Annotated in this window: 107 protein-coding genes (1 of these 107 only partly in view); 87 read left to right on the top strand and 20 right to left on the bottom strand. The window is 48.2% G+C overall.

Annotated features, from left to right (window positions below):
- The first annotated feature begins 186 nt into the window (after positions 1-186).
- The 7 genes from rlmN (at position 187) to spoVM (ending at position 6364) form a co-directional block, all read left to right on the top strand.
- Positions 187-1227: a dual-specificity RNA methyltransferase RlmN gene (gene rlmN, locus HP552_RS11880; protein ID WP_175395675.1), complete on the top strand. Its 1041-nt coding sequence runs from the start codon at positions 187-189 to the stop codon at positions 1225-1227.
- A 7-nt stretch (positions 1228-1234) separates the two neighbouring features.
- Positions 1235-2011 carry a Stp1/IreP family PP2C-type Ser/Thr phosphatase gene (locus HP552_RS11875; protein WP_175395674.1) on the top strand — a complete coding sequence of 259 codons (777 nt, stop codon included), beginning with the start codon at positions 1235-1237 and terminating at the stop codon, positions 2009-2011.
- Positions 2008-4191 (top strand): Stk1 family PASTA domain-containing Ser/Thr kinase, encoded by a 2184-nt coding sequence (gene pknB / locus HP552_RS11870; protein ID WP_175395673.1) that lies wholly within the window; start codon positions 2008-2010, stop codon positions 4189-4191. The genes HP552_RS11875 and pknB overlap by 4 nt, the downstream gene beginning before the upstream one ends.
- A gap of 91 nt (positions 4192-4282) precedes the next feature.
- On the top strand, positions 4283-5200 hold the full coding sequence (gene rsgA, locus HP552_RS11865) for a ribosome small subunit-dependent GTPase A (protein WP_175395672.1): 918 nt from the start codon (positions 4283-4285) through the stop codon (positions 5198-5200).
- Between the two features lies 1 nt (position 5201).
- Complete coding sequence (gene rpe, locus HP552_RS11860; RefSeq protein ID WP_095290279.1) at positions 5202-5861, top strand: ribulose-phosphate 3-epimerase; 660 nt, start codon at positions 5202-5204, stop codon at positions 5859-5861.
- Between the two features lie 3 nt (positions 5862-5864).
- The gene (locus HP552_RS11855; protein ID WP_175395671.1) at positions 5865-6116 is read left to right on the top strand and encodes a hypothetical protein; all 252 of its coding nucleotides are present in this window, start codon (positions 5865-5867) and stop codon (positions 6114-6116) included.
- Between the two features lie 167 nt (positions 6117-6283).
- Complete coding sequence (gene spoVM / locus HP552_RS11850; protein ID WP_019424875.1) at positions 6284-6364, top strand: stage V sporulation protein SpoVM; 81 nt, start codon at positions 6284-6286, stop codon at positions 6362-6364.
- A 195-nt stretch (positions 6365-6559) separates the two neighbouring features.
- On the opposite strand, the gene rpmB is transcribed toward spoVM, so the two are convergent.
- The gene (gene rpmB, locus HP552_RS11845) at positions 6560-6748 is read right to left on the bottom strand and encodes a 50S ribosomal protein L28 (protein ID WP_024631107.1); all 189 of its coding nucleotides are present in this window, start codon (positions 6746-6748) and stop codon (positions 6560-6562) included.
- 294 nt (positions 6749-7042) lie between these two features.
- On the opposite strand from rpmB, the gene HP552_RS11840 reads away from it, so the two are divergent.
- From HP552_RS11840 to glsA, 10 genes are all read left to right on the top strand, one after another.
- Positions 7043-7261 (top strand): hypothetical protein, encoded by a 219-nt coding sequence (locus HP552_RS11840; RefSeq protein WP_175395670.1) that lies wholly within the window; start codon positions 7043-7045, stop codon positions 7259-7261.
- 125 nt (positions 7262-7386) lie between these two features.
- Positions 7387-9195, top strand: coding sequence for a fatty acid kinase ATP-binding subunit FakA (locus HP552_RS11835; protein ID WP_175395669.1), 1809 nt, complete (start codon positions 7387-7389; stop codon positions 9193-9195).
- A gap of 32 nt (positions 9196-9227) precedes the next feature.
- Positions 9228-10091, top strand: coding sequence for a fatty acid kinase binding subunit FakB (locus tag HP552_RS11830; RefSeq protein WP_175395668.1), 864 nt, complete (start codon positions 9228-9230; stop codon positions 10089-10091).
- A gap of 10 nt (positions 10092-10101) precedes the next feature.
- Positions 10102-12147 carry an ATP-dependent DNA helicase RecG gene (gene recG / locus HP552_RS11825; protein WP_175395667.1) on the top strand — a complete coding sequence of 682 codons (2046 nt, stop codon included), beginning with the start codon at positions 10102-10104 and terminating at the stop codon, positions 12145-12147.
- 112 nt (positions 12148-12259) lie between these two features.
- Positions 12260-12547, top strand: a complete 288-nt coding sequence (locus HP552_RS11820; protein WP_095290289.1) for a stage VI sporulation protein F — start codon at positions 12260-12262, stop codon at positions 12545-12547.
- Between the two features lie 782 nt (positions 12548-13329).
- Positions 13330-14997: a sensor histidine kinase gene (locus HP552_RS11815; protein ID WP_175395666.1), complete on the top strand. Its 1668-nt coding sequence runs from the start codon at positions 13330-13332 to the stop codon at positions 14995-14997.
- Positions 14998-15007: 10 nt separating this feature from the next.
- Positions 15008-15799 carry a LytR/AlgR family response regulator transcription factor gene (locus tag HP552_RS11810; protein WP_175395665.1) on the top strand — a complete coding sequence of 264 codons (792 nt, stop codon included), beginning with the start codon at positions 15008-15010 and terminating at the stop codon, positions 15797-15799.
- A gap of 236 nt (positions 15800-16035) precedes the next feature.
- The gene (locus tag HP552_RS11805) at positions 16036-17325 is read left to right on the top strand and encodes an L-lactate MFS transporter (protein ID WP_175395664.1); all 1290 of its coding nucleotides are present in this window, start codon (positions 16036-16038) and stop codon (positions 17323-17325) included.
- Positions 17326-17555: 230 nt separating this feature from the next.
- A complete protein-coding gene (locus HP552_RS11800; RefSeq protein ID WP_175395663.1) occupies positions 17556-18038 on the top strand; it encodes a GNAT family N-acetyltransferase in 483 nt (160 codons plus the stop codon).
- Between the two features lie 114 nt (positions 18039-18152).
- On the top strand, positions 18153-19094 hold the full coding sequence (gene glsA / locus HP552_RS11795) for a glutaminase A (protein ID WP_175395662.1): 942 nt from the start codon (positions 18153-18155) through the stop codon (positions 19092-19094).
- A gap of 243 nt (positions 19095-19337) precedes the next feature.
- Here glsA and HP552_RS11790 read toward each other — a convergent pair whose 3' ends face one another.
- Entirely contained in the window at positions 19338-19679 is a 342-nt protein-coding gene (locus HP552_RS11790; RefSeq protein ID WP_175395661.1) for a YolD-like family protein, read from the bottom strand.
- Positions 19676-20920, bottom strand: a complete 1245-nt coding sequence (locus HP552_RS11785; protein WP_175395660.1) for a DNA polymerase IV — start codon at positions 20918-20920, stop codon at positions 19676-19678. The genes HP552_RS11790 and HP552_RS11785 overlap by 4 nt, the downstream gene beginning before the upstream one ends.
- Positions 20921-21781: 861 nt before the next feature.
- On the opposite strand from HP552_RS11785, the gene HP552_RS11780 reads away from it, so the two are divergent.
- The 6 genes from HP552_RS11780 (at position 21782) to HP552_RS11755 (ending at position 29940) form a co-directional block, all read left to right on the top strand.
- Positions 21782-24007 carry a hypothetical protein gene (locus HP552_RS11780; RefSeq protein ID WP_175395659.1) on the top strand — a complete coding sequence of 742 codons (2226 nt, stop codon included), beginning with the start codon at positions 21782-21784 and terminating at the stop codon, positions 24005-24007.
- 26 nt (positions 24008-24033) lie between these two features.
- Positions 24034-25242 carry a HEAT repeat domain-containing protein gene (locus HP552_RS11775; protein ID WP_175395658.1) on the top strand — a complete coding sequence of 403 codons (1209 nt, stop codon included), beginning with the start codon at positions 24034-24036 and terminating at the stop codon, positions 25240-25242.
- A 22-nt stretch (positions 25243-25264) separates the two neighbouring features.
- Complete coding sequence (locus tag HP552_RS11770; protein ID WP_175395657.1) at positions 25265-26662, top strand: glycosyltransferase family 2 protein; 1398 nt, start codon at positions 25265-25267, stop codon at positions 26660-26662.
- Between the two features lie 108 nt (positions 26663-26770).
- Positions 26771-27577, top strand: a complete 807-nt coding sequence (locus HP552_RS11765) for a response regulator (protein ID WP_175395656.1) — start codon at positions 26771-26773, stop codon at positions 27575-27577.
- 63 nt (positions 27578-27640) lie between these two features.
- Positions 27641-29008, top strand: a complete 1368-nt coding sequence (locus HP552_RS11760) for a nucleotide sugar dehydrogenase (RefSeq protein WP_175395655.1) — start codon at positions 27641-27643, stop codon at positions 29006-29008.
- A gap of 32 nt (positions 29009-29040) precedes the next feature.
- On the top strand, positions 29041-29940 hold the full coding sequence (locus tag HP552_RS11755; protein WP_312884283.1) for a hypothetical protein: 900 nt from the start codon (positions 29041-29043) through the stop codon (positions 29938-29940).
- Positions 29941-30049: 109 nt separating this feature from the next.
- Here the strand turns inward: HP552_RS11755 and HP552_RS11750 are convergent, their stop codons facing one another.
- Complete coding sequence (locus tag HP552_RS11750; RefSeq protein ID WP_175395653.1) at positions 30050-30922, bottom strand: helix-turn-helix transcriptional regulator; 873 nt, start codon at positions 30920-30922, stop codon at positions 30050-30052.
- A gap of 428 nt (positions 30923-31350) precedes the next feature.
- Between HP552_RS11750 and HP552_RS11745 the strand changes: the two genes are divergently transcribed.
- The 6 genes from HP552_RS11745 to HP552_RS11720 all read left to right on the top strand — a co-directional run bounded on the left by HP552_RS11745 (position 31351) and on the right by HP552_RS11720 (position 38044).
- A complete protein-coding gene (locus tag HP552_RS11745; protein ID WP_175395652.1) occupies positions 31351-32562 on the top strand; it encodes an LLM class flavin-dependent oxidoreductase in 1212 nt (403 codons plus the stop codon).
- A 30-nt stretch (positions 32563-32592) separates the two neighbouring features.
- On the top strand, positions 32593-33867 hold the full coding sequence (locus HP552_RS11740; protein ID WP_175395651.1) for an ABC transporter substrate-binding protein: 1275 nt from the start codon (positions 32593-32595) through the stop codon (positions 33865-33867).
- A gap of 3 nt (positions 33868-33870) precedes the next feature.
- Positions 33871-34743, top strand: a complete 873-nt coding sequence (locus HP552_RS11735; protein WP_175395650.1) for a carbohydrate ABC transporter permease — start codon at positions 33871-33873, stop codon at positions 34741-34743.
- A gap of 43 nt (positions 34744-34786) precedes the next feature.
- Complete coding sequence (locus tag HP552_RS11730) at positions 34787-35602, top strand: carbohydrate ABC transporter permease (RefSeq protein ID WP_175395649.1); 816 nt, start codon at positions 34787-34789, stop codon at positions 35600-35602.
- Positions 35603-35714: 112 nt separating this feature from the next.
- Positions 35715-36932: a niacin permease NiaP gene (locus HP552_RS11725; protein WP_175395648.1), complete on the top strand. Its 1218-nt coding sequence runs from the start codon at positions 35715-35717 to the stop codon at positions 36930-36932.
- A gap of 524 nt (positions 36933-37456) precedes the next feature.
- The gene (locus HP552_RS11720; RefSeq protein ID WP_175395756.1) at positions 37457-38044 is read left to right on the top strand and encodes a cell wall hydrolase; all 588 of its coding nucleotides are present in this window, start codon (positions 37457-37459) and stop codon (positions 38042-38044) included.
- A 150-nt stretch (positions 38045-38194) separates the two neighbouring features.
- Here the strand turns inward: HP552_RS11720 and HP552_RS11715 are convergent, their stop codons facing one another.
- Positions 38195-38971, bottom strand: coding sequence for a hypothetical protein (locus tag HP552_RS11715; protein WP_175395647.1), 777 nt, complete (start codon positions 38969-38971; stop codon positions 38195-38197).
- Between the two features lie 339 nt (positions 38972-39310).
- On the opposite strand from HP552_RS11715, the gene yaaA reads away from it, so the two are divergent.
- Positions 39311-40063, top strand: coding sequence for a peroxide stress protein YaaA (yaaA, locus tag HP552_RS11710; RefSeq protein ID WP_175395646.1), 753 nt, complete (start codon positions 39311-39313; stop codon positions 40061-40063).
- A gap of 183 nt (positions 40064-40246) precedes the next feature.
- Here the strand turns inward: yaaA and HP552_RS11705 are convergent, their stop codons facing one another.
- Together HP552_RS11705 and HP552_RS35790 are read right to left on the bottom strand one after the other, a co-directional pair.
- The gene (locus tag HP552_RS11705; RefSeq protein ID WP_246310854.1) at positions 40247-41467 is read right to left on the bottom strand and encodes a right-handed parallel beta-helix repeat-containing protein; all 1221 of its coding nucleotides are present in this window, start codon (positions 41465-41467) and stop codon (positions 40247-40249) included.
- A gap of 266 nt (positions 41468-41733) precedes the next feature.
- Entirely contained in the window at positions 41734-42081 is a 348-nt protein-coding gene (locus HP552_RS35790) for a catalase (protein ID WP_376768954.1), read from the bottom strand.
- A 136-nt stretch (positions 42082-42217) separates the two neighbouring features.
- Between HP552_RS35790 and HP552_RS11695 the strand changes: the two genes are divergently transcribed.
- Complete coding sequence (locus HP552_RS11695; protein WP_246310844.1) at positions 42218-44182, top strand: ATP-dependent DNA helicase; 1965 nt, start codon at positions 42218-42220, stop codon at positions 44180-44182.
- Between the two features lie 134 nt (positions 44183-44316).
- Here HP552_RS11695 and cysK read toward each other — a convergent pair whose 3' ends face one another.
- The 4 genes from cysK to HP552_RS11675 all read right to left on the bottom strand — a co-directional run bounded on the left by cysK (position 44317) and on the right by HP552_RS11675 (position 47432).
- Positions 44317-45267 (bottom strand): cysteine synthase A, encoded by a 951-nt coding sequence (cysK, locus tag HP552_RS11690; protein WP_175395644.1) that lies wholly within the window; start codon positions 45265-45267, stop codon positions 44317-44319.
- A 118-nt stretch (positions 45268-45385) separates the two neighbouring features.
- Positions 45386-45772 (bottom strand): YhjD family protein, encoded by a 387-nt coding sequence (locus HP552_RS11685; protein WP_175395643.1) that lies wholly within the window; start codon positions 45770-45772, stop codon positions 45386-45388.
- A 392-nt stretch (positions 45773-46164) separates the two neighbouring features.
- Positions 46165-46398, bottom strand: coding sequence for a hypothetical protein (locus HP552_RS11680; protein ID WP_095290332.1), 234 nt, complete (start codon positions 46396-46398; stop codon positions 46165-46167).
- Positions 46395-47432, bottom strand: a complete 1038-nt coding sequence (locus tag HP552_RS11675; protein ID WP_175395642.1) for a nucleotide-binding protein — start codon at positions 47430-47432, stop codon at positions 46395-46397. The genes HP552_RS11680 and HP552_RS11675 overlap by 4 nt, the downstream gene beginning before the upstream one ends.
- An 841-nt stretch (positions 47433-48273) precedes the next feature.
- Here HP552_RS11675 and HP552_RS11670 point away from each other — a divergent pair.
- Complete coding sequence (locus HP552_RS11670; RefSeq protein WP_175395641.1) at positions 48274-48996, top strand: YitT family protein; 723 nt, start codon at positions 48274-48276, stop codon at positions 48994-48996.
- 123 nt (positions 48997-49119) lie between these two features.
- On the opposite strand, the gene HP552_RS11665 is transcribed toward HP552_RS11670, so the two are convergent.
- Entirely contained in the window at positions 49120-49569 is a 450-nt protein-coding gene (locus HP552_RS11665) for a DUF2188 domain-containing protein (protein ID WP_175395640.1), read from the bottom strand.
- A 204-nt stretch (positions 49570-49773) separates the two neighbouring features.
- Between HP552_RS11665 and HP552_RS11660 the strand changes: the two genes are divergently transcribed.
- Positions 49774-50574, top strand: a complete 801-nt coding sequence (locus HP552_RS11660; RefSeq protein ID WP_175395639.1) for a lipid II flippase family protein — start codon at positions 49774-49776, stop codon at positions 50572-50574.
- 279 nt (positions 50575-50853) lie between these two features.
- Here the strand turns inward: HP552_RS11660 and msrA are convergent, their stop codons facing one another.
- Both msrA and HP552_RS11650 read right to left on the bottom strand, forming a co-directional pair.
- Positions 50854-51816, bottom strand: a complete 963-nt coding sequence (msrA, locus tag HP552_RS11655; protein WP_175395638.1) for a peptide-methionine (S)-S-oxide reductase MsrA — start codon at positions 51814-51816, stop codon at positions 50854-50856.
- Between the two features lie 237 nt (positions 51817-52053).
- Complete coding sequence (locus HP552_RS11650) at positions 52054-52665, bottom strand: TVP38/TMEM64 family protein (protein ID WP_175395637.1); 612 nt, start codon at positions 52663-52665, stop codon at positions 52054-52056.
- A gap of 198 nt (positions 52666-52863) precedes the next feature.
- On the opposite strand from HP552_RS11650, the gene HP552_RS11645 reads away from it, so the two are divergent.
- Positions 52864-53802, top strand: a complete 939-nt coding sequence (locus HP552_RS11645) for a Gfo/Idh/MocA family protein (protein WP_175395636.1) — start codon at positions 52864-52866, stop codon at positions 53800-53802.
- A 46-nt stretch (positions 53803-53848) separates the two neighbouring features.
- Positions 53849-54163 carry a protein YxiS gene (gene yxiS, locus HP552_RS11640; RefSeq protein ID WP_175395635.1) on the top strand — a complete coding sequence of 105 codons (315 nt, stop codon included), beginning with the start codon at positions 53849-53851 and terminating at the stop codon, positions 54161-54163.
- 21 nt (positions 54164-54184) lie between these two features.
- On the opposite strand, the gene HP552_RS11635 is transcribed toward yxiS, so the two are convergent.
- Positions 54185-55003, bottom strand: a complete 819-nt coding sequence (locus HP552_RS11635) for an AraC family transcriptional regulator (protein ID WP_175395634.1) — start codon at positions 55001-55003, stop codon at positions 54185-54187.
- 159 nt (positions 55004-55162) lie between these two features.
- On the opposite strand from HP552_RS11635, the gene HP552_RS11630 reads away from it, so the two are divergent.
- The 6 genes from HP552_RS11630 (at position 55163) to HP552_RS11605 (ending at position 60686) form a co-directional block, all read left to right on the top strand.
- Positions 55163-56275, top strand: coding sequence for a Gfo/Idh/MocA family protein (locus tag HP552_RS11630; protein ID WP_175395633.1), 1113 nt, complete (start codon positions 55163-55165; stop codon positions 56273-56275).
- A 211-nt stretch (positions 56276-56486) separates the two neighbouring features.
- Positions 56487-57455 carry a sugar phosphate isomerase/epimerase family protein gene (locus tag HP552_RS11625; RefSeq protein ID WP_175395632.1) on the top strand — a complete coding sequence of 323 codons (969 nt, stop codon included), beginning with the start codon at positions 56487-56489 and terminating at the stop codon, positions 57453-57455.
- A gap of 24 nt (positions 57456-57479) precedes the next feature.
- The gene (locus HP552_RS11620) at positions 57480-58208 is read left to right on the top strand and encodes a ThuA domain-containing protein (protein WP_175395631.1); all 729 of its coding nucleotides are present in this window, start codon (positions 57480-57482) and stop codon (positions 58206-58208) included.
- A gap of 322 nt (positions 58209-58530) precedes the next feature.
- Positions 58531-58827 carry a winged helix-turn-helix transcriptional regulator gene (locus HP552_RS11615; protein WP_148565210.1) on the top strand — a complete coding sequence of 99 codons (297 nt, stop codon included), beginning with the start codon at positions 58531-58533 and terminating at the stop codon, positions 58825-58827.
- 232 nt (positions 58828-59059) lie between these two features.
- Positions 59060-59788 (top strand): hypothetical protein, encoded by a 729-nt coding sequence (locus HP552_RS11610; protein ID WP_175395630.1) that lies wholly within the window; start codon positions 59060-59062, stop codon positions 59786-59788.
- A gap of 187 nt (positions 59789-59975) precedes the next feature.
- Entirely contained in the window at positions 59976-60686 is a 711-nt protein-coding gene (locus tag HP552_RS11605; RefSeq protein ID WP_175395629.1) for a hypothetical protein, read from the top strand.
- 90 nt (positions 60687-60776) lie between these two features.
- Here HP552_RS11605 and HP552_RS11600 read toward each other — a convergent pair whose 3' ends face one another.
- On the bottom strand, positions 60777-61493 hold the full coding sequence (locus HP552_RS11600) for a Crp/Fnr family transcriptional regulator (RefSeq protein WP_175395628.1): 717 nt from the start codon (positions 61491-61493) through the stop codon (positions 60777-60779).
- A 433-nt stretch (positions 61494-61926) separates the two neighbouring features.
- On the opposite strand from HP552_RS11600, the gene adhE reads away from it, so the two are divergent.
- The 17 genes from adhE (at position 61927) to HP552_RS11515 (ending at position 86483) form a co-directional block, all read left to right on the top strand.
- Positions 61927-64539 (top strand): bifunctional acetaldehyde-CoA/alcohol dehydrogenase, encoded by a 2613-nt coding sequence (gene adhE, locus HP552_RS11595; protein ID WP_175395627.1) that lies wholly within the window; start codon positions 61927-61929, stop codon positions 64537-64539.
- Between the two features lie 541 nt (positions 64540-65080).
- On the top strand, positions 65081-67339 hold the full coding sequence (gene pflB / locus HP552_RS11590; RefSeq protein WP_175395626.1) for a formate C-acetyltransferase: 2259 nt from the start codon (positions 65081-65083) through the stop codon (positions 67337-67339).
- A 121-nt stretch (positions 67340-67460) separates the two neighbouring features.
- On the top strand, positions 67461-68210 hold the full coding sequence (gene pflA / locus HP552_RS11585) for a pyruvate formate-lyase-activating protein (protein ID WP_175395625.1): 750 nt from the start codon (positions 67461-67463) through the stop codon (positions 68208-68210).
- 262 nt (positions 68211-68472) lie between these two features.
- Complete coding sequence (locus tag HP552_RS11580) at positions 68473-69837, top strand: ABC transporter substrate-binding protein (protein WP_175395624.1); 1365 nt, start codon at positions 68473-68475, stop codon at positions 69835-69837.
- A 55-nt stretch (positions 69838-69892) separates the two neighbouring features.
- On the top strand, positions 69893-70777 hold the full coding sequence (locus HP552_RS11575; protein WP_175395623.1) for a carbohydrate ABC transporter permease: 885 nt from the start codon (positions 69893-69895) through the stop codon (positions 70775-70777).
- Positions 70777-71607, top strand: a complete 831-nt coding sequence (locus tag HP552_RS11570) for a carbohydrate ABC transporter permease (RefSeq protein WP_175395622.1) — start codon at positions 70777-70779, stop codon at positions 71605-71607. Before HP552_RS11575 ends, HP552_RS11570 begins: the two co-directional genes overlap by 1 nt.
- 30 nt (positions 71608-71637) lie before the next feature.
- Positions 71638-73473, top strand: coding sequence for a cache domain-containing sensor histidine kinase (locus HP552_RS11565; protein WP_175395621.1), 1836 nt, complete (start codon positions 71638-71640; stop codon positions 73471-73473).
- The gene (locus HP552_RS11560; protein ID WP_175395620.1) at positions 73474-75099 is read left to right on the top strand and encodes a response regulator transcription factor; all 1626 of its coding nucleotides are present in this window, start codon (positions 73474-73476) and stop codon (positions 75097-75099) included.
- Between the two features lie 20 nt (positions 75100-75119).
- Positions 75120-76709 (top strand): beta-N-acetylhexosaminidase, encoded by a 1590-nt coding sequence (gene nagZ / locus HP552_RS11555; RefSeq protein WP_175395619.1) that lies wholly within the window; start codon positions 75120-75122, stop codon positions 76707-76709.
- Positions 76710-76962: 253 nt separating this feature from the next.
- Complete coding sequence (locus HP552_RS11550) at positions 76963-79224, top strand: stalk domain-containing protein (RefSeq protein ID WP_175395618.1); 2262 nt, start codon at positions 76963-76965, stop codon at positions 79222-79224.
- 370 nt (positions 79225-79594) lie between these two features.
- Positions 79595-80059, top strand: coding sequence for a Fur family transcriptional regulator (locus HP552_RS11545; protein WP_175395617.1), 465 nt, complete (start codon positions 79595-79597; stop codon positions 80057-80059).
- 2 nt (positions 80060-80061) lie between these two features.
- Positions 80062-80313, top strand: coding sequence for a membrane protein insertion efficiency factor YidD (gene yidD / locus HP552_RS11540; RefSeq protein ID WP_175395616.1), 252 nt, complete (start codon positions 80062-80064; stop codon positions 80311-80313).
- A 414-nt stretch (positions 80314-80727) separates the two neighbouring features.
- The gene (metG, locus tag HP552_RS11535; protein WP_281366035.1) at positions 80728-82779 is read left to right on the top strand and encodes a methionine--tRNA ligase; all 2052 of its coding nucleotides are present in this window, start codon (positions 80728-80730) and stop codon (positions 82777-82779) included.
- Positions 82780-83098: 319 nt separating this feature from the next.
- Positions 83099-84058, top strand: a complete 960-nt coding sequence (locus HP552_RS11530) for a metal ABC transporter solute-binding protein, Zn/Mn family (RefSeq protein WP_246310853.1) — start codon at positions 83099-83101, stop codon at positions 84056-84058.
- Between the two features lie 56 nt (positions 84059-84114).
- Positions 84115-84873, top strand: coding sequence for a metal ABC transporter ATP-binding protein (locus tag HP552_RS11525; protein WP_175395613.1), 759 nt, complete (start codon positions 84115-84117; stop codon positions 84871-84873).
- Positions 84874-84919: 46 nt separating this feature from the next.
- Positions 84920-85723, top strand: coding sequence for a metal ABC transporter permease (locus tag HP552_RS11520; RefSeq protein WP_175395612.1), 804 nt, complete (start codon positions 84920-84922; stop codon positions 85721-85723).
- A 46-nt stretch (positions 85724-85769) separates the two neighbouring features.
- On the top strand, positions 85770-86483 hold the full coding sequence (locus HP552_RS11515; protein WP_175395611.1) for a cytochrome c biogenesis CcdA family protein: 714 nt from the start codon (positions 85770-85772) through the stop codon (positions 86481-86483).
- Positions 86484-86586: 103 nt separating this feature from the next.
- Here HP552_RS11515 and splB read toward each other — a convergent pair whose 3' ends face one another.
- Positions 86587-87657 (bottom strand): spore photoproduct lyase, encoded by a 1071-nt coding sequence (splB, locus tag HP552_RS11510; protein WP_175395610.1) that lies wholly within the window; start codon positions 87655-87657, stop codon positions 86587-86589.
- A gap of 220 nt (positions 87658-87877) precedes the next feature.
- On the opposite strand from splB, the gene mntR reads away from it, so the two are divergent.
- The 3 genes from mntR (at position 87878) to HP552_RS11495 (ending at position 91203) form a co-directional block, all read left to right on the top strand.
- Positions 87878-88306, top strand: a complete 429-nt coding sequence (mntR, locus tag HP552_RS11505; RefSeq protein ID WP_175395609.1) for a transcriptional regulator MntR — start codon at positions 87878-87880, stop codon at positions 88304-88306.
- 213 nt (positions 88307-88519) lie between these two features.
- Entirely contained in the window at positions 88520-90118 is a 1599-nt protein-coding gene (locus tag HP552_RS11500; protein WP_175395608.1) for a family 10 glycosylhydrolase, read from the top strand.
- A gap of 83 nt (positions 90119-90201) precedes the next feature.
- The gene (locus tag HP552_RS11495; RefSeq protein WP_175395607.1) at positions 90202-91203 is read left to right on the top strand and encodes a patatin-like phospholipase family protein; all 1002 of its coding nucleotides are present in this window, start codon (positions 90202-90204) and stop codon (positions 91201-91203) included.
- Between the two features lie 63 nt (positions 91204-91266).
- Here the strand turns inward: HP552_RS11495 and HP552_RS11490 are convergent, their stop codons facing one another.
- Together HP552_RS11490 and HP552_RS11485 are read right to left on the bottom strand one after the other, a co-directional pair.
- Positions 91267-91611 (bottom strand): hypothetical protein, encoded by a 345-nt coding sequence (locus tag HP552_RS11490; RefSeq protein ID WP_175395606.1) that lies wholly within the window; start codon positions 91609-91611, stop codon positions 91267-91269.
- A gap of 5 nt (positions 91612-91616) precedes the next feature.
- Entirely contained in the window at positions 91617-92609 is a 993-nt protein-coding gene (locus HP552_RS11485; RefSeq protein WP_175395605.1) for a DUF1385 domain-containing protein, read from the bottom strand.
- Positions 92610-92822: 213 nt separating this feature from the next.
- Between HP552_RS11485 and HP552_RS11480 the strand changes: the two genes are divergently transcribed.
- The 5 genes from HP552_RS11480 (at position 92823) to HP552_RS11460 (ending at position 97323) form a co-directional block, all read left to right on the top strand.
- Complete coding sequence (locus HP552_RS11480; RefSeq protein ID WP_175395604.1) at positions 92823-93398, top strand: YqhR family membrane protein; 576 nt, start codon at positions 92823-92825, stop codon at positions 93396-93398.
- Positions 93399-93475: 77 nt separating this feature from the next.
- Positions 93476-93919, top strand: coding sequence for a type II 3-dehydroquinate dehydratase (gene aroQ, locus HP552_RS11475; RefSeq protein WP_076291868.1), 444 nt, complete (start codon positions 93476-93478; stop codon positions 93917-93919).
- Positions 93920-93958: 39 nt separating this feature from the next.
- Positions 93959-95032, top strand: coding sequence for a M24 family metallopeptidase (locus HP552_RS11470; protein WP_175395603.1), 1074 nt, complete (start codon positions 93959-93961; stop codon positions 95030-95032).
- A 289-nt stretch (positions 95033-95321) separates the two neighbouring features.
- A complete protein-coding gene (gene efp / locus HP552_RS11465; RefSeq protein ID WP_095290413.1) occupies positions 95322-95879 on the top strand; it encodes an elongation factor P in 558 nt (185 codons plus the stop codon).
- Positions 95880-96069: 190 nt separating this feature from the next.
- Positions 96070-97323: an aspartate kinase gene (locus tag HP552_RS11460; protein WP_175395602.1), complete on the top strand. Its 1254-nt coding sequence runs from the start codon at positions 96070-96072 to the stop codon at positions 97321-97323.
- Between the two features lie 74 nt (positions 97324-97397).
- On the opposite strand, the gene HP552_RS11455 is transcribed toward HP552_RS11460, so the two are convergent.
- Entirely contained in the window at positions 97398-98147 is a 750-nt protein-coding gene (locus HP552_RS11455) for a 2-phosphosulfolactate phosphatase (RefSeq protein ID WP_175395601.1), read from the bottom strand.
- Positions 98148-98412: 265 nt separating this feature from the next.
- Between HP552_RS11455 and spoIIIAA the strand changes: the two genes are divergently transcribed.
- From spoIIIAA to HP552_RS11350, 21 genes are all read left to right on the top strand, one after another.
- A complete protein-coding gene (gene spoIIIAA / locus HP552_RS11450; RefSeq protein ID WP_175395600.1) occupies positions 98413-99417 on the top strand; it encodes a stage III sporulation protein AA in 1005 nt (334 codons plus the stop codon).
- Positions 99410-99928 carry a stage III sporulation protein SpoIIIAB gene (spoIIIAB, locus tag HP552_RS11445; protein ID WP_175395599.1) on the top strand — a complete coding sequence of 173 codons (519 nt, stop codon included), beginning with the start codon at positions 99410-99412 and terminating at the stop codon, positions 99926-99928. Before spoIIIAA ends, spoIIIAB begins: the two co-directional genes overlap by 8 nt.
- A gap of 29 nt (positions 99929-99957) precedes the next feature.
- Positions 99958-100161 carry a stage III sporulation protein AC gene (gene spoIIIAC, locus HP552_RS11440; protein WP_017687585.1) on the top strand — a complete coding sequence of 68 codons (204 nt, stop codon included), beginning with the start codon at positions 99958-99960 and terminating at the stop codon, positions 100159-100161.
- Positions 100162-100193: 32 nt separating this feature from the next.
- On the top strand, positions 100194-100583 hold the full coding sequence (gene spoIIIAD, locus HP552_RS11435) for a stage III sporulation protein AD (protein ID WP_095359283.1): 390 nt from the start codon (positions 100194-100196) through the stop codon (positions 100581-100583).
- A 21-nt stretch (positions 100584-100604) separates the two neighbouring features.
- A complete protein-coding gene (gene spoIIIAE / locus HP552_RS11430) occupies positions 100605-101795 on the top strand; it encodes a stage III sporulation protein AE (RefSeq protein WP_175395598.1) in 1191 nt (396 codons plus the stop codon).
- A 29-nt stretch (positions 101796-101824) separates the two neighbouring features.
- A complete protein-coding gene (gene spoIIIAF / locus HP552_RS11425; protein ID WP_175395597.1) occupies positions 101825-102691 on the top strand; it encodes a stage III sporulation protein AF in 867 nt (288 codons plus the stop codon).
- 16 nt (positions 102692-102707) lie between these two features.
- A complete protein-coding gene (gene spoIIIAG / locus HP552_RS11420; RefSeq protein WP_175395596.1) occupies positions 102708-103346 on the top strand; it encodes a stage III sporulation protein AG in 639 nt (212 codons plus the stop codon).
- 67 nt (positions 103347-103413) lie between these two features.
- A complete protein-coding gene (locus HP552_RS11415) occupies positions 103414-104247 on the top strand; it encodes a SpoIIIAH-like family protein (protein WP_175395595.1) in 834 nt (277 codons plus the stop codon).
- Between the two features lie 138 nt (positions 104248-104385).
- Positions 104386-104853 (top strand): acetyl-CoA carboxylase biotin carboxyl carrier protein, encoded by a 468-nt coding sequence (gene accB / locus HP552_RS11410; protein WP_175395754.1) that lies wholly within the window; start codon positions 104386-104388, stop codon positions 104851-104853.
- A gap of 56 nt (positions 104854-104909) precedes the next feature.
- Entirely contained in the window at positions 104910-106253 is a 1344-nt protein-coding gene (gene accC, locus HP552_RS11405; protein WP_175395594.1) for an acetyl-CoA carboxylase biotin carboxylase subunit, read from the top strand.
- A 223-nt stretch (positions 106254-106476) separates the two neighbouring features.
- A complete protein-coding gene (locus HP552_RS11400) occupies positions 106477-106887 on the top strand; it encodes an Asp23/Gls24 family envelope stress response protein (protein WP_024630996.1) in 411 nt (136 codons plus the stop codon).
- Between the two features lie 145 nt (positions 106888-107032).
- The gene (gene amaP, locus HP552_RS11395; protein WP_175395593.1) at positions 107033-107572 is read left to right on the top strand and encodes an alkaline shock response membrane anchor protein AmaP; all 540 of its coding nucleotides are present in this window, start codon (positions 107033-107035) and stop codon (positions 107570-107572) included.
- Positions 107573-107586: 14 nt separating this feature from the next.
- The gene (locus tag HP552_RS11390; RefSeq protein WP_175395592.1) at positions 107587-107820 is read left to right on the top strand and encodes a DUF2273 domain-containing protein; all 234 of its coding nucleotides are present in this window, start codon (positions 107587-107589) and stop codon (positions 107818-107820) included.
- A gap of 219 nt (positions 107821-108039) precedes the next feature.
- Positions 108040-108492, top strand: coding sequence for a transcription antitermination factor NusB (gene nusB, locus HP552_RS11385; protein WP_175395591.1), 453 nt, complete (start codon positions 108040-108042; stop codon positions 108490-108492).
- Positions 108493-108539: 47 nt separating this feature from the next.
- Positions 108540-109397, top strand: a complete 858-nt coding sequence (gene folD / locus HP552_RS11380; RefSeq protein ID WP_175395590.1) for a bifunctional methylenetetrahydrofolate dehydrogenase/methenyltetrahydrofolate cyclohydrolase FolD — start codon at positions 108540-108542, stop codon at positions 109395-109397.
- A gap of 8 nt (positions 109398-109405) precedes the next feature.
- Positions 109406-110770 (top strand): exodeoxyribonuclease VII large subunit, encoded by a 1365-nt coding sequence (xseA, locus tag HP552_RS11375; RefSeq protein WP_175395589.1) that lies wholly within the window; start codon positions 109406-109408, stop codon positions 110768-110770.
- On the top strand, positions 110760-111017 hold the full coding sequence (gene xseB / locus HP552_RS11370) for an exodeoxyribonuclease VII small subunit (RefSeq protein WP_175395588.1): 258 nt from the start codon (positions 110760-110762) through the stop codon (positions 111015-111017). The genes xseA and xseB overlap by 11 nt, the downstream gene beginning before the upstream one ends.
- Entirely contained in the window at positions 111010-111915 is a 906-nt protein-coding gene (locus tag HP552_RS11365) for a polyprenyl synthetase family protein (protein WP_175395587.1), read from the top strand. Before xseB ends, HP552_RS11365 begins: the two co-directional genes overlap by 8 nt.
- 284 nt (positions 111916-112199) lie before the next feature.
- Complete coding sequence (gene dxs / locus HP552_RS11360) at positions 112200-114107, top strand: 1-deoxy-D-xylulose-5-phosphate synthase (protein ID WP_175395586.1); 1908 nt, start codon at positions 112200-112202, stop codon at positions 114105-114107.
- A 64-nt stretch (positions 114108-114171) separates the two neighbouring features.
- Entirely contained in the window at positions 114172-115017 is an 846-nt protein-coding gene (locus tag HP552_RS11355) for a TlyA family RNA methyltransferase (RefSeq protein ID WP_175395585.1), read from the top strand.
- Positions 115018-115099: 82 nt separating this feature from the next.
- A protein-coding gene (locus HP552_RS11350; RefSeq protein WP_246310843.1) for a hypothetical protein crosses the window boundary here: on the top strand, positions 115100-115343 show its 5' end (the start). The gene runs 245 nt beyond the window's last position; only the first 244 of its 489 coding nucleotides appear in the window; its start codon is at positions 115100-115102; its stop codon lies off the right edge, out of view.

Here is a 115343-nt window from a genome sequence, read left to right as displayed (position 1 = left end):
CATAGCATGCAAGGATGGCCGCCGAGGGGAACTTCGGCGGATTTCTTTGTAATGGGGTGCGGCATACGCGCCGAGGTGTTATAATGCATGAAGTGCAAGACTGTAGGGCATACATGGATGTAAAGTGGTCTTTGTGATAGAATAGGAAGAATGAAAAGAAAAGAAGGAATAGGTGTTGACAACAAAATGAAACCTTTTATATATGATTATTCCCTGGAAGAGCTGCAGCAATGGGCTGTTGAAAATGGGGAACCCGCTTTTCGCGGTGGTCAGATTTTCGACTGGATTTATGTAAAGCGAGTGAATGATTTTAGTGAAATGACGAATCTGTCCAAAGCACTGCGCGAAAAGCTGGCAGAGCAATTTGAATTCGTAACCCTTACCGAAATTACGAAGTTTGAATCCAAGGATGGAACGGTGAAGTTCCTGTTTGGTCTTCATGATGATCATGCGATCGAAACGGTTATTATGAAACATAACTATGGTAACAGCATCTGCGTAACGACACAGGTGGGATGCCGAATCGGTTGCACGTTCTGCGCGTCCACGCTGGGTGGATTGAAGCGTAACCTTACTGCAGGCGAAATTGTTGCCCAGGTCGTACAGGCTCAGAAAATTCTGGATGAGCGCGGCGAACGAGTCAGCAGCATTGTTATTATGGGTTCGGGTGAACCGTTTGAGAACTATGAAGCTACAATGACTTTCCTGCGCATCATGATTCACGAAAAGGGTTTGAATATCGGTCAGCGTCACATCACGGTATCCACAAGCGGGATCGTACCGAACATCTACAAGTTTGCTGATGAAGATACACAGATCAATCTGGCAATCTCCATTCATGCACCGAATGATGCGCTTCGTTCCAAATTGATGCCGGTAAACCGTCGTTTTCCTTTTGACGATGTGATGGAGTCGCTTCGCTACTACCTGGCCAAAACGGGCCGGAGAATTACGTTTGAATATGCCCTGATCGGTGGCGTGAACGATCAGCCGGAACATGCGGCAGAACTGGCAAGTGTGCTGAAAAACATGCTCTGCCACGTGAACCTGATTCCAGTCAATCACGTGCCTGAACGCAAGTATGTAAGAACATCGAGAAGCGACATTTTCAATTTTCAGAAGATTCTCTCGGAGCAGGGTGTTAATGTAACCATTCGTCGTGAACAGGGACATGATATTGCTGCCGCTTGCGGTCAGCTTCGTGCAAAGCATATGGAGTTGAGGTGAGAACATTTTGATCAAAACAGTTCATGTGAGCCATATCGGACGCGTGCGTTCGGTTAATGAAGATTCAGCCTGGATTCGCAATTTGGAGACAGGATATATTCTGGGCATTGTCGCTGATGGCATGGGCGGGCATCTCGCAGGAGATACCGCGAGCCGTCTGGCAGTGGAGACTTTGGTACATGACCTCGGGACACTGGAACCGGGGTTGTCACATGCGTCCTTGTCCGCTGCCCTCAGCGATGCTATTTTGCATGCCAACGAAGTGATATATCGTACTGCATCCGGAGATGACAAGTACCATAACATGGGAACGACCGTGGTTGCTGCCTTGTTGAACGATGCAGAAGGCGTTATCGGTCATATCGGAGACAGCCGAGCTTACAAAATTGCAAACAAACAAGTGATCCAGTTAACGGAAGACCATACATTGGTGAACGAATTGTTTAAAAATGGTCAGATCAGCAAGGAAGACGTATCTCATCATCCGCGTCGTAATGTGCTGACTCGTGCCCTTGGAACAGATGCCGAAGTAAAAGTCGATCTGGATGCGGTCAAGCTGGAAGCAGGTGAAGTTCTGCTGTTATGCAGCGATGGACTCAGCAATCTGGTCAGCAATGAACAAATGGTTCAGGTGGCGGGCAATCAGGATTTGCCGCTTGAAGAGCGGGCAGATCGGCTGCTTCAGTTGGCACTGCTGGCTGGCGGAGACGATAATATCACGGTTGCGCTGTTTGAAGTGCAACAGGAAGGTTCCGTGGTGACGGAAACGGGGTGTGAGTCATGATTGGGCACCAGCTAGGCGGACGCTATGAAGTCATTGAGCGTGTTGGCGGTGGCGGCATGGCACTTGTGTACAAGGCCCAGGACCTTCTGCTGAACCGTAATGTGGCGATTAAAGTATTGAGGCAGCAATTTGTACATGATGAAGAGTTCATCCGTCGTTTCCGTAGAGAAGCGCAGTCTGCTGCATCCTTATCTCATCCCAATGTCGTCAGCATCTATGATGTTGGCCAGGAAGATGACGTTCATTATATCGTCATGGAGTACGTGGAAGGCAAAAACCTGAATGAGATCATCAAAGAGCGGGCCCCTCTGCAGGTAGACGAAGCTGTTCGGATTGCTTCCCAAATTGCAGACGCCCTGGATCATGCACATCATAACCAGATTATTCATCGGGATATTAAACCGCATAATATATTAATTGGCCGTAACGGCCGTGTGAAGGTTACCGATTTCGGAATTGCCCGAGCGGTGACATCCACAACGATTACACAGACTGGCTCGGTAGTCGGTTCCGTACATTACTTTTCACCGGAGCATGCCAAGGGGATCGTTACTGGCGAAAAGTCGGATTTATACTCTCTCGGTATCGTACTCTATCAAATGCTGACTGGGCAGCTTCCATTTCTTGGTGAGAGCCCTATTAGCGTTGCATTGAAGCATTTGCAGGAAGAATTTGATGAACCTCGCAAATTCAACCCACTGATTCCGCAAAGTGTGGAGAATGTCATTTTGAAATCCATGCGGAAGAACCCGCAGGAGCGTTATCAGTCAGCAAAAGAAATGCAGAATGATCTGGAAACGTGTTTGTTACCGGAAAGACGCAATGAGTCCAAAATCGACTTTCCGGATGAGGATGATGTGGATCAGACGCGGGTCATGCCTGCGATCAAACCGGAACCACGAGGAATTACTTCTACGGGCGCTACTCCAATCATGGAACCTGATGAGGACAACAATAAGGGCAAACCCAAAACGAAGAACTGGAAAAAACCAACGCTATTGATCTCATTGACTGTTCTAATTCTCATAGCCATGGTTGGTGTTGTATGGTATGTCAAAGGTATGCTTGTTGTGCCTGAAGTCACTGTTCCAAATGTCGTTAACCAGACTGAAGAAAAGGCTCGTCAGATGCTGCAGGATCAGGGTCTTGTTGTTAGCGATGATGTCATCCGGATGTACAAGGAAGGTATCGACCCAGGCATCGTATTTGAACAAAGCCGAAATGAAGGCGACGTGGTGAAGGAAGGTTCCGAGATCCAACTTAGTGTTGGAGCTGAAAAGGAACTAACCAAAATGATCAGCGTTGAAGGGGATTCCTATGAGGATGCGGTCAAGGATCTGAAGAATCTGGGCATTAGCGAGGATCGAATTAAGCGTAAGGACGACTTCTCCAATGATGTTGCTTCAGGCATTGTCATTTCCCAGACACCTGGTGCTAATGAAGAATTTGATCCGGAACAGACCGAGATTGTTTTAACCGTTAGCAAAGGCGCGGAGACGGTGAAGATGCCTGATCTGAAAAATCGCACCCGCAACGAAGCTGAGCAGATGATTAAGTCTGCCGGACTGGTTCTGGCTCAGGTTCAGGAAGAATCAAGCTATACGGTTGATAAGGGGAAAGTGACCCAGCAATGGCCTGTGGAAGCCGGAGCCGATGTGAAACCTGGTGACAAAATCACCATTTTCGTCAGCACGGGTTATCCGCCTGAGGCATTGGAGTACTCCTTCAATATCAATGTTTCGCCAAAAGAAGAGGGCAAGAACAGCAAGATTCGGATTACATTCGAGGATGCCCGCGGCAAGAACCAGGAATGGGGAACCCGGACCATTAACAAGTCCTATCAGGCACTGACCATCCCACTTGTTCTTGCTCCGAATGAGAACGGTGCTGTATCTGTATATCGTGATGGTCAATTCCTGGATACGTATGTAGTTACCTATGCTGAAGCCAAAAATGGTACCGTAGTGGTGCCTACCATTGAGCCGGAGATTGGCAATCAGCCAACACCTCCAGCAAACGAACCTGAAGAAGGTGGCGGTGGTGACGAAGGCAGCGTGGATACGAATCAGGAAGGTGAGTCTGAATCGATTCCTGGTGATGGTGAAGAGGATAATGAGGGCGAAGATACGTCTGCCATGAATAACGGCAAGGGTAAAGCTCATGGAAAAGACAAGAAGTAGGATGTCGTTAACGCATCGAGCCGTCCGTAAGGACGGCTTATTGCTGACGTTAGGATGAGTGTACCGAAAATCAAAGGAGGGCGACGGAGCTATGCCAGAAGGTATCATCGTAAAAGCGCTAAGCGGTTACTACTATGTCATGCCACTGTTAGAAAACGGGGTGCCTTCGGTGGAAGGCTCCGCCGTTACATGCCGAGCAAGAGGGATATTCAAAAAGAGAGGCGTTTCTCCACTTGTCGGTGACCGTGTGAGCTATATGCTGACAGAGAATGGTGAAGGAACAGTAGATGAGATTCGGGAACGGGAGAATGAACTGATTCGGCCCCCTGTTGCCAATGTCAGTCTGGCTGTTCTTCTGTTCTCCGTTAAAGAACCGGACATGAACCTGAACCTGCTGGACAAATTTCTTGTACATATTGAGCAGGCGGGGCTGGATGCTCTAATTGTATTAACAAAGCAGGATCTGGCTGATCCACAAAACGATGCGAGTGATACTGTGGCCGAGGTTAAGGCATTGTATGAGCAGGTCGGGTATGAAGTTATTTCGACCAGTTCGCGAACTGGCGAAGGAAATGAGCTGCTCAAAGAACGTCTTGCAGGCAAGATAAGTGTATTCTCGGGTCAATCGGGAGTAGGCAAATCTTCTATGCTTAATGCCCTAATGCCAGGGCTGACGCTGGAAACGAGTGAAATCAGCATGCGACTTGGTCGAGGCAAACATACGACCAGACATGTAGAATTGATTCCGCTGGATAATGGCGGATTTGTCGCAGATACACCCGGATTCAGCCAACTGGACTTTCTGGAGATCGGTGTAGAAGAACTCTCCACCTGTTTCCGGGAATTTGCCCAGTATGCTGACCAATGTAAATTCCGCGGCTGTACCCACACGCATGAGCCCCAATGCCGAGTACTTGCGGCTAAGGAGGAAGGTTTAATTTCCGAAAGCCGTTATCGGCATTATGAGCAGTTCCTTACAGAAATGAAAGACAAGAAGCGGAGGTACTAACATGATTAAAATTGCTCCATCCATATTATCTGCTGATTTTGCCCGTCTCGGTGCTGAAGTGGCCGAAGCACAGGCAGCTGGCGGTGACTGGATTCACGTTGATGTCATGGACGGTCATTTCGTCCCGAATATTACGCTTGGTCCTGCCATTGTAAAAGCAATTGCTCCTCATACCAACCTGCCACTGGATGTGCATCTGATGATCGAAAATCCTGAGCGATATGTTGAGGAATTTGCTAAAGCCGGAGCGGCGGTAATTACTGTACATGCCGAGGCTTGTGTACATTTGCACCGTGTGATTCATCTAATTAAGGAACAGGGAGTCAAGGCGGGGGTTGCTCTAAATCCGGGGACGCCGGCCAGTGCCATTCAGGAAGTGCTGGATGATGTGGACATGGTTCTTGTCATGACCGTGAATCCTGGGTTTGGCGGACAAGCCTTCATCTCGGGAACGATGAACAAAATCAGACAAATTCGCAGCTGGCTGAATGAAAAAGGACGCCATGATGTTCATATCGAAGTGGATGGGGGAATTGCAGCCGATACAGCCCCACTCGTTGTGGAGGCAGGCGCAGATGTCCTCGTAGCGGGAAGCGCGGTATTCGGGCGCGAGGACCGTGCAGCGGCCATTGCAGAGATTCGTAGCAGCTACGGAGGCTGATCTATGAACCTTAAGGAGACGCTGTTGACGATGGCTGCGAGCCTCGTGACGGGATTGGTGCTTGCGTTATTTGCAGTCATTCAATCCCCTTACAATGCGCTTACCTCACTGATTGGGGTGGGCGTTGTCATTATGTATTTTCGCAAATTTGATCGTACTAGATCACGTGTTACTTTCGTCATATTCAGCATACTGTATTACTTGCTGAGCGTATTCATGATCGCTGTTTATCAGTATGTTCCTGCCCAAACGTAAATGGGCTGTTCTTCGGGCTCGTCATGTTGGAATAGGGACAGGGCGTTCCGCATAAATATGGTTACATGAGCAGGTTTCTCATGTAGCCTTTTTTGTCGTGTTTAAGGTAAAGAAGGCCTGAAGCATAGGATACGGCGGACGCATGAGCATGATGGGGAGGGTGAAGTATGAAATTTTACACATTCAAACTGCCGAAGTTTTTGGGAGGTTTTGTAAAGGCGATTCTTAATACGTTTCAAAAGAACTGATACGATTGAGAACAGGCTCAAAGGCGAATACCGCCGCTATGGCTTCAGAAGTTCGGGGACTCCGGCCTGAGAAGCACCATGCGGCGGGCATTCACATGCTTGCGCAGGTACTTGTGTACTTTTTTGAATACCAAAAAAGCACCTGCAAGGAACAAGGTGCTTTTTGCTTATCCGATTTATAGTAGCTTTGCGTGATTATACGCGAGTCACTTTACCGGCTTTCAGTGCACGGGTGCTTACGTATACACGTTTTGGTTTACCGTTCACGAGAATGCGGACCTTCTGAACGTTTACGCCCCAAGAACGACGGTTACGGTTGTTAGCGTGGGATACGTGGTTACCGGTGCCCGGTTTCTTACCTGTCACATAACATTTGCGAGACATAGATTACACCTCCTATCCTAAAATAACCAGTTGCCTTCGGAGAGACGAAAGTCATTCTCTAAAGGCTAAATTGTTCTTCCTGACCATAATAGTCAGGCTCCAGTAGCTAATGGCGTTGTTCAAGCCGGCATGGCCGGATCATTTCCATTACTTAACCTGCATAAAACAATACTTGAATATAATATCATACCCAAAAAAGCTTCGTCAACTGATCCAAAAACTTTATTTATTTCTCCTGTCTAATATAGTACAATGTTGAATAGTCCATAATACAGCGGTGAACAGGCTGTTGCCGTGGGAAAGCCGGAGATTAGACCGGCCCAAGAGGTCGGTGGTCTGCAATTTGGCAACGCTGTGCGCTGTGACATTTCCATCATTGGCACCAGTCTCCATGCGGCATTCATGCCGGCTCTCGATACCGGTGCATATCCGTATGCCCCGAATTGGGGCTTCAGAGGTTGCAGGATATCGGTGGCCCGGCCGCCCAGACCGTCGATCCGGATGACATGTTGATTTGTATGCCTTTGCCGGACAAGGTATGGACGAAGAATGACGCAGTAAGCGTCAGCGCATGAACAGACCAGATAACATCTTGGTGCAAGATGTTCGTGTATCAAGCTAGGAAGGGGAATTCTCACTTGAGTATACGTTCTTTAAATGGAACAGATTTCACCGCAATGGTACTTGCCGGTGCGGAACAACTTGGACAGCATGCAGAGCACGTCAATTCCCTGAATGTTTTCCCTGTGCCGGATGGTGACACGGGAACGAACATGAATTTGACAATGAGTGCAGGAGTTGCAGAGATTAAACGCAAGAGTTCTGCCTCCATCGGAGAAGCTGCCGGTATTTTATCTAAAGGCCTGCTCATGGGCGCACGGGGGAATTCAGGCGTTATTTTATCGCAGTTGTTCCGTGGATTCAGTCGTTCAGCTGCTCCTTACGAGGAACTGAATACGCTCCAATTTGCAGCGGCCCTCCAAAACGGTGTGGATGCAGCGTACAAAGCTGTTGTAAAGCCCGTTGAAGGAACCATTCTTACCGTGGCAAAGGAAGCAGCGAAACACGCCAGCTACTATGCAAGACGGACGAATGATATTACTGAATTAATGAATGAAGTATTGTTAAAAGCAAAAGAGGCACTGGCATCGACTCCGGAATTGCTGCCTGTTTTAAAACAGGTCGGTGTTGTGGATTCGGGTGGACAGGGGCTTGTATATATTTACGAAGGTTTTATGGAAGTTTTGCTGCAAAGTGACGGCGTCAGCCGTGCATCCCTGCAGAAAGACGTACAGCCAGCTGTAGCATCATCTGCCTTAAAACCGGCTGTACCGTCAGAAGAGCTGCCTGCCAATCCCGTACAGCAGGTTATTGCACCGGAGATGCCGTTGTCTGCACAAGCCAGACTGGAAACGGAAGATATTGAATTTCTGTATGACATGGAGTTCTTCATTAATCGCCAGCTGGGGGATAACGCAGGAGTTGCATTCGATGACGAGGCATTCCGGAAAGCGTTGTCAGCAAATGGGGATTCCATCATCATTATTGCTGACGATGAAGTGATCAAGGTACATGTGCATTCCAAGACACCTGGGGATGTATTGAATCTGGCACTTCGCTACGGTGAAATTACACAGATTCACATTCTGAATATGCGAGAACAGCACCGGGATCTGCTGACGGCGGGTATGGACATTGCGCCTTCTCCTGAATTGTTTGCAGAGATTCCGCCTGAGACTACGCGCAGTCACGAAGAAGCTGTGCCTCCTGCAGATGAAATGGCGCCCTATGGTTTTATCGCCGTATCTTCCGGTGAGGGCATTGCTGAAATCTTCCAAAGTCTCGGAGTGGATGTTGTACTGTCCGGTGGACAGACGATGAATCCGAGTACAGAGGACTTTGTGAATGCAGTTCGTTCGATTGCTGCGGAACAGGTGTTTATTTTGCCGAACAATTCCAATATTGTTCTTGCTGCCGAACAGGCACGCGAATTGCTTGAAGATGAACGCCGGATCACGGTTATACCGAGTAAGACAATTCCTCAAGGGATGGCAGCCGCTTTTGCTTTCCAGGAAGATGAGTCTGCCGACGCGAACCGTGATCAGATGCTGGAAGCAATTAGCCGGGTGCAATCGGGTCAAGTTACGCATGCCGTAAGAGACACTCAGTATGATGAGCTGGATATCAAGGCTGGCAATTACATTGGTATCCACAATTCCAAAATCGTTGCGACAGACGAAAGCCTGCTGCGGGCATGTGAAGGATTGCTGCAACAGATGATGGAGAGTGGAGATGAAGTGGTTACGATCCTTGAAGGGGAAGAGGCTGACTCCGAGGTCACCACTGCGCTTGCAGCATGGGTAGAGTCACAATACCCTGAAGCTGAGGTGGAGGTACATGCCGGAGGACAGCCAGTGTACTATTATTTGTTCTCTGTGGAGTCCTGATATGCACTCACGCAAGGAGGAGGTGATCTCGTTTGAGCCATAAGGTTGCAATTGTAACAGACAGCACCGCAGATATACCGGAAGAACTTGTCCGTAAATACGGGATTCATGTGGTTCCACTGAATGTTCTGTTTGGGGAAGAGAGTTATGCGGACGGCGTTGATCTGTCTTCGGAACAGTTTTATGCAAAATTGGAGAAGGCCTCGGCGCTGCCTACCACGTCACAGCCTTCCCCTACGGAATTCATGAACATATATCAGACGCTGCTGGATGAGGACCCGGAACGTCCGATTGTCTCCATTCACCTGTCATCTGGCATGAGTGGAACGTATCAATCGGCGCTGCTCGGCAAATCTCTGTTGGAGCGTGAAGGTGACATTACGGTGCTGGACTCCAAGTCGGCATCTTATGGATATGGCTTGATGGTTGTCCAGGCAGCCGAACTTGCCAGTCAAGGCAAGTCGGCAGCCGAGATTGCTGCAGCTGTAGAAGCGATGCAGAAGAGCCGCAAACTGTTTTTCCTTGTGGATACGCTGGAGTATTTGCAAAAAGGCGGCCGAATCGGGAAGGCTGCGGCTATCCTGGGAACATTACTGAATATCAAGCCCATCTTGTCCATTGATGAGGAAGGTGTCATATACGCTGTTGAAAAAGTCAGAGGACACAAGAAAGCAATGGCACGCATTATTGAACTGTTCCAGCAGGATCTGGCGGGCAAGCGTGTGAATGTGGCCGTAGGCCATACCGCAGATCCCGGATCAGCGATTGCTTGTGCAGAGCAGTTACGTGGGCATTTTACACTGAATGAAGTGGTGTACACCAATATTGGAGCCGTCATCGGCAGCCATGTTGGGCCAGGCGTTATTGCCATCTTTATGTGGCCTGTTCCGGAATGAGGGATTAGATATGAGATTGGAAGAAATATCGGTTAAGCAAATTAACGGCGTGAGTGCTCTCAAAGAGGGGGAGCTTCACGCCTTTGGCATCTCTACTGTAAAAGACCTGCTTGAATATTATCCGTTCCGTTATGAGGATTATCGTCTGCGTTCCCTTAGTGAAGTGAAGGATGGGGACAAGATTACGGTTCAGGGCAAAATCATGGGCATCCCCGTATTGCAGCGCTATGGCAAAAAGTCCCGTCTCACCTGTAAGGTGATGACCGAAGAGTGGATGATCACGGCGACCTGGTTCAATCGGCATTTTTTGAAAGACCAGCTTACGCCGAACCGTGAGATTGTGCTTACGGGCAAATGGGAACAAAAGCGCATGCAAATGACGGTTTCGGACTCGGAGTTTCCGGATAAGGGAGATGGTCGCTCGGGTACACTGCAGCCGGTATATTCGGTAACGGGCAAGCTGACCCAATCCTGGATGCGTAAGACGATTAATCAGGGGTTAATCCAATTCGGAGACATGATTCCCGAGATTTTGCCCCCATCGCTTATGAAGAAATACGGACTGATGCCTCGGAAACAGGCGATTGCCGGCATTCATCGTCCGCAGGATAATCAGGAAGGCCAGCAGGCCAGACAGCGCATGGTATATGAAGAACTGTTTTTGTTCCAACTGAAAATGCAGGCTTATCGTGCATTGAACCGGAATCGGATGGATGGCGTCGTGCATACAACGGATAATGCAACCATTCGCGAGTTCGTGCGCAGCCTGCCGTTTGAACTGACCGATGCTCAGAAAAAGGTAGAGCTTGAAATTCTTCATGACATGCGTTCACCTTACTCCATGAATCGTTTGCTCCAAGGGGATGTTGGCTCTGGTAAAACGGTTATCGCCGCTATCGCCCTGTACACCTCGGTCCGGTCCGGTTTCCAGGGGGCTCTGATGGTCCCTACAGAGATTCTGGCTGAGCAGCATATGCGATCACTGCAAAAGCTGTTTGAACCTTTTGGTGTAACCGTGGGCCTCCTAACGGGCAGTGTGAATGGACGGAAACGAAAAGATCTGATTGCTTCGCTGCAAATGGGCATGATTGACATCGTGGTGGGCACCCATGCGCTGATTCAGGAAGATGTATTTTTCCGCGATCTGGGTCTCGTCGTTACGGACGAGCAGCATCGCTTTGGTGTAAACCAGCGCAGCATTTTGAGGCGGAAGGGATATAATCCCGATGTGTTAACGATGACAGCAACGCCGATTCCGCGTACGCTGGCCATTACGGCATTTGGCGATATTGAAGTATCGACAATCTCGGAACGGCCAAAAGGGCGGATTCCCATCTCCACATACTGGGTGAAACATGACATGATGGAGCGGGTGCTCGGTTTTATCTCCCGCGAAGTGGATCAGGGACGTCAGGCGTATCTCATCTGTCCTTTAATTGAGGAATCCGAGAAGCTGGATGTACAAAATGCGATTGATCTGCATATCCAGATGCAGCAGAATTTTCCGGATTACCGTGTGGGCCTGCTGCATGGACGAATGACCGCTGGGGAGAAAGAAGAGATGATGCGTGCGTTTTACAGCAACGATATTCAGCTGCTTGTCTCAACCACCGTTGTAGAAGTAGGTGTCGATGTACCGAATGCTACGTTAATGGTCATTATGGATGCGGACCGTTTCGGTCTGTCTCAGCTTCATCAGCTGCGCGGCCGGGTTGGCCGGGGAGCTCATGCATCCTACTGCGTGCTTATTGCCGATCCCAAAACTGAAGTAGGGCAGGAACGCATGAAGGTGATGACGGAGACGGAGGATGGGTTTGAAGTATCCCGTCGCGATCTGGATCTGCGGGGACCGGGGGATTTCTTCGGTACCAAACAAAGTGGATTGCCGGAATTCCGTCTTGCCGATATGGTTGCTGATTTTGCCGTATTGGAGCAGGCGAGAGATGACGTATCCGCTCTAATCGCCGATCCTAACTTCTGGACGTCTGTGGACTACACTGCTTTACGCGATTATTTACAGCAGCAGCAGGTGTTCCAGGGTGATCTGATCGACTGATTGGGCCTCGAATGCATAGTTTCCTACGTTTACTGCGAAAAAGGTCAAGTGAACAAGCCCTCCTGTCATATGAATAGAAAGTGAGTTCATTATCCGGGAGGTGCTGTACGTTTTGAGTTATCAACAATATGGAATCAGTCCGCAGCTGGTGGAGCGGATCAAACTAAAGATGAAAAATCCGGCTGTCAAAGATCGCATCAAAAAGCTGATTGACGGAATTACCAAGTCCGATCTCCAGGATCGGGCCAAGGTTCGGAGATTGGTCAAGTCATCTGCTGTCATTTTGAATGAAAACTTCTCGTCCGCTCAGGAGGAGCAGTTTGTTGCTTTTGTCATCGCCCAGAAGATTGATCCAAACAATACGTTTCATCTGATTAAGTTGTGGGGGATGTTTCGGTGAGGTCGCTGTAGGTTTGAGGGTATAAAATGAACTACGCATTCACATTAGAACACTACGATGCCAGAACAACCTTCCGATCGCTGTTATTCCCGGATTTCTTTAAACTCCCTTTTTCAAAGGGGAAATCCGGGAATAAAGGCGAGCGCTCCGCTTCTTCAGGTTTATTCTGTCCTCTCCGTTTTGTGTGAATGTTACACTCACTTTATATAAAACTCAAGACTACACCGAAGGTGTAGTTTGGTTAAAGGGCGGGACAGTCCATAAGTCATTTTCCTGACTTATGGACTGTCTCTTTTTGCCGTTAGCATCAGACAAGTATGCGTGATGCATGATATAAACGTGTTTCGCGAAAAGCTAATCTAGTTGTTAGCGAACTGAGTGCACGCTATCTAGGTAAATTCCTCAGGTTTGGTGTGGTAACGAATCGTAGAGCTGTTATCTCGTTCTTTCATGAGGTTTGTCGCAGATTTTTACTGAAGTAGCGTGGGATATTAGGTTTGTTAAAATCTCATTACACGCTAATTCTCGTAAGTAAGGTGTAACCGATTCCTTAAATTTTGTCTGAAAGGAGATAAAGATATCCGCTGCATCTTTTGCATCTCATTTCCGACTGATGACTTTGCTTTCTCCCTGGCGGAGGGGTAAACTGGTGCATACGAGCATAAAGGATGAACGGGAGAATGAGGACCAGGATAGGAATCCATATGACCATGCAAAATGAACGAACACAGATGATGCAAAGATAGCGTTGATTTTCAATTGATATGGAGGAAGTAGGATTCATGGAAATGTTTACGATGCTGCTGGGTTTGTTTGAACGGGCGGCGCTGCTGATTATCTTTTTATTCTTTTTGTCGAGGGTACCTCGCTTTAGACAGATTCTGCAAAAGGGGAAGTTAAGACCTCAGGAATACGCGGCGGTGACGCTGTTGTTCTGTGCTTTTGCGATCTTTGGTACCTATACCGGGATTAATGTGGAAGGTTCACTGGTGAATGTGCGGATTATCGCCGTGCTGTCTGGTGGCATTTTATTTGGAGCACCGGTGGGGATTATTACGGGGATTGTATCCGGGGTGCATCGTTATTTAATTGATATGGATGGGGTAACGGCCATTCCGTGTCTGATTACGAGTGTCATTGCGGGTCTGGTGTCGGGTTACATTCACAAGTATACGCCCAAGTCGAAGCGATGGATGGTTGGTATTGCGGCCGGGATGATCTGTGAAGCGCTCACGATGCTGCTGATCCTGCTGTACTCCTATCCCGACCCGCTCGGTGCGGATATCGTATCCAAGATTGCATTGCCCATGATTCTGGGGGAGGTCAACATTGGACTGATCGTGCTGCTGGTACAGAGTGTGGAAGGCGAAAAGGAAATGATTGCCGCACGCCAGGCCAAACTGGCGCTGGAGATTGCGAACAAAACCCTGCCCTACTTCCGCTCCATTGATGAGGATTCCCTGCGGACCATCTGCCGGATCATTCAGGAGGACATTCAGGCCGATGCGGTTGCGATTACGGATACCCGGAACGTGCTGGCCTATGTTGGGTTCGGGGAGGAGCGATATCACATCGGCAACGAGATCATTAGTGAGATGACGAAACAGACAATCTCCAGCGGGGAGATTACCATCAGCAATGATGTGACCGATGAGAAAACGCCGGATATTCATTCCTTGTTGATTATTCCGCTGAAAGAGCGGAGTGAAGTTACGGGAGCACTTAAAATTTATTACCGCAAAGCCTATAAAATTACGTACCCGCTGCAAACGATGGCTGTGGGACTTTCGCAGATTATTTCCACCCAGATGGAAGTATCCCGAGTGGAAGAGATTAAGGCAGCCGCCAACAAAGCGGAACTGCGGGCATTACAAACGACGATTCATCCACATTTTCTCTTCAATGCGCTGAACGCGATCGCTTCGTCCATTCGAACGAAGCCGGATCGGGCGCGTGAGCTGATTGTGAATCTGTCGGGATATATGCGTTATAATCTGGAGCTGTCGGACGAGCTGATTGATATTCATAAGGAACTGGAGCAGGTCCGCAATTATGTGGAGATTGAGAAGGCCCGTTATGGGAGCAGGCTTCATGTGATCTATGAGATTGATGAGGTGGCTGTGCATATCCCCAGTCTGGTCATTCAGCCGCTTGTTGAGAATGCCATTATCCATGGCGTCCTCAAGGTCAAAGGACCTGGAACCGTTCGGATCCGGGTACAGGATTACCCTGATTTTGTCCGAATAGGAGTCAGGGATACAGGTGCCGGTATTGACCCGGATATCATTGAGAAGGTGTATCATGACCGGATGCCGGGGAATCAGATTGGTTTATATAATGTCCATCGACGGGTGAAACTCATTTATGGGCAGGGTGTAACGATTACGCGGCTGGAGCAAGGAACCGATATTATTTTTGATGTACCCAAAGGAGATGTCGTGACAAGGTGATGATTGGTCAATGAGAGCCCTTATTGTGGAAGATGAAATTCCGGCAAGTGAAGAACTGAATTATTTGGTCCAGGAGCATAGTAAGATTGAAGTGGTTGCCTGCCTTGAAGATGGACTGGATGTGCTGAAGTTTCTGCAGGAGCAGGAAGTCGACGTTATTTTTCTCGATATTAACATTCCCTCGCTGGATGGCATGATGCTGGCACATCATATTGGCAAATTCGCCAGAAAGCCTTATATCGTCTTTACGACAGCCTACAAGGAGCATGCAGCAGAAGCATTTGAGCTGGAGGCCTTCGATTATATACTAAAGCCTTATGATGAGAAACGCATTGCAGCCATGCTGCATAAGCTGGAGACAACCTTCAAACGCGATCATGCGGGGGAGGAACAAGGTGAAGATGGACAAACCCATTTGACGGATGAACCTCCCATCCAGGGAGCAGTGCATACGGCATCCGACGCAGGGACGGGAAAACGAATCAATCTGCTGCGCAACGACAACATTATTGTGACGGATACGGCAGATATTTATTATGCGGAGGCGCAAGAGAAAGTAACGAAGGTGTATACCAAAAATGGTGAGTTTACGATGCCGGTGAGCATTACGGACTTCCATGGCCGACTGCCTCAGGAGACATTTTTCCGCTGCCATCGTTCTTATCTGGTCAATCTGTCTCAAATCCGTGAAATTGTACCCTGGTTTAACAATACGTACCTGCTCCGTTTGCGCGATTTGGAAGCTGAAGTGCCGGTAAGCCGGGGCAAGGTCAAGGAATTCAGGCAGCTCATGCGCATATAGAGGCATTTCATTCCGGATCTGATGCAACTCATGCTTAAATCGGTGTTATGAATCCCCTTTCATGTATGATTATATTGTGAACGCATTCAAAGAGGCATTTTGCATCATTCGATTCCAAACACTAGCGGGTACAATCTGTAGACGAATAGAACCATTTCGACCAACAGATTGCTGAATTAAAGCCGTTCTTTGGATCGATGCAAAATGCTCCAGACATCGGCAAAGGGGAGATCACGATGAAAGCAGCTATTTCATCAGCACCTAATTCAATATCTACACCTATAAAAATGAATCGGTGGCTTATTGTACTGGGAACCATTATTGTACAAATGGGCCTTGGAACCATCTACACCTGGAGTTTATTTAACCAACCGCTGTCGGATCGTTTCGGATGGGACGTCAGCTCGGTCGCGATAACTTTTTCAATTACCAGTTTTGCGTTGGCATTTGCCACACTATTTGCAGGCAGGCTGCAGGAACGTTGGGGGCTTCAGCGGTTGATCCGTATAGCCGGGATCGTTCTGGGTCTGGGACTTGTCCTAAGTTCCCAAGTTACTTCATTAACACTGCTCTATATTTTGGCGGGATTTGTGGTTGGATTTGCGGATGGTACGGCGTATATTACGTCTTTGTCCAACCTGATTAAATGGTTTCCGGAACGCAAAGGTCTGATTTCGGGTATTTCCGTTGGTGCTTTTGGTACAGGCAGTCTGCTGTTTAAATATGTGAACTCGGCATTAATTGGTGCTGTAGGTCCTGCTCAGGCGTTTATGTATTGGGGCATCATTGTGCTGATTCTGATCGTGGCTGGATCATTTCTGATCCGCGAAGCGGTTGTTCGTGAACAGGCTCCTGTCAGCAAGACGGAGGGAGCGAAGCAGGAAGCAGCCCGTCATCAGTATACGGTAAAAGAAATGCTCCGAACCAAAGAAGCCTATATGCTGTTCGTTATTTTCTTCACGGCATGTATGAGCGGACTGTATCTGATCGGTATTGTCAAAGATATTGGCGTGCAGCTGGCAGGTCTCGACGTCGCTACGGCTGCGAATGCAGTCGCGATGGTTGCGATCTTCAATACGGCTGGGCGCATCATCTTGGGAGCGTTGTCGGACAAGGTCGGACGGATGAAGGTTATTGCTGGAGCACTGCTGGTTACGGCAACAGCTGTCATGACGCTGAGTCTCGTTCCGCTGAGCTATGGTGTTTTCTTCGCCTGCGTGGCTGCTGTCGCGTTTTGTTTCGGTGGTAACATTACCGTCTTTCCTGCGATTGTCGCGGATTACTTTGGACTGAAAAATCAGAGCAAAAATTACGGCGTCATCTATCAGGGATTTGGAATTGGTGCCTTGGCTGGATCGTTTATCAGTGCTCTGCTGGGCGGGTTCCATCTGACGTTTATCGTCATTGCCATACTCTGTGCAGTCTCCCTGCTGCTGGCTTTGATGATTACACCTCCGGGTCAAAATCGTCGCACGCGTCAGCAAGACAGACAAATGAGTCTCAAGCCTTCATCCCGGGCAAGCTGATTGAATTTGATTTTGAATTCTTTGATGCCATTCGATTCACATCATAAATGAAAGTTTGGGCGGTCTCTGTGGAGGCCGCTTTTTTTAATAAGGGTAAATAGATAGACAGACAGGCATTGCTTGATGGAACTCAATCGATCGGTGGCTGCGTGCAATGTATCCTGTGCTTCTGCTATACTCTAGGGGAATTGAAAGGAACTACATCCGTTTGGACCTGGAGGAGGATTTCAATGAATTTCGTTAAATATGCTGAAACTGATTTTGAGGATTATTATGCTCTCGTTTCCAATATGGAAGTCATGAAACAAATTACGGAACGTACACTCCCGGAGGATGAAGCGAAAACGCAATTCCAGTCCATGCTCGATTATAATCTGGGCTACAGCTGCGGATATTACCGGATATCTGGTGAAGATGGAGTAGGGATGGCATATGCCAAACTGATTCCGGATGAATCCGATCCGTCCCGGGCGGAAATGGGTTATATGGTTTTGCCTGAATATTGGGGCCAAGGTCATGGTACGTCCATAGCGGCGCGCCTCATTCTAAAAGCACAGGCAGCAGGAATCGGTGTACTCTACGCGGTGATCGATCCCTCTAACGCAGCATCACGCCAGATATTAAATAGACAGAACTTTGTTTCCACGTGGACAGGGGATATGGAAGGCCTTCCCGGTGAAATTCTGGAATTGAACCTTCAAGTGCGGCGGTAATGGATCAATCCTGAGGGTAATGAATAGACATACCTGCATTTTGCATTATTCGGGTTGGAGTTTGCCTCCTGAATCCATGCAAGATGCGCATACATAGATATGGAGGAGATGGAGATGAGCAATACGGTAATGGAGCGTCTGAACGAATTGCTGCCGGAATGGCTGGAGACCAGCCGGCTGCACACGGGACAGGGAAAGGTCGCATCTTATATCCCGGAGCTGGTCAAAGCCTCACAGGATGAGCTGGGCATACATATCATGGATGCCGAAGGCAACCATGTATCTGCCGGAGATTGCGGTGTTCCCTTTACGATGCAGAGCATCTCCAAAGTCTTCACGCTTATTTTGGCCCTGATGGATCATGGGGAAGAAGCGGTTTTCTTTAATGTAGGAAAAGAGCCTACGGGTGACGATTACAATTCGATGATCAAGCTGGAGCTCGTTGAACCCGGTATTCCGTTTAATCCGTTAATCAATGCGGGAGCCATTACAGTCTCCTCCCTGGTCGCCGGGGATTGCAAGGAAGAGAAGTCACGGCGCATTTTGGAGTTTTTCCGCAAGCTGGCCAACAATGATCACCTGGATTATAACGAAGAGGTGTTTCAGTCCGAATGGGAAACAGGTCATTTGAACCGTTCGCTTGCTTATTTTCTGAAGCATAATGGCGTAATTAAGGATGACGTTGAAGATGTGCTTGCTGTCTATTTCCGTCACTGTTCAATCGAGGTGACTTGTGCGGATCTGGCCCGTATGGCACTGGTGCTTGCCTATGACGGAACAGATCCGATCACCGGAAACGAGCTCATTCCGCGTCGCTATGTACAGATTGCCAAAACGTTCATGACCACCTGCGGTATGTATAACGCATCCGGTGAATTCGCCATTGAGGTTGGACTTCCCGCCAAGAGCGGGGTGTCCGGGGGAATTATCACCCTTGTACCTGGTCAGTTTGGCATCGGTCTTGTCGGGCCGGCCCTGAATCGGAAAGGGAACAGCATTGCTGGTGTTCATTTGCTTGAGCGCCTTTCCAAGGAATTTGACTGGAGTCTTTTTTAAAGGTTTTCCTTATACCCATCAAAGTGGCCGATGAATCACATATCGATCATTTTGCTTCTTTTGAACGACGTTAAGTTGAAGCAAATAGGGTTCTCGGTTCCATCCGGGAGACCTAAGGGAGTGTAGGAAAACGGTCCTGCATGTACCGATTAGGCTGCATCTATTGCGGAATATTCGCTAATGAGTGTCTCAGGTTCATCGTTCGGATTGACGATATGAGCATGGCTTGTGAGTGGTGCAGCGTCAGTCGTTTGCTAATTCAACATTGGTAATCAGATTCATCTGAATGTCCCGGGTCCCGTTTTTCGTCAGCAGTCTGAGGGTACGGGCAGCTGGATCCAGCTTCAGAACCTGTCCGGTATAACGGATATCGTCATGTTCATGGAACAGGGCGATGGTCACAGCATCTCCAAGCATCATTGAATGGCTGAGCAAACGGGACATTTCTTCCGCTGCCTGAGCATCCAGAGACGGGCGGGTACGGGGAGCAAGCTGTTCCTGATGAAGAATGTAAGCTTCCCGGTGTTCGGGAAGCATCATACGGGAAGACTCGAAGAGTCCGTTTTGCTGTAATTTTTTACTCACTTATAATGACCTCCAATTTTATGAGAACGGTCCTGTGCCTGCGCGGACGAGCAGAGCGAGGAAGCCCGCATGATGGCGGTGTCTCCGAACTTGCGCTTGATGTTATCTGTGGCACGTTCCAGTTCTCTTTTGCGTTCACGATCATCGAACCAGGACAGCTGCACTTCGGAATCGGGCACCAGCCCAGTCAGTGACACGCTGATCCGGCGGATGGGTAATCCGTCCCAATGGCGAAGAAAGAGTGCCGCGGCCGCATCGTAAACTTCATCCGTAATGTTGGTCGGTTCATTTACCTTCATCTGGCGTGAGAAGCCCGTCGGACGATCGTAATCCTGCCCGCGGCATCCAACCGAGACGACGTTGCCCATGAGTGATTTGTCCCGGGAACGCCGGCAGACGAGCTCTGCCAGTTCAAGCAGGACAACCTTGATATCCTCCCAGGACTCATAGTCCCGGGGAAGGGTCATCTGATGTCCGATGCCTTGCTGTTGATGTGTGTATGTCCCGGGTTTCACGGGTGAATCGTCAATGCCGCGGGCAATGCGCCACAATACCTCACCATTTACTCCCCAGCGTTCTCTCAGTCTGGACAGCGGAGTCTGTGCCAGGTCACCAATGGTGTGAATTCCCATCTTGTAGAGATGTTTTTCCATCCGGGAACCGACCATAAACATCTCTCGGACAGGTTTCGTCCAGATGGTTTTCTCCATGTCCTTGCGATTCAGGACACAGATGCCGCCGGGAACTTTTTTGGCATATAAATCACAGGCCATTTTGCTCACTACTTTGGTATCGCTGATGCCAATCCGAATATACACACCTGTCTCATCCATGACTCTGGATTGAATGCTGCGGGCAATCGTCTCAGGACTGCCGAACAGATCCAGGCTTCCGGTGACATCGAGAAACTGTTCGTCAATGCTATAGGGCTCAACGAGATCTGTGTAGGATTGAAGAATCCGGGTGATGTGCAGGGAGACACGAATGTACTCCGCCATCCGGGGGCGAATGACGACGACGTCCGGACATTTGGCAAGGGCTTCACCCAGTCGTTCAGCCGTGGTAATTCCGTAGGATTTGGCGAGAGGGCAGGCTGCAAGAATGATACCGGAACGGCGTGCCGGATCTCCCGCTACCACGAGAGGACGGTCTTTGTATTCGGGATGTGAAGACTTCTCTACACTGGCATAGAATGACTGGCAGTCTGCGAGCATAATGACACGTCCGTCTTTGCGGGACATAACAGGTCTCTCCTTTGATCCATGATTCGGCTGTTCACGAACAGAAAGAGGATTCAGCCGCATGTTTTTTACAGTTTATTTACAGTATGGAACAAATGTTCCTGTTTTAATAGCATATCCCGAATGTTCAAATGCGGCAACCGGAATTATTTTGCAAATTGGACACAATTGTGGAATCGCAATAATAGAGTCAAAATTTAGGAAATAAGATGTGCTTTTTTACATTTGATGTAAGAGATTCGTGACTTCAGGGTGATGACCCGGTGTTCATTCCGTTTTTTGTAAAAGCAGTATAAATGGGCACAGTCCTATAGAGGGGGACTGATGTCCTTTTTTACTTTTCTGCACTTTTCAGAAAACCTTGACAGGCCGCGGGTTTTCACTGATGCGTTATCGGACTATAGTATCAATTTTGTAATCTTTATGGTTAATACTGTAAAAATGGCCGCAACTTTAACATATTCCCCGCGTTTAATGTGGTAAGTGTTCGGGCGGAAACAGTTGCTGCAAACCGCGTTGCATATAACAATAACGGGTAGAGAAGTGCAACAGGTTTGAGCATTCAAGTAACTGTTTCATTAAGAAAAATGGTGTCCATGAGGCAGGGGAGCCAGAAGTGTTATGGAATGCTAGTTCATGGTCATTTTTACGAATTATGGGCAGAATGTTGCATTTCACGTTTGCTTCCATCAGCCTAGTTACAAAAGCGGAGTTTTGGAGCTATAGTGAGAACTACACCGCTGGCATCTCTACCCAAAGCGGACATCCAAGCGGCGTTTACTGCTGCATGCCTGTATATTTTATTCAGATTCAAACGGAAACAGGCAGGATGCATATTAGAGAGGTGAGCAATCAAGAGCCATGAGCAGACGAAGACGAAAACGCTGGATGTTAACGATGTTGACCGGAGCCGTGGTACTGACCGGCGGAATATTAGCCGGCTGGCACTACATGCAACCTCAGCTCGTTACGTACACAGCGGAGAATGGCACGGAGATGAAATTCAAGACCGAGGGAAACCGGTTCATGGAATACGGGCCGGATGGATCCTGGAGGGAGATGTTCGTTAAGGGTGTTAACCTGGGTGCAACTTCGCCGGGATATTACCCGGGAGAATTTCCCCTGACCGAAGAGGATTACCTAAGGTGGTTCCAGCAGATCCAGGAGATGGGGGCCAATGTCATACGGGTGTATACGGTCCACGAACCGATTTTTTACTCTGCGTTGGTCGATTATAATCGCGGCCGGGAGCAACCGTTATATTTTATACAGGGTATATGGTCGCCAGAAGAAGAGTTGATTGAGAAGCAGGATGCCTACGCCGATCATATTGAGCAGACATTCAAGCAGGAGATTGAAAAAGCGGTGTCAGCTGTATATGGGGATGCGGACATTCCTGAGAAGGCAGGAGCCTCAAGCGGCAAGTACAAGAAGAATGCCGGTAAGTATCTGATGGCCTGGCATGTTGGCACGGAGTGGGACCCCACGATGGTAGACAACACGAATGAAAAGCATCCCGACGTACCGCAATACAAGGGAGTTCATTTTTCCGGGACAGCAGATGCCTCGCCCTTCGAGAATTGGTTAGCCGAGCTGCTGGACTACACAGCCGTTTTGGAGAAGAAGTATGGCTGGGAACATCCCATGACGTTTACCAATTGGGTGACAACCGATGTGCTGGAACACCCGGGCGAACCGTTGTTTGAGGAGGACCTCGTCAGCGTCGATGCCCGTCATATTCAGCCGGAGGAGTGGCAGGGTGGATATTTTGCGGCATACCATGTGTATCCCTATTACCCGGACTTGTTCCATACGGACGAGACCCTTCAAACGATCAAGGACACAAACGGGGAGTACAACACGTACAAAAGTTATCTGCGCAAGCTTAAAGCCGAGTATTCCGATATGCCTGTAATGGTTACAGAATATGGCGTGCCTTCTTCCCTTGGGATCTCACATCTGGGTATGGGGGGCCGGGACCAGGGCGGACATAATGAGGCAGAGCAGGGAGCTATTGATGCTTCACTGACTCAGGATATTTATGATGAAGGGTATGCGGGAGCCATTTTGTTCATGTGGCAGGATGAGTGGTTCAAGAAAACCTGGAACACGATGCCTTTTGAAATTCCGGCAGATCGGCGGGCCTATTGGCTAAACGTGCTGACCAACGAGAAGATGTTCGGTCTGCTCGCGATGGACCCCGGCAAACAGGAACAGCTGACCATCGACGGGAAATTGGATGATTGGGATGGGCTGACCGCTGAGGAAGTTACGGTTTGGCAGGGCAAGGTGAACGGCATCCAAGAAATGAAGCTAACCCACGATGAAGCCTATCTGTACATTGGCATGACGCTGGATGAGCCGTTTGATCCAAATAAAAAGGTGCTCCGCATAGGGACGGATACTCTTGCAGGTGGCAATCAGCCTGGCGAGCGGCTTCCGGAACGAACGCTCAGTGATGGCCTTGAAACGGTCATCACGCTGGGACAGGATGACGAATCCCAGGTGGAAATCGCCAAAGATTATGATTTTAATCAGCGTCTGTACGGCAAGGAAGGATACAATATGCTGCCTGACAAGCAGGCTGGTTCCGCTGATCCGTTCCATCCATGGAACCTGGCCGTCAGCCTGAAGATGACTCCGCCTGATACGAGGTCGGCCCATCCGTTCATGAATGAGAAGGTGGGTATCCTGAAGCGGGGAACAACAGCTCCCGGGCAGTCGGATACCGATTCATTGACAACGTGGCAGTATGACGGCAATCAGGTGGAGATGCGAATTCCCTGGATGCTGCTTGGATTCGGTGACCCGAGTTCACTGCAAGTGATTGATTATGGACCACTGCAGGACGGACGGGAGTTTAAGACGGTCACGACCAAAGGCATAACGCTGGTTCCATGGCTGATGGATCGTTCGACTGGCGATGTATCCTGGCCTGCTGGCAATCAGACTACACTGGATTTGAAAACATTGCCTTTGTATGGCTGGCAGTCGTGGGAACAGGTGAACTACAGTGAACGACTAAAACTGAGTTATGAAGAGATGAAGAATGTCTTCGGACAAATTCCCAGTTTTCAGATTGATTAAATGAGCATAAGGGAGGACCTTTTCACATGTTTTCGAGTTTGGCTGTGGCCTATCTATTTCTATACATCTGCATAGCGCTTGTCGCTCTGGGTGTAATCCTGCTGTTTGCCATGAAAGTGTCCCACAACGGCAAACGGCGCAAGATTGAATTTTATAAACGGAAGCAGCGGGATTACTTCACTTATCTGCAAACGGCACTAACTGAGAATCGTCCGCTGAGGCTGCCGCCAGGCAAGCTGGCTCCGGTGGAACGGCAGGTGATCCAGAGCAAACTTATTGAATGGATCGACCAATTCAAGGGAGAGTATCGCGACAAATTGATTGCGCTCTGCCGCGAAGCCGGGTTTGTAGAACGAGATCTGAAAGAATTGGGCCGACTGCGTTATGGTCGGCAGATCGATGCAGCTTATCGTTTGGGCGGCATGCGCTGTCCGGAAGCCGTTCCGGGCTTGATGGAACTGCTCAAGGATGAGAAGCCTGGACCGATGGCTTTCATGATTGGACGTTCCATTGCGAGAAGTACAACCCGTCAGGGTGAATTGAAGGACATGCTTGAACTGTTATTAACAAAAGGGAAGTCGATCCATCATCTGGCCGCAGACATCTTGCTTGAGACCAGCCTGGATACGAGCAGACTTCTCATTGAATTACTGGAAGACCGCAATCCTGATTTTGTAAAGGTTGGACTTGTCGCCATGTGGGGACAGGCTGTACCGGAAGTCATGCCGGCACTTGACCGATTGGTTGGTGCAGAGCATCAGGACGTACGGGCAGAAGCAGTGAAGCTGTATTTGAGTGCAAGTCCGGCCCTTCAGGATGAAACGATTCTGAAGCTGATGAAGGATGCTGATCCGGAAGTCCGGGCAGAGGTGGTGCAGGCGCTTGGTTCGAAGCATGCGGCAGGCAGCATTCCACTGCTGCGCAAAGCGCTGCGTGATGAAGACTGGCGAGTACGCTATAACAGTGCGGAGAGCTTGAGCATGCTGGGTGAACCCGGATTCGAAGCCTTATGTCAAGCAGCTGTACAAGGTACAGGTGTTGAACGTGAGATTGCAATGCAGCAGATCGAGAGCACGATGAAGCAATCGGGAGCCGATCACAAAGCGGTAGACCAGATGATTGTACACAACAAGAGAAGGCTGCTGTATGACCAGTATTTTGGCCCTGTTCCAGATAATCGAACAACCAAGAGACGTACGGGTGTGGCTGCGGTAGGAGGGGATTACACTGCTTAGGGATCTGTTATTAATTTATGGCATGGTGGCCATTTACTATGTTATTTCTGTAAATTTGCTTTATTTCTCCATATTGGCTCTGTCCTTTCGCAACATTTGGACCATCTTCAGAAGGTCACATTATTCCAAATACAATACATTGTCAGGCTCGGAACTTGTACCTTCGGTATCACTGCTGGTCCCGGCTTACAACGAAGAATTGACAATTATTGAAAATGTGAACTGCCTGATGACGCTGAACTATCCAACGTATGAAGTGATCGTCGTAAATGACGGCTCCAGCGACAGCACCCTAAACGTGCTGCTGAAGGAATATCGTCTGAAACCCGTACCGGATACGAAGATCCACGGTACAATTCCTTGTCAAACTATTCGCGGGATATACCACAATCCGGAATTCCCGGATCTGTACGTGATCGACAAGGAAAACGGTGGAAAGGCAGACTCACTTAATGCGGGGATTAACCTGTCGCACTATCCGCTGATTTCTTCGATTGATGCTGATTCCTTGCTGGAAAAGGATGCTCTGATCCGCATGGCTCGCATGTACATGGAGAATCCGGAAGAGACTGTGGCAATCGGCGGCGATGTTCGCATAGCCAATGGCTGCAAAATCGAAAACGGAGCTGTACAGGACGTTTCCCTGCCGCGCAAAATGTGGCCGATGTTTCAATCCATTGAGTACCTCAAGGCCTTTCTGGGCGGACGGATTGGTTGGAGTCACATGAATGGTTTGATCATCGTGTCGGGTGCTTTCGGCATGTTCCGCAAGGATGCAGTCATCGCCGTTGGTGGATACCGGGACGGTTACCCTGGGGAAGACATGAACATTATTATCAAGCTTCATCGCTATATGCTCGAAAACAAACTGAAATATCGTGTAGCCTTCTGTCCTGAAGCCGTGTGCTGGACACAGGCACCGGATTCCTACCGGATCCTGTCCAGTCAGCGTAAACGCTGGGGACGCGGAAATTTGAAGAACATGCTTGAGAATCGAGGCATGCTGTTCAATCCGAAATATAAGGTAATGGGCATGTTGACCATGCCATACAACGTCATTTTTGAAGCACTCAATCCGTACTTCCGGATCACCGGCCTTCTGGCACTTGCCGGGTATGTGCTCTTGGATATGACGCAATGGCCGATCCTGCTTCTGTTCGGATTGCTGAACTTCGTGAGTGGCTATCTGCTCAGCGTGGGGGCGCTCATTCTGGAGGAAATTGCATTCCGCAGATACAACAAGCTGTCTGATCTGGTCAAAATGCTGGTCTATTCCGCTCTCAAATTTGTGGGCTATCACCAGCTGGGCGTTCTGTGGAGATTGCAGGGGCACATTCAGTTCATGCAAAACAACAATTCATGGGGAACCATGACACGCCAAAGCTGGTCCGAAGAAGAAAAGGGAACAGAAGCAGCCTGATTCGCAGCCTGCATCAAGTAAGCGGTCAAAGGGACAGCATTATTGATTCATTAATGGCAATTCAGCAGCAACAGGATAGATAACCAAGGGAGAAGGGTGGAAAAGAACATGCCTAATACGGCAACATTGCAGCGTGAGGCTGCCGTTAATGTGTACCGAAGTGTAGAACAGGGATTGAAGGATGCGGGTGCCGGATCATGCGGCTTAATGTTCATCCATTGTGGAGGAGGACAAGCTCAGCCGGAGCAGCAGGTCAGGAACTATCTCGAGCAAACGAGCAAGTTAGCCTTCCAGCTGTGGAATGATGGGGCGACCCACACACTTGCGGTCCTGCTGCCTGGTTTGACACTGAATGAAGTTCACTATGAGGGGCTTCGCATCAAGCATGAGCTGCAGGACGCGGTCCCTGGGGCAGAGCCGCAGATTACGCTGGCGAGCTTCAAGGATAGTGAGCGTCCTTCGCAGGCGACCATCCAGCATATGGCTGAATCAGCGAAGCTGGTCGATGCCTCGGAGATTCATATCTACACGCTGGATAAGACAGCAGACGAGCCTGGGAAAATTTTGATTGTGGATAACGATCCGACGGTTCGTGAGTTTCTGCAGCTGCGTTTAAAAATGCAAGGTTATGAGACTTATGAAGCTGTAGACGGTCTGGCTGCGCTGGAACTGATTGAGAAGGTAAAGCCTGATCTGGTGCTGACGGAATTGAATCTGTATGGCATCGATGGCCTGCCGTTCATTCACCATATTCAGAATCTGGAAGTGAAGCATCCGCCCAAAATCGTGGTGCTGACCGAGCAGCGTGTTGAACAGACGATCAGCCAATGCTTCCAGAGCGGCGTGGACGACTATATGACCAAACCGTTTTCCCCTGTGGAGCTGGATGCCCGAATCCGGCGCTGCCTGCACTAGAAACGATCATCAACTGAACGGATTTACGGAACCTTACAAATACATTAACCTGGAGGGAATATCATGGAGAATCAACAATTCCATACTTTACTGAATGCCATTGAAAACAAAGAAGCGGTGCTCGGCGTGGTCGGGCTCGGTTACGTAGGACTTCCACTTGCCGTGGAAATGGTAAATCAAGGCTTCACAGTAATCGGAATTGACCTGGATGCGTCCAAGGTCGACAGTATCTATAACGGAGATTCCTATATTCACGATATCTCGTCCGAGGAATTGAAAAAAGTGATGCAAACGGGACGTTTTCAGCCTACAACGGATTACAGCATGCTGCGCGTCATTGACGCCCTGAGCATCTGTGTGCCGACACCACTCAGTGAAAATCAGGATCCGGATACATCCTACATCGAGACCGTGGTCGATCAGATCAAGCTGCACATGAAACCGGGCATGCTGATTACGCTGGAGAGCACGACGTACCCGGGTACGACAGAAGAACTGATTCAGCAGAAGCTGGACAAAATCGGCCATGAAGCCGGCAAGGACTATTTCCTCTGCTTCTCGCCTGAACGTGTGGATCCGTCCAACGGACGATTCACCACGTACAACACACCTAAGGTCATTGGCGGAACAACGGAAGCCTGCCTCAAACTCGGAACAGCGCTGTATAGCAAGTATGTACAAACGGTTGTACCGGTATCTTCACCCAAAGTGGCGGAGATGTCCAAATTGCTGGAAAATACATTCCGCAGTGTAAACATTGCGTTTGTAAATGAAATGGCGATGATGTGCGACCGCATGGGCATCGACATTTGGGAAGTCATTGATGCAGCTGCTACGAAGCCGTTTGGCTTCATGCCGTTCTACCCGGGCCCGGGCATCGGCGGTCACTGCATTCCGCTTGATCCGATGTATCTGTCGTGGAAAGCGAAAGGATTCCGTTTTTACAGCAAATTCATCGAGCTGGCGCAATCGACCAATGATAACATGCCATATTATGTCCTGAATAAAACATCAACGATTTTGAATGAGTACGCGAAGTCTGTTCGGAATTCCAACATTCTACTGCTTGGCATGTCGTACAAGCCGAATATTGCAGACCTGCGTGAGTCACCGGGACTGGAAGTATACGAACTGTTCAAGGAAAGCGGAGCGAATGTCAGCTACTACGATCCATATGCCGATACTTTCCGTGACAAGCATGACGATACAGTGCACAGCGAAGCATTCAACCTGGAGCAATTCAAAAAGTATGATTGCATCGTGTTGATTACCAACCATAGAGATCTGCCATATAGTCAAATTGCCGATTTGGGTGTGCCGATTCTGGATACACGCAATGCGTTCCGGACATTCACACAGCCACACATTTACAAAATTGGACACTCGGTGCAGCATCCTGTGCTGGAACCAAGTGAAGCGTTGCTCGTCTGAGAAACAAGATGATTCGCTGGGGCAAGGTGTCGGTGAGGACAAAATGGGTTCTGCTGGCTCTGACCTTTTGCCTGCTGCTTTTGCCCTGGCTGTTCAAATGGTTTTCGGCGGAGGAGAAAAAAGCGACCTGGCTGTGGGATGCTTCCATCATTGCAGAACAGACCCCGGATATTATCTCCTTTTCCAAAGAGCAGGGTGTGGATGTCATTTTTCTGCAGCTGCAGGATGAAGTACCCGATGATACGTATCGCAAATTCATTGCGTCTGCCCGGCAGGCAGAAATCCAGGTGCATGCCCTGAACGGTCATGCCGATTGGGCCTATCAGGAAAAACGGGAAGAAGGACTCGCTTTTATCGAGCGGATTCGGGCATATAATGCCGCTTCGGCCAAAAATGAGCGCTTCGAGGGCATTCAGCTGGATGTGGAGCCTTACCAGCTGCAGCGCTGGGAAGATGAGCAGGACAGCGTAATTGCAGAGTGGAGTGACAACATGAAGGCCTGGACGACAGCCGGCAAGGATGCAGGGCTCTATATGAGCGCAGCCATCCCTTTCTGGCTGGATGCCCGCCAGGCATCTGAAGGCGAGGGTTCACTCAGCCGCTGGGTCATTTCCCAGTTTGATGCAGTCGCCATTATGGCATATCGGGATAGTGGTCAGCAGATGTACGATCTATCCAGGGAAGAGCTGGACGAAGCCGATGAGTTGGGCAAAGACGTGTGGATCGGAGCCGAGCTGGCGGATACCCATGAGGGTGAGCACCTGACCTTTTTCAGAAAGTCCATAAGCAACATGGACGAAGAGATCGCGAAGGTGTTTAACCTGGGATCGTCCCATTCCTCTTTTGCCGGAGTAGCTGTGCATCATTATGAAGCGTGGTACGCAAAGGAAAACGGGATTCCCTTGGCTCGCAAGAGCAATGAGAAGGAGTAACGGGTGTTATTGAAGAAAAGTATAGGACAGCAAAAGGCAAGTTTCCGGTTAATGGAGACTTGCCTTTTTGTCTTTTATTGATGACTGCTGCCGCACGGGTCAGCGCGAATCAGTGTTTGCCGTTTTCATTTGTCCGATACCGATTGGGTGGCAAACCTACCTGTTTTTTGAAAGCTTTGGAAAAGGAAAATAAATCCGGGTACCCCACCGAATGAGCTACCTCGGTCAGGGTTAGCGGGGTCTGTACGAGCAGATGCTTGGCCTGATTCATCTTGAGCTGCTGGATATATTGCACGGGAGATACTCCATAAGCTTTGCGGAACTGTTTGGCAAAATGGGTTCGATCCACGCCTGCATGAGCAGACACACCTTCTACCGTGATCCCCCCGGCAAAATGAATATCCATGTATTCCTTTCCTTTTTGCAGCCAGGGAATAGCCGTTTCAGGCTGCAGTCCCTTGGTGGCAGACAAACGCGCAACTCGGTCGAACAGGCCAAGAAACCGGGTGAGACGTCCAAGGTCGCTCGCACCTCCCTGAGGTTTGCGGACGTCCTCCATAAAAGCACGCATTCCACTTGCTGTCTCTGGAGTAAGTACGCCTGAACGGTGAGGGGAGCCTGGCGTAAGTCCAATCCGCGACAGCAGTTCAGCTGCATGTGTCCCATCAAACGCGATAAAGATTTTCTGCAGCGGCTCCTGCGGGTCAGTCCAGTATTCATGAGTGACATGCGGGAACAGACAGAATGCATCTCGGGCCCTGAGGGGGTAATGATGTCCGTTCTGAATAAATGAACCTTCCCCCTCCAGCACAAACAGCAGGTAATGGTACGGTGTGGTACGAGGGCCGATATGATAGTTGTTCTTGGCTATATTGCGTCCGATTCGTATAGGCCAGGCGCCACCGGCTTTCTCGAATTCGGACGGAGTAAAAAAAATAATATCCAAAAACTCGTGGTGGTCCTCCTTCATGCTCTCCGTCATCAGGAACACCTCTTTTAATAAAAGTTTAATTTGTAATGTCTGTCATTTTCCCTTATAACCTATTATACAGGTGGGTTTTGTTTATATTCAAGATCAGGATGACTTATTTCTGTAAGTTGACCACAAAATGACAAAAACAAATTGTCGTAAAATGACATTGATCACAGACAAATCAATTGATATGATGTCCATACTTATTAAACCAAGTTAATCAATCGGCATTTATATGATTTTGCAAATTATAATTAGAAAGTTAGGCCCAGTCTTAGAATCAGTTTGATAATTGCAAAGGGAGTGAAGGGGGCGAAATCGATTCTGGAGAAGTGTAACGCTCGCCTTTATCAGAAGAATGATTCGTCACATGACCCGCTACTTCGCAGATGTCAGTCTTATTTTTAAAATGGGACTTTATTTATAACCAGAGAGGAATGACTTTTGTGAGCGAACAGGAAGAACTGAAATTTGGATGGTTTTTGCCAACGGCTGGAGACGGAAAGTATGTTGGGGTCGCCCCGGAACGGGAACCAAGCCTGGATTATTTGATTCAGGTGGCACAGACAGCGGAGACGGCAGGGTTTGAATTTGTACTGATTCCGACCGGTGGCGCCTGTCTTGATGCTTGGGTTGTCGGTTCTGCAGTAATGAGCCATACTCAAACGCTGCGTCCTCTTGTAGCCATCCGGCCAGGCTTGGTTACACCGGTGCTCGCCGCACGGATGGGAGCGGCTCTCGATCAGCTGTCGAGTGGACGCGCGATGATCAATGTCGTTACAGGCAGTTCAGTTCGGGATCTGGAGGAACTGGGAGATCCGCTGGCACATGCCCATGACGAACGTTATGTACGGGCGAGTGAGTATATGGACGTGATGAAGCGTTCATGGACCCAGTCGACCGGGCTGAACCTGACCGAATTTGCCGGAAGTGGTACCAAAGCGGACGCGGAAGCATCAAACGATGATAATCAGGAGTTTAACGGTCAATATTACCATTTTAAAGGACCGGTAGGCATGCCTGAAACGGTACAGAAGCCTTATCCGCCATTTTATCTGGGTGGAAGTTCACCTATTGCCAAGAGAGTTGCAGTAGAACATGCGGATACGTTCCTCATGTGGGGGGAACCGCACGACTGGATTCAGGAGCAAATTGAGGAAATTGAAGTGATCCGTGAACAGGTAAAACAGGAAACAGGGCAAGATCGCCAGCTGCGTTACGGCATGCGGGCACAGGTACTCATTCGGGGTACCGAAGAAGAAGCTTGGGCGGCAGCGTGGGAGATTATTAGCAAGGTTCCACCTGAAGCGATTGAGAAAGCCAAAGCAACTTTTGCGGAGACCGATGCAACCAACCAGCGCAGACAGAATGAACTTCGTGAATTGTCCGAGAAGCAGCAATTCGTGGTTGGCCCAAACCTGTGGACAGGCTTGTCCGTTGTTCGTTCCGGCGGGGCAATCCTTATCGTAGGCACGGCAGATCAGGTTGCCGAACGTCTGATGGAATACGCCGATCTTGGTGTGACCACATTTATCTTGTCAGGATACCCGCATCTGGAAGAAGCCGAAATTTTCGGCCAGACCGTGATGCCGATTATTCGCAGCAAATGGAGTACGAGAAATGCAAAGCATCAGCTAAGCAATACCTAAATTAATCATTTACTCAGGAGGTTGTCTTTCATGAGAAAAAATAAAAAATTAATCCTTCCCCTGGTCAGTATGCTGGTCATGTCATTGCTGCTGTCCGCCTGCGGGGGCGGGGATAATTCTGCAGCAGGAGAGAACGGCTCCTCGGGTTCAGGCAAAGTTACCATAAGCTTTATGCACTGGCGCGGTGAAGATGCAGAAGCGCTGAACAAAACCATTGACGCCTTTGAAAAGGAAAACCCGAACATCCAGGTGGAGATGCAGACGCTTCCTTCCGACCAGTATCAATCCACGGTGCAATCCAAAATTAGTGATGGTTCAGTAGGGGATGTATTTGCTTCCTTCCCAGGTGCACAGTTTGAAGCTTTCGCGAAAGCCGGATTGTTCACAGACCTGACAGGCTCATCCTTTCTGTCTGCCTATAACTCCAAGCTGATTGAGGCAGGCCAGCTGGATGGCAAGCAGTTTGCCATTCCATATCAGCTTGTTTACAACGATCCAATCTACAATGTGAAACTGTTTGAAAAATACGGACTGACGCCGCCGAAGGACTGGGAGAGTTTCCTGGCACTCTGCCAGACGCTGAAAGACAACGGCATTATCCCGATTGCCTTTGCCGGCGCGGACATTGGTCCGGGTCAATTCATGAACACCATGGTTATGAATAATGCACCGAGTGACGACATTTTTACCAAAGTGGAAGCCGGAGAGGCGAAACTGACGGATGAGTTTTGGGTGAAAACACTCACACAGATTAAGGAACTGAACGATAAAGGCTACTTCCAGCAGGATGCACTGGGTACCAAGGATCCGGCAGCGGGAGCGCTGTTCATTCAGGAAAAGGCTGCGATGCTTGCAAGTGGTTCCTATCAGCTGGCTCAGAACAAGCTGCAAAACCCGAATCTGGAGCAGAAGCTGCTTGCACCGATCACGGTAAGTGCAGACCAGGCGAAGTATGAAGGGGTTCATACTACAACATTCATGCTCGCGGTAAACAGCAAGTCCAAACATCCGGAAGAAGCGAAGAAATTCGTCGAGTTTCTGAGTAAACCGGAAGTGGCAGGGGAGTATGCCAACTCGACGGGACAAAACGTGACCGTAAATGACGTGAAGTACGACTCTGCCGAGCTTCAGGTTGCCGGAGAGTGGGCGAGCAAAAAAACCGTGTTCCAGCCGCGGTTCACCATCCTGAACGGAGATAATCAGAAGGCTGTCACGAACTCCATTCAGGCCGTGCTTAGCGGGACTTCCCCTGAAGAAGCCGCCAAGCAGGCACAAGCGATCATTGATCAGCATATCGGGAAGTAAGCGATGAAGAACCGTATTCAGCTATCCCTGTTTCTGTTACCTGGGTTGCTGCTGTACGTGGGACTGTTCGTATTTCCTACATTGACGGGGCTGTTCTACTCCTTTACGGATTGGGACGGGGTATCCCCGTCGTATGCGTTTGTAGGGCTGGATAACTACAAGGACAGTCTCAGCAGCATCGTCTTTCGCAAGGCTTTTGGCAACAACGTTGAATTCATGTTGACGGTGGTTATTGCCCAAACCTTTATTTCACTTGTCCTGGCCCTGTTGCTGGTTAAAAACACCAAGACACGTGTCGTACTTCGTGCGCTGTATTTTCTCCCTGCCATTTTGTCCTCCGTATCGGTTGGACTGATCTGGGCCTTTATGTATGATCCATCCATTGGATTGATTAACTATGGGCTGAACGGAGCTGGCATGGAGAGTCTTGCACGAAATTGGATTGGTGATCCGAAAATCGCAATCTACTCCATTGCAGCCGTACAGGTCTGGGCACATGCCGGACAGATGATGATTGTGTTTATCGCGGGTCTGCAAGGCATTCCGGCTGAGCTCTATGAGGCGGCTCGAATGGATGGCGGCAGCAAATGGCAGGTATTCCGTACCGTGACCTGGCCGCTGCTTGCTCCTTCGGCTACAATTGTCGTTGCTTATACAACGATTCAATCGTTCAAGGCATTTGACCTCATTTTCACCATGACGGACGGAGGCCCGAACTACGCTACTGAAATTTTGACTACTTATATTTATCATACCGCCTTTGGCAGCTATTCATTTGGTCTCGCTTCTGCGGGTTCGATGATCTTCCTGGTTCTGCTGGCCTTGCTGACGTTCGTGCAGTTCAAGGCGCTGCGTGCCGACCGGGTAAGCTATTGATGCTGGAACGTTCGTCTCGCACAAGAGGCAGAAGGGAGTGCATATGTTTCTAAAATGGTTCAATCGCCTGATCTTGTTGGTGTACGCGATGCTGATCATCGTGCCGCTGTACTTCGTATTTGTATCATCATTCAAAACAAGCAGCAACTTCTTCACCAGTCCATTCAGCTGGCCTGACCCGTTTACGTGGGATAACGTTACGGGCATGTTTCGCAATCAGCCGATGTGGCAATATTTCGGCAACAGTCTTGTCGTGACGCTGGGTACGGTTGTGATTGAATTGCTGCTGAGCAGCATGATCGCTTATGCCATTGTCCGCTGGGGCGGCAGTGTGGGCAAAATCGTATTCGCCCTGTTCGTGGCGGGCCTTATCGTACCTTCCCAGGTCAGCATGCTGCCGATCTATTCCCTTACGCGTACGCTAGGATGGTCGGACAGTCTCACAGGATTGATCGTTGTATCAGCCGCGATGCTGATGCCTGTCTCCGTATTCATGCTGACTGGATTTATGCGCATGCTGAATGCCGAAATTCTGGAGGCGGGCAGCATGGATGGGGCGAGCGAGTGGCGGCTCTATACACGGATTGCGCTTCCACTTGCCGCACCTTCACTCGCAGCAACGGCTACGTTTCTGCTTGTCATGGTGTGGAATGATCTGCTTATTCCGATGCTGATGCTCAGCAGCAAATCCAAGCTGACGTTACCGCTGGCACTCATGCAGTTCCGCGGGGAGTATGTGACCAACTATCCGATGATGCTGACCGGGGTGCTGGTGACCGCCATTCCGATGATTGCGCTGTTCATTTTGCTTCAGCGTTATTTTGTTGCAGGTCTGACAGCGGGTTCACTCAAGGGGTGAGCTATTCAGTGATGGCGGGTATAAGAGCGTATTTTTCATTGATTTCTGGATCATTCTGCATAATAATGGTTTAGTGTCAGAATGACTACTTAGAGATCAAGGAGCTATCGTTATGACTAAACTGGAAGTGCTGCGGAATCCCAAGCAGCGCAAGCTGCTGTTCAGTGCCGGCATGAGCTGGCTGTTTGATGCAATGGAAGTCGGCATGATCTCCTTCATCGTGGCGGCCCTCGCCAAGGAATGGAGCCTCAGTCCCGGACAAGTCGGTGTGCTGACCAGTATCAACTCCATCGGTATGGCACTGGGTGCACTGCTTGCAGGTGCACTTGCTGACCGTTTTGGCCGTAAGGCCATCTTGATGTGGACCCTGCTCATCTTCACGATTGCGAGCGGGTTATCTGCCTTGGCGACTGGCTTTGCCGTATTGTGTGTACTGCGCCTGATTGCAGGGATCGGACTCGGCGGAGAGCTGCCTGTAGCATCCACGCTGGTATCGGAGTCCATGCCAACCGCGGAACGCGGCCGTGCTGTCGTGCTGCTGGAAAGTTTCTGGGCTGGAGGCTGGATTGTATCGGCGCTTATTGCCAACTTCGTCATCCCGGAATACGGATGGAGAATTGCATTTGCCATTGGTGCTGTTCCGGCGTTCTATGCACTGTATCTGCGCCGTGTCATTCAGGACCCGCCGCGATACAAGCAAAACAAGACCATCCGGAAGACAACGTTCCGGGAGAAGGTCGCTGCGGTCTGGTCTGCTCCGCATCGCCGGACAACCATCATGCTCTGGATCTTGTGGTTTACGGTGATTTTCTCGTATTACGGCATGTTCCTGTGGCTGCCTTCCGTCGTGATGGCCAAAGGCTTCACGCTGGTCAAAAGCTTCCAGTACGTGCTGATCATGACCTTGGCACAGCTGCCAGGTTACTTCACAGCAGCTTATTTTATCGAGCGGTACGGACGTAAATTCGTCTTGGTCGTTTACCTTACACTCACGGCAGTGAGCGCAATCGCTTTTGGGCTCGCGACGACCGAAGCGGCGATTCTCACCGCAGGCATCTGTCTTTCTTTCTTCAATCTGGGGGCATGGGGCGGTCTCTACGCGTATAGTCCGGAATTGTATCCAGATTCGGTTCGTTCGACAGGCGTAGGTCTTGCCACATCGGTAGGCCGCATCGGGGGCGTGCTTGCTCCATTGATGGTCGGTATGCTGGTTCAGCGTGAGGTGGAAATCAGCCTGATTTTCACGATTTTCTTCGTGACAATCCTGATTGGCGCAGCAGCTGTGCTGTTCCTCGGCCGGGAAACCAAGGGTCAGGAACTGGCTGAGTAAATGTAAATAAATTCAAGCGCAACTTTTGTGCGGGTCTGCCTGCCTACGGAAATGACGGGTTGGACAAGCGGCAGAAGGTTGATACAAGAAGGGGTATGACCATGACGTGACCATGGGCTCATACCTCTTTTTGTTGTATTCAAAGCCCTGTTTTTCATGCTCCATCGGTCCGATAGACGGCACTTTGGCTATATCCTATAATGACACTCGGGATGTCCATAAGGGAGGGTTCAGGGGAAGATATGGAGTCTGGACTCAGAATAATGGAGGTTAATTAAATCATGAAGAACGATAGTAAAATGGATCAAACGAATAAAATGAATGAAAAGAATAATGTGAGTAGAACAAAAAGTGCCAATGAACTGATTAAAGCTTATAGGTTAGAATTATGTAAAAGTGCTGGAAATATGGAACCTATCACCGTGAGTCGGGCAGTAACTCATCAGAGGGGGAAAAAGGCTGGCAAAAGAGCAAGGCGAGTCAGTGTGTTTCTCGGTGCCTTCGCGATGGCTCTCGGTCTCACGATGGCAGCTCCGTCTGCGGGAGCACAGAAACTGGAGCAGGGCGTTCAAAGTGAGCATGTGCTGCAATTGCAGGAGCAATTAAGTGATCTGGGATACTTCAATGCGGGATTGACCGGATATTACGGTTCCATTACCAAAAGCGCTGTACGCAAGTTCCAGCAAGCTCAGGGGCTAAGTGCGGATGGGATTGCAGGTCCGGCGACACTGAACAGGTTGAACAAGAAGGCCAAAGCTGAAGGTGAGACGCTGCGTCAGTTGGCGAAGCTGATCCACGGGGAAGCGCGCGGGGAATCCTTTGAAGGACAGGTTGCTGTAGGGGCCGTCGTCTTGAATCGTGTGCAGTCGGACGCATTCCCATCCTCCATTCCGAAGGTGATTTTCCAGAAAGGGCAGTTCACTGCGATTGACGACGGTCAGTTTAATCAAAAGCCGACGCAGACGTCCTACCGCGCAGCTCGCGCGGCGCTAAATGGTGCAGACCCCACGAACGGGGCGCTGTACTACTATAATCCGAAAATCGCTACTTCCGTATGGAGCAAAAGCAGGCCGACGTTGCTGACCATTGGGCAGCATGATTTTACGCAGTGAGATAGGTTGAGGCGTTAAATAGAGCAAATACGTTTTACAAGGAACCCCAGCTGTGTATGGTATGCTGCTCTTCTGCAGGTACGTGGCTGGGGTTTAACCATTATTATATCGCGGACAAATGATATCTTAGCATTTGAAGCAAATATCAGTTTAATATTGCTTTTGGACCGTGAAAGGAATATTCAACGAAGTAGGCTCTACAATGGTTTCTCCGGTGTCGTAGTCATAGATTCTATTGAAAACCAATTCAATGGATTCCAGCTTGTCGGGGTCATCTGTATATACTAAACCATAGCCCATATTATCCATGATTACGCCGTCATATTGATGATAAACATAAGGTTTCCTCATGAAATTACGATCTGCTGAGATGGGATAACCCGTGTTCGGATGAATGGAATTCAAACCGTAAAATCCGATATTTTGATCCGTTGTATTTTCTACACTGTAGATGATTTTGATATAAGTCATATCAGGACCGATATCTTCTTGATTCAGAATAGAAATGTTTTCTCGGGAATCCTCAGGAATCTCACGAGCCTCTAACAATTGAACATCCATAATATGAATAGTTAATGGTCCGAATTCAATACTTTGCTTCAGAGGGACAGCGTATAACAACTTGAGTTGTCCGCCGTAATCAAATGTACCTGTATCTCCGGGTTCAGATAGAAGCGGAGATGGTGCACTTTCAAAAAGCTTGTCCTGAAGATCGCTGGCGGCCTGCTCGAATGGATTATAATCTGGCTTAAGTCCTTTGTAGGTTAGTTCAGACCGGAAAGGCTTTAAACCGGATTCTAAAACAAGTTCAGAATCAGCAGGGTGAGGCTGTAACGGATTGATTTCCAGTTGTGCAGATGTGGCATCATTGGAGCTGCCCGAACCGCCCAACAGTGCGAGAGCGAGCAGTAAATGAAAAACAAACATAAAAAGCGGCACCCTTTCTCTTTGGAAAATAGCAATTCAAACACATCGTATATAATCATAACAAAACAGCTCATGGTGACCATGAGAATATGGGCCCAACTTCAGCTAATAACATATTGATAAGTTTTTTTCTTTGTCTAGTAGCAAGGACCTATGCCAGACAAAGCGGGTTCGATTGATTGTTCATTTCGAAATGTAACCTATACTACAGTCTGTTTTGTTCCATGTTATTTTACAAAGGCAAGAGAGGAAAATATGCTTCACCATTGGATTCGCCTGTCCAATCCTGTACAATGGATAACGATAAAAACAACGGTAGATTAAGGATGGATCAGCACGATGAGAATTATCATATCACCTGCCAAAAAGATGAAGATCGATACCGATCTTATGACCAGCGCGCAGATGCCGCGTTTTATAAACGAGTCAGAACAACTGTTGAGTGTACTCCAAAAGTTATCCTATGACGAGCTCAAGGCGTTATGGAAGTGTAATGATGCAATCGCCGAACAGAACATGGAACGGATTCGAAAAATGAATGTAAAAGATAATCTTACGCCAGCCATCTACGCCTATGAAGGCATTCAGTATCAATATATGGCAGCGGGTGTTTTTCAGCAGGAAGAACTGGCGTATCTGGAGCAGCATTTGCGCATATTATCCGGTTTTTATGGCATGTTACGACCTTCGGATGGAGTTACACCCTATAGGTTGGAGATGCAGGGCAAGTTGCAAGGTCCGGGGTTTAGTTCCCTCTATCAATTTTGGGGCAGCAAATTAGCAGATCAGCTTCAGTCGGAAAGCAACTGTATTCTGAATTTAGCTTCCAAAGAGTATAGCAAAAACATCACGCCTTTTCTGAGAGAGGAAACCCGGTTTATCACTTGTGTTTTCGGACAAATGGTCGATGGGAAGGTTGTTGAAAAGGCAACCCGTGCCAAGATGGCCAGAGGCGAAATGGTACGGCATATGGCAGAGCGCCAGATTACAGATGTGAGGGATATCAGAAACTTTGATCAGTTAGACTTTTGTTTTTCAGAAGAGCTATCCGACGAGAGCACGTATGTTTTCATATACCCAGGGGGAAAGTAGTCTGTTGTACTACTATTGCTTTTAAATGTACATATGGTGAGCAGTTTGTTGTCACGTTTGGATAAGCCAACTCAGAACTCTTACCGGGCAATTATTTTACAGTAATTCAAAAATCCCCTTCTTCAATACCGCCGATTGGGCTGGTATGAGAAGGGGATTTTGCTTTTAATCTCTTATTATCTTTTATCGTGCCCCAATATTTGTACCTGAAGGCGTACCTGACCCAATGAGATCACTGCCGCCTGCAAGTTTCAGGAAATTGCCCAGCACAGGCGTTCCATCGCTGCTCCGGGTTACTGAGGGCACAAGGGAGACAAAGTCGGCTGCGCTTGCAAGCAGGCCTTTGCCGTTCACGCTCTTTTTGTTTTTCCACCAGACGTTGGTGCTGCCGACGTCCGTTCCGCTTGTTTTGTCACTGGCACCGCCTTCGAAGGACAGGTTGTTCGTGAAGATATGTGTGCCTAAATCGAAGGCAAAGTTGCTTTGGCCATTTTTCCAGGACGTGTTATTTTTCATCTGAATGGAGCCGGGGTTGCTGTTATACGTGAAGCCATGCTTTTTATTGTTGAAGGCAATACTGTTCTCCACAATATGATTCACGGCGATTTTCTCACCGCCCAGTTTGAAGCCATTTCCGTCACTGTCGGTGGTGGAGGTGCCGTCCGAAGTTGCACCATTGGCGTAGGCAATACTATTGCGGATCGTCACGACACCAATAGCACCCGTATCCGTTTTACTGTACAGATCCCATCCATCATCCACATTGTAGGCTGCAATACAGACATCGAAAAGGTTGCCCCGGCCAACGGTCAATTTCGCGGCAAAGCCATCTGCATCCTCGCCATTATCCGGATCGTAATTGTCATGGGAATAGGACCGGATGACTTCATTATAAGCAGGCCATTCACTCTTGGCGGCGGTGGACGCATAACGGCCTAACTGAATGCCTGTATCCCGATTATGATGAGCCTCGATCTGCTCCAGACGGTTGTAGCTGCCCCCGATAAAGATACCGTTGTCGCCGGCACCCTTTACTTCTAGCCCTTTAACGAGCCAGTAATCTCCAAACATTTGCAGGCCCCGATTCGTGGAGGCGAAGGCTTGGGCCGAGAAATCGAAGACAGGCTTTTCCGATCCGTAGGCGACCAGACTTTTCCGCTGTCCCGATGTACCGCTGTTGCCTCTTTCAATTGTAATTGTTTCCGAGAAGTTGTAGGTTCCACCACGCAGATAGATGGTTTTGCCTGGAGCGATCTGGGTCAGTGCGTTTGCCAGTGTTGTTGGACTTTCGAGCGTCCCTGGATTGCTTGCCGATCCGTTAGGAGCTACGTACAAGTCACCTGCTGTAAGTACGGCAGTGGGTGCAGCTACGGATTCAGTGGGATTTGTCACGCCGTTCTCCATGAGTTCCACCGCACCAGCTGATCCACTACTGATCAATAATAGAGGAAAAGCGGCACTCAGGCAGATGTGGGCCATTTTCGATTTCAACGAACGTTCAGCGGGTGCAGATGCATGAGCAGAAGAAAAAGGGAATAATTTCATTACGCAAACCTCCTTGGTTAATGGGATATGGAATTCGTTGTGGCACAGATTCATGGTAAATGTTGTAAGCGTTATCATCAATAATCATTTGATTGGGTGAGCTATACAAGCTGATGCATCAAGCATTACAGCCCTGAACGTAGCCTGTTGAAGTGGGAATGTATAATCCTCTCATTAGCTGATAACCCTGATTTAACGACCAATCGTCCAATATGAACGTGGATAGGAACCCGTGATCTAAGAAATGGCATGAGAAAAACACATGATCCACCGAAATGAACCTGTAGCTGTTTTAAAAGAGGAGAGCGGACTTGTGTAAAAGTGAAGTTTTCTACTTTAAATAGGGCATGAGCGTCAGCGCTACGGGCATGGACAACCTGCTCAGGAATGCGTTCACGGTCAAAATGGGTGATCCTTTTGAGAAAGTGAGAGTTCCAGCGTAGTTGGTCTCCGGCTGCCAACGGTTCGAACATTGATTATATTTCCATCGTAGAAAAAAAGCTTGTCACCTACTTCATGACGTGGGATAATTAACTTTTGCCCAGCGGCCTTTTTTTGAACGGAAACAGAACGGGGACCGCTTGTATAAGAATGGAGGCTGACCAAGGATTGTCTACACAACGTTATCCTTTTGCATATGATCCGGCAGAACCTTTTGTATCCCGTTTGGGGGAATGGGTTGCCGATGTGTTTTACGATATTTTGCCAGAGTCCGGCTTTGAGGTACGGGATGAACAGATTTTTATGGCGTACCAGCTCGAACGGGCCTATGGAGATAAAAAGACCATTATGGCTGAGGCCGGTGTAGGAACAGGCAAGACATTAGTCTATCTGCTCTACGCGGTCTGTTATGCGCGTTATACGGGCAAACCGGCAGTGATTGCCTGTGCCGATGAGTCATTGATAGAACAACTGGTGAAGCCAGGCGGAGATATTGCGAAGCTTGCTGAGCATCTGGATTTGCAAGTGGACGCCCGTCTCGGCAAGTCACCCGATCAATACGTTTGTCTGAACAAATTAAGTGCGGTGAGATTCGCGGACGAGGATGCGCCTGTCATTGAAGAAGTGCATGAGAGTCTACCGGATTTTGTGAATACGCCGGGTACACTTCAGGCTTTTCATCCGTATGGTGATCGCAAACAGTACCCGCATCTGAATGATCGCCAGTGGAACAAAATCAACTGGGACCCGTTCCAGGATTGCTTCGTTTGTCCAAAACGTCAACGCTGCGGCCTAACGCTGTCTCGCGACCATTACCGTCGTTCCAAGGATATCATCATCTGTTCCCATGACTATTACATGGAGCATGTATGGACCTATGAAGCCCGCAAACGCGAGGGACAACTGCCACTGCTGCCAGACCACAGCTCGGTTGTATTTGATGAAGGGCATCTGCTGGAAGAAGCAGCTCTGAACGCACTGAGCTACAAACTGAAACACCGCATCTTCGAGGAACTGGTAACCCGGCTCCTGGAAGGGGAGATTCGTGAATCGCTTGCCGAACGTGTAGATGAAGCGATTGAGAGCAGTGAACGACTGTTTGCGCTGCTGGATACGTACACGGTGGCTATTCCCGGATCGGAACGGAAGGAAGTTCGGGTGGAGGCACCGCTGCTGCGTGAGATTGAACGACTGACCAGTGTGCTGGATGCCATTGGCGAGGAGTTGGTATTTGAGAGCGGCTTGTTCTCACTCGATGGGTATCAGATGCGTGTTGTGGAAGAGCATTTGGACATGATTCAGACCGCGCTATCCCTCTTCCGGAAGGAAGACGGGTACATCTGCTGGGCTGAAGAAAACGAAGATGAGACGACATTGTCCATCATGCCACGAACGGTCAAAGAAATCCTGAACGAGCGTGTATTCAATACAGGTATTCCCATCGTATTCTCTTCCGCAACGCTATCCGTGGACAATTCGTTCCGTTATGTGGCAGACAGCCTGGGGATTAACGATTTTGTATCGTTCTCCGTTGCTTCTCCATATGACTATGCGGACAAAATGCAGATGAAAATTACAGATGAAGCTATACCAGGTCACCCGGAAAACGAAAATCGGTTGCGGGACGCGGTGTCCTTGCTGCAGGAGAGTGGAGGCCGTGCGCTCATTCTGTTCCGTACCATGGAGGAGCTGCGCACGTTTAAACAGGACATTGTTCATATTCCTGAAGCCCAAGGACTTCGCTTTATGTACGAGGGAGATCGGGAAATCAGTGACTTGATCGCGGCGTTCCAACAGGATGAGGAGAGTGTGCTGTGCTCCGTCAATCTGTGGGAAGGGCTGGATGTTCCAGGGCCTTCATTATCCAATGTCATGATCTGGTCGCTTCCATATCCACCACAGGATCCTGTATTTAATGCAAAACGTAATGCATCCGCAGCGCCTTATGAAGAAATCGATCTTCCATATATGCTCCTGCGCGTGAAACAAGGTCTGGGACGTTTGATCCGGACGAGCAGTGATTCGGGTTCTGCGGTCATTCTTGATGAATCATTGTATACCAAAAAGGAAGCCAAAGACCGCATTGCGGCCCTGCTTCCCAAAGGTGTCGAGTGGACGACGCTGACACACTAATTTCGTATATTTTTAGAAATTGAACGGCTCCTTACCGAATTAAGTTCCTGTTCTCTGCGGATTAACCGTCTGTAAGAGAGCAACAGCTTATTTTGGCAGGAGCCGTTTTTTTGCGAAGAGCTCTTTCTGTGATGTTAAAAAATACCCATGCTCAGATACCGTTCCCCGGTATCCGGCGCAATGCAGAGCACCCGGTGCCCCGGCCCCAGTTCCTTCGCAATGCGAAGGGAGGCCCACACCGAAGCACCGGATGAAGGGCCGAGCAGCAGCCCTTCTCGTGCAGCAAGCTGCCGCATCGTATCCAGTGCATCCTCATCGGAAACCTGGATAATGGAATCCCACACGTCGGTATTCAGAATGTCCGGTATGAATCCGGGACTTGTACCGACGAGCTTGTGTGGCCCGGGCTCGCCGCCGGACAGCACGGGTGAACCTTTGGGCTCCACCGCATAGATCCGGATGCCCGGCAGCTGCTTGCGCAGCTCTTCTCCGGTTCCGGTGATGGTTCCGCCCGTTCCCGCAGTGGCAATGAAGGCGTCGAGCTTGCCTTCCATCTGCTGCACAATTTCGGGTGCGGTAGTAACCCGGTGAATGTCGGGATTGGCTTGATTCTCGAATTGCTGAGGAATGAAGCTGCCCGGAATGTCAGCGTGAAGCTCCTTCGCTTTGCGGATCGCCCCAGGCATCCGTTCAGCCGCAGGGGTAAGTACCACATCTGCACCGTAGGCTTTCAGAATATTGATGCGTTCCTTGGACATATTATCCGGCATGACGAGAATGGCTTTATAGCCTTTGGCAGCAGCATTCATTGCAAGACCGATCCCGGTGTTGCCGCTGGTTGGTTCGATGATTGTCGCTCCGGGGAGCAGAAGTCCTGCACGTTCAGCCTGAACGATTAGGTTATAGGCAGCTCGGTCCTTGACGCTGCCGCTTGGATTGAAATATTCCAGTTTGACATATACGTCAGCAGAGTCGTTACCTGTGAGCCTGTTCAGTCTTACAGCGGGTGTCTGCCCGATCAGTTCGGTGATATCTGCGGCAACGCCAATATATCTGGATGTTTGGTTATTCGAACTCGAATTCATAAAGTACAGCTCCTTGAGTGTTGAGACGTATGAAGGAATTTCAACCAGAGAAGTCTGGGCGCTCCATTCCATCTTAATGAACTCGACCTTCCCGGGTCAACCTGTATTCCAATTCATCCTATAGTCGCTGCGTCAGATCAATGTTCAGATGCCGGCAGAGTTCTTGTTTAACTTCATTACGTGCGAATGTCCACAGCATGTAGAATCGCTGCCAGTATCCTCTGCACAGATAGATCGTTTCAATTCCTTCCGTTTCACGTTTCTCTTCAAGAATCTTGACACCACGTATGCGCATCTGTTTACGAACCGCCAGTATTTCTTTGAGTACCTGATTTTGAATCCGATTCAGGGACAGGACGTAGACTTCAGGCATTTTTAACAGCAGTGTATCCAGAGTACGAATATCCCGTTCAAGCACATCCAGCAGCAGGGTACGTACAACAAGGCCTTTAACCAAACGGTGGTCTTCATCCGCGGGGGATGGGGCGGAAGGGGAGGATGACATACATTCACTTCCTTAACCTTGAATTCGAACATGTTTTATATTTACAGAACGTATGTTCTTATATTATAATCAATATATGCAATGATGATACGGAATACAACCGGAAAAAATTGGAGCGGTTTTTCTGCAGGTCATGTACGACGATTGAAGGCGGGAGGGCAGGACAAGTCAGCTCCAAAATAAGGTATAATTTTTGGGTTTTGCAGGAAACCTAAGGACGTAAAAGAGTAGCTGATGCTTCCCGAAGTTAATTTTGCGGTCTTTCCATCACGTTGTGGGAAAAGGACTGCAACCTAAACAAAAGATTCCAACAAAAAAGCCCCTGCCTTGGGCGGCGGGGCCTATCCATGACTGCCGATTCAGCGGCAGGCTTGAGAACGTTGCTTAGCATGTTAAGCCAAATATTGGGGCTTCTCGTACAATGCTTCTTTTTCCAGGATAACCTTATAGGGGCGTTCCTTCCCCTTCAGTGAAGGGCCAATCGTAATTAGCGGTACGGCCGGTTTGTGGAAACGATCTTCTTCCTTGGGTTCCGGAACCGGTCGTGATGATTCGGGCGCAGAACTGAGGCGTACCTTTTTCTCGCTGCCCCAGCGCTTGCTTATTTTTTTCATTTCCGGTTTCATTCCGGTTCGCCTCCTAACAAATCGTTGATGGCGTTAAACAGTTGACGATTTTGTAAATCAATCTGTTGAAATACCGCCTCATCCGCTTCTATATGTCCAATAATATGAACCGTAATCACATACCTCTTGGCTACAGGATAGCATAGCAGATATTCTTTCTCAAGGTAATCGTCATACAGGTTAATCTTGATTTTATTTTCGCGGTAAGAATCAATGACCAGAATGCGCTTGGGGTCATCTGGCTGCAAGTCGTCGTTGGCAGACAGTTCATATTTTCTCCCCGGTTCTCCTACATTACCACATAATTGCTCGATATAACCACTGTCATCTGTCCGGTATATGGCTGTACCACGTACTGCGAATGGAGGATGGGACACAAAAGCTGTACGAAGGGCATCGCTCATCCGATTAAGCATGGCGGCATCGGCTTTGCGAACCCGCAGCAATTCTCTGAAGAATCGCAGCAGCTTGAGCAATTGCAAACGTGCTTCTCCTTCAGCCACTTTATGCCGGGTGATGATTTCTTCCAATTCCGGATCACTCCAGCGCCCCTGTTCTTCAATACTGTCAGCGATTTTGGAACAAGCGACCGAAACGGCTGGCGCCCACTTCCCATCCGAACGAATTTCATAGACCAGTGGATTCAATCCCAGCAGATCTGTAGGCATGCGCAATCCTTCAACTTTTGTGGCATCCTTGATGTCCGTAATATCCTCAGGAAGAATGAAAAAAATACGCTTTCGCCCCAAGCGGCCCATAAACAGACCCATTTCAAGCATTGTATTATCCCGGACAGATGCATAGTACTTCCCGCGAATCTTGGATATGTCATCCGGATGAAAGATAAAAATGGCAAAGTCTGTCGTGCGTACCTCAGTTTCCAGATCGTCCATGGTGTAGCTGCTTGGATTAAAAACACCGGAGTACCAAGGAGTAACTTCGGCAGAGAAACGCAAGTTTTCGTGTACTGCGGCTGCAATCGGCTTCGCTTCCAGCGAGCAGCCAATAAAGACTCTTGGCTTTAACGTTTTCATCAATCCGCCTCGCTTAAACGGTAGTGGGAATCAATTGTTATATTATACCATAAAAAGCAGAGTAAGTTTGAAAACGTCTGCACCCGGACAAGAATAAGCCGATTTTCGTTTGCTATAGTGTATGTGGAAGCGGCCGATGATTCCTTTAAAATTCGCACAAATATAAAAATTGGACCCAAATTGTCACAGTTGGGTGACTGACAGTTATATTCGGAGTCATTGGTCATAGAATGAAGGAGCAGGTTGCACCATTAGCAAGCATTGATTGTCCTGGTGTGGCTGTTTGACTGCTGGAGCAGTCCAGAACCTGCTTTATGCGCATTTTTGGAGGGTCTGCTGTTTAGACCCGCACTCGTCGGTGGTATATAATAGAAGAACAAGCAAGTTAGCTATAGAAGTTTAAACTAAACCTTTACACGTTAACGGAGAGTGTAGACCGTCTGAAGAAACGAAGTGCTCGCCTTTATCACAGGATTTTTCCCTTAGGAAAGGGAATCAAAAAAATCCGGGGATAACAGCGATCGGAAGATGGGCTACAATCGAAGTGGTTAGTGTAAAGTATACGTTTAATTGGCATAGCTAACCACAACAGACAGAAAGGATCAGGATACCATGAGTTCCCGAAGGACAATCTCCCCAAGGACGATCTGGAAACGTTACGATCTCTCATACACATAGCGCCCCTTGTAGAGTAAACCAACCGTATTCAAAAAACGGCTGACTCTGCGAAAGAGGGGATTGGAATGAATATTCGAAGGACAAATACGATGATTTCTTCCAGGCTTGCCTTTTGCAGGGTACGGTCGGTTTAAACCAACCTACAAACTGCGAGGGAACCTGAATGAAGAGAACATCGTTAACAAAACAACACGTTAAGGCTGAGGCGGGAAAGCTCGTCATCATGCTGCTCGGTACTTTTATTTTGGCATTCGCCTACTATCACATTAATTTTCAGAATCATTTATCGGAGGGCGGATTTGTCGGTCTGGCCCTGCTCGGAAAATATGCGACAGGATTATCACCTGCCATCGGCATGCTGCTGCTCGATATTCCGGTCATGATTCTGGCCTGGTTCATCAAGGGCTGGAAGTTCATGATTCAGGCGCTGATTGGCGTCGGTGCATTCTCCCTGTTCTATGACGGCTTTGAGCGATACTCAACACTTGTGATGTCGTTTGGCGGTAACCTGTGGATTCCAGCAGTCTTATCCGGTGTACTGACGGGTATAGGGGCAGGAATTGTGCTTCGTTTCGGCGGAGCGACAGGCGGAGACGATATACTCGCCGTGCTGGTTAGCCGCTGGAAGGGATGGAAACTGGGAACAGTTTTCTTTGTCAGCGATGCGTTTGTGCTGGGATTATCCCTTTTCTTTCTTCCGGTAAAAGAAACTTTATATACCATTCTGGCCGTGTGGATTGCCAGTAAAGTCATTACGTACGTGGTCAGTGTTCCGGCTCGCCGGACGGTGACAACTTCAGCTGTGAAGGTGACGATGCCTTCTGCAGCCAAGGTAGTGAGTACCTCTGCACCTCGAGCTTCGGTAGCTAGAGGGGTCACCCATTAATGGAGACCACAAAAAAAGTCCTTTTGACTGCCTGAGCGGCGGTGAAAAGGACTTTTTTGCTTTATACTCTAACGATCGATTGTATACCTCACACGGGTCCAAGAGTATGGCGTTCCCAAACTGTCACGATTTGATGGAAGAGGCAATCTGTCCATCCTGATTATGAATAATGGCCCGAATGTTCCGTTTGCTGCTGATTTCTTTGGCGGCGTCCACGGCTTCGGCTTTTGTATCGAACGTCGATACATGCCCGGATTTGCCTTCTTCCTTAATCGCCCAGCCTGAATCCGTAGGCACCACGTGAATATTGTCATGGCTTTTCGATGAGGAGACCGGTTCTGAGTGATTTCGTCCAGAAGAAGAACGTTGATCGGATGATTTGTCCGAATGGGATGAATCTGATGTGGGATGATTCTCATCCCACTCCTCGGCTTTGGCAGTCGCAATGGCAATTGAGCGTCCTTCCTCGTACCCGTCATCCAACAAGGCATTGGCAATTTCAATTGCCTTATGTCTGACGCGAGGCTCCAGATTTTTCATGGATACTGGATAATCATGTTTATTCCAAGGCATGCCTGAATCCCTCCTGTAATAATAATGAGTTAGTTGTATATTACCCTGTGGGAGGAGGGATAAACGACAATTCGGCGGTGGGAGAACGGTAATGAATCATCCTATGGGAACTGCCATTTCTATACTTTTGCTAGCTGGAGGAGTATAATGCTGTCACATACATAAAAAAGTACAATAACAGGAATATAAAGGAGTTCAAACCATATGTTCAGTCTGAGTTTGGCTATTCCCATGCTGTTTACCATGCTTATTCATGCCGCAGACAGCCTGTCCTATGCGCTTCGACTTGGTGGGCTGCGAACCCGCAGAATTGCACTGGCCCTGTCTTTGTCAGGGATCTTGCTGCTGGTCTCCCGAACATCCAACATGGCTCAGGGACCGATGGTAGGGAACCTGGTGGATACCGCAGCGAGTGGAGGAAACACACACTTTGCTGCGCAGCTGCACTGGCTGATGGGTGCGGCGACAGCGGGAACCGCAATCGCCATATTGTGCTTTCCGACCATGGTGAAGCTCGCGTCCAGAATGGTTGTGCATTTTGAAGCAGCCGGGTCCATTCCGTCGATGGTTCGGGGGATGTTGAACGGTACCAAGATCAGAAACGCAGCCTATTATATTACGCCACCTTCCTGGAAGATGGCTAAGCGATTAGTACAACATGGGATGCCGAGGCGCTTAATGACGCTAAATGTAGCGGTAACAGCCATTTATACGACGGGTGTATTATCCAGTTTGTACGCAGCGTACCTTTATCCAGGGCAGGCAGTGGCTGCATCCCAATCGACCGGGTTAATCAACGGAATTGCCACCATTTTGCTGACCATCCTGATTGATCCGCGAATTTCCCTGCTCAGTGACAAATCACTGCGAGGTGAGATCCGCCTGGATCGAATGAATCAGATCTATGGCTGTATGCTGGTTTCCCGTTTACTCGGCACTCTTCTGGCACAGTTGTTGTTGATTCCATTTGCGTACTGGATCGGCTGGGTAGTTGGTTGGATGTAGATTCATTAATCCCCCGTCGTCCTGTATTTACGCATCTGAATCCATTCGATATAAGGCAGCGTAACCATGGAGAGTCCAAGTAGTTCCCATGTCAAAGTAGACAGGAACAGTGTCGTAACAGCTTCAAGCGAAGCGATATCGTTAAATCCAGTTTAAGTGTCAAGAACTCTTTACACCTATACTCCCAGAAAATTTGCACGAAAAAAGAGCAGCGGACGCAGCCCGCTGCTCTTGCCATTTTTGAATGTGGTTTGGTTCACGGTCCTTACTTGAACGCTGTTACTTGAAAAGAACAGCGTATTCGCCGTACCCCTCTTTTTGCAGGTCTTCCTTCGGTACGAAGCGAAGAGCCGCCGAATTAATGCAATACCGCATGCCTCCAGCTTCGGCAGGACCGTCGTTGAAAAGGTGCCCCAGATGGGAATCTCCTTCACGGCTTCGGACTTCGGTACGGATCATGAAGTGGCTGAGGTCTGTTTTTTCCTTCACGTTATAGTCACGCAATGGACGCGTGAAGCTTGGCCAGCCGCAGCCGGAGTCGTATTTGTCAGTGGAACTGAACAGAGGCTCGCCAGAGACGATATCCACATAGATTCCATCGCCATGGTGATCCCAGAACTCGTTGTGGAACGCCGGTTCCGTTGCATTATTCTGGGTTACTTCGAATTGCAGCGGCGTCAGACGCTCTTTCAGATTACTTTTATCCACATTGCCCGACCAGTTGCGCTCGATGAAATCTTCGCGTCCAGATCCCTTGCGATACCGTTTGTAGTGAGCCGGGTTTTTGTGATGGTAGTCTTGATGGTGTTCTTCGGCCTCGTAGAATGGTTTGGCAGGCAAAATGGGTGTGAAGATGGGCTTGTCAAAACGTCCGCTCTGCTCCAGAGCCGCCTTGGAAGCTTCCGCAATCTGACGCTGTTCCTCACTGTGATAGAAAATTGCCGTCTGGTAGGATGAACCCCGGTCATGAAATTGACCGCCCGTATCGGTTGGATCAATCTGCTGCCAGAACAACTCAACGAGTTTTTCATAAGGGAAGATGGCAGGGTCAAACGTGATTTGAACGGCCTCAACATGTCCTGTCGTTTCCGAACAGACTTCCTCGTACGTGGGATTCTCGGTATGTCCTCCTGTATAACCCGATACAATTTTATGGATACCAGGCAGTTCCTCAAAAGGGGATACCATACACCAGAAGCATCCGCCTGCAAACGTTGCTTTTTCAATTGAATGTTGTTCCATGCTATATTCACTCCATTTCTGATGAAGATCCAGTGCTCGTGTTCGAGCTGTCGCTTCGCTTGTTTTGGACATTCATCCAAAGCCAAAAGTCGCTCCCTTTCGATCACTCGCTACCGTATTTATTGAAATTTGTTACACAAGAATTTGGCTTGCTCTTCTATTATATCCTGAATTGGCAAGCCAACCAAGCCGGACCAGGACAATGACTGTCATGAGATGCATTCGGATAAAAATGATTCAGACTTTTTTTCGCGAACGAAAACGGAACAGCAGCAAAACAATGCTCATAAATCCCAGATATCCCACCAGAATGAGCAAACTTAGCCAGATGGATGTTTCCGCTTGAGCACCCGCATAGGCAAAAACAAAAATCGCAGGCATCTTGCCAATGGCTGTGGCGGCCATGAAGACCCAAAATGGGGTGTAGGTAATGCCAGCATAAATATTGACCGCGGTTTGAGGTACAACAGGCAGCAATCGAAGCGACATGACGCCCATGAAAGGATGAGCCTCCATCCAGTTGGTGAACCGATTCAGTCCACGGATGCGATCCAGGTAAGCTCTGGCCTGTTTGCGAAAAACATATCTGGCCCCGGCGTAAACGAGAAGCGCTGCGAGCGTGGTACCCACCCAGCATACCCAAGCTGCTGTCGTGGTGCCGTAACTGTACCCGAACGCTGCAATAACAAACTTGTAGGGAATGACGGGAACCAGGGCAAACAATGCTGCTATTCCAATAAGAAGAGGGATGGACGGATTCAGATCGGTCCATGCCAGCAGTTCATATCTGTAAATAAACGTGACTCCGGCGAGCAAAACATATAACAGGAGCCATAACCATTTTCGCAAATCCCAAACGCTCCTTTCAGGTCAGGATATTCTTCGAACGTCCTGTTCCTATAAGCCTTTCTTCCCAAGTGTACCACGTTCGCCCATGAACCGGATAATCCATTCCTGGTCTCCTGCTGATCACTGGCATGTTGCTGCCTGAAGGGTTACACTATAGGACGTGGAACTTAGAACTCATCTGAAGGTGGAATGCTTATCATGGAAACAACAAAGCGAACCCGTGCTGCGATCATCGGACTCGGGGATATTGCACGTAAAGTGTATTTGCCCCTCCTAACCGCTCATCCGGAAGTGGAGATTGCAGGGATAATGAACCGATCAGCCGAGCCGGTCAAGGCTATTCAGCATACGTATAGATTAGACAACGGAACGACGGATCTCAAAGAACTGTTATCCTGGGATCTGGATGCCGTGTTTGTACATACAGCGACGGAAGCACACTTTGACATTGTGATGCAATGTTTGGAACGGGGACTGGCTGTATATGTGGATAAGCCGCTGTCCTACACGCTCCGTGAATCGGAAGAGATGACTGCATTTGCCGAGGCACAGGGGTTGCTGCTCGCCGTGGGATTTAATCGCAGATTCGCACCTATGTATCAAAAAGCGAAGACATGGATGGAGGGCGGACAAGGATACGAATCCCTGACGTTAACGAAGCATCGGACAGGCATTCAGGATCGTCCTGCAGCAGAAACCATCTATGACGATCTGATTCATATGCTGGATCTGTTGTTATGGTATTCAGATCACAATGTGGAACTGGTTCATCAATGGGTACGCAAGAATGAACTGGACCAGCTGCTGCATGCTGCAGGATCAGCCAAGCTTGGAAGAAAAGCCTATGGCCAGTTTGAAATGGTACGTGAGGCGGGAGCTGATCTGGAGAAGATCGAACTCCACGGCGGCGGTAGATCGGTAGAAGTCCTAAATATGGAAACAGCTAGATATTCGGAACGTGGAGAACTTGAACGCAAGGAAACATTCGGCAGCTGGGATTCCGTATTAACCCGTAGAGGGTTTAGCGGGGCCGTGGATCATTTTCTGGCCAACCTGAATACACCCGACGATTGTATCATTAGTGCGAGTCATGTGATGGATAGCCATGAACTGGCTGAGCAGCTAATTCGAAAATAATGTTTTTGCAAATGGTATGAGAATAACTATATGGAGGAACGACATCATGGATGAATATGAAAAAGAACGCAGGAAACAAATCGAGGAAGCGGTCGTTGAAACCTATAAACAGGAAGAGGAAATGATGATTCTGGTCTTCGCCCAGTGGTGTGCCAATCACGGACTGGACCCAGAAGAGATGTACCGGCAAGCCTATCCTGACCAGCAGAGCAATGAACGACTGCAGCAAGTGCTGAAGCTGGTTGTGCCGAAAGAGGAAGCCGGGGAGATCCCCGACGATACCGTTCTGGGTGTGTTGTCCATGTTTGGCAACGAAGATCTGGCCATGGTCGTATCCGAGGCGATCGCTGCGCGGAAATAAGCAGAATTGACGTATGATACCTTACATCTGTTCCCGGTGAATAAGGCGAAATTCCTTGGGCGACATGCCGAACCGGGAGCGGAAGACGCGGTGGAAATACGTATAATTGTTAAATCCGGACGATTCGGCTACATGTTCCAGTGTCATCGGACTGAAAATGATCCGTTCTCTGGCCATGTTCAGCCGTACATCCAGGGTGTATTGCATAATGCTTTTGCCAAACGCTTCTTTGAAGAGGTGAACTCCGCGTGAAACGCTGATGCCAACATGAGTTGCCACATCTTCAAGCTTGAACAGGGAGGAAGCATTCTCCTCGATATAATTTTTTATTTCATATGCCACATAATTGGTATTCGTAATCGTTGGATGCTCAGCGAGCAGTCGGTCCACTTCCAGACACAGGATACGCATGTAGTAACTTGAGATCTCAGGATACGGATTGGAGATTCGGCGCTGCTCCAGCACGAGTTGACGGAACAGGGTCAGCAGGCTTTCGGTCAGTTCGACCTTAATCCGGTTAGGCCTCTTGTGGCGTTCCCACCATTCATCCACCCAGGAGCCATTGAAAAAGATATGGTAGTCACCGCTCTCTACAAGCCGTTCCCCCATTGGATTGCGTTCATTGTCTACTTTGAGTTCATATGGCTCGTCCGGACTGAAAAGAAGCAGATCGCCCGCATCAATGAGTGACATCTCGTCATTGATCCGTGCCCGGCAGCGTCCATCGGTTTGCAGCCTCATAAGATAGTTCTTAACCCCTTCGGGATGAATACCCGCATAGGGTTTGCGGTGAAATGAGAAGCCTGCTGTAAGAACCTGGCAGGAATAATCGGTCGGCATTGGCATACTCCTTGCAATTTGAAAATTATGACCAGATAGTTCATGTTTCGATCATATTATTCATTTTAATTGAACCCAAAACGGAATACCATAGTATTAAATTCAAGGCACAACATTCATGCACAGCTTCTCACCATGCGTAAGGAGATGAACGTCACATTGGAGAAAATAAAAGCAGGCATCATCGGGTGCGGAAACATCAGCGCCATCTATCTGGAGAATCTCAAAAACAGTCCCCTTATAGAAGTTGTAGCTGTAGCGGACTTGATTCGTGAACGCGCTCAGGAACGGGCAGATGAATTTAATATCGCAAACGTTTACAATGTAGATGAGTTGCTGCAAAATAAGGAAATCGAGCTTGTGCTGAACCTGACGGTACCTGGCAGTCATGCCATGACCGATCTGGCTGTGCTCGAGTCAGGCAAACATGTGTATGCCGAGAAACCGCTGGCCATTTCTCTAGAAGACGGTCGCAAGGTTATTGAGCTTGCTGAAGAGAAGGGGCTGTATGTCGGATCCGCACCAGATACCTTCCTTGGGTCGGGCATCCAGACTGCACGTCAGGCCATTGAAGATGGTATGATCGGGAAGCCGATTGCGGCTACTTCATTCTTCATGGGTGGCGGACCAGAAGCATGGCATCCCGATCCGGAGTTCTTTTACATTGCCGGAGGCGGACCTATGTTTGATATGGGACCTTACTACCTGACCGCCCTGGTTACACTGCTTGGACCGATTCGGAGAATCAGTTCCTCTGCAGGCATCCAGATTACGGATCGCGTCATTGGATCGGGTCCGAAAGAAGGGACGCCTCTGCGGGTACAGACTCCGACCCATCTGGCAGGGACCATCGATTTTACGGACGGTGCCATTGCAACGATGATTACCAGCTTCGATATCCGTGGAGCATCGGACCTGCCGCGAATTGAGATTTACGGCACTGAAGGCACGCTGAGTGTACCTGACCCCAACTTCTTCAATGGGGAAGTGAAGCTGCGCAGATTCGGTCAGGACACGTGGGAGACGGTAACCCCAGTTTTCGAGAGCAGACAAAATGAACGTGGAATTGGTGTTACCGAAATGGTCGAATCCATTCGTGCCGGACGTGAACACAAAGCCAGCGGCAAGCTTGCATATCACGTGCTTGAAGCCATGCACGCATTCCAGCGCTCTTCATTAGAGGGCAAGCACATCATGCTTGAGAGCACCTATGATCCAATTGCAGCAACCAAAACGGATGAAGATCAGACAGAAATTGTACAATCGCATTAGCAATCACATGTTCAAAGTGAAGTAAGTGCCAGCACATAAGGATGGTTCTTCCACGGGAATAACCAGTATTGTTACGTTTAATTTCAGGATAGAAACGCTCTTGATTTTCCACACTATTAAGACAAACTTGTGATCTGAACGGTACATTTATGCAGTTCTTGGTTCATTTAATCAGCAATTATACGACATTTAATCCAGGGAGGAATCGCACTTGAAACTCGGCGTATTTTTGGTATTATTCGGAGGACGTAAATTGGAGGATGCACTTGATTACGTAGCATCCAAGGGCTTGAAAGCAGTGGAGATCGGAACTGGAGGTCACCCGGGCAATGCACATTGTAATCCGGAGGAGCTTTTGAACAATGAGGCAGCACTGAAAAACTTCAAAAACGCGGTGGAATCGCGCGGTCTGACCATCAGCGCACTTAGCTGTCATGGTAACCCGCTGCATCCACAAAAAGATATCGCTAAAGGTTTCCACGATGATTTCGTCAAAACCGTTCAATTGGCTCAAAAACTGGAAGTTCCAGTAGTCAATACATTCTCCGGTTGTCCGGGAGACCATGAAGATGCGAAATATCCGAACTGGCCTGTTGCCCCATGGCCGAATGACTTCCAGGAAGTTCTGAAATGGCAATGGGAAAACAAAGTGATTCCTTACTGGACAGAGTGGGGCAAGTTTGCAGCTGATCACAATGTGAAGGTTGGATTGGAACTGCACGGCGGATTCTCGGTGCATACCCCAGCTACATTGCTGAGACTGCGTGAAGCTGCTGGTGAGGTCATTGGTGCCAACCTGGATCCAAGTCACATGTGGTGGCAAGGAATTGATCCTGTGCAGGCGATCCACATTCTCGGACGCGAGGGTGCCATCCATCACTTCCATGCAAAAGATACAACCATTGATCCGGTGAACGTAAACAAATATGGTTTGACAGATATGCAGGATTACACGAATATGCTGGACCGTGCTTGGCAATTCCGGTCGGTTGGCTACGGTCACGATAACAAGACTTGGGCAGATATTATCAGTGCCTTGCGTCTGGTAGGTTACGATTATGTTGTAAGTATTGAACACGAAGACGGTCTGATGTCGGTTGAAGAAGGATTCTCTAAAGCCGTGCAAAATCTCCAGCAAGTATTGATCGAGGAACCGCTGGGAGACATGTGGTGGGTTTAGGGTTACACTAGGGGGAAATTGAATATGATTAACGTCACCATTTGGAATGAATTTGTCCATGAGAAAATTCACGATGAAGTAAGAGAAGTCTATCCGGATGGTCTGCACCGGGCGCTGGCAGACGGACTTGGCGGCGAAGGATTCGCGATTCGGACAGCTACACTGGATCAGCCTGAACACGGATTAAGTGATGAAGTGCTGAATTCCACAGACGTGCTTATATGGTGGGGACATATGGCACATGATCGCGTAAGCGACGAGATCTCACAGAAGGTAGCACAGCGTGTATTGAACGGCATGGGACTGATTGTTCTGCATTCCGGGCATTTTTCCAAACCGTTCAAGGCATTAATGGGCACCAGTTGTGATCTGAAATGGCGTGTAGCCGACGAGCAGGAGATCGTATGGTGTGTCAACCCGTCTCATCCGATCGCGGACGGGATTGAAGGCAAGATTGTACTCGAAAAGGAAGAAATGTACGGTGAGTTCTTCGATATTCCGGTACCGGATGAACTTGTGTTCGTAAGCAACTTCCAGGGTGGGGAAGTGTTCCGGAGCGGCTGTACGTTCCGTCGCGGCGAAGGCAAAATCTTTTACTTCCGTCCAGGCCATGAAACGTATCCGACGTATTACAAGCCGGAAATTCTGAGAGTCATCAGCAATGCGGTAAAATGGGCGTACCCTGCCCGCAGCTTCAAGCCGGAATTCGGCAGAAGTGAACCTGTAAGACCATTTGGTGGCGTGCTGGTCTAGGCAGCAAAATTGGTATCGTGACGGACAAATGAATTGGAATACCAGAGGAACCCTTCTCCGAGTCAAGTATGACTGTGGCAGCTGGGTTCTTTTTGGGTAAAATAGCAATAGGCGAGTTATACGATATTTGCCATGGTTCATCGATTCGTCCTGAGGTATACTGTGTTGTATAGTCGAAGTAGAATAATGCCTATAAAATTTTAACTTTTTGACGGCAGACGTTTTCTTTGAGACGTAAATATGTTATTATGAAATATACTAACAAAATGTAAGTTGAGTGATCTCTAAAGAGGTGATTAATGTGGAAGGCCAAGATTTGCGGATGTGTCCGCGTTTTGAGACAGCATTCTCGTTTTTGGGCAAGCGCTGGAACGGTTTGATTATTCAAACGTTGATGAGTGGGTCAAAACGATTCAAGGATATTTCCAATCTGATTCCGTCGATGAGTGACAAGATGTTATCTGAACGGATGAAAGATCTGGAGAGTGAAGGTATTCTGATTCGTCATGTTTATCCCGAGACGCCTGTTCGTATTGAATACGAGCTAACAGAAAAAGGGAAAGCACTTCAGCCTGTAATGAACCAAATTCAGGACTGGGCAGAGCAATGGGTAGATTAAACAACAGATATCCAGGCTCGGCTGAACGACCTGATTACAAAGAGCTCTTGATTTCCATGGGAATCAGGAGTTTTTTGTCTTATAAAATCAGAAGTCGTAACACGTGCACTTGCCGGTATCCTGGTATGTCAGAAACCAGCTTTTTCCTGCAGGTCCTGCACATATTGACACGAGTTGTAGTATAATTTAAGAAAAATGGCCGCAGGCGGCCGGAGCGAGGAGGCCACTTGTCATGAGAGAAGAAAGCTTATCCCGTGAAGTACGCTACGGCAAACAAGATATTGCGGAACTTGAGAACGCATCCATTCAGGTACATCTGATTTACAAAAAAGCTGCGGAACTATTCAAATACTATGTTAGTCCCCGACTGGAGAATCGTGATCTTGAGGAAGGGAATCGGTCAGGAACGAGCAATGGTCAGGAACTGGCTCCGGTCGTCCTGCAGAAATGGATCCAGACTTCTTCAGGCTGGAAGTGCATTGGTTGTGAGTTGAAGTATCCGGAGTCTATGCTGGATAAGCACGAAAATGAGTTTTCCCGTGGTCATTATGCCATGGCCTCAGGTGAACGAAGAAATGTGAAACCGGAGATGCTAATTCAGGCCATTGTATGGTCTCAATATGAAAAAATCAGGCTGCTGGCGCCTTGGCTTGGCGATGAAGCTTTCTATACTACACAGGAACTGGATGTCATTGCCCGGTATATTGTACCCACCTATTTCTCTGAACGCCCGCTGCATGAACAGGGCAAACTCTTTAAGGTTCATCATCCATACGGTCAGATTCCGTTGTATCAGGAATATGTGGCTGCTCCTTCTTTCTGCGTACAGATGGATGGTGAACTGTTGGAAGGGCGATTGCTGACAGGAGTTTATGTATCCGAGGAGCAGTTCTATGGACTTAATCCGTATCTGAAGAATGGAGACGGAGGCAGGACCTATATGCAGGCTTGCGTTCAATAAATGGTAAATGAATAAAAGGGTTTAAGGACCCGAGCGAAGGAGCCCGTAAATGCGGGCTCTTTATGCTATTAGGAAGAAATATGGAAGAATAGTAACGGCATTGACACTTTTTTTGCATGAATGTTGTGCCATAATAGAAGTTATGGACAACAGGGTAAAGATTTTTACGCAGGGTGGTGTTACCGACATGAAGAAGAAGATCCCCGGTTACATCGGTTTATGTTTGCTTATTTTAGCTATTCTGGCCGGATGTACTGAGACACAGCCTTCTGAACAGCCAGTGGTCAAGGAGACCGATTCCTCCAATACCATTACCGTGGCTGTCGATGGAAGTACTTTTTTGCCTGATGCAACGAAGTCCATTAAGAGGGATTTTAGTGAAGGATTGACGCTCAAGAAGGCCCTACAGAACAGCGGACTGGTCGATTTTACAGCCGACGGCAAACGGATTCAATCCGTAGGGGAAGTTTCACTCGATTCCTCGCTTAGTTGGGCAGTTAAACTAAACGGCAAGGATATTGATCCGGAAAATTGGGACAAGGAGCTTCATGCCAAAGATGAAGTGATCATATACGTAAAAGCCGCCGACAGTACAGGAGAAGGTGTTGCCTATCAGACAACCCTGCTCAAGATCAGCGGCGGCAATATTATGCCAAATCTCAATCGTCAATATGCGGGCGTCTATATCCAGGAATGCACGGTTCGTGATGTACTCAAGTCCAGCGGTATTGTAAGGATGTCGGAAAATAACAAATACGTTGTTTCGGTTGAAAATGTTGTTCCACGAATGAACCAGCGCTGGGTAATCATGGTGAATGACAAGGAACTGATGGAGAACGGTTTGGATATGAAGTTAAATCCTCGTGATGCGGTTAAGCTACAGTTAACGGCATCTTAAACATACTAAAAGCCCGATCCTTGGCAGAGGACGGGCTTTTTTCATACCATAACAGTTCTCGGCAGGAGTCGAAAATGCCGGATTCATGGCTTAGATGCGGCAGATTTCATTGGGACATAGTTCACAATGACAGATACCTTGAAGCATCTTGAGGTCTTTGATGACAATCATGCCGTTGTCATATTCAATGGCATCCTTTTTGCGCAGATCGCTTAACATGCGATTTACACTTTCCCGGGTCGCACCAATCATATTGGACAGGTCGGTGTGGGTAATTTTTTTGTGAATGATCACATGCTCACCATGGGGCTCGCCATAGGAATTGGACAAACGAATCAGGGTGGAGCAGAGCGCACCTGGTTTGCCGTATAACATCAAGTCCCGGAATTTGGTCTGGGTTAAGCGATGATGAATGCCCATCCATTTCATAAAGTCAATGGCGAAGTCGCAATGCTGGCAGATCAGCATCTCCAGATCTTTGTGCTCCAGGACACCAATTTCACTGTCTTCAAGGACTTCTGCCGAGAACGTATGCTTGGAGCCGAAGAATGGGTCGGCCTGGCCAATCATATCACCAGACTGATACATGTACATGATGAGTTCCTTGCCTTCATCCGTTGATTTGGTGATCTGGGCACGGCCCCTTTTCATATAATAAAGTTTGTCGGACACATCTCCTTCCCAGTACAGGTGGGTCCCTTCAGGATAAGTACGATCCTTCATGGTAACGAGCAGATGGTTGAAATTCACTTCCGAGAAACAGTTCGTATTGCCGCGTTTTTCCATTACACTCAGTTGTTCTCTCATAAGTCTATCTCCCCTTTGTATCCATCGGAGGGGCTGCCCCATGCAATTCCCGCCCCGTGGTTCGCCGCAACCGTTACCGTCCTGATCAGGGTCATCTCGGCCGGGGAGGACGGTACAAATTGCGGTGGTTCAATTTTTAAGTTCAGTATATACCTAATCTTACCGTTTGAGGGGCATGGGAAGGGGGCAAAAATGACGAAATTTCAAACATTGTGATTAAATTCACTTTCGTTGGGGAAGGATGCAATTGACAGCCCTATAGTTTAAATAGGAAATGAAAATGAGCAGTGAAGAAATCACAAAAAACTTAAATTAAATTTGTTATACTTTGTGAAAATAATCACATAATTATGCTTTTCGACATGTTACGATGTGTACGTAAAGAAGAGAGACAAACCAAAAACCAATACGAACCTTTAGGAGGATGAGGGAGATGGCTGTAAAGAACGAAGTCGCCCCAGCAAAAGAACCGACAGCAGGTCAGTATATTCAAACGTTAATTGACAAAGCGAATAAAGCACACGCTGCATTCATGTCCATGGATCAGAAACAGATTGACCGTATCGTGCAGGCCATGGCACTGGCAGGTCTGGACAAACACATGATGCTCGCCAAGATGGCGGTGGAAGAAACCGGCCGTGGTGTGTATGAAGATAAAATCACCAAAAATATATTTGCAACAGAATATGTGTACCACAGTATCAAATATGACAAAACCGTAGGCGTCATTGAAGATAACGAATACGAAAGCTTCCAGAAAATAGCGGAGCCTGTCGGCATCATCATGGGGATTACACCGGTGACCAACCCGACATCCACCACGATGTTCAAGGCATTGATTTCCATCAAAACGCGTAATCCGATTATCTTTGGCTTCCACCCATCAGCACAGAATTGCAGCCGCGAAGCTGCCAAAATTCTACTCGAAGCAGCCGTGAAGCATGGTGCTCCGGCCGATTGTATTCAATGGATTGATGATCCATCCATGGATCGTACGAACGCACTGATGAATCATAACGATGTGGCACTCATTTTGGCGACAGGTGGATCAGCGATGGTACGTGCAGCGTACAGCTGCGGTAAACCGGCACTCGGCGTGGGACCAGGAAACGTACCTTGCTTTATCGAAAAATCTGCGGATATTAATCAGGCAGTCACAGATCTGATCTTGTCCAAATCATTCGACAACGGCATGATCTGCGCTTCCGAGCAGGCCGTCATCATTGAAGAGCCGATCTTCGATCAGGTGAAAAAGAAAATGATTGCGAACGGCTGTTATTTCGTCAACAAGGATGAGGCTGCGAAACTGACAGCAGGCGCCATCAATGCAGAGAAATGTGCGGTTAATCCGGCCATCGTTGGTCAATCCGCGTCCACCATCGCGCAAATGTGCGGGATCGAGGTTCCGGCTGGCACCAAAATTCTTGTAGCAGAAATTGAAGGTGTTGGAACCAAGTTCCCGCTGTCTGCCGAGAAACTAAGTCCGGTACTGGCTTGTTATAAAGTAAAAACAGCAGCTGAAGGCATTGAGCGTGCAGCAGAAGTGGTTGCTTTTGGCGGCATGGGTCACTCCTCGGTTATCCATTCAAATAACGAAGAAGTCATCAATAAATTCGCGGATCGTCTGCAAACCGGACGGATTATTGTGAACTCACCATCCACACACGGTGCCATTGGGGATATTTACAATACCAACATGCCATCGCTGACGCTGGGATGCGGTTCGTATGGACGTAACTCGACCTCTTCGAATGTAACTGCCGTGAACTTAATCAACGTGAAAAGGGTGGCTCGCCGTACCGTGAATATGCAATGGTTCAAAGTGCCAAACAAAGTATACTTCGAAAAAGGAGCAACACAATATCTTGCCAAAATGCCTGATATTACTCGCGTAGCGATCGTTACGGATGCGATGATGGTCAAACTGGGCTATGTGGAAAAAGTAGAGCATTATCTTCGTCAACGCCAAATGCCGGTTGCGATCGAAGTATTCTCGGATGTCGAGCCGGATCCATCCACAACGACGGTGGACCGTGGTACGGAAATGATGCATCGCTTCCAGCCGGACTGCATTATCGCCCTTGGTGGTGGATCGCCAATGGATGCCGCCAAAGCCATGTGGTTGTTCTATGAATATCCGGATACAGACTTTAACGATCTGAAGCAAAAATTCATGGATATCCGCAAACGGATCTATAAATATCCACGCCTTGGATCCAAAGCCAAATTCGTCGCCATTCCGACAACGTCGGGTACAGGTTCGGAAGTCACATCGTTTGCCGTAATCACAGACAAAAATCTGGGTAACACCAAATATCCGCTCGCAGACTACGAGCTGACGCCAGACGTAGCGATTGTAGACCCAGAATTTGTATATTCGCTCCCTAGAACTGCCGTAGCCGATACAGGTATGGACGTACTGACTCATGCGATCGAAGCCTACGTGTCTGTCATGGCGAATGATTATACGGATGGCCTGGCCATCAAAGCCATCCAGCTGGTATTCCAATACCTGGAGCAATCGGCGCTGCAAGGTGACAAGTTGGCACGTGAGAAAATGCATAATGCATCAACGATTGCCGGTATGGCTTTTGCCAATGCATTCCTGGGAATCAACCACAGCTTGGCGCACAAATGGGGCGGTCAGTACCACACAGCACACGGACGTACCAATGCCATCCTGATGCCGCACGTCATTCGTTACAACGCGAAAAAACCGACCAAATTTGCTTCGTTCCCGAAATATTCGCACTTTGTAGCAGATGAGCGGTATGCCGAAATCGCCCGCATTCTGGGATTGCCTGCACGTACCACGGAAGAAGGGGTGAACAGCCTCATCAATGCGATTCGCAAACTGAACAAAACACTGGGCATTGAGGAATCGTTCCAGGAAATCGGATTCGATGCAAAAGACTTTGAAGCTCACGTGGACTATCTGGCCGATCGTGCATTCGAAGACCAATGTACAACAGCTAATCCGAAACTGCCGCTGGTGACTGAACTGGCCGACGTTTACCGGAATGCGTTCTACGGACGTTTTGAATAAACATAGTCCAAAATAGAAAACAATTAGATTGAGGTTAAGGCAGTAGGTTCAGGGTTCCCCAAAAGGGGAGCCCCAATTGCCGTCTTTGGTCGATGACGGAATCCTTTGGGATCCGTTGAATTTAACAATTTACACGACAACGGAGGGGCAGAAATAACCTGTAAAAGCGAAGCGTTCGCGTTTATTCCCGGATTTTTCCCTTTGAAAAGGGAATGAAAAAATCTGGGGATAACAGCGATTGGAAGGTTGTTCTGCCACGCAGTAATCCGGTGTAAACTTTTACCTTCACCATGATCCAGCAACGGTGGAGTGAGGTAGTTCACGGACTTTGTGACAAAAATCACAGATGGTGAAACACGGAAGACGTATACTGAAAATGTAAGAAAAACATCCATCCCGCGGTTCCGGTTACCAAGTAGAGAGAACATGTTCCGGCTTACATGTGAAAATGTTCACATTTAATCGCGGCTCTGGGCACAGATGAGACGATTGATGTACCCTATCATGTGTCCGGAAATCCAAATTTTGTGGAGGGATTACTATGTCGGTGATCGAAAAAGATGTCAAACAACAAACAGGCTGGAGAAGCTTTACGAAAGGCACATGGACCAAATCCGTGGATGTGAATGATTTTCTGGCACATAATTTATCTCCGTATTACGGGGATGAAGCATTTCTTGCAGGGGCAACGCAGAACACCAAAGACCTGTGGGATATCGTATCTGATCTGACCAAAAAAGAACGGGACAACGGCGGCGTACTGGATGTGGACGTAAACACCCCGGGTACGATCGTATCTCACCAACCAGGGTATCTGGATCAATTCAAAGAACAGATCGTCGGTGTGCAAACCGATGCTCCATTCAAACGCTCCATTCAGCCAACAGGCGGAATTCGCATGATGATTGATGCATGTCAAGCATACGGCTTCGAAATGCCTCAAGAAGTCATTGATATATTTACCAATATTCGCAAAACACATAATCAGGGTGTATTTGATGCTTACACATCCGAAATGCGTGCAGCTCGTAAAGCCGGAATCATTACAGGTCTGCCGGATGCTTACGGCCGCGGACGGATCATCGGTGACTATCGCCGGGTAGCTCTTTATGGTGTAGACTTCCTGATTCGTGCCAAAAAAGGAGAACTGAACGCACTCGAAGTGGATGTGATTGATGAAGACGTAATCCGTCTGCGTGAAGAGTTATCCGAACAGATTCGAGCACTGCAGGAATTGAAGCAGCTGGGTGAAATGCATGGTTTTGATATCTCCCTGCCGGCTACAACAGCGAAAGAAGCATTCCAGTGGTTGTACTTTGGATATCTCGCTGCAATCAAAGAACAAAACGGCGCGGCCATGTCCCTTGGACGTGTATCTTCGTTCCTGGATATCTACATTGAACGTGATTTACAGGAAGGTAATCTGACTGAGGAACAGGCACAGGAACTGGTTGACCACTTTGTCATGAAACTGCGGATCGTCAAATTCCTGCGTACACCAGACTATAACGAGCTCTTCAGTGGTGATCCAACGTGGGTAACCGAGTCCATTGGCGGAATGTCCGTGAACGGAGAAACGCGTGTAACGAAAAACAGCTTCCGTTTCCTGCACACGCTGCACAATCTGGGGCCAGCACCGGAACCAAACCTGACTGTACTCTGGTCCACCAAACTTCCGGAAGCTTTCAAACAATATTGTACGAAAGTTTCGATTGAAACCAGCTCCATCCAGTATGAAAACGATGATCTGATGCGTCCAATCTACGGTGACGATTACGGTATTGCCTGCTGTGTATCGGCCATGAAGATCGGTAAACAAATGCAGTTCTTTGGCGCCCGTGCGAATCTGGCGAAAGCTCTGCTGTATGCGATCAACGGTGGCCGTGACGAGAAATCCGGAGCACAGGTCGGACCGGAGTATCCGGCAATTACAGGCGAAGTGCTGGATTACAATGAGGTCATGAAACGTTTCAAACCGATGATGGAATGGCTGGCTAAACTGTACATGAACACCCTTAACGTCATCCACTACATGCATGACAAATACAGTTACGAGCGCATTGAAATGGCTCTGCATGACCGTGATATCGTACGTACCATGGCCTGTGGTATTGCTGGCCTGTCCGTTGCTGCCGACTCCTTGAGTGCAATTAAGTATGCAAAAGTTAAACCGATTCGTAACGAGCAAGGAATCGCCGTTGATTTTGAAATCGAAGGAGACTTCCCTTGTTACGGAAACAACGAAGACAGTGTCGACAGCATCGCGGTTGAACTGGTGGAAAGCTTCATGGGCATGATTCGCAAACACAAAGCGTACCGCAATGCCGTTCCAACGCAATCCGTTTTGACCATTACTTCCAATGTGGTATACGGCAAAAAAACCGGTACTACACCGGATGGACGTAAAGCAGGCGAGCCGTTTGCTCCAGGGGCGAACCCTATGCACGGCCGTGACAAAAAAGGTGCACTGGCATCTCTGGGCTCTGTAGCCAAATTGCCTTACGAACACAGTCTTGACGGGATCTCCAACACGTTCTCGATTGTACCTAAAGCGCTCGGAAAAGAGTCCGATACCCGCAAATCCAATCTGGTTGCCATGATGGACGGTTATTTCGGTCAAGGTGCTCACCATCTGAACGTGAACGTATTTGATCGTCAGCAGCTGATTGATGCCATGGAGCATCCGGAAAATTATCCACAATTGACAGTACGTGTATCGGGCTATGCCGTAAACTTCATCAAATTGACGCGTGAACAACAGCTCGACGTCATCAACCGTACTTTCCACGGTTCGATGTAATAGGAAGATGAAGTCGTGGCCGTATCGAAGTCGCTTTCATAGGACTTCGTGAGGCCAGGGCTTTGGATCGAAGTGACAACATAAACGCACAGCGGATGCGGATAAGAAAGGAAGAGGCAGCATGGTAAACGGACATATACATTCACTCGAAACTTTCGGGACGGTTGACGGCCCCGGCATCCGCTTCGTGCTTTTTATGCAGGGATGTCACCTGAAGTGCCAATATTGCCACAACCCGGATACATGGGCGCTTGATGGAGGCAGGGATATGAGCGTGGAAGAAGTTCTCGCGGAAATTGAACCGTACTTGACCTACTATCGCAGCTCAGGAGGCGGACTTACCATATCCGGAGGGGAACCGACGCTGCAGGCTCACTTCGTTGCCCAGGTTTTCAAAGAAGTAAAGCGGCGGTGGGGGCTGCATACAACTTTGGACAGCAACGGTTACAATGAACCGGATCGTATTCTTGACCTTTTGGATCATACTGATCTTGTGATGCTGGACCTGAAGCATATTGATGATGCAAAGCATATCAAGCTTACCGGGAAATCAAATGAAAGAACGCTCCGTATGGCTCGGTGGTTATCGGATCATGGTCGGAAAATGTGGATCCGTCACGTCTACGTGCCCGGCATTCATAACGATGAGCAAGATCTTCTTAATCTGGGGCGTTACATCGGTACATTGAACGGAGTCGAAAAGTTTGAAATTCTGCCTTATCACCAGATGGGGATCTACAAATGGCAGGCTCTAGGCAAGGTATATCCACTTGACGGTGTACCTTCTCCGACCGAAGAAGAAGTGGAACGGGCGTATCGCCTGATTGAACAGGGCCGGAAGGAAACAGCTGGTACGGTTTGTTCCAAATAGATGATCCACCAAAAGATCCATCGAATGATCCATCCAGGGATCAACATCTAATATATATTGATCCATCAGCCAAGCAGTCTTTGCGACCCGTGTCGCAGAGGCTGTTTTTATTGCATTTTACATGAAGATAACGATGAAGGCCTGTTCAGTGAAGGATTTTATCCCCTCATTGATGAATTGTCATCCTTACGATGGGAGCTTCGGCTTTTTATAATCAGAGTGTAAAACCAAATGTGCAATATGCTGAGGAGGGTCAACGACGATGAAAAAAAGAATGATAATGCTGCTCTCACTACTGCTTGTAACATCCTGGACGCTGGCTGCATGTTCGGGCTCAGGGAACGAAAGTCCACAAGGGGCTGCAGGCTCAGACACAGAGACCAGTAAGGAACCGGTCGAGATGCTGCTGCGCCACACCCAGGTAGGTGCGGATAAACAGAAAAGGCTGGCCATACTGCAGGACGTCGTCGACAAGGTAGAGAGTGAAGTACCCAATCTGACCTTTACTCTGGACGGAGTGGAATCCGATGTGAACCGCAAGGAGAAGCTTCGCGGAGAGATGGCTGCCGGCAATCCGCCGGATATATTCGAACTCTTCGGCAGTCCGGATTCCAAGGTGTATGCCAAGGAAGGCATGCTGCTGGATCTGACACCGATTCTGCAAGAACTGGGTATCCAGGATCAGTTTACATCCCTTGAACCGTTCACGTATGAAGGCAAAGTATATGGACTGCCAATTGGTGGCTCGGGCGAAGGCTTTTTCTACAACAAGGAATATTTCGCACAAAAGGGCTGGCAAGCGCCAACGACCATGGCTGAACTCGATAACATGCTGGCCGAGATCAAAGCGGATGGCAAAGTACCCCTTGCTTCGGCTTCCAAGGCAGGCTGGGTTCCGCTGATGCTAACGAACCATCTGTGGTCTCGCTATGCCGGGCCGGAGATTACGGCGAAGTTTGCAACAGGTGAAGCCAAGTGGACCGATCCGGGTGTAGTTCAAGGCTTTGCGAAGCATAAGGAATGGGTCGATAAGGGCTATTTCAAAAAAGGCGAGCTTGGATTCGAATACGCAGAGTATACGACTCAATTTACGAGTGGTGAAGCTATCCTGATGTATGACGGCACATGGAAATCATCTGTATTCAAAGAAGGTCAGAGCGGTGAATCGCTCATCGGCAAGGTTGGATTTTTCAATATGCCGCCGGTAGAGAACGGAGTAGGGGATCAGACTTCCCTCATGCGTGACGTTAACAATGGGTACGGCTTCTCGGCATCAGTAGCGGACGATCCACAGAAGCTGGAGGCGGTAAAAGCTTTCATCAAAAATTTCTACAATGAAGACATGCAGGTGCGTGGACTTGTGGAGGATGGTGTACTTCCTGCCATGAAGCTGGATGAGAAGGTATTAACCGACAGCATCACCGATGAACTGATGAAAGAGATCGTTGCTGTCCTGAATGCGTCCAAAACGTCATTCCCGGCATTTGATGCGCTTGTGCAGGCAGACGTGACTACCGAAATCAGCAATCTGCAGATCCAAAAACTGATTGGTGGACAGACCACGCCGGAGAAGATGGCGGAGGAGCTGCAAAAAATCCAAGAGGAAGCCAATGCTTCCGTGGAATGATCGAATGCATGAAGGCCATAGCTGCTGCAACTGAAGTCACTGAAGGAGGCTGGACATGAATACTTCACTCCGCAGCCCGCTCATTTATGCTCTGTTTGTATTGCCGGCACTGATCCTGTTTGTGATGTTTTTTCTGTATCCGATTGGCAGCTCTCTATACTACAGCTTGACCAGCTGGAATGGTGTTTCGACAGACCCACGATTTGTGGGTTTGTCGAACTACGCCAAAGCTCTGACCGATGAACGGTTTTGGATTTCCACACGGAATAACGGATTTTTTATCGGATTTTCGGTATTCATTCAGGTTCCGCTGATTGTGTTGTTCTCGCTCTTTATTGCCAACGTCAAGCGATTAAAGGGGTTATACAAAACTGCTGTTTTTTTACCTTCCATCATGTCCACGGCTGTAATCGGAATTTTGTGGGGATTTATCTATGAGCCCAACATCGGGCTGTTAAATCAGCTGCTTGACATGTTTGGCATTCCACCGGTGTACTGGCTCTCGGATAATCGCTTTGCGATGCTGTCCATCCTTGTAACGAATGCCTGGCAGTGGACAGGTTTTTACATTGTCATGGTGCTGGCGGCCATTCTTGCCATTCCCCGTGACCTAGATGAAGCCGCGGCAATTGATGGGGCTACGGCAGTACAGCGCGCAACCCGAATCACATTGCCATTGATCAGACCCATTATTTCGGTTGTCATTATGCTGTCCATTGCCGGAGCGATGAAGGCAGCGGATATTGTACTTGTCATGACCAAAGGCGGTCCCGCCGGGTCCACTGAGGTTCTCGCCACGTATATGATCAAATACGCGATCACCAATTTTAAATACGGTTATGGCAATACAGTTGCAGTCCTGATCTTTGCTCTGACACTTGTGCTGACGGCCGTATATCAGCTGTTGGTAGCAAGGCGCAACGAAAGGGTGGAGTATTGATGGCGAAGAGCATTAGAGGCACCATTCCCCATGTGATGTTAATGCTGTATTTAATCGCAATTTTGTTTCCATTTTTGTTCGTCATCTTCTCTTCATTTAAACAGGACAACAATGAGATCGCTCTCCATCCATTCGGTTTGCCAACGACTTGGGTATTCAGCAATTACGTGGAAGCCTGGGTCAACGCTAAAATCGGTACGTATTTCTGGAACAGCCTGTACATCTCAGTCCTGTCTTCGGCAGGTACCATTATACTGGGCGCCATGTTTGCTTTTGCCGTAACCCGGATGAGACACCGCAAATGGAGCCTGTTTCTGTACAGTCTCATTCTGGCAGGTATGCTCATTCCGAATAATGCACTGATGCTGCCCATTTATTTGCTCGTTCGCAAGCTGGGCATACTGGACACACATCTGGCTTTGATTGTTCCTTATGTAGCAAATGCGATTCCATTCACGATCATTATTCTGGCTGCTTTTATGAGATCACTCCCCGGAGAGATTGAGGAAGCGGCGGTCATGGATGGCTTGAGGGCCCCAGGGATCTTTGCTAAAATAGTGATACCTCTTACGGTTCCAGCCATCGTTACGGTATTTATCGTGAATTTCCTCGGCAACTGGAACGAATTTTTGCTCGCCAACTATTTCCTATCTACAGATAAGCTGCGTACCCTGCCTGTAGGCATGGTCCAGTTTCGAGATCAGTACCAGATGAACTATGCCCAGATGTCCGCAGGAATTGTATACAGCGTTGTACCTGTTGTTGTCATTTACGCCATACTGCAGGAGAAAATTATTGAAGGTGTGACCGCAGGCGGTGTCAAGGGTTGATGAACGAGGCGGTTGATGGGGAGAACGGATATGAACTTGCGCATGAAGCTGGCTATGGCATTTCTACTGCTGATTATTGTACCGATGTGCGCACTTGGCATTGGCATGTTTCTGGTCACATCACATACGATTGAGAAAAAATATAACCAGCAGGCCGAATACGCCCTCCAGGCCATTAGCTACAATATCGAGAATGTTTTTCAGCAGATTAACAATGTCACCGATAACGGAATTGCCACTTCAGTATTCCAAATGGCGCTTAACGCCAAAGACCCGACCAAGCAGGATCTTGGAACCGGCAATCAATTGTCACTTAATGCCAGCCAGCGCAATTTTCGTTCTCTTCTATATAATTATCCGTTTATTAGCTATGCCTTTTTGTATGATTTGCGTTCATCAGAGAACAATCAGATCGTATCGATATTCACCAAAGAAAATTTTGAAGCTCTGCCTTTTCAGCAATTCAAGGTACACCCCTTATTTCAGGAAATTCAGCAGCTCAACGGTGTGCCCAAATGGCTTGCTCCACTTGAATATCCCGAACTTACCGGTGTTGATCCTGTTTTTACTCAGATCAGGCTGGTGAAGGAACTCAGTTACTTTCAAAATATCGGGATTCTTGTGGTTCAGATCAAAAAAGGAGAGATTGACCGGATCTTCCGGCATCTGCAGATTAGCGACTCCGCACAGAATACATCCTTTCTATTAACCAATGAAGAAGGTTTAGTTGTCTATGATCCTTCCGGGCGGTACAGCGGAGAGAAGATGGAGAACCTGGGAGTCAACGCTAGGAGTTACGGGCCCGGCTTCAGCAGTATCCGAACTGTATTCGATGGCACGGAGAGTATCCTGTCCCAATATCATCTGAAAAACTATGGCTGGAACTTGGTCAGCGTAACTTCTTGGGAAGCGCTGTCAGCAGAGACCAATGTATTTGCAGGCTGGTCGGTGATCATTATTCTGATCTGTCTTCTTGCCGCGATGGTCTTCAATCTGTTTTTTATGAACCGTATTACCGGCAATATTGCCGTACTGGTCCGCTTCATGCGGCGAGTGGAGGATGGAGACTTCAACGCAAGGGTAGAGGGAAAAGGTTTCGATGAGATGCAGCTTCTTGCCCACGGGTTTAATGAACTGCTGGACCGGATTGGCAGCCTGTTTCGTCGTGTAAGGGCAGAGCAGCAGCAGAAGGCCAAGGCTGAGCTGCGTGTGCTGCAGGCCCAGATCAAACCACACTTTCTGTTCAACACGCTGGAATCGATTAACGGACTCGCTATGCGGGGAGAAGGACGGAAAGTCAGTGAAATGGTAACCCGTCTGGGCAATATTCTTCGCATCAGCATCCAGGACCAGGAGGAAATTCCACTGGGTGAGGAAGTAAGGCATCTGCAGAGCTACCTTGAAATTCAACAATACCGATTCAGTGAATTGTTCACGTATGAGGTCGATATTCCTACTCATCTATATGCATCTTCCGTACTTAAACTGACCTTGCAGCCGTTAGTGGAAAATAGCATCCAGCATGGCTTCGAGGGCATTGAGTATAAGGGCATACTTCGGATCAGTGCATTTGAGGACCACAATAATCTGGTACTGCGCGTGGAGGATAACGGACTTGGCATTCCCCAGGAAATAATGGGGAGATTTGAATACATGGCAGAGGACCCGCCGGATCATATGCAGGGACAAGAAGGAGAGCAGCAGCTATCTTCTATGACTGAGCGCCGAGGATTGGGTTTACGAAGTGTAGCGGACCGGATACGAATTCGGTATGGGGCTGGATATGGCATATTTATATGTTCAGCTTCAGGTCATGGGACAGTCATTCAATGCATAATTCCACGATATGAGCAGGAGGATGCCTAGATGAATCTGACCGCAATGCTAGTTGATGACGAACTTCCGATTTTGGAAAATTTGAGTTTGATCTTACCGTGGGAGGACATGGGAATTGAAATTACCGGCACCGCCAGAAGCGGGGTGGAAGCCCTGGATAAGGTGGCTGAATGTCATCCGGACATTATACTGTGTGATATTCGCATGCCAACCATGGATGGCTTAGAGCTCATTCGCATACTGCGGGAACGAGGGGAGTCATGCGAAATTATTTTGCTCACCGGATATCAGCAGTTTGAATATGCCCGAACCGCCATCCGTTACAATGTTCATGAATACATATGTAAACCGATTGATTATTTGAGTTTGGAAAACAAGCTGCGCGAGTTAACCGAACAGATCCATAAGAAGCGTATGGCAAGTGAGTCTGAACGTCATCGCAATGTAGAGATGGAAAACTGGATTAGACAGAAACAGGTGACCGATCTGCTGGCTGGTGAGAAGAAGATGTCAATCGGTTATCCGGCACAAGCTCCGGAACAGCTGGTGTCTTCTGTTCGTTATATTCTGATCCTGGTGGATGTGGAGGGTTACTTCCGTTATTCCATCGGCTGGTCTAGTGACCAGCATCAGCAATGGCATGATGAGATCCTTTCCAGCCTGAGAGTCTTAACGGGAGAAATGGAAGGAAGCATGATAATATCCGTCCGCAAGGGGGAATGGGGCATTTTACTGGAGGCTTCAGGTGCATGGGAGTTCCAGGCAGATGAAATAGCTCAGCGTGTCCTGCTAAAGCTTGATGCCATGTTTGCTGCGGACTCAGCAATGAAGGTAAGGATTGTTCAGGACGTTATGCCTGTATGTCTGGATCAGCAGATCGCCGAGCGATACCGACACTGTCAGCGCATGTTAATGAATCCATCCGATAACAGAGATGATATTAGGTCTGTGACAACGTCAGTTTCATCGCAATTACAGCCCAACGAAGTATCCAAAAAAGCAGCATGGATTACCAGAGAGGAACTGGAGCTGTTCACGCGCTGGATTCGTCAGGGGAACAAGCAGGAATTAGTTCATCTGCTGCATTCGCTTAAACATCGATTGAGCCAATTGGAAGTTTCGTCAGACAGTATAGGCGAAAGTAATATTCGTTTTTTGCTGGTACACATGCTGCGTGAACTGCGCGAAGTTCATGCGATTGCTGAACAGGAAGAAAAACAGTTCTGGGATGCACTTCAGATGGCTGCTTCCATGAAAGAACTAGTCGAACTTACGGAGGCGATTGCCCATGCTTGGCATAGTAAGCAAGGTGTATCCAGACCTTCGGTTTCTGAGTTGATAAAGTCTGCATGTGAGTATATGGATACACGTTTGGAACAAGATCTTGGCATAGATGAGGTTGCGGATTGGCTGGGAATCAGTTCGAGTTATTTTTGCCAGCTGTTCAAAAGCCATGTAGGGGTCACGTTTGTTGAATATATGACTCATAAACGGATGGAAAGTGCTGCATTATTGTTGAGTACAACGGAGTGGAGTATTACAGCCATCGGGGAAGCCACCGGCTACAAGGAACGGCGTTATTTCTCCAAAGTGTTTCATAAACATTTCCACATGAAGCCATCGGAATACAGGCAAAGCAAACGAACTGGCACTTGATTTGAGGAGGGAATGCGTACATGAAATCGGTACAATTGACGCTGGAACAGAAGGTAGGCCAGCTGTTTATGTGCGGCTTCCATGGACAGGAAGCGGATGCACAGATCACCCGATTAATTCAGGACTACCATGTTGGAGGCGTCATTTATTTCAGACGTAATGTGCAGAGTGTGGAACAATTGACCCGTTTATCTGCAGAACTGCAAAGGATGGCCGCGAAAAACGGTGAGATGCCGCTTGTGATCTCGGTGGATCAGGAGGGCGGCATGGTTGCCAGAATTGATAAGGACGGGGTTACAAGAGTGCCTGGAAACATGGCTTTAGGGGCCACAGGCAACCCGGACTACACCTATCAATGTGCACGAATTCTGGGTGGTGAGTTAAAACAGATAGGAATCGATATGAACCTTGCGCCAGTCGTTGATGTGAACAATAACGTTCTCAATCCGGTCATTGGAGTGCGATCCTATGGGGAGAATGCCGAAAGAGTGGCCGCTCACGGTGTGGCAGCCATTACGGGTTACCAGTCCCGTGGCATAGCAGCCACAGCGAAGCATTTTCCAGGGCATGGAGATACTGCAGTGGATTCTCATCTGGGAATGGTAACTGTTCCACATGAACGGGAAAGACTGCAGCAGGTCGAACTGCTGCCGTTTCGCCGGGCCATTGAGGCGGGTGTGGATGCCATTATGACAGCACATGTCATTTTCCCGGCGATCGAACCTGAGCCCATTCCCGCCACATTATCACGTAAAGTGTTACATGGATTATTACGCGAAGAAATGGGATTCGAAGGAATAATCATTACGGATTGTCTGGAAATGCATGCGATCTCCAAACCATATGGGGTAGCAAAGGCTGCTGTTCTTGCTGTGGAGGCAGGCGCAGATTTAATCCTGGTTAGTCATACCCTTGAGGAACAGATTGCTGCTATAGAGGCAGTAGTTGAAGCGGTTCGTCATGGGCGAATTGACGAGCAGGTCATAGACCAAGCGTTGGAGCGTGTCGTGAACTGGAAGCAAAAACGCTGTGGTCATCAACCGAGTGAACGAACAGATATGCCACATTTGTCTCCAGCGGCCCCGGGTGAGGCATTGTTACATGAAATCGCATGCCAGAGCATTACCGTGGTGCACAATGACGGCTTGCTGCCATTAAAACCCGAACAGGGCGTATTTGTTGTATGGCCCGAAGTTGTGCAGCGAACAGAGGTGGATGAACCGTGGTCCCATTCGGATTCGCTCGGTAGGGTACTCAGTCAATCCAGAGCTCATGTCCGAGAGCATAAAATGACGACGCAGCCGTCTTATGAAGAGGCAGACCGAATTCTGCAAAATGTGCTAGAGGGAGAGCAGGTCATCGTATGCACCTATACCTCAACAGGTTATCTTCCCAAGGGTCAGCGCCATCTGGTTGAGCGGCTGAGCGAGAAACATTCATTGATTGTCATTGCGCTGCGTAATCCCTATGATCTGCTGGAAATTCCCCGGCCAGGAGCCTATGTATGTACATACGAAAACACGCCTGCTGTGGTACGTGCATTATCGCTTGCCATTACGGGAGAGCTGGAACCAAGTGGAAGCCTGCCAGTCCGATTGAGTCAACAGTAATGTAGGGCAACCTTTTTGCTATGTGGTTTTAATATCCATATAGTGGAAAGGTTTTTTTGTTGAAAACAGGGAGAAATCTATGAAAGAGTCCTGTAATGATAACTAACTATTTTCATAGTGTTTTCGTTCTATTAAAACTTTACATTTCTTATCAAATATTTTTAGCAACTTTTCCCGGTTACATGCGTCTAATAGTATGACTTTTTGAGGGGGATATTTATAAAATGGGAGCAGAAGGAGCCAAAGAAAAAGAATGAATCTGAAGAAGAAATTGTCCATACTTACCGCTTTAGCTGTTTTTCAAGCGTTTGCAGTCATTCCTGCGAATGCACAGGCAGCCGATCAGAGCGATTCGACACCAGTGAATACAGCCAAAGTTAAATCCGTTGAGGTTGTGAAAAAAGAACAAACCATCGCGGAATCGGAAGTGAAGAATCAAACTGATACGCAGTCTTCCGATGACGAAACAACCGAGGTAACGGACCCGGAATCAACAGAATCAACAGGTACAGATGTTGCTCCGGTTGATCCTGCAGCGGAACCTGCTGAACCTGAAGATGCAGAAGATACTACAGAAGAAGAGACGCCAGCACCTACGCCAGTAGAGGTGGAGCAACCTTCCACCAGTGGTCAATCTGTAACGGGAACGAACGGTGGAGACCTGACACTGTACATGAACAGCAATAAAATGATGCAGGATGGAAAAACGTATCTTGCCGGACAGCCGATGGCTGTCAAGAACGGTGTATCTTATGTAGCGATCCGCGCATTGGTTGACCGGGTTGGTTATGAAGTGAAATACGATAACACCACCAAGGAAACGATCATTATTAGTGGCGAAGATGAGCTGCGTTTCAAAACCAACAGCAAAATTTACACCGTTAATGGTGAAGAAAGAACGATGAAGGGCGCTGCTTATCAACAAAAGAATACGTTCATGGTGCCGCTGACTTCGATTACTCAGGCATTGAACATTACTTATAAAGTAAACCAATCCGCCAAAACGGTTGTACTGAACCTGAATACCAAGCCGGTAGCCAGCTTCACGGTACAAAAAGAAATTTTTGCCGGAGATACCGTGACTTACATGACCAATTACAGTTCCCCCAAAGGACTGGAGATCGTGGATGAGCGCTGGACTGGCCGTCAGGATTCGTTCGACCAACCAGGTACATATACGGTAACGTATGCTGTCCAGGATTCAAGTGGTCAATGGAGTGATCCGTATTCTGTAACGATCCAGGTCCAAAAACCGAACCTGCCTCCTGTAGCGATGTTTACTACAGATAAAGAAGAATACAAAATGGGTGAAAAGATCACTTACATTGATCAAAGCACGGACGATGTGAAAATCGACAAAACAGAGTGGGATAATAACGCGCTGGCATTCTTTGTCCCTGGACCGAAGACGATCACAATCACCGTTACAGACGAACAAGGTCTGAGTAACAGCTATTCCAAAATCATCAATATAACGGGTGAAACATTGTACACCCTTTCTGATTTTAATCAGTTGTTCACACCAGTAGGTGACAAATTCACCTTTAATGGTGGAGAAGTCCCAGCCATGGAGAAAGTACCGTACACTTACTACGATGAACAAAGCAATCTTATTCGCAGTAACAGTCCGGAAACCGTGAATACAGAAGGCATTGTGTACAAAGAGTCTTCCATTGGTCAGACTCGTTTCATGATTCACCACGTGAATAACACGGGCAAAAGAGTAAAAATGTATGTTATTGCAACAAATAACAACCCATATACGGCAGTATTCGAACAACAGAATATGGGCTTCGCGGGGCCTACACCGTATGCTACCGTAGCCGGTAAATTGTCTATTGATAAATGGTTCAAGTCGATTCAGACCGGAGCCGATCAAAAGAAAGTGTATATTGAACCTGGAGAAAGCAAACTGATTTTGACTGAACTAAATGCAATTCCGATGAAGGAAGGTCAAGTCATTTCCCTGTACTCCGACGTATTCAGTGATTACAGACTGGATTACAACATTATCATGATTGAAGAAAATAAAGATCCGATGGAAGTTTGGTCCACGCTGCCTGTATTGGATCGGGATGGTGTTCATAACCGGGGTACATACCCGAATGCAACACGTGTCATTACGTATAATCAAGAAGTAGGTTCGAAGCCTTCCCGCCTTCCGCTTGGTGATAACGCAAGTGATCCAAACCTGGTCGGAACTGACCCTATGGCATACACAGATGCTTCCAACGCGGGTAACTTCGGTGTACTCTACAAAATCACATTGAATAATGTGGCTCCACGTACTCTGATCTCGTTCAACCCACGTGGTGGTAAGTACTCGGGTGTGGCACTCGTTAATGGTCAGGTTGTTCAGATTGCGACTGGAAAATCGCTGAGTGCGCCGAATGAACAAGGTGTACTTTATCGCACTGGGTCGTATGGTGAAAGTGTAACCATTCTGTTCTCTGCTGCACCAGGAAGCAATCTTCCTGTCAACCTGCTGTTTACACCGCTTCCGGCTGAGAAGTAATCATCTCCTGGCAACAAGGAACGGACGGTTTGGAGTGAAAGCTTATATCTTATATACCCGGTCACCCCAAAAGTCGCCCGAAGAAATGATCTTCTGAACCGTCAGAGAAGGACTCCATGTGAATGGGGTCCTTTTTCATGATCCTGACGATGATTCGTGCGCTAGCCCTTTCGTTGACTCTAATCGGGATTTGAGGCATTATTAGAAGTAGAATAACAAGCATAAGTTACAGCATTTTGCATCATTCGATTCCACAGGTTAAGTGGACGAAAGATTTGGACGTAGAACCATTCCGATCCGGTTCTTGCTAATTTGAAATCGCTCTTTGGATTTATGCTAAATGCTCGTATGACAGGAGGTGCTTTAAGTCATGCTATCAACAGAACAGATTATTAATACCATGTCCTCACAGGGACTTCGCATTACGGATCAGCGGAAAACACTGGCCCGGTTATTTGCTGAATCCCCTGGGTATCTTGCACCCAAGGACGTCTATGAATATATGGGTAAGACTTACAGCGGACTGAGTTTTGACACGGTGTACCGGAATTTGCGTGTGATGCAGGAATTGGGTGTGCTGGAGCAGGTCATCTTCGAAGATGGTGTAAAATTCAGAGCGCATTGCAGTGAAGATCATCATCACCATCATATGATCTGTCTGAATTGCCAGAAGACCTATCCGATCGTTTTTTGTCCGATGCAGCTGGCAGATGCCCCAGAGCAGTTTCAGGTAGTAGACCATAAATTCGAAGTTTTTGGGTACTGCAAAGATTGTGCTGAACATGTTCCGGCGAAAGTGTCATCTGGGCATCAGCATACGCACGGGAAACATTAAGCATGAAGTTATCCCGCAGACTGGTTCAGGCACCCATTCGGGTATACCGGAACTATATTTCTCCCCTGAAACCACCTACGTGTCGCTTTTATCCGACTTGTTCGGCTTATGCGATGGAAGCAATTGAGGTCCATGGAGCTTTGAAAGGTTCACTGCTGGCGGCCAAGCGTATTGCCAAATGCCATCCGTTTCATCCAGGAGGCGTTGATTTGGTTCCGCCCAAGGCAGAGAAATCGGTCATGGTATCCGATTAGTGGTGGAGCTGTAATCTTCTCATGACATGAGTGAATGGAAAGAGTACTAGGTAGCTGCCGACTTGACAAAGAGGGCAGCATTTCAGTATATTTTTCGTATAATGATTTCCAGTGAAGGGATAAGTACAGACACACCCCCAGTGCAGAGAGCCGGATAAGCTGAGAACCGGTCTGGGAGGAGGATGGAATATGGTCCCGGAGGAACCTCTTCCGAGCGTGCAGGCGTTGAATTCAGACACTGTCGTAAGGCTGGGGCGTGATCCAGCGTTAATGGGCGGTCGAAGGACCGGCAGAGCCTGTGGTTTGCAAAAAGCACGGGGAATTTGGGTGGTAACACGTGAGATCAACTCTCGTCCCATAGGGGCGGGAGTTTTTTGTGTTCTTTTTTAAAGAACGCGCAAAGAAGCAGGACAATTGAAGGAGGAGAAGTCATTCATGACGGACCAAAAAACATTTTATCTGACAACGCCGATTTATTATCCGAGTGACAAATTGCATATTGGGCATGCGTATACAACGGTTGCTGGTGATGCCATGGCTCGTTACAAACGTCTGCGCGGTTATGCGGTGCGTTACCTGACGGGAACAGATGAGCACGGACAGAAAATTGAGCGCAAGGCGCAGGAAAAAGGACAAACGCCACAGGCATTTGTAGATGATATCGTAGTCGGCATCAAGGATCTGTGGAACAAGCTGGACATCTCCAATGACGACTTCATTCGTACAACAGAAGAACGTCACAAAACAGTCGTACAGGATATTTTCGATCGCTTGCTCAAGCAGGGAGATATCTACAAGGGCGAATACGAGGGCTGGTACAGTATCCCGGATGAGACCTATTATACGGAAACTCAACTGGTTGATGTGGAGAAAAACGAAAAGGGCGAGATTGTTGCTGCCAAAAGTCCGGATAGCGGGCATCCGGTAGAGCTCGTCAAGGAAGAATCCTATTTCTTTCGCATGAGCAAATATGCAGACCGTTTGCTGAAATACTATGAAGAAAATCCTGGGTTCATTCAACCGGAATCACGCAAGAATGAGATGATCAACAACTTTATTAAGCCGGGGCTGGAAGATTTGGCCGTTTCGCGGACGACTTTTGAGTGGGGCGTTAAGGTTAAAGGCGATCCAAAGCACGTTGTATACGTCTGGATTGACGCGTTGTCCAACTATATTACAGCCTTGGGTTATGGTTCATCCGATTCGTCGCTGTATGACAAGTTCTGGCCTGCGGATGTTCATCTGGTGGGCAAGGAAATCGTTCGTTTCCATACGATCTACTGGCCGATCATGCTGATGGCGCTTGACCTTCCTTTGCCGAAAAAAGTATTTGCACATGGCTGGTTATTGATGAAAGACGGCAAAATGTCCAAATCGAAAGGAAACGTGGTTGATCCGGTGACCCTGATTGACCGTTATGGCCTCGATGCACTGCGTTATTATCTGCTGCGCGAAGTTCCATTCGGTTCGGATGGTACGTTCACTCCGGAGAGCTTTGTAGAACGCGTAAATTCGGATCTGGCCAACGATCTGGGGAATTTGCTCAATCGCACGGTGGCCATGGTGGATAAGTATTTCGAAGGCAAGGCACCAGCATTTACTTCAGGTGTAACCGAATTTGATGCTTCGCTGGAAGAAGCGGGCCTGGCAGCTGTGGACAAAGTCGAACAGGCGATGGAAAATCTGCAATTTTCCGTAGCCCTGACTGCGATCAGTCAGTTTGTTAGCCGCAGTAATAAATATATCGACGAGACACAGCCTTGGGCTTTGGCTCGGGATGAAGCGAAACGGGATGAGCTGGCTTCCGTCATGTCCCACCTGATTGAAAGTCTGCGTATTGCTTCCATCCTGCTGCAGCCGTTCCTGACCCGTGCTCCGCACAAAATCTGGGAACAGCTTGGGATTCAGGAAGGCGAACTTACGGCTTGGGATACAGCGAAGCAGTGGGGTGTCATTCCAGCTGGAAACGCCTTGCAAAAGGGAGACCCAATCTTCCCGCGTCTCGATTCGGAGCAGGAGGTTGCGTATATTGCTGAAGCGATGACAGGAGGCAAAAAAGCGGAACCGCAAGCTGAGACCACTCAGGCTGATGCAGGAGATTCTGCCCAAGCATCCGAACCGGTGACAGCACCAGAAGGCAAGGAAGAGATCGGCATAGACGATTTTGCCAAAGTGGAACTGCGTGTTGCACAGGTTATCGCCTGTGAACCGGTCAAAAAAGCGGATAAATTGCTCAAATTACAGCTGGATCTGGGTTATGAGCAGCGTCAGGTCGTATCGGGGATTGCCAAATTCTATTCCCCGGAAGAGATGGTTGGACGCAAAGTCATTTGCGTAACGAATCTCAAACCCGTGAAATTGCGTGGCGAGTTGTCCCAAGGCATGATTTTGGCGGCTTCTCATGGGGATCAATTGACACTGGCTGCGGTACCGGACAATATGCCTAATGGTGCACAAGTAAAATAAGTCAGTCTAATATAAGACATCTGATAGATTAGAAGGTGGCCCGATGAATCGGGTCACTTTTTATTTTCTTATGGATAAGCGTGCTAATAACGTGAGAAAACAAGCATATACTGTTATGAACTCTGTGCTCTCGGGGAGAATGAATAGAGGTGGATCGCTTGACATCCGCGTTCAGGTTACCTATAATTCTTTCAGTAATGTTTACGATTAAGAGATGCGGAGTGAAGCAATAGTGAAACGGTATAATGAAACCAATCAAACCAACGGTACTCGGATACAACATACTGGCAGAAGCAGAATCAAGTGGTTATGGAGCAGCATGCTGATTCTCAGTTTGTTGGTATTGTCAGCGTGTGGACAGGGGAATTCGGAAAGTGCCAAGATCGTGGAAGGCAAAGTGAACGTAGTCACGAGTTTCTATCCTGTCTATGCATTTACCACCGCCATTGGTGGCGAAGACGCGAACGTTATCAATTTGCTGCCAACCGGTGTCGAACCCCATGACTGGACTCCTAAAAGCCAGGATATTGTCAACACTTCCAAAGCCCAACTGTTTCTGTACAATGGTGCTGGCCTTGAAGGCTGGGTGCCTAACTTTCTCAAGTCGCTTAACAGTGATACACAAGTGAAGTCTGTTGCTGTAAGTGATGGGGTAAGTCTGCTGACCGCTGAAGGCGACGATGGACATAATCATGACGAAGAGCATGAAGATGAGCACGCGGAAGAGGAAGCAGGCACAGAAGATGTGGCAGATCATCATGTTGACCCTCACACGTGGGTTAGTCCCAAGTCGGCATTGGTTATGGCAGAAAATATTAAAAACAGTCTCGTTGAAGTAGACCCTGATCACCAAGATGGTTACGAGCAGCGTTACGAGGAACTGCGTACCAAACTTGAAACACTGGATCAGCACTTTACGGACGAATTGTCAAAGGTCTCCAACAAGGAAATCGTTGTATCCCATCAAGCTTTTGGATATCTCGCCCGTGATTATGGTTTAACCCAGCACGCCATTATGGGACTTTCCCCGGATGCAGAACCAACAGGTCAGGACATTGTGAATTTGTCCAAGCTCGTGAAGGAAGAGGGCATCAAATACATTTTCTTTGAAGAGCTGGTATCTGACAAGCTGGCCAAAACATTGGCAGGGGAAGCAGGCGTGGAAACCATGGTACTGAATCCGGTTGAAGGATTAACCAAGGAGCAGGCAGCCAATGGGGATGATTATTTCACCCTGATGGAGAAAAATTTGCAAAATCTGCTGATCGCATTAAAATAAGATAGACTGAAGGATTCGCTCTGCAATCCTTATATATAATGAAGGGCGGCTTTGCCATGCAGCAAATCATGCCACTATGTCATGATCCAATCATAGAGATTGAGAAATTATCGTTCTCTTACGGTGACCAGCGGGTGATCGAAAATCTTGATTTTATGGTCAAGGAACGGGATTTTGTCGGAATTATCGGTTCAAACGGGGCTGGAAAAACGACATTGCTGCGCATGCTGGTTGGACTTTTGCCTCCAGCGCAGGGAGATATCAAATTGTTTGGACAGTCGATTCGCAGATTCAAGGATTGGGAACGAATCGGATATGTCCCGCAAAAAAATGCGTTCAATCCATTGTTCCCTGCAACCGTACGGGAAGTGGTCATGTCAGGCTTGTATAACAACAAGAATATGTTCCGCCGAATGACACGCAAATCTCAGCAGCAGTGCACAGATGCACTTGAGGTCATGCGTATTGAAGATCTGGCGAACAAACGGATCGGACAATTGTCCGGGGGGCAGCAGCAGCGTGTATTTTTGGCACGTGCGCTCATTAATCACCCGGATTTGTTGATTTTGGATGAACCAACGGTGGGGATTGATGCCGAGTCTCAAGCGAGTTTCTTTGAACTCATCACCCACATGCATGAACACCACCGGATGACATTTCTGATGGTTTCGCATGATATGGACCGGATGGAAAATTATCTTGGTTCAGAAGCGGCTGTTACCAACGGTAAAATTAACTTTCATGTTCGTCATTCACATGAGGTGGAGGATTGTGCCGAGACCAATTTGCAGCATACTACTGCCCAGGTACGATAAGGATATTGTACAACTAGATTAGACGAGGCTGAAGGAGTCGTGTGTTTTGGAGATTTTGATGAGTGATTTTTTTCAGCGGGCACTGGCAGGGGGATTGCTGATCGGGATTACAGCTCCGCTTATTGGACTGTTTCTGGTGCTGCGGCGGTTATCCATGATCGGGGACACCCTGTCGCATGTGACCATTGCCGGGGTAGCTCTCGGTTTTTTAATTGAGGTTTATCCGATTGCGGTGGGTCTTATTTTTGCCGTGCTCGCATCCTTTGCAATAGAAAAGCTTCGCAAGGCATATAAAACGTATGCAGAGTTATCGATTGCGATTATTATGTCCGGTGGTGTTGCACTGGCTTCGTTGTTCTTCACACTGGGCAAAGGATATAATACGGATGTAATGAGTTACCTGTTCGGCAGCATTTACACACTCGACTCTACAGATTTGAAACTGGTTGGTGTGGTGACGTTGATTGTCGTTGTCGTGGTAGCGCTGTTACATAAGGAGTTTTTCCTGCTCAGTTTTGAGGAAGATGCGGCGGCAGTTACGGGGCTGCCCGTACGATTGCTCAACATGCTGATTACGGTGATGACGGCTCTGGTCATAAGTACAGCGATTAAAATCGTGGGTGCACTGCTGGTGTCGGCACTCCTAACCATTCCAGTAGCGGTAAGCCTGTTAATGGCACGCAGTTTCAAATCGGCTATTATTCTGTCTGTAGTCATCGGGGAGATTGCAGTAGTGATTGGTTTGGTGGTTGCAGGGATCTGGAATTTGGCTCCAGGAGCAACGATTGTTCTATTGCTTATCATGATGCTGATCCTTACGATGATAGGAAAAAAAGGGTTCCGAGCCTAAAGAGTAAACGTGTGCAAGTGAGCCCAGGAAGGGAGACAACCGCTTCATGCCTGATGTTAATGTGTGGCTGGCTTTTGTCGCAGGATTGGCTTCATTTATATCACCGTGCTGTCTTCCGCTCTATCCTTCATATCTGTCCTACATCACGGGAATGACAGTACAAAGGTTAAAAGATGATCGCAACCAGCGTGAAGTCCGGCTTAAGACGTTAACGCACACGCTGGCGTTTATTTTGGGTTTCTCGGCAGTATTTTATTCGCTGGGACTGGGGGCAGGGTTGTTCGGGCGCTTTTTTAACGATAATCGTGATTTGATTCGTCAGCTCTCGGCTATTTTAATTATGTTGATGGGCTTGTTCCTGTTAGGGGTATTCAAGCCACAGTTTCTGATGAAGGAACGCAAGCTGGATATGAAATGGAAACCAGCGGGGTACCTGGGTTCGTTTATTTTTGGGATAGGCTTCTCGGCTGGATGGTCACCGTGTATCGGCCCCATTCTGACTGCAATCATCGCGATGGCAGCGAGTGAACCGACAACCTGGTTGGCGTTAATTACTGGCTATACGGCTGGCTTTGCCTTACCTTTTTTCATTCTTGCTTTCTTCATTGGTTCCACTCGCTGGATCTTACGTTATTCCAATGTCATGATGAAAGTCGGGGGAGCACTGATGCTGTTTCTGGGTGTGCTGCTGTTTACGGATCAAATGACGAAAATCACCATATGGCTGCAGCAGATTACACCAGATTGGATGATTATCTAGCGTAGAAATAAAAGCAGGCTACATGAAGGCCAGAGAATATTCTGACCCATGTGACCTGCTTTTTTGATCGCTACCTTTGATAAATTCGATATGTTGTCAGTGCTTAGGTGAAATAATCAATATTGGCTAACGGAAAATGTTCGAAAATTTGCTCGGTGATGAACTCGCGCAGCGCGTCCTGCTGGTCATCCTTATACACATATTTATATTGACCCCAGCGTCCCCATTTCATCTTTCTTTTCTCGATGTCCATTTCGAGTTTGGTTTTGGGGTACCGTTTCTCAATCGTTGCTTTCGCCGTTTTGGTAAAACGATGCTGAATCATTTCAAAAGTAAGATCCTTCGTTGCTTCTTCCGGTAGGGTATCGGCAAGCTTCTGCAGAAGCTCGGCGTATCCTTCCTGCCAACCGTCATACCACATGATCGGAGCGATAATAAACCCTAACGGATACCCGGCATGTGCAATTTTGCCTGCAGCTTCAATTCGTTCTTCAAATCTTGAAGTGGCAGGTTCGAAGTTTTTAATGACATAATCCGAATTGACGCTGAACCGGATACGGGTATGACCGTTATGTTTGATGTTTAATAATGGATCCACATGATGATACTTTGTCACAAAGCGCAAACGTCCGTATTCCTCATTCGCCATAAACCGGATCAGATCACTCAAATTTTCAGTTATATGTTCGAGTCCTACCGGATCGGAAGTACAGGCTGCTTCAAATCGGGTAATCTCAGGCGCACGTTCATCAATATACCCTTTGGCTGCCTGAATGATCTCCTCGGTGTTTACATATACCCTGACATAAGGCTTGGCTCCGAGCGTGGTTTGAAGATAGCAATAATGGCAATGGCCCATGCATCCTGTGGAGATCGGGATGGCGTATTCGGCTGAAGGTTTCGACTGATCGAATTTGAGTGTTTTACGTACACCTACAACCAGGGTACGCTTCGCCATGCGGTATTTTTCTTGTTCCGTTTCACCAGGAAGATTGGTAATCCGGTTATGGGAAGTTGTCATCTGATACGGGATATCCTTGGATGTAACCCATTCCATGATCCGTTTTCCCTTCTCATATTCCAGCGCACCGGGTTCAAAATAGACCAAATCGGGAATAAAGGGTTTAGTGCCTTTTGCTTTGCGAACCGGGGGCTGAGCTACGCTTGTACTCACGAAATCACTCCTTTCAATACGAAACCTTGCTTAGTTTGCCTCACATGGGTTTAAGTCACGCTTGGCAATACTTTCGTACAGAGACAGGAGCATGGATGTGTTATAACGTACATAGCGATGGATTCGTACAAGACTTGCCAATGCGTATTGATAACATGTATCATTATAAGATAGGGACCAGGCAAGAATATTGCTGGTCAGAGAGAAGAGAGGGAAGCAGATGCCAACGCCCAGTATGGAAGATTATTTGGAGCGTATATACAAATTGATTGATGAAAAGGGCTATGCTCGTGTGTCAGATATAGCTGAAGGATTGGAAGTGCATCCTTCATCGGTGACCAAGATGATCCAAAAGCTGGACAAAGACGAGTACCTGATTTACGAAAAGTACCGTGGGTTGGTGCTTACTCCAAAAGGGAAAAAGATGGGGAAACGTTTGATGGAGCGCCATCATCTGCTTGAACAATTTTTGACAACCATTGGTGTTCAGGAGGAGAATATCTACAAGGATGTGGAAGGCATTGAGCATCATCTGAGTTGGGACTCCATTACCTGCATCGAGTCTCTTGTGGAATATTTCCGTCAAGATGAAAATCGGTTGCGTGATCTTCAAAATATTCAGGAACTCATGAGTAACACCGAATCCTGAGGCAGCACAGGACTTTTGCTTTTGTTCCTATTGTGCGGCAGAAAAACAAAAAAACAGAGGGTGTATCTTTGTCGTTTGTACATGACGGAGAATCACTCTCTGTTTTTTTGTTGTCCATAATTTGGCGATTAATCGCAACTAACTTATCGTTTGGAGCGTCTATTAAACTAGCAGAATTTGCCGAGAATTTTATGATGATGGAGGATTGCACTGATGAAGTTTCGTAATGGATTGATCCTGCTGCTCATTTTCATCCTAGGCTTACAAACCGCTGGACTGAGTGCGCAGGCTGCTTCAGCAAAAGAAATTGTTATTAATCTGGATGGTCAACGATTGGAATCCGATGTCTCGCCTTACATTTTGCCCAAGGTGAATGTGACGATGGTCCCGCTGCGTGTGATTAGTGAAGGGTTGGGTGCGTCCGTGCTTTGGTCACAGGCATCAAGAACCGTAACGATCAAGAACTCCGATTCGGTCATCACCATGACCAGCGGCCGCCAGCAAGCAACGGTTGATGGTGCACTGGTTGGCCTGGATGCAACGGTTGAATTAAAAAAGGGCCGTGTTATGGTTCCGATTCGATTCGTCAGTGAAAACCTCGGTATTACAGTGAATTGGAATCAGTCGGCACAGACGATTAATCTGACGACAGGAGATGCGCCTGTACCCGATCCGGCTACTCCTGCAAACCCAGGGGGCACAGGCAGTACTCCAAGCACCGATGACATGCGTGGTGCATGGATCTCAACGGTGAATGGCGATTGGCCTTCCTCCAGTGCGAAAGGGAATGTGGAGAAGCAGAAGCTGGAGTACACTCAGCAGCTGGATACACTTCAAAGCATGGGAATCAACGCTGTATTTGTTCAGGTTCGGGCCAATGCGGATGCCATCTATCCTTCGGGTCTTGTACCATGGAATAGTGTCCTAACTGGAACCCAGGGCAGGGATCCGGGATATGACCCACTTGCCTTCATGATTGAGGAAGCTCACAAACGGGGCCTGGAATTCCATGCTTGGTTTAATCCGTTCCGTGCTACCAATCTTGCAAGTACAGCGGGTCTGGCAGCCAACCATGTTTCCAAACTGCACCCGGACTGGATTGTGAATGCATCCGGCAAACTTTACATTAATCCCGGAATCCCTGAAGCCAGACAGCATATTATTGACACGATCATGGAAGTGGTCAATCAATATGACATTGATGGTGTTCATCTGGATGATTACTTCTACCCGTCCAACGTAACGTTTAACGATGACACCGCCTTTAAGGCTTATAACACATTGAATACCAAAGACCGTGCTGAATGGCGGCGGGATAACATCAATCAGTTTGTTAAACAGCTTGGAGAGAGCATTCACCAAGTAAAAGCTGGTGTGGAATATGGTATTAGTCCTTTTGGTGTATGGCGTAACAAAGCTGTGGATATTACAGGTTCCGATACCAAAGCAGGAGTCACCGCTTATGACAGCATGAACGCGGATGTGAGAACTTGGATCAAGCAGGAATGGATTGACTATGTTGCACCGCAAGTCTACTGGAGCATGACGTTAAGTGCTGCACGCTATGACAAAGTGGTGGACTGGTGGGCAAATGAGGTCGCTAATACGGATGTGAAGTTGTACATTGGGCATTCACCTTATAAGCTCGGTACACCTGAAGTCGGCTGGCAGACATCTCAGGAAATTATTGATCAGCTCGTATACAATGAGAAGTATGATACGATAAAAGGAGATATATTCTTTAGTTCACAATATTTGACGAAGAATCCGCTGGGTTTGATCGCCAAACTAAAAACCTATTATGGACTTTAAAACATTTTAGCGTAATATGACCAACCCTTGTTCTCATAGAGTGGCAGTAGTAATGGACTGCCTGGAGAACGGGGGTTTTTATTATGCTAATCAATGGGGTGTTTGAGGGCGGTGGCGTAAAGGGGATTTCGCTTGCGGGTGCAGTGCAGAGTGCTCAGGATTATGGAGCTCAGTTTAACCGTGTTGCCGGAACTTCTTCCGGATCGATCGTGGCTGCGTTGATCGCCGCCGGTTATCGTGCGGAAGAGATGAAATCCATTATAGAACAAACGCCATTTGCCTCTTTACTGCGCCGTTCACCCATATTTGATACACGCTGGATTGGACCAGCTGCAAGGTTGTTTTTGAAAAAAGGATTATATTCTGGAGAGGCGCTTGAATCCTGGATTGGCACAATGCTCAAACAAAAAGGAATCAGGACATTCGGGGACCTTCCACAAGGTAAGCTTCTGATCACCGCATCAGACATCTCTAACGGGACCATTCTGGTGCTGCCTGATGATATACGTCGGTTCGGCATTGATCCTGACAAGTTCGAAGTAGCCAAAGCCGTCCGAATGAGCTGCAGTATTCCGTATTTTTTCGATCCGGTGGTCATTCGCAAGTCACCCGTGATGTCCAAAGGCATGCGTTTTCCGGATCAGTTTGTATATATAGTGGATGGAGGGTTACTTAGTAATTTCCCCTTATGGCTGTTCGATGGTGAACGTACAGCGCGTGGTGGAGACATCATACCTGTGGTCGGTTTTAAAATGGTTGGTAAAACAGAAGGGGAGCCGAGCAGGGTCAAAGGCCCGCTAAGCATGCTTCAGGCGCTGGTTGAAACGATGCTTACGGCCCATGATGAGCGGTATATTGAACAGATTAATCGTTTCCGAACGGTTAAAATACCAACCTTGGGCATTAAACCAACACAGTTTAATCTGTCCGTGCAGGACAGTACGGCGTTATATTTATCGGGTGTTGCCGCAGGTACGGAGTTTTTCAGTCACTGGAGCACGAAGCTTTACGATGAACAGCTGGAGAAACAAAAAAGAGAGCAGCGGAGGAAGCTGACACAAACACCTCCGCTAACGCCAGTATAAAAAAAAGCACTGCTTCGTTGTTAAGAAGCAGTGCTTTTTGCTTTCCAATATTCCATATCGAAACTAGTGAAACTTGGGAATATCTTCGTCGCTTTTTCCTTTATTTCCTTGAATGACATGAAAGGGATAATCTTTGCGTTTTTTGGAAGAACCGCTGCTCTTTCTTGCTCCGGTTCCGGATTGGGCTTTCACTTTGGCCATGGTACGTGCCGAAGGTTTAATCTTCGGCTTGGTTTTGCGTGCCCAACGCCGCGGCGGGTATTTATACAGCAGGAATATAGCTCCAAGAACGACAACAGGAATAACTAGACCGAACAAACCTTTACTTCCCAGTGAACTTATTATTCCAAAGGCAGCAAGAGCAATGGCTGCCCAAAAAACAATAGTCATGACCGCCTGCTTGTTCATATCAATCACCCTTTCACAGGATCGAGTGTGGCAACGGGCACTTCCGACGTAGCTGATACATTGGCAAGCTGGGCATCCAGTTCACGCATACGGTTAAACGAAGCGATAGATACTTCCACCTGTTCGTTAGTTGGCTCTTTGGTGGTAAGTAATTGCAGCCATAGTCCAGGATATCCGAGATAACGCAGTACAGGAATGTCACGTACCGAGTTGGTCATCTTCAATAGTTCGAAGGAAATTCCCAGAACTACAGGCAGCAGCAGCAAGCGCTGTCCCATCCGTTCCCATAGGTTGTCGTAGGTGAAAAGCGAGTACAGGAATACACCGATAATCACCGTCAGCATAATAAAGCTGCTTCCACAGCGGTAATGCAGTCGACTGTATTTCTGAACATTTTCAGGTGTAAGCTCTTCGCCAGCTTCATGAGCACTGATTACCTTATGTTCTGCTCCGTGGTATTGGAACAGGCGTTTAATCATCGGCGTCTGTGAGATCAGCCACAGATAGGCAAGCAGCAGAACCAGCTTGATGCCGCCTTCCAGTAAATTATGCAAAAACTGATTGTCGAATGCATTTTTGAACAAGAAATTCTCAATGACAACAGGGAGAAGCGTAAGCACAATTTTACCAAAAAGGAATGAAAGGATGGCTACGGCGGTGACACCAATAATCATGCTAAGGCTCCAGCCGGAACCTTCTTTTTCTTTTTGTTTCGCTTTCTCTTCAGGTTCGAGTTCATCATCAGCATAAGCGTCAGCAGAATAATTGAGATGTTTGCTTCCTTTGACACTTGAATCTATAATGCTGACAATCCCGCGCAGTAACGGAATCCGCCGCAATTTCATGACCCAGGTCTTGTCTTGCTTGGGAACTTCCAGATACGTAATTTCGCCGTCTTTTCTTCGAACAGCTGTAACGTTGACATGTTTACCGCCAAACATTACGCCTTCAATGACAGCTTGCCCCCCGTAGCTGACAGGCTTGGATTGTTGAGGCAAATTATTCACCTTCCTATTCTGTTCTATACCCTCTGGTTCAAAGGTAGTTTGATATCCCTATTGTATCGAATTTTGAGACCAATTTCTAGTTTGCAGGACAATCCGGAGATGTTGTTGTTAAGTTTGTCCTGTTCTGAACATACTACCCGGTAGAGAATGAATGAAATCCGGTTTTATAGCGTCACAGCAGACTGAGAGCAAAGGAGAATATAGATGGCAGAATATACAGACAGTCACGCATCTCATATGGATGCAAAACATGGGGGTGTGAAGGAGGATACGAATCGGGGCAGACGCTCAAAACAGCGCCAGGGGCAGCATTATTATACCAAGCCGTTTCCTTTTGCAGTAGAGCTCGGATTTTTTGCGGGTTTCATCTGGGGGGGAGTGCATTGGCTAAACTACCTGCTGCACTTCAGCGTTGTGCCGTTGGGATTTTTGGCAGAGCCCTTTTACAAACATGACTATATATATACCGCTGCAGGGCATCTGACAGGCTGGCTGTTTTTTATCGTGTTTTCCATTGTGGACGCATTGATTTACACATTTACTCTGAGAAAATGGAAAGGTCCCTTACCCGGCATTGGCTACGGGATCGTTTGGTGGCTGATCATCTTTGTTCTGGTAGGTCCTAAACTGGGGATGGTGAAGCCTATAGGCAGTCTGACATGGGATTCAATCATTACGGAATTTTGTTTCTTTCTGCTGTGGGGACTGTTCATCGGCTATACCGTAGCCATGGAGTTCACGGACGAACGGAAACGCGAGCCCGAGAAAGCGGGAGCATAGCCGCAAAAAAGCTTCTCAATCCGGCAATGGCTGTGTTAAAATAGCAGATGGTTATTTGCAGAAAGGATGGAGCAGCTATGAAACGGATTGTTGTGATCAATGGCCCGAACCTGAACATGCTCGGTGTACGTGAACCCGGCATCTATGGAACGCTTAGTCTGAAGGATATTGAGGACAAAATTCGCAGACAGGCAGAGGAGCTTGGCGTCTCCATCGCTTTTTATCAATCCAATCACGAAGGGGACATCATTGATCGTATTCACGCAGCGATGGGCGATGCAGACGGAATCATGCTGAACGCCGGAGCGCTAACCCACTACAGCTATGCTGTACGTGATGCCATCAATGCAGTGAAAGTGCCTACCGTGGAAGTTCATCTATCCAACATTCATGCACGCGAAGCTTTCAGACATCATTCAGTAATTGCTGCAGAAACAATCGGGCAGATTGCCGGATTTGGTGAAGTAAGCTATGAACTGGGACTGCTGGCTCTCGTGCGTCATCTGGACAAACAAACCTGAGCCGGGGACCCGGGAATGTGAGAGAAAGAAGGGTTACCGATGGAAAACAAACGAGTAAATAAGTTGCGTGAGGCCATGCGTGAGCGCGAACTCACAGCAATGCTAATTACGAACCCCATTAACCGCCGTTATATGACGGGATTTACAGGCTCAGCGGGATATGTGTTGATTACGGAACAGGAAGCATACTTGCTGACCGATTTCCGTTATATGACACAGGCACCGCAGCAAGCTAAAGGATTTACTGTAGTAGAGCATGGACCGAAACCGATGGAATCGGTGCGAGAACTGCTTGCATCAGCGAACATCAAAGAGGTTGGCTTCGAACAGGATACGGTTACGTTTGGCACGCACGCGTCTTATGCTGAAGCGCTTCAGTCCATTGAACTGAAAGCCGTTTCCGGAATTGTGGAACAACTTCGTATCTTCAAGGACGAGGATGAAATCGCTGTAATGCAAAGAGCCGCTGATCTGGCGGATGCAACGTTTAGCCACGTTTTACAGTTTGCCAAACCAGGCATGACTGAGCGTGAAGTGGATCTGGAAATGGAGTTTTTCATGCGCAAGCATGGGGCGACATCATCTTCCTTTGACACCATCGTAGCTTCAGGTGAACGTTCCGCGATGCCGCATGGCGTAGCGAGCAGCAAGGTGATTGGACAAAATGAGTTAATTACATTTGACTTCGGTGCTTTGCTTGACGGATACTGTTCAGATCTGACACGCACCATCGCAACGGGTACACCTGTACCAGAGCTGCGTAAAATTTATGACATTGTACTGGAAGCCCAGTTACATACGCTTGAGAACCTGAAACCGGGCATGACCGGACGGGAAGCAGATGCACTGGCACGTGATATCATTGCAGGATACGGATATGGAGATCAATTCGGACACAGCACGGGCCACGGCCTGGGTATGGAAGTCCATGAAGCTCCACGCTTGTCCAAGCTCAGTGACGATGTATTGAAACCGGGCATGGTTGTTACCGTTGAACCGGGGATTTACATTGACGGACTTGGCGGCGTACGGATCGAGGATGACGTAGTAATCACGGAAACAGGCATTCATATCTTAACGAAGTCGGACAAGAAGTTTACCGTTATCGGCTAACATTCTAGCCACTAGCGATATAGGACGATTTTTAATGTGGATTAAATTGAAAAGTTAATTACACCATAACGGAGAGTGCAGAAACAATCTGTAGAAGCGCAGCGTTCGCCTTTATCCCCGGATTTTCCCCTTGAAAAAAGGAATCAAAAAATCCGGGGATAACAGCGATCGAAAGATGGTTCTGCAATCGGAGTGAACTAGGTGGAATCTCTTCTCTTTCATTTTACGAATTTCATTAACCCATCGTCTTATATCGCCTACTTTTCAACCATATCAGGAGGGATTTTTCGTGATTTCAGTAAACGATTTTAAAACAGGCTTGACCGTACAAGTGGATGGAGACATCTTCACCGTACTTGACTTCCAACACGTTAAACCAGGTAAAGGCGCTGCCTTCGTACGTTCCAAATTGAAAAACCTGCGTAACGGTAACACCGTTGAGCGCACATTCCGTGCAGGTGAAACGATCGGACGTGCCATCATCGAAAACCGTGGTGTATCTTACCTGTATGCAAGTGGTACAGAGCACACGTTCATGGACAACGAAACGTATGACCAGTTCACGCTGACAAGTGACCAACTGGAATGGGAATTGAACTTCCTGAAAGAAAACATGAACGTAAAAATCGTTAGCTACCAAGGTGAAATCCTCGGTATCGACCTGCCAACAAGCGTAGAGTTGAAAGTTATCGAGACTGAGCCAAGTGTTAAAGGTAATACAGCTCAAGGTGCTACCAAAAACGCTAAAGTGGAAACTGGCCTGAACGTACAAGTGCCATTGTTCATCAACGAAGGCGACGTGCTGTTGATCGATACACGTGAAGGTAAATACTCTTCCCGCGCGTAACTTTCACAGGGTGTAAGTTAAATACACAATGATTTCAACCCTTTGCCAACCATTTGGCAGAGGGTTTTTTCGAAAAAAGATTAGCCTATCGCACGCTTTCGTAATATACTGGGTTAAAGTCATTTTTCGGAGAGAATAATGGCGATGGACATAATTATGCATACTGCACAAGGTAGGGAGTGGATTTGCGTTGTCATTGTACGTCATGAAGTTTGGGGGCAGCTCGGTCGGAGATACGGAACGCATGAAGCGTGTAGCCGGACGTGTTGTAGAAAAAGCTGATGAAGGACATCAGTGTGTAGTTGTGGTTTCGGCGATGGGAGACACCACAGATGATCTGATTGACCAGGCGAAGCTGTTGAATAGTGAACTGCCTGCACGCGAAATGGATATGCTGTTAACCACAGGTGAACAGATCTCAATTTCGTTATTGTCCATGGCCATTCAGGCACTGGGACGTAAAGCGATTTCGTTCACCGGATGGCAAGCGGGATTCCGTACCGAACCTGTACACGGAAAAGCTCGTATTAACGATATTCATCCGGAACGTGTGAATGAAGCGCTTGCTGAAGGCAATATTGTTATTGTTGCAGGCTTCCAGGGCATGACTGAAGATGGAGAGATTACAACCCTTGGTCGCGGTGGATCCGACACAACGGCTGTAGCACTGGCAGCAGCCATCAAGGCGGATGCGTGTGAGATCTATACGGATGTAGATGGAATCTATTCTACAGACCCGAGGATTGTAAAAGTGGCGCGCAAACTCAAGGAAATTTCGTATGACGAAATGTTGGAGCTTGCAAATCTCGGAGCAGCGGTACTGCATCCGCGTGCGGTTGAGTACGCGAAGCATTCCGGTGTACCTTTAATTGTAAGATCCAGCTTTAACCATAATGAAGGAACGGTTGTGAAGGAGGAAGCAGCAATGGAACAAGGCGTCGTGGTGAGCGGAATTGCCTATGACAAAAACGTGGCTCGTATCAGTATTTTGGGAGTTCCGGATGTACCGGGAGTTCTTGCCGAGGTATTTGGTGCGCTGGCATCTGAACAGATCGATGTCGACATTATCGTGCAAAGTGGTGTAATGGACGGTAAAGCAGATTTTTCATTCTCGGTTGCACTGTCTGATCGCGAGAACGCGCTGCGTGTCCTTGAAGGCCTCCACAGCCGTTTGCCATACCGTGAAGTCACGTCTGAAGAAAATCTGGTCAAAGTATCTATCGTTGGCGCAGGCATGGTCAGCCATCCGGGCGTTGCAGCCAAAATGTTCCTGGTGATTTCCTCTGAAGGCGTAAGCATCAAAATGGTCAGCACGTCCGAGATTAAGGTATCCTGTGTCATTGATGGTGATAAACTTCATGAGGTAATTAAGGCACTGCATACAGCGTACGATCTTGACACGGCAGAACAGGCCGTTGTTGGTGGTCCGCAAGTTCGCAGATAATCTGTCTCAATAGGAAATGAACTTTAAGGTGTTCTGCATCGCCATCAGGCGGCAGAACACCTTTTTTCTACGGATTACAGCAATTTGGAGATCCTCTCCCCTTCCATGCCCCGAAACAATTCCATACGATAATCTTCTCTCATCTCCGGTACGCAGTCCAGCAAGTTTAATTGCGAGCAGTAGGTGACATCATGCATCCTGCCCAGTTTTTCAAGTCGCCTTGCGCCTGTGGATACCCGGACAAGATCCGGCAGCGTGTCTTCACATTGAGCAGCAGCCTGATGAAGCACCCTACCCAGGTCGTTTAGCCTGATCGGGAAAAGGGACTGCCGATACAGCTCTTCAATAATACATCCTGCACACAAGCCATCCTCAAGTGCGAATTCATCCTGATCCCCTGCGCATAACAATAGAACGTCTCTTCGGAGCAGACAGAGAGCAGCGGCGACAGCCTGCACGTTCAGAAACGAGCCCGCCAGCACATGTTTAGCCCTGGCAGCTTTGATCAAAGCGCGCGTCCCATCGGTTGTGGTCAGTATAACGGTTTTGCCTGCAATGTCCTGCGTCATATATTCATAGGGGGAATTGCCCGCCTCGAACCCAGCGATTTTTTTGTTGAAACGCTCCCCGCCACGAATCGAATCCTTTACTGTCATCTGTTTGGCTTGAGGAACGGTCTCCACTGCGATGACAGCCGCGGCATCATTTGCCAGAGCGGTAACGATAGTACTTGTTGTACGCAGTACGTCGATTACTACGGCACTCCGACCTGCGATATCGATTCTTCGGACTTCATTCACATTTCCTACCACATCGACTTGCACTCCCCACAACTCCTCTCTTCATTTGGGGATAGGTGGTTCTGTCTTCCTTCCGGAATGGATTTCACCTGTCTGCAAGCACTATATGCACAATGATATAGACGGGTGCCTAGAAGAGGCATCGATCTATGATTTTTGACTCTCACCCCAGTTCTGAAGAAATGCTAGATTTCAGCGTCATAAATTGAATGTACAGGCATAAACTTGAGATAGGAACAAGCACCAGAAACGCGGTAAATATGATTTCAAGGGTTGGAGGGGCCTATTCATGAAGGTGAACTGGAAGGATCTCTTTCCGGAACCGATTCGAACCATTTTGGGAAGGATACCGCCCGCTTTATTGGAGCAAGTGGAGGAAGTGCGCATCCGTGAAGGAAGGCCGCTCGAGATCAATGCAGGGAACTCCTATCACTTCCTTACCGCACAGGGCAGCCCGACAGCTAAGCCTGAAGAAGCCTACATTCCTCTAAAAGAGGTGACACACAGGCTTCTGGATCTGATCAGCAACCATTCGCTCTATACATTGGAAGAGGAGCTGCGCAAAGGATTCATCACGATTCCGGGAGGGCACCGAATTGGATTAGCTGGCAGAACCGTACTTAGCGGCGGCCGAGTGGAGTATTTGCGCGATATTAATGGTTTCAACGTCAGGGTTGCTCGGGAGGTACATGGGGTAGCTGATCGAATCCTGCCTCATCTTCTGGATATGAAGAGCGGACAGGTATTCCATACTTTGATACTTTCTCCTCCCCAGCAAGGGAAAACGACGCTGCTTCGTGATCTGGCCAGGCAGATTAGCAGTGGAACCAAACTTACAGGTGTGAGCGAGCTGGTTCAGGGGCTGAGACCCCGTCTCAAGGTTGGCATTGTGGATGAGCGATCCGAGATCGCCGGAAGTTATAAAGGTGTACCCGGCTTCGACATAGGTCCTCGGACGGACGTCATGGATGGATGTCCAAAGGCCGAAGGCATGATGATGATGCTTCGTTCCATGTCTCCGGATGTGCTGATTGTGGACGAGATCGGTCGTCCGGAAGATGCTGAAGCCGTAATGGAAGCTCTTCATTCCGGTGTTTCGGTTATTGCAACCGCGCACGGCCGAGACCTCGCCGAGCTGTCTTCCAGACCGGCTTTGCGTACCCTGATCGAAGCGCAGATGTTCCAGCGTTATGTTCAGCTGCAACGGACGAGCCAAGGGATGAGTTTCAGACTGGCAGATGCTAAAATGCGAGGTCTTCAGCACTCGGGGGCAGGAGGTGAGGCATTTGGTTAACATGCTCGGTGCCGTAATTATCCTGCTGGCCAGTACACTCGCCGGCTTCTACCGTGCGAAGCAGTATGCGCTCAGGCCTAAGCAACTGCGAGAATTGATTGCAGCCCTGCAGCGATTGATGACTGAAATCAATTACGGACTAACCCCGCTTCCCGATGCGATGGGGAAAATGGGCGCACAAACCAGAGAACCCGTCAAAACGCTGTTTCTCCATGCAGCCCGACAGATGGAGCCCCCTCTGGGTCATACTGCGCGCGAGAGTCTACAGTCCGGAATTGAACAAGCATGGGGAAAATCAGCCATGAAAGCGGATGAGAGGGAAGTTATGCTGCAACTAAGCTACAGTCTTGGCACCAGCGACCGTCAGGATCAGACCAAACACATTTCGCTAGCCATTCAACAACTTATGCATGAGGAATCCCGTGCTCAGGCCGATCAAATGAAATACGAACGGATGAGCCGCAGTCTCGGGATGCTTGTCGGAGCGTTAATCGTCATTCTGATCTTTTGAAATTGCCGGGATAGCGAGGTGCCAAGGTCATGAACTTAGAAGTGAACGCAATTTTCCAAATTGCGGGCATCGGAATCATCATTGCGATGATTCATACGGTGCTGAAACAAATGGGAAAGGAAGATATGGCGCACTGGGTGACCGTAATCGGATTTGTCGTTGTATTGTTCATGGTTGTTCGCATGCTGGACAGCCTGCTGCAAGAGATCAAATCGATATTTCTGTTCCAATGAAAACGGTCATGAAGCCGGGATGGTGGTGACCTGTGGAAATTATTCAAGTCGTGGGTCTGGCCCTGATTGCAACAGTTCTTATTCTCATCGTTAAAGAACAGAAGCCGATGTTTGCCTTTCTGATTGCCGCTGCGACAGGCATTGTGATTTTCATGCTGCTCATTGGCAAGATTGGCGCAGTGATTGAGGTACTGAAGCGGCTGGCCGAAAATTCAGGCATGGAAAATATCTATCTGAAAACCGTGCTGAAGATCATTGGCATAGCCTATATTGCCGAATTTGGTGCACAGATTGTCAGGGATGCCGGCCAGGAGAGCATTGCTTCCAAAATCGAGCTCGCCGGCAAGGTGCTGATCCTCGTACTCGCTATTCCAATCATCAGCATTATTATTGAAACCGTCATGAAGCTGATGCCAGTCTAAGAAGGAGGCGAGCGGAAGCAAATGAACATCATGCAAGACAAGCCGCGATGGCCCCTTACAATCGTGCTGGTGCTGTGTTTTCTGTTTGCCATTATGGGACAGGTTGCAGCAAGCTCGCCTTCAGATGAATGGATGCAGCAGCAGGCTGACCAGCTTCCCAAGGATCAGGTGGAGAAATATTGGGACCAGCTCATGCAGCAATACGGAGGTTTTTTTCCAGACGGGAAAACACCTTCTTTCATGGATATGCTTATTCCTGGTAATGAGGGATTTAGCCTGAAATCGGTGTTTGTTGCCATTGGGACCTTCATGCTGCATGAGATTTTATATAACGGCAAACTCTTGGTCACCATTGTGATGCTGAGTGTGCTGAGCATGATTTTAGAGACTTTGCAGACGGCATTTGAGAAAAACAATATTAGTAAAATCGCCTACTCCATTTGTTACATGGTCATCATCGTCATTGCAATTAATAGCTTTAGCGTGGCTATTGGTTATGCCAAGGAAGCCATCGAAGGCATGGTTAACTTCATGATGGCTATGGTGCCTTTGCTTTTCACGCTGCTGGCCTCCATGGGCAATGTCATCACCGTCTCTGTAACGCATCCGTTGATCATTTTCATGATCCATCTGGTCAGCACTTTGATTCACATCGTGGTGTTTCCGCTATTGTTCTTCTCGGCTGTACTGCACCTTGTCAGTTCGATATCAGACAAGTACAAGCTGACCCAGCTCGCTGATCTGCTGCGCAACATTAGCATTGCCTTGCTCGGCATTCTGCTGACCATGTTTCTGGGCGTTATTTCCGTGCAGGGTGCATCAAGCTCCGTTGCCGATGGTGTGAGTCTCAAAGCAGCCAAGTATATTGCAGGCAATTTTGTCCCGATTGTGGGAAGAACATTCGCGGATGCAACAGACACGGTCATTACCGCTTCAATGCTGGTTAAAAATGCCATTGGACTAACAGGTGTCATCATCATCTTGTTTTTATGCGCGTTTCCGGCACTAAAAATATTGACACTTGCCCTCATTTACAACATTACCGGAGCGATTATGCAGCCGCTCGGAGATACGCCGATTGTTGGGTGCTTGCAGGCTATCGGAAAATCAATGATCTATGTATTTGCAGCTTTGGCGGCTGTAGGCTTGATGTTTTTTCTTGCCATAACGATCCTGCTTACGGCAGGGAATCTGACAATCATGATGAGGTGAGCGCGTGAAACAGGAAAGGAGCTGGAAGGATGGGGTGGCTGAGCAGCTGGCTCCGGGAATTAATCATGATCGTTCTGCTGGCGACATTTGTGGATATGCTGTTGCCCAATCGCTCCATGGAGCGTTACGTCAAGCTTGTGCTGAGCCTCCTTATCCTCCTCACGCTCCTGTCGCCCATCACCAAGCTCCTGCGTAGTGATCCGGTGGGTGAACTGAAGCGGGCCATGACAGCCATGGATTCGCCAGCTGATGGGAATGTCACACTGGAACAAATTCTGGCTCAGGGCAGAAGGTTGCAATCGAATGAGCAGGAACAATCGCTGCAGTGGACGGCACGAGAACTGGCGAATGTGATGAAAGGACAGATCGAGGAAACGACGGGAGAGCGTGTTCAATCCGTAGAAGTCCAGTTGGTCATGTCAAACCTTCAAACCAGCACAGAAGCTTCTTCCGCGGTGGATCTGCCTGTGATTGAAAGAGTCATGGTGGAAATGTCCTCACCTGGAAGTATCAAGCAGAATGATTCTGAACAGCAAGATGAGGCGGTAAACTCCAGTCCGGTGTTCGAGTCTGAAAATGGTACTGGACCTAATGCACCCTCAACCTCCCCGAAGCCAATCGAGATAGGACAGGTACAGGTGCCTGAAGTTCAGATTGAGGTGAGAAAAGAAAGGGATAACCCAGATGCAGCGAATGAAGGTTCTCCCGATCAGGATGAAGCGAATGGAGCAGAATCCGAGCCTGTTAACGGTGCTTCCGGAGGCAGTCACCAAGAAGAGCAGAGTTCATCCCGCTCAGAACGGGCCGTTCAGATTATTACACTGCTGACCGAAAAGTGGGATATCGATGCGACCAAGGTACAGGTAATGGAACAGAAAAACGCTGAGGCGCTGTAAAAAAGGAGGGTATCCGATGAAGCAATGGCTAAAAAAGATTGAAGCCCTGCTCGGCGGTGGGGAAGGCGGAGCCAGGCGAAGCCAGACGTTCCGCTGGCTTATTATTCTGGGCTTGATCGGGGTAGGAATTATGCTGTTCAACTCGTTCGTCAATGTTAAAAAAATTGATTCCGAGAACATCGGCCGGGAACCTCCAGATCCGGTAGCATCCATGGCATCTTTACCAAATGATCCGGCAGATCAAAATCCATTTCAGGCCATAGAATTTGCATTTGAAGACAAGATCAAAGGCGTGCTTGAAAACATCGTTGGTGTAGGAACTGTTGATGTCATGGTCACCGTGGATTCAACCGAGGAACTTGTCGTACAGCGCAATGTAAAAGATTCACAGCAACTTACTGAGGAGACCGATGCCAACGGGGGTAAACGGCACATGACCCAATACACCCGGGATGGCGAGATCATTACTTATGAAAGCTCAGGGGATCAGACACCGATTGTTACGAAAAAACTCAAACCACAGATCAGGGGGGTGCTCGTTGTTGCCAAAGGCGCCGAAAACAAGGTTGTAAAAGATCTGATTACAGATGCCGTGGAAAAAGGACTGAATGTCGCAGCTTACCGAATATCGGTTGTTCCGCGTAAACAGGACTAGTCAAGATCGATCATTTGCATGGCCCGATTATCATATGAATCAAGCTAATTTTGAGGAGGAAGTTCTTATGAATAACAAACGCCAAACGGTATGGCTCGTTTCCATGCTGAGTCTGATGGTCATTTTATCCGCTTACTATCTGTTCACTGAGGATTCAGGGCCGGTTAATGCACCAGTTGCCGAGAGTCAGCAGGTAGATGGCATGAAGGAGGGGGAAGTGAAAGAGGCAGCCGGCATCCTTGATCCTACAGAGGGGCTGGTTATGAACGAAGTAGTTCATGAGGGCGAAGTAACAGGTACAGATGCTGCCGAGCAGCCAGCTTCCGAGTCGACTGAAAATCCAGCGGCCACAGATGGGCAGGAAGCTGCTGAAACGGAGCAAGCTCCTGCAACTGAACCGGGGGCTAGCGAGGCAGAAGCAAATCAAGAAACGGATAAAGGGACAACTACAGCGCCTGACGCTGCAGGCAGCGAAACAGAGGGAAGTGCAACCAAAACGGATGAAGAAGTATTGAAGGAAATGGAAGAACAAAATACAGCAGCATCCGCCAGCAGCCAGTTCCAGAACTATCAATGGCAGCGTGAAGAGAGCAACAATCGTAAGTATGAGGAGCTTATGACGATCGCCGGCGATCTGAGCAAAACGCCAGAGGAAAATGCCAAAGCGACTGAAGAGCTCCGTACGCTGGAGGAAAAAGAAGCCAAAATCAACGGCATTGAAGAAACGTTGTCCCAACAGTTTGCCAACGCGATCGTACAAGAAGATGCTGACAAGTATAAAGTGGTCGTGCTTAGTGATAAACTGGATGTAAAGCAGGCGGTTTCTATCGTGGATCTGGTCATGAAAGAGCTTGCTGTAACGCAAAACAAAATCAGCGTGCAGTACGTAACGGAACAGTAATCCAATCCATGGAGAAGTGCCCCGGGAGCTTGTTAAAGTCTCGGGCTCTTTCCATTTTTAATGATTATGATATAATACATAAAGCCATATGACCGTCCTAGTGAGACTGGCATGATGCCGAAGGAGTGAATAATGGAAATGTTTAAATTGAGTGAGATCAAAGAACTGATCAAACTGGTGGATGAAAGTTCCGTTCAGGAGTTGGAAATTGAAAATGAAGGGTCACGTTTGTCGATCCGCAAACCGGGTAAAACCGAGTACGTTCAGGCAGCTGCGGTTCAACCGCAAGTGATTGCTGCTCCTCAGGTGCAACAACCTGCTGCAGTGGTAACAGAAGCAGCTCCGCAAGTCGATACTACAAGCCATTTACATAAAATTGTATCTCCGATGGTGGGTACTTTTTACAGAGCTTCCTCACCGGAAGCGGGTCCTTTTGTAAGCGTTGGTGATAAAGTTGTTGATAAAACAACGGTATGTATCATTGAAGCGATGAAGCTGATGAACGAGCTTGATGCCGACATCAAGGGAGAAATCGTTGAAGTGCTGGTTGAGAACGGACAGCTGGTCGAATATGGACAGCCCCTGTTCCTGGTTAAACCGGAATAACGGTAAATCGCCGGAGAGCGGCAACCGCATGAGCTTCGAAGGAGGACAATAACGAAATGAAATTTCAAAAAATACTAATTGCGAACCGTGGCGAGATTGCGGTACGTATTATTCGTGCCTGTCGTGAGCTCGGTATTTCGACAGTAGCGGTCTATTCGGAAGCGGACAAGGATTCATTGCATGTACGTCTTGCAGATGAGGCTTATTGTATTGGACCTACACTGTCCAAGGACAGCTATCTGAATTTTACAAACCTGATGAGTGTAGCGACATTGACCGAATGTGATGCAATACACCCTGGGTATGGATTCCTTGCGGAGAATGCCGATTTTGCGGAAATTTGTGATTCCTGCAATATTACCTTTATCGGTCCTTCCCCTGAAGCGATAACCAAAATGGGTGACAAGGCTGTCGCGAAGCAAACGATGAAAGATGCAGGCGTTCCGGTTATTCCGGGATCTGACGGTCTCGTCGAAAGCATGGAAGAAGCGATTATGATTGGCCGGGATATCGGCTATCCTGTAATTATCAAAGCTACCGCAGGTGGCGGAGGTAAAGGGATCCGTATTGCGGAAGATGAAGAAGCGCTGATCAAGCAGATTACGGCTGCCCAGCAGGAAGCACAGAAAGCTTTTGGCAATGGCGGAGTTTATCTCGAGAAGTTCCTGACAGGTATGAAACACGTGGAAATTCAGATCATTGCGGACAAGCACGGGAATGCAGTACATCTAGGCGAGCGTGATTGTTCTGTTCAACGCCGCCGTCAGAAGCTGGTGGAAGAAGCTCCTTGTCCTGTTATTAATGAAGAAGTACGAACACTGATGGGTGAGGCCGCAGTACGCGCAGCACTCGCTGTGAACTACTCGGGAGCAGGTACACTTGAATTTTTGCTCAGCCCTACTGGGGAGTTCTATTTCATGGAAATGAATACGCGTATTCAAGTGGAACATCCGGTTACGGAAATGGTGACAGGTGTGGATCTGATTCGTGAAATGATTTCGGTTGCTGAGGGTAATCCATTGTCATTCCGTCAGGAAGACGTTGTGATCAACGGCTGGTCGATCGAATGCCGTATCAATGCCGAAGATCCGGATCGAAACTTCATGCCTTCACCAGGTAAGATTGGCTTCTATCTTGCACCAGGTGGTCCAGGTGTGCGCGTGGATAGTGCAGCGTATCCGGGCTATACGATCTCTCCATTTTACGACTCCATGATTGCAAAATTGATTGTATGGGGTGCGAACAGGGAAGAGGCAATTGCCAAGATGAAACGTGCGCTCGGTGAGTTCGCCATTGAAGGCATCTCCACTACGATTCCTTTCCATCAGAAATTGCTGGAACATCCAACGTTTATTCGGGGTGATTTTGATATTAAATTCCTCGAGGAAAACGAGATTTAACAGGCATATTGGACTTGTTTGTCATAAACTAGCCCAAATGATATAGTATGTAATAATAAGAGCGCATGTCTCCTGCAAGGGATAAGCCCGCACATTTGTGGTGAAGTTTGCAGGAGTTCCGGTAAAGCCGGACCGGAAGGGTGCCCAGAGGCCATCAAGCCCGTAGGACAGCGCCCTGACGGATGGCCGCAAACTTATTATGCGAAAGGTGTGTTGAACAGTTATGAGTACACTGCCGACAGAATTTGAACGAACGGATATCGGTGAAATCCAGATCGCACCTGAAGTTATCGAAGTGATCGCTGGACTGGCTACGGTTGAGGTAAAAGGAGTAGCTGGCATGAGCGGCGGTTTCGCTGGTGGATTTGCTGAATTGCTTGGCCGCAAAAACCTCTCCAAAGGCGTAAAAGTGGAAGTAGGTCAACGTGAGGCTGCAGTGGATGTATCGGTTATCATCGAGTATGGTTATCGTCTTCCACAAGTGGCAACTGAAATTCAACAAAATGTTAAACGTTCCATTGAGAATATGACTGGATTGAATGTGAACGAGGTTAATGTGCATATTCATGATGTTCAGTTCAAGAGCACCGAGAAAGTCGAAGAGATTGACCTGAACAGTCAGCGTGTAAAATAAAAGAAGACAGATTCCCCCGGCATAGCTGCCGGGGGTTATCCCGTCTTGGACAGGTGTTCATGGTGATCTTTTCCATGAGGGCTGTTGATATAATGCATAGTACTGGTTAAGAGCAATGTAGTGAGCAAGGGAGGCTGTGCAGTTCGTGGCGAAAATACTGGATCGGCTTCTGTTGTTTATATACAGCATAAGCGTTGGAGCAATATCGGCAGTTGTTATTCTACTCATTAGTGGAGTACTGCCTTACGAATTGAATTACCAGCAAGAACAGAACGTCATTGTTGCGGCCGTTATTGCAGCTGCGATTTTGTTTATCCTGAGTTTGCGCTTTTTTTACATCTCGGTACGGCGTGGACGTGCTTCGTTGCCATCTGTAGATCAGCGTACGGAATACGGTGATGTGCAGATCTCAATGGAGACGATTGAAAATCTCTGTCTGAAAGCGACTTCCCGCTTCCGGGGAGTACGTGATGTCAAGGCACGTATTCGTGTGGTTGAATCGGGATTGGAGATCATGATCCGTGCAGTGGTGGATGGCGAGACACCCATTCCAACGCTGACATCGGATTTGCAAAAGGCGATACATGATCATGTACATGAGATTACGGGTATTCCGGTGTCTTTTGTTACCGTGTATATTGCCAATGTTACCCAGTCGCCTAACTACAAGAGTCGAGTGGAATGAGGTGAGTTTCACTGATGCTGTGGAGAGAGATTTGGGATAGTCACAGAGGCCGGATAACCGGAATTGTGGGCGGCATCTTTTTTGGATTTCTTTATTTGTTTACCGGGTTTTGGGATATGTTGTTCTTTGCACTCTTGGTGTTCATCGGTTATACGTTAGGCAGACGAAGCGATTCGAAGCTGGGCTCTTTCATTCCCTGGAGGGAATGGGGACAATGGCTCGGGGAGCGCTGGCGTCCGTTTAAGTGAGCCACCTGAACCCTGCAATATGTTTCTTCCGAAAATAGAGCTTAGTTTAATATGCCCGTTTTTTGGAGGAAACGTACTGCAGGTTTTTTTGTGAAAAGGGATAACAATAACAATACCGTGAGGGCCACTCCAACATGCGTCAGAAATGTGATGCGCGATGGTTCTTTTATTTTAAAATAAGCATGATGACGCTCCAAAGAGCGCTGCAGGAGGCAGGACATGAAAAGACGTTTGGCAAGGGAAATTGCAGTACAAAGTCTGTATCAGATGGAAATGAATGAAGTAGGTGCAGCAGAAGCGGTTAATATGCTGATTAATGAAGCTGCAGACGAGAATGAAACTGAAGTTGTCATTCACGATGCAGATGTGATGCGCAGCTATGTAACCGAAATTGTGCAAGGAGCATGGAATCACAAGGAAGCTATCGATGGATTGCTTGTGGACTATCTCAAAGGCTGGCAGATCAGCCGTCTGTCTCGTGTAGACCGCCAGATTTTGCGGCTGGCAACCTATGAAATGGTCTTCCGTGATGATGTTCCGGCCAAAGTATCGGTCAATGAAGCGATCGAACTGTCCAAACATTTTGGAACAGATGAATCCGGGAAGTTTGTCAACGGTGTGCTTGGACGCATGATCCAGGAAGTTAGCACGATCAAAGAAAAATTGTCCTAAACTTGCGATTTACTTATTAAATGTTCACATAAGGGAGAGAGAGTACAATGACAGCATCTATTATTAACGGTAAAGAAGTGTCCCAGGAGATCCGTGCAGGCATAACTGAAGAAGTAAAGCAGCTTAGCGAACAGGGGGTTGTGCCTGGTCTGGCTGTTGTGCTCGTCGGGGAAGATCCGGCATCCCAGGTATATGTGCGGAATAAGGAAAAAGCTTGCCACGATCTCGGGTTCTACTCCGAGGTACATCGTCTGGATGCAAATACATCCCAAGAGGATTTGCTTGCTCTGGTGGACAAGCTGAACAATCAAAAATCGATCAACGGTATTCTTGTTCAGCTTCCATTACCGAAGCATATTGAGGAGAAAGCCGTTATTGATGCCATTGCGGTTGACAAAGACGTTGACGGTTTCCATCCGGTCAATGTTGGTAATCTTGTGATTGGAGATGACAGCTTGCTGCCATGTACTCCTGCTGGAGTGATTGAACTGATCAAACGGACAGGTCTTGAAATGTCGGGCAAGCATGCTGTAGTCATCGGACGCAGCAATATTGTCGGAAAACCGGTATCCTTGCTGCTTCAACGCGAGAATGCAACAGTTACAATGTGTCATTCCCGCACGGCTAACATGAAAGAAATTACACGTCAAGCGGACATTTTGGTAGTGGCGATCGGTCGTGCAAACTTCGTGGATGCCGATTATGTAAAACCAGGCGCTGTAGTCATCGACGTTGGCATGAACCGTTTGGACAATGGCAAATTGGCTGGAGACGTGGATTTCGAGAGTGTGAAGGAAGTCTCAGGTCCTATTACGCCGGTTCCAGGCGGCGTAGGTCCGATGACAATCACCATGCTGATGCAAAATACACTGATCGCTGCCAAACGCGCTCACGGATTGGCCTAGGTTTAACCGTGGCAGAGCGGCAGATCTACTCCATCAAAGACCTGAATCGGTATATCCGGATGAAACTGGAATCCGATCAGGTCCTGTCGGACGTCTGGCTGCGTGGAGAGATATCCAATTTCACACATCACTCCAGCGGTCACATGTATTTTACATTGAAGGACAAGGACAGCCGAATTAAGGCGATTATGTTCGCGTCCCACAATCAGCGATTGCCCTTTGTACCAAAAGAGGGTGCAAGGGTTGTTGCTCGTGGCAATGTCTCGGTGTATGAGCGGGACGGTCAATATCAATTCTACGCCACTCATATGCAGCCTGACGGTATTGGAAGCCTTTATCTGGCCTATGAGCAGCTGAAGAAGAAGCTTGAGGAAGAGGGGCTTTTCTCTTCGTCCAGAAAACGGGCTATTCCTCGGTATCCCGGAACGATTGGTGTTGTTACCTCACCTACGGGAGCTGCAGTACGAGATATCATGATTACATTGCAACGCCGATATCCTTCTGCCAAAGTGCTTTTGTATCCCGTATTGGTACAGGGCAAGGGCGCTGCGCCTTCGATCGTAAAAGCTATTCGCAATCTGAATCTTCTTGGTGAGGCTGATGTGCTGATCGTGGGCCGAGGCGGGGGCTCACTTGAGGAGTTATGGGCTTTCAATGAAGAGATGGTCGCAAGAGCCATCGTAGGTTCAGACATTCCTGTTATTTCTGCAGTAGGACACGAAACGGATTTTACCATTGCAGATTTTGCAGCAGATCTGCGTGCTGCGACGCCTACAGCTGCTGCTGAACTGGCCGTACCTAATCGTGCCGAGTTGTTGGACCAGATTGCGCTAAGGCAGCGTCAGCTCCAGCATAGTCTTCGTCAACGTGCTGTCCATAACCGTGAGCGCCTTGCGAGATTACAACGTTCGCCGGTCCTTGTTCATCCAAGGCGGACATTGATGCAGCACACCGAGCGATTGGATATGATGCATCAGCGCCTTTTGAGGACTGTGGATACACGAGTGAAATGGACTGCAGAAAAACAGGAGCGTCTCCGTGCAGCCCTGCAGCGTTTTAATCCACGAGAACAAGTCAATACAGCACAACGTGAGAATGCAGCAGCACGTCGTCAGCTGGAACTTGCGATGAGGTCTATCGTCAGATCAAAGCAGCAGCAATGGAAATCTTCCGTACGCCATCTCGATGCTCTTAGCCCGCTAAAAGTCATGTCCCGCGGATATAGTCTGGTATATGACGAACAGGAGCAGAGGCTAATCAAATCGTTAAAGGAAGTACAGCCCGGAGATTCTATCAAAATCAAATTAACAGACGGACAGCTGGACTGTCAGGTTTGGGGAATGAAGGAGGACGACAACATCCATGGCGAATGAACCGGAACTGAATTTTGAAGAGGCAATGGCGGCACTTGAGGATATCGTGGCTCAGCTGGAGCATGGAGATGTTCCGTTGGAGCAGGCGATTGATCTGTTTCAGCGAGGCATGAAACTTTCGCAGCTGTGCGGACTCAAGCTGGAACAAGTGGAACGTAAGATTGAGATGATCGTAGAAGAAGATGGGGAACTTCGCAAGAAGCCGTTCGGAGCTACCGAAGTTGAGAGCGGTGAAATTAATGAGTAGTCGTCTTTCCTTTGAACAATATCTTCAAAATACAACGGATCAGGTAACGGAAGCATTAAAGGAAGTTATTCCAGTTCACTGGGATGTACCTCAGTCCTTACGTGACGCGATGCAGTATTCACTTATGGCCGGAGGCAAACGCCTTCGTCCTCTTCTGGTCGTCGCTGCGGCGGAAGCCCTCGGTGCGCAGCGTACAGCTGCGTTTCCGGTAGCCTGCGCCGTGGAAATGGTACATACCTATTCTCTTATCCACGATGACCTGCCTGCAATGGATAATGATGACTACCGTCGGGGAAAATTAACGAATCACAAGGTTTATGGTGAAGCAACGGCTATTCTTGCTGGAGATGCCTTGTTAACGCATGCTTTTTATTGTGTTGTGCAGGCTGGCCGCAAGAGTGGTGTGCCGGCAGAAGCATTGCTTTCCATTGTTGAAGATCTTTCCGAGCTAGCTGGGGCCCGCGGCATGGTAGGCGGACAAGTGGCTGATATGGAAGGCGAGCAGGGAATGACGGATCTGGAACAACTGCAATACATTCATATGCACAAAACGGGTGACCTGATCGTATTTTCCTTACTGGCTGGTGCTCGTATCGGTGGCGCAACTGAGGGGCAATTAGAAGCATTGCGTGTGTTCGGACGTGATCTTGGTCTAGCATTCCAGATTCAGGATGATATCCTCGATCTCACTGGGGATGAACAGAAAATGGGCAAGAAAACCCAAAGTGATGTGAATCAGCAAAAGGTGACTTATCCATTCTTTATTGGCATGGAAGCTTCACTGGAGCAGGTGAGACTCCTGACACAATCAGCAAAAGACGCCCTTGGCAGAGCTGAGTTGCAAGATTCATCGCGTTTGATGGAAATTGCTGATTATTTAATGCGCAGAGATCACTAGGCACTTGCCATGAAACTCTTTTGTTGCTGATTCGTAAGATTCAGATCGGTGTAATTATATTAATGTGCTTTTTGCACACCGTTTGTACTTTTGACATTACGGATACATAATGATGGGTCAATCCATTTGGCTTGCTGGCGAAAATGCTCGTAAACTGGAGTATGGTGCCGCAAATTATGATTCCTGTTCTTTTATGTTATAATGATTTAATGTCATTTAATAAATTATGTAATAAAAAGCATTACCCAAACAATCAAACAATCTAGGAAAGCGGGGAGATTCTCGTGCTGCTTCCACAAATTAAACAACCCAGTGATCTAAAATCGTTGTCCCAGGATGATCTTGTTTTATTGTCCGCAGAGATTCGGCAGTTTCTGATTGAGAAATTGTCCGTGACCGGGGGGCATCTGGCACCGAATTTAGGCGTGGTTGAGCTCACGGTAGCCCTGCACTACTGCTATAACAGTCCGGCAGACAAAATGATATTCGATGTAGGGCATCAGGCGTATGTGCATAAAATTCTTACCGGACGAATGGACCGTTTCGATACGTTGCGTCAGCACAATGGATTGTGCGGATTTGTCAAACGTAATGAAAGCGAACATGATGTATGGGAAGCTGGTCACAGCAGTACTTCATTGTCTGCAGCCATGGGGATGGCGCTTGCGCGTGATCTCAAGGGTGAAGAGAATCAGGTCATCGCCATGATTGGGGATGGGGCGCTTACGGGTGGTATGGCCTTCGAGGCACTCAATCACATTGGTCATGAGCAGAAAAAGCTGATGGTTATTCTTAATGATAACGAAATGTCCATTGCTCCCAATGTCGGGGCGATGCATAAATATTTAAGCAAAATCCGTTCCGATCGTCATTATCTAAAAGCCAAAGATGATGTGGAAGGAATACTCAAAAAGATTCCTGCCATTGGAGACCGTCTGGCCAAATCGGCGAGCTGGATCAAAGACAGTGTCAAATACATGATGGTTCCGGGTGTCTTGTTTGAGGAACTGGGTTTCACTTATTTGGGACCCATAGATGGACATGATATTCCCAAATTGATTGAAACGTTTAAACAGGCGGATAACGTTGAAGGCCCTGTCCTCGTTCATGTTCTTACAACCAAGGGGAAAGGATACCAGCCTGCTGAGGCAGACTCACACAAATGGCATGGTATCTCGCCGTACAAAATTGAATCCGGTCAGGTTCTTAAGGCAGTGGGCAAACCAATGTATACCGAAATATTCGGGCAAACACTGGTTGAGCTTGCCAAGGAAGATCAGCGAATTGTAGCTGTTACACCTGCCATGCCAACAGGCTCAGGACTTATTCCGTTCAGCAAGGAATTCCCGGATCGCATGATTGATGTGGGGATTGCTGAACAGCATGCTGCAACCATGTGTGCAGCACTTGCCATGGAAGGGCTGAAGCCGATCTTTGCTGTATATTCGACGTTTATGCAGCGTGCTTATGATCAGATCGTGCATGATATTTGTCGCCATAACGCCAATGTGATTTTTGCCATCGACCGTGCGGGTTTTGTGGGACCAGATGGTGAGACACACCAAGGGGTTTATGATGTGGCCTTTATGAGACATATCCCCAACATTGTACTCATGATGCCAAAAGATGAGAATGAACTGCGCCATATGATGAAGACGGCGCTTGATTATAATGAAGGCCCGATTGCTTATCGCTACCCTCGGAACAATGTGGTAGGCGTACCTATGGATGAGCAGCTCGTACCGATTCCAATCGGTACATGGGAACAGCTGCGGCCATCTGAAGGCTATGCCGTCATAGCTTCAGGTTCCATGGTTCAAATCGCTGAAGAAGCAGCCGAAACCGTCAAAAAGGAAGGCATTACAGCTGGAGTTATCAATGCCCGTTTCCTCAAACCACTCGACGAACAAATGCTTCGTGATCTGGCGGTTCGTGGCACGAAACTGATTGTGCTTGAAGAAGCTTCGCAAGCGGGCAGTATGGGTAGCGCTGTTCTTGAATTTTACGCTGAGCAGGGTCTCCATGATGTACATGTTCAGCTTATGGGCATCCCGGATCGCTTCATTGAACACGGCAGCATCAACGAACAACGGGCTGAGGTTGGACTTACTGTGGAAAATGTATGTGTGCAGTTGCGCAGTTTGGCAGCTCAATCCTCTTATGGTATGTCGAGAACCCGTTTTCCTTCTTAATTGAAAAGAAAACATGGATGTATCATCAAAATAAAATGAATGAACGATAGGATAGGAGAAAGACATGTCACTCCCGAAAGAACGAATCGATGTTCTGCTGGTCGAGCAGGGTTATTATGAGAGTCGTGAGAAGGCAAAAGCGGCAATCATGGCTGGACTGGTGTATGCCAACAATGAACGAATCGAAAAGGCAGGCATGAAAATACCGCGGGAAGCTGAACTGAAAGTCAAAGGCTCGGTGCATCCGTATGTAGGCCGAGGCGGATTGAAACTTGAAAAAGCCATTCGACACTTCGGTCTCGACATGAACGGTCTGGTCATGCTCGATATCGGCTCGTCAACTGGTGGGTTTACGGATTGCGCTTTACAGCATGGAGCCTCTCATGTATATGCGATTGATGTAGGTTATAATCAGTTGGACTGGTCCCTACGCAACGATGACCGGGTTACCGTGATGGAAAGAACTAATTTTCGTTATGTAACTCCTGAAGACCTCATTGGGCCTGTACCGAACTTTGCCAGCATAGATGTATCCTTTATATCTCTGCGCATTATTTTGCCTCCGCTGCTTGCACTTCTGAAGCAGCCGGCAGACATTGTTGCTTTGATCAAACCTCAATTTGAGGCAGGACGTGAAAAGGTGGGCAAGTCGGGAGTCGTGCGAGATCCAAAAGTACACAAGGAAGTGCTGGAAACCATGCTCCATTTTGCGAATGAGCTTGGGCTAGGTCTTAAGGGCTTAACCTTTTCCCCTATCACAGGTGGAGAAGGTAATATCGAATTTCTCGCTCATTGGCGTCTGGAAGAACCGGGCGCATCACAACAAGAGAAGGACCCGGCTTCACTTGATGCACTTGCGCATCAGGTTGCAATGGAAGCTGCTCATACTTTTACGGGAAACTCATCATAGGATGGGTTTCTTTTCGCTGGAAAGGTGATCCTAATAACAGGAGATTGACTGCTGGACCTCGAATAAGTCTTCGAGGTGAACGATGATGAATGAGCAATCTGACACGATCGTTATTGGTGTACTTGCTGTCATTTTAATCATATGGCTGTTCTACGGCTTACGTAAATGGCTCAATCGACCGTTACCGGTAAGTTTGTCAGGGATTCAACTGAATTCCGATATTCAGCATTCCCCGGCTGTTGATCTGCTTGAAGCAGAAGGGTATGAAGTCATCGGAGGCAAAATGAAAATACCGCTCGCCTTTGAAGTCAATGAGTCCGTTTTTT

Source organism: Paenibacillus xylanilyticus (genome assembly GCF_013359935.1).
Taxonomy (GTDB): domain Bacteria; phylum Bacillota; class Bacilli; order Paenibacillales; family Paenibacillaceae; genus Paenibacillus; species Paenibacillus xylanilyticus.
Note: the sequence above shows the minus strand (reverse complement) of the source record. Positions and strands in the feature narration are given on the sequence as shown.

Bases quoted from the DNA above. Each gene is read 5' to 3' on its own strand.
- HP552_RS11560 (WP_175395620.1), top strand. From the start codon at position 73,474: ATGAATCTGACCGCAATGCTAGTTGATGACGAACTTCCGATTTTGGAA.
- HP552_RS11740 (WP_175395651.1), top strand. From the start codon at position 32,593: ATGAGAAAAAATAAAAAATTAATCCTTCCCCTGGTCAGTATGCTGGTC.
- HP552_RS11665 (WP_175395640.1), bottom strand. From the start codon at position 49,569: ATGCCTTGGAATAAACATGATTATCCAGTATCCATGAAAAATCTGGAG.
- HP552_RS11580 (WP_175395624.1), top strand. From the start codon at position 68,473: ATGAAAAAAAGAATGATAATGCTGCTCTCACTACTGCTTGTAACATCC.
- HP552_RS11775 (WP_175395658.1), top strand. From the start codon at position 24,034: ATGTTTTCGAGTTTGGCTGTGGCCTATCTATTTCTATACATCTGCATA.
- HP552_RS11760 (WP_175395655.1), top strand. From the start codon at position 27,641: ATGGAGAATCAACAATTCCATACTTTACTGAATGCCATTGAAAACAAA.
- HP552_RS11400 (WP_024630996.1), top strand. From the start codon at position 106,477: ATGAGTACACTGCCGACAGAATTTGAACGAACGGATATCGGTGAAATC.
- accB (WP_175395754.1), top strand. From the start codon at position 104,386: ATGTTTAAATTGAGTGAGATCAAAGAACTGATCAAACTGGTGGATGAA.
- rsgA (WP_175395672.1), top strand. From the start codon at position 4,283: ATGCCAGAAGGTATCATCGTAAAAGCGCTAAGCGGTTACTACTATGTC.
- folD (WP_175395590.1), top strand. From the start codon at position 108,540: ATGACAGCATCTATTATTAACGGTAAAGAAGTGTCCCAGGAGATCCGT.
- HP552_RS11770 (WP_175395657.1), top strand. From the start codon at position 25,265: ATGGTGGCCATTTACTATGTTATTTCTGTAAATTTGCTTTATTTCTCC.
- pflB (WP_175395626.1), top strand. From the start codon at position 65,081: ATGTCGGTGATCGAAAAAGATGTCAAACAACAAACAGGCTGGAGAAGC.
- glsA (WP_175395662.1), top strand. From the start codon at position 18,153: ATGAGCAATACGGTAATGGAGCGTCTGAACGAATTGCTGCCGGAATGG.
- HP552_RS11685 (WP_175395643.1), bottom strand. From the start codon at position 45,772: ATGTCATCCTCCCCTTCCGCCCCATCCCCCGCGGATGAAGACCACCGT.
- HP552_RS11470 (WP_175395603.1), top strand. From the start codon at position 93,959: ATGGAAAACAAACGAGTAAATAAGTTGCGTGAGGCCATGCGTGAGCGC.
- spoIIIAF (WP_175395597.1), top strand. From the start codon at position 101,825: ATGGGGTGGCTGAGCAGCTGGCTCCGGGAATTAATCATGATCGTTCTG.
- spoIIIAG (WP_175395596.1), top strand. From the start codon at position 102,708: ATGAAGCAATGGCTAAAAAAGATTGAAGCCCTGCTCGGCGGTGGGGAA.
- HP552_RS11565 (WP_175395621.1), top strand. From the start codon at position 71,638: ATGAACTTGCGCATGAAGCTGGCTATGGCATTTCTACTGCTGATTATT.
- HP552_RS11610 (WP_175395630.1), top strand. From the start codon at position 59,060: ATGAGAGAAGAAAGCTTATCCCGTGAAGTACGCTACGGCAAACAAGAT.
- HP552_RS11355 (WP_175395585.1), top strand. From the start codon at position 114,172: ATGTCACTCCCGAAAGAACGAATCGATGTTCTGCTGGTCGAGCAGGGT.
- HP552_RS11480 (WP_175395604.1), top strand. From the start codon at position 92,823: ATGGCAGAATATACAGACAGTCACGCATCTCATATGGATGCAAAACAT.
- HP552_RS11365 (WP_175395587.1), top strand. From the start codon at position 111,010: ATGAGTAGTCGTCTTTCCTTTGAACAATATCTTCAAAATACAACGGAT.
- HP552_RS11705 (WP_246310854.1), bottom strand. From the start codon at position 41,467: ATGGAGAACGGCGTGACAAATCCCACTGAATCCGTAGCTGCACCCACT.
- rpe (WP_095290279.1), top strand. From the start codon at position 5,202: ATGATTAAAATTGCTCCATCCATATTATCTGCTGATTTTGCCCGTCTC.
- spoIIIAC (WP_017687585.1), top strand. From the start codon at position 99,958: ATGAACTTAGAAGTGAACGCAATTTTCCAAATTGCGGGCATCGGAATC.
- HP552_RS11745 (WP_175395652.1), top strand. From the start codon at position 31,351: ATGACTTTTGTGAGCGAACAGGAAGAACTGAAATTTGGATGGTTTTTG.
- HP552_RS11670 (WP_175395641.1), top strand. From the start codon at position 48,274: ATGAAGAGAACATCGTTAACAAAACAACACGTTAAGGCTGAGGCGGGA.
- HP552_RS11525 (WP_175395613.1), top strand. From the start codon at position 84,115: ATGCAGCAAATCATGCCACTATGTCATGATCCAATCATAGAGATTGAG.
- rlmN (WP_175395675.1), top strand. From the start codon at position 187: ATGAAACCTTTTATATATGATTATTCCCTGGAAGAGCTGCAGCAATGG.
- HP552_RS11750 (WP_175395653.1), bottom strand. From the start codon at position 30,922: ATGACGGAGAGCATGAAGGAGGACCACCACGAGTTTTTGGATATTATT.
- HP552_RS11725 (WP_175395648.1), top strand. From the start codon at position 35,715: ATGACTAAACTGGAAGTGCTGCGGAATCCCAAGCAGCGCAAGCTGCTG.
- adhE (WP_175395627.1), top strand. From the start codon at position 61,927: ATGGCTGTAAAGAACGAAGTCGCCCCAGCAAAAGAACCGACAGCAGGT.
- HP552_RS11800 (WP_175395663.1), top strand. From the start codon at position 17,556: ATGAATTTCGTTAAATATGCTGAAACTGATTTTGAGGATTATTATGCT.
- accC (WP_175395594.1), top strand. From the start codon at position 104,910: ATGAAATTTCAAAAAATACTAATTGCGAACCGTGGCGAGATTGCGGTA.
- spoVM (WP_019424875.1), top strand. From the start codon at position 6,284: ATGAAATTTTACACATTCAAACTGCCGAAGTTTTTGGGAGGTTTTGTA.
- spoIIIAE (WP_175395598.1), top strand. From the start codon at position 100,605: ATGAACATCATGCAAGACAAGCCGCGATGGCCCCTTACAATCGTGCTG.
- recG (WP_175395667.1), top strand. From the start codon at position 10,102: ATGAGATTGGAAGAAATATCGGTTAAGCAAATTAACGGCGTGAGTGCT.
- HP552_RS11570 (WP_175395622.1), top strand. From the start codon at position 70,777: ATGGCGAAGAGCATTAGAGGCACCATTCCCCATGTGATGTTAATGCTG.
- HP552_RS11785 (WP_175395660.1), bottom strand. From the start codon at position 20,920: ATGTCCCGCAAAGACGGACGTGTCATTATGCTCGCAGACTGCCAGTCA.
- xseB (WP_175395588.1), top strand. From the start codon at position 110,760: ATGGCGAATGAACCGGAACTGAATTTTGAAGAGGCAATGGCGGCACTT.
- msrA (WP_175395638.1), bottom strand. From the start codon at position 51,816: ATGGAACAACATTCAATTGAAAAAGCAACGTTTGCAGGCGGATGCTTC.
- HP552_RS11515 (WP_175395611.1), top strand. From the start codon at position 85,770: ATGCCTGATGTTAATGTGTGGCTGGCTTTTGTCGCAGGATTGGCTTCA.
- HP552_RS11645 (WP_175395636.1), top strand. From the start codon at position 52,864: ATGGAAACAACAAAGCGAACCCGTGCTGCGATCATCGGACTCGGGGAT.
- mntR (WP_175395609.1), top strand. From the start codon at position 87,878: ATGCCAACGCCCAGTATGGAAGATTATTTGGAGCGTATATACAAATTG.
- HP552_RS11715 (WP_175395647.1), bottom strand. From the start codon at position 38,971: ATGTTTGTTTTTCATTTACTGCTCGCTCTCGCACTGTTGGGCGGTTCG.
- HP552_RS11390 (WP_175395592.1), top strand. From the start codon at position 107,587: ATGCTGTGGAGAGAGATTTGGGATAGTCACAGAGGCCGGATAACCGGA.
- HP552_RS11675 (WP_175395642.1), bottom strand. From the start codon at position 47,432: ATGAAAACGTTAAAGCCAAGAGTCTTTATTGGCTGCTCGCTGGAAGCG.
- HP552_RS11810 (WP_175395665.1), top strand. From the start codon at position 15,008: ATGAGAGCCCTTATTGTGGAAGATGAAATTCCGGCAAGTGAAGAACTG.
- HP552_RS11490 (WP_175395606.1), bottom strand. From the start codon at position 91,611: ATGAACAAGCAGGCGGTCATGACTATTGTTTTTTGGGCAGCCATTGCT.
- HP552_RS11730 (WP_175395649.1), top strand. From the start codon at position 34,787: ATGTTTCTAAAATGGTTCAATCGCCTGATCTTGTTGGTGTACGCGATG.
- pflA (WP_175395625.1), top strand. From the start codon at position 67,461: ATGGTAAACGGACATATACATTCACTCGAAACTTTCGGGACGGTTGAC.
- HP552_RS11680 (WP_095290332.1), bottom strand. From the start codon at position 46,398: ATGAAACCGGAAATGAAAAAAATAAGCAAGCGCTGGGGCAGCGAGAAA.
- HP552_RS11415 (WP_175395595.1), top strand. From the start codon at position 103,414: ATGAATAACAAACGCCAAACGGTATGGCTCGTTTCCATGCTGAGTCTG.
- HP552_RS11660 (WP_175395639.1), top strand. From the start codon at position 49,774: ATGTTCAGTCTGAGTTTGGCTATTCCCATGCTGTTTACCATGCTTATT.
- HP552_RS11780 (WP_175395659.1), top strand. From the start codon at position 21,782: ATGAGCAGACGAAGACGAAAACGCTGGATGTTAACGATGTTGACCGGA.
- nagZ (WP_175395619.1), top strand. From the start codon at position 75,120: ATGAAATCGGTACAATTGACGCTGGAACAGAAGGTAGGCCAGCTGTTT.
- HP552_RS11805 (WP_175395664.1), top strand. From the start codon at position 16,036: ATGAAAGCAGCTATTTCATCAGCACCTAATTCAATATCTACACCTATA.
- HP552_RS11495 (WP_175395607.1), top strand. From the start codon at position 90,202: ATGCTAATCAATGGGGTGTTTGAGGGCGGTGGCGTAAAGGGGATTTCG.
- HP552_RS11855 (WP_175395671.1), top strand. From the start codon at position 5,865: ATGAACCTTAAGGAGACGCTGTTGACGATGGCTGCGAGCCTCGTGACG.
- HP552_RS11530 (WP_246310853.1), top strand. From the start codon at position 83,099: ATGCTGATTCTCAGTTTGTTGGTATTGTCAGCGTGTGGACAGGGGAAT.
- HP552_RS11735 (WP_175395650.1), top strand. From the start codon at position 33,871: ATGAAGAACCGTATTCAGCTATCCCTGTTTCTGTTACCTGGGTTGCTG.
- HP552_RS11615 (WP_148565210.1), top strand. From the start codon at position 58,531: ATGTGTCCGCGTTTTGAGACAGCATTCTCGTTTTTGGGCAAGCGCTGG.
- HP552_RS11720 (WP_175395756.1), top strand. From the start codon at position 37,457: ATGGCAGCTCCGTCTGCGGGAGCACAGAAACTGGAGCAGGGCGTTCAA.
- spoIIIAA (WP_175395600.1), top strand. From the start codon at position 98,413: ATGAAGGTGAACTGGAAGGATCTCTTTCCGGAACCGATTCGAACCATT.
- HP552_RS35790 (WP_376768954.1), bottom strand. From the start codon at position 42,081: ATGTTCGAACCGTTGGCAGCCGGAGACCAACTACGCTGGAACTCTCAC.
- yxiS (WP_175395635.1), top strand. From the start codon at position 53,849: ATGGATGAATATGAAAAAGAACGCAGGAAACAAATCGAGGAAGCGGTC.
- cysK (WP_175395644.1), bottom strand. From the start codon at position 45,267: ATGAATTCGAGTTCGAATAACCAAACATCCAGATATATTGGCGTTGCC.
- nusB (WP_175395591.1), top strand. From the start codon at position 108,040: ATGAAAAGACGTTTGGCAAGGGAAATTGCAGTACAAAGTCTGTATCAG.
- HP552_RS11545 (WP_175395617.1), top strand. From the start codon at position 79,595: ATGCTATCAACAGAACAGATTATTAATACCATGTCCTCACAGGGACTT.
- HP552_RS11600 (WP_175395628.1), bottom strand. From the start codon at position 61,493: ATGAGAGAACAACTGAGTGTAATGGAAAAACGCGGCAATACGAACTGT.
- HP552_RS11620 (WP_175395631.1), top strand. From the start codon at position 57,480: ATGATTAACGTCACCATTTGGAATGAATTTGTCCATGAGAAAATTCAC.
- pknB (WP_175395673.1), top strand. From the start codon at position 2,008: ATGATTGGGCACCAGCTAGGCGGACGCTATGAAGTCATTGAGCGTGTT.
- HP552_RS11605 (WP_175395629.1), top strand. From the start codon at position 59,976: ATGAAGAAGAAGATCCCCGGTTACATCGGTTTATGTTTGCTTATTTTA.
- HP552_RS11575 (WP_175395623.1), top strand. From the start codon at position 69,893: ATGAATACTTCACTCCGCAGCCCGCTCATTTATGCTCTGTTTGTATTG.
- HP552_RS11815 (WP_175395666.1), top strand. From the start codon at position 13,330: ATGGAAATGTTTACGATGCTGCTGGGTTTGTTTGAACGGGCGGCGCTG.
- yaaA (WP_175395646.1), top strand. From the start codon at position 39,311: ATGAGAATTATCATATCACCTGCCAAAAAGATGAAGATCGATACCGAT.
- HP552_RS11765 (WP_175395656.1), top strand. From the start codon at position 26,771: ATGCCTAATACGGCAACATTGCAGCGTGAGGCTGCCGTTAATGTGTAC.
- yidD (WP_175395616.1), top strand. From the start codon at position 80,062: ATGAAGTTATCCCGCAGACTGGTTCAGGCACCCATTCGGGTATACCGG.
- rpmB (WP_024631107.1), bottom strand. From the start codon at position 6,748: ATGTCTCGCAAATGTTATGTGACAGGTAAGAAACCGGGCACCGGTAAC.
- HP552_RS11635 (WP_175395634.1), bottom strand. From the start codon at position 55,003: ATGCCGACCGATTATTCCTGCCAGGTTCTTACAGCAGGCTTCTCATTT.
- HP552_RS11500 (WP_175395608.1), top strand. From the start codon at position 88,520: ATGAAGTTTCGTAATGGATTGATCCTGCTGCTCATTTTCATCCTAGGC.
- HP552_RS11550 (WP_175395618.1), top strand. From the start codon at position 76,963: ATGAATCTGAAGAAGAAATTGTCCATACTTACCGCTTTAGCTGTTTTT.
- aroQ (WP_076291868.1), top strand. From the start codon at position 93,476: ATGAAACGGATTGTTGTGATCAATGGCCCGAACCTGAACATGCTCGGT.